This is a genomic window from Stenotrophomonas sp. CFBP 13724, assembly GCF_014841975.1.
Lineage (GTDB): Bacteria > Pseudomonadota > Gammaproteobacteria > Xanthomonadales > Xanthomonadaceae > Stenotrophomonas > Stenotrophomonas lacuserhaii.
Genome location: NZ_JACYUW010000001.1, coordinates 1,317,313 through 1,432,655 on the forward strand (window position 1 = coordinate 1,317,313; position 115,343 = coordinate 1,432,655).

Consider the following 115,343-nt stretch of genomic DNA (forward strand, 5'->3'; position numbering starts at 1 on the left):
GAACTCACTCTGCCAGTTCTGGAAGGACTCGAACCAGAAACTGCTGCTCGCCAGATGCTCCCAGCACGTAGGCGGCGGCAGGCCCCGCGCCAGCTGGTCGTCGACCTCGGCGCGCCAGCTGCCCGCCAGGTGCAGCAGGAAGCTCATCAGGAACAACAGCATGAACGCGATGGCCAGTGAGTGGCCATACAAAGTCTTCCACAGACCGCCCTTGCGCACCGCCCACGGCGTGGGACCAGGCTCGATACGCTCGTGTTCTTCTGCATGGGAAAGCGGCCTCGACTCGGCCGATCCCTTCTGCCGCAGGCTTACCGTCAACAGGACGTACATGCCCATCTGCAGGAATTCGCTTTCCCAGTTCTCGAAGGTAGCGCTGATGAAATGACCGCTGTGGAGATAGCCCCAGAGGTCCAGCGCAGGGCGGTGGAGCTCGGCGAGCTCCTGGTTATGGTTCAGGAAGCCAGCCCATACCTGCCCTCCCAGGAAGCACAGCAGGAGAGCGAACAATACGATGGACAGGCCGTTTCGTTTCCACATGCCAATGCACCCGGTCTGGTTGATCTCACCATTGGCCACGTGCCCACCTCGACACGTGGCCAGCTCGACAGGAGGGCGGCACCGCGGTGCCGCCCCAGGTCAGGGCTCTGGATCGGGGGTCTTGCCCCAGCTGCCGGCCTGGCCGAAGTTCGGCTGCGTGCTGCCATCGCGCTCGGCCTTGCCGTCGGGCTCTCCTTCGCCGAGCTTGCCGCCCTTGCCATGGCCGCGCTGGTTGTATCCGGCGTTCTCGGTGGCGCGCTTGTCGTCGGCAGAAGGCTCTGCCTGCCCAGCGGGTTCGTGTGCCGGATCATGATCGGGTTGCATGGTGGTCTCCTGGCAGGCGGTCGGGTCTCAGGCGGCTGCAGCCTCGGCATTGCCGCCGGACTTGGCCAGCATCGTCAACTTCTCATCCGTGGCCTTTTCTTCCTCCAGCGTCTCCAGCAGCAGCGGCAGGGCATCCTTGTAGCCGAGCTGCTTGGCCAGCGCGGCGATCGTGCCGTAGGAGGCAATCTCGTAGTGCTCGACCTTCTGCGCGCCACCGATCAGGGCAGCGTCACGCACCGGGCCTTTCTCGATGCTGTCGATCACTTCCTTGCCTTCTTCCACCAGGCCCTCCATCGCGGCGCACTTGATGCGCTTCAGGCGGATGCCCAGCACCTCCACCACCTGGTCCAAGCGCTCGATCTGGCCCTGCGTTTCTTCCAGGTGGGTCTCGAACGCGGCGGCAAGATCGGGGTTGGTGGCGGCGCGTGCCAGGCGCGGCAGCGCTTTGGTCAACTGCTTTTCGGCGCTGTAGATGTCCGACAGTTCGTGGATGAAAAGGTCTTCAGCGGTTTTGATAGCCATCGAAAGCTCCGTGTTGGATTGGGTGGACAGAGATTCCGAGCCTAGGCATGCAGGTGTATGCGGGTCGTCATGCGAGCGCGAAGAGGATCGTGAGGACAGTGTGCGTGCCGCGTTTTCTTCACTTCGGGCAACGGATTCTTGTTTCCGGGTTCACGCAGCGCTCGCGTCCAGGCGACTGCAGCGAAACGATGCTCGAAGGACTTCAGCTTCCGACGGAGATCGACATGAGTGACGACAAGCAGCAGACCGGCAGCCCCGACCGCGATCGGATCAACGTCAACGAGGACTACGAGGTCCAGTACTGGACCCGGACGCTGGGCGTCAGCCGCGAAGCGCTCGAGGCGGCCGTCAAGGCGGTGGGACCGACCGCCGAGGCCGTGCGCGCGCACCTGCGTCGCTAGGCCGTCCCGGCATGTCGCTGAGCGAGTACCAGCGCAAGCGGAGCTTTGGCCGGACCCGGGAGCCGGAGCCGGGCAAGAAAGTGCCGGCCGGCCAGCGGGCCATCTTCGTCGTACAACTGCACCATGCCAGCAGGCGCCACTATGACTTTCGCCTGCAGATCGGCGGCGTGTTGAAGAGCTGGGCGGTGCCGAAAGGACCCAGCTACGATCCGCGCGTGAAGCGGATGGCGGTGGAAGTGGAGGACCACCCGGTTGACTACGCCGGGTTCGAAGGAGAGATACCCAAGGGCGAGTACGGAGGCGGGCACGTGGCGCAGTTCGACCACGGCGTGTGGTCGACCCGCGGCGACCCGGAGGCGCAGCTGGCGAAGGGCCACCTGCGATTCGAACTGTTCGGCACCAAGCTCAAGGGCGGCTGGCATCTGGTGCGCTCCGGCAAGCCGGCGCGGCAGCCACAATGGCTGCTGTTCAAGGAGGTCGATGCCTATGCCGGTGATGTCGAGGCTGACGACCTGCTGGCCGACGTGATGGCGGCACCTGCGGCGGACCTCAAGCGCGCCGGCAGTGGCAAGTCCGTCAAGCGTCGGCTGACGTCGGTACCGGTGAGCGCGCGTTCGCGTCGGGGTGGGTGGTCTGGAAAGGCGCTGCGGCTGGCGGGGGCGCGCAAGGCCGAGGCGCCGGAAGGGCCGTTCCAGCCCCAGCTGGCCAGGCTTGGCGATCATCCGCCGGCGGGAGATCAATGGGTCCACGAGATCAAGTGGGATGGCTACCGGATACTGGCTACCGTAGCCGACGGCGAGGTGCGGCTGTGGTCGCGCAACGCGTTGGACTGGACCGGGAAGCTACCCGAGATCCGCGAAGCGGTGGCTGCGCTCGGCGTGTCATCGGCAGCGCTGGATGGAGAGCTGATCGCGGGCGGCGGCACCAAGGAGGACTTCAACCTGCTGCAGGCCACGCTGTCCGGCGAGCGCCAAGGTGCGCTGTCCTATGTGCTGTTCGACCTGCTGCACCTGGACGGCGTGGATGTCACCGATGCGCCACTTCTGCAACGCAAGGCGTTGCTGCAGGAAGTGCTGGCCGACCCACCGCCGCACCTGGCGCTGAGTTCGCACATCGCAGGCGACGGTGACGCGGCCTATCGCCTGGCCGGTGAGCAGCACTTCGAAGGCATCATCTCCAAGCGTGCCGACCGCGGCTACCAGGCAGGGCGTAGCGAGGACTGGCGCAAGACCAAGCAGTTGGCCAGCGACGAGTTTGCCGTGGTGGGCTACACGGCGCCGAAGGGGAGCCGGACCGGATTTGGTTCGCTGCTGCTGGCGAGGCCTGACGCACACCATGGCTGGTTGTACGCCGGTCGGGTGGGCTCGGGCTTCACCGACAGCCAGATCAGCGAGCTCAGCGCGATGATGGGACAGGGGGGCGGCAGGAAGCCAACCGCGTACGTACCGACCACCGAGACCGATCTGCGCAGGGCCACATGGTTTCCGCCGCGCTTCGTGGTGGAGGTGTTCTATCGCGGGATCGGTGGCCAGCAGCTGCTGCGCCAGGCATCGCTGAAGGCGGTGAGGCCGGACAAGAACGTTTCCGACCTCGCCAGCAGCGACCGTGGCCAAGGCACTGCCGTGGCCACGGCGCGGCCTTCGCGGCGGCCGGCCAGCGCGCTCCGCGCCGCTGAAGGCAAAGGTCCTACGGTGGTGGCAGCACGTGCGCCGCCGGCGCTGTCAAGCCCGACCAAGGTGATCTTCCCGGATATCCAGGCGACCAAGCAGGAGGTCTGGGACTACTACACCGCCGTGATGGACCACCTGCTGCCGGAAATCATCGGGCGGCCGTTGTCGATTATCCGCTGCCCCTCGGGGACCTCGAGGCCGTGTTTCTTCCAGAAGCACCACACGGCCGGCCTGGAGCGCGTGGGCTCGGTGCGGCTGAAGGAGGACACCGGCGTCAATGCGCACTACCTGGTGGTGGAAGATGCGGCCAGCGTGTTGGAGCTGGTGCAGTTCAACGCGCTGGAGTTCCATCCATGGGGCAGCCATGCTGCCTCGCCCGATCGGGCCGATCGCGTGGTGTTCGACCTCGACCCGGGCCCGGACGTGCCTTTTTCGGAGGTCAAGAAGGCGGCCACCGACATCCGCAGGCTGCTGCAGCAGCTGGAGCTGGAATCCTTCCTGCGGGTGTCCGGCGGCAAGGGGTTGCACGTGGTGGTGCCGTTGCAGCCGGGCTGCGATTGGGACCTTACCAAGCGCTTCGCGCACGGGTTTGCCGACGCGCTCGCCCGATCCGAGCCCGATCGTTTCCTGGCCACGTCGAGCAAACGCCTGCGCAACAGGCGGATCTTCGTGGACTATCTCCGCAACGGACGCGGCGCCACAGCGGTCGCGTCCTATTCGTTGCGCGGCCGGCCGGGCGCGCCGGTGGCACTCCCCATCTCCTGGACCGAACTGCCCAGGTTGAAGCGCGCCGACAGTTTCACCCTCCGCGATGTACCTGCCCGGCTGAAACGACGCCGCAAGGATCCATGGGCCGGCATCGACACGCTCCAGCAGAACCTTTCACGGTGGGCGCAGGACGACTGATCGCAGCTGCCCGCCCTTCCATCAAGCACAAGGGGTATTCCATGCGCATTGCCTTCCTCAACACCACTGCCGTGCTCGCGCTGGCCGCCTGCGGTGGGGGCACCACCTCCTCCAGCGTGCAGGCGCCCGGGGCCGAGGCGGCGCCCGCCACCAAGGCACTGGACGCGGGTGCGGCGCTGCTGCAGGACCGCCCGCCGATCGAAGCGATCAACGCCTACCTCGACGGTTTTCATTTCTACAATGGGCACCCGGCAGGGCAGATGGAAGCGCACCATTACTGCAGCATCCTCAACGAGGACGTCATCCAGTGCACCATCTACGATGGCAACGTCAGCGACGCCAAGCTGATGGGCGTGGAGTACATCATCAGCGGGGCGTTGTTCGGCAGCCTGCCCGAGCCGGAGAAGAAACTGTGGCACAGCCACGTGCACGAAGTGAAATCGGGCCAGCTGGTGGCGCCCGGCATCCCCGCGCCGGCCGAGCATGCGCTGATGGAGAAACTGGTAGGCACCTATGGCAAGACGTGGCACACCTGGCATACCGACCTGGACAAGGACCTGCCGCGGGGCATGCCCCAGCTGATGATGGGGTTCACCGCCGACGGCCAGATCGACCAGGCCATGCTGGCGGCGCGTGATCAGCGGATCGGCATCGACAGTGGGGAGCGCAGGGCGGCGCGCGCCGATATTCCCTCGCCGCCGATCGATCCGGGCGCCGATGCCTGGCAGCGCGGCCAGGTCATCCAGATCGAAGACCCTTCCGGCAACCGCCACGCGCAGCACGGCGCACCCTCCGGCCAACCGGTGCCGCAGCCAGCGGACGCGCACTAGTTTCAGGCCATCCGGGTCGAAGGTGAGGGTGAACGCCCCCCCGGCGCGCCATGTTGCTGCGCGGCGCGCACGGTGTGGGCTTGGTCGATCAGCGTCCGGTGGCGGGGGTGCCAGCCAGGCGCTCGGCCTGGGCCAAGTGATCGGCCACGTGGCCACGCGTCTGCTGCAGGAACGCGCGCACCTGGGCATCGGTTGCTGCAGGCAGGAGGCTGTCATCCAGCGTCTGCAGCGCCTTGCGATGGTCCTTCACCATGGCCTGCAGGTAAGCACTGTCGAACGCGGCTCCCTGGTGCCTGGCCAATGCGGCGGCTTCAGCCTTTGCCTCGGTGGTCCTGGCCTGCGCCGGTGCGCTGCTGCGGTCGGGCTTCCAGGCTGCCAGCATCTTTTCGTTCTCCGTGTGCGCGCGGATCATGGTCTGCGCATACTGGCGGGCAGGTTCGGTCTGGGCCCGCGACAGAGCAAGCTGCCCGGCGTTGATTTCCGCCTGGTTGATTGCCGAAAGCACCCCCAGGGCCTGCTGCTGGCGCAGTTCGCCAGACGGGGCGTTGGCGGTGGACGCAGCGCTGCTCGATGGGGCGGGGGCTGCGCTGGTCTGTGCATTGGAGGCGCCGCTGGCGATCAGGCCCAGGGCGACGACGGCGGCATGAAGGGGAGTGGCGAAGGACATGGCGCGGATCTCATGGATGAGGAAGCTCGATGCTGCCGCCTGCGCTGGCAACGCGGTGAGAAGCAACTGTGTGTGGATGGCGCGCAGGTGTAGACGCACAGGTCACGCGCGCTTGACGGCTTCCCGATGGCTCAGGATGGGTACGAAAATCGCCGCTGTGTTGCCGTCGCCGCGACGCCGGAAGCAGGAAAGCAAGCCGCCGCGCCGAGGGCGGGTGGTTCCGGAGTGCCGGGCCCGCCGGGTCGGCGCGCCGGGGAGGCGCCACCTTGACCTTCCCACGGTGGGAATCCCCAGACTGTCCCCCAACTTGAGCTTTCGAGGTATACGCCATGGCTTCGGCCGTTCTTCCAGACGCTTCCGGGGGACGCTACCCGTCCAATGGGGCGCTGAGCGTCCCGATCACGGGAATGACCTGCGCGTCCTGCGCCGCACGCATCGAGCGCGCGCTCAATGCGGTTCCCGGCGTGAGAACAGCAGTGGTCAACCTGGCTACCGAACGTGCGCAGGTCACGTTCAACGGTGTGCCCGACCCGCAGGCAGTGGCCGATGCGGTGGTCAAGGCAGGCTATGCGCTGCCGGAGGAAAGCAGCGCGCTGATGATCCAGGGCATGACCTGCGTCTCCTGCGTGGGACGGGTGGAGAAAGCCCTGCGACAGGTTCCCGGCGTGGTCCAGGCCGATGTGAACCTGGCCACCGAACGCGTCCAGGTGGGCCACTTTGCCGGGGTGGTCACCCTCGGCCAGCTCGCAGGTGCCATCGAAAAGGCCGGCTATCGTGCCCATCCGGTGATGGGTGCGCATGCCGGGGCGGAAGACCAGCAGGCCGCGCGCCGCGAGACCGAAGCGGCTGGCCTGCGTCGTTCACTGTTGCTTGCCGCGGTCCTCGGTCTGCCGGTCTTCGTGCTTGAGATGGGCTCGCACCTGGTGCCGTCCGTGCATCACTGGGTGATGCATACGCTCGGCCAGCAGACCAGCTGGTACCTGCAGTTCGCATTGGCCACGCTGGTCCTGCTCGGGCCGGGGCTGCGCTTCTTCCGCGCAGGCGTGCCGGCCCTGCTGCGCGGCGGGCCGGACATGAACTCGCTGGTGTCGCTCGGTACCTCTGCAGCCTATGCCTACTCGGTGGTTGCAACGTTCGCCCCGCAGGTGCTTCCACCCGGCACCGCGAACGTCTACTTCGAAGCTGCCGTGGTGATCGTTACGCTGATCCTGCTGGGCCGCACGCTGGAGGCCCGCGCCAAGGGACGCACTTCGCAGGCGATCAAGCGACTGGTAGGACTGCAGCCGCGGACCGCGCGGATAGAGCGCGGCGACGGCACCATGGAGATACCGCTGGACCAGGTGGCTGCCGGCGACGTGGTGTCGGTCCGCCCGGGTGAAAAGGTACCGGTGGACGGGGAGGTCGTCGAAGGCGCTTCCTGGGTGGACGAAAGCATGATCACCGGGGAGCCGGCGCCTGTATCCAAGGGCGTGGGTGCCGGGGTAGTGGGTGGCACCCTGAACCGGACCGGCGCTTTCCGCTTCCGCGTCACCCGCGTGGGCGCGGACACGGTGCTGGCGCAGATCATCCGCCTGGTTGAGCAGGCGCAGGGCTCCAAGCTGCCGATCCAGGCACTGGTGGACAAGGTGACGCTGTGGTTCGTGCCGGCGGTGATGGCTGCGGCGGCGCTTACTTTCGTGGCGTGGCTGGTGTTCGGGCCTTCGCCAGCGCTGACCTTCGCGCTGGTCAACGCGGTGGCCGTGCTGATCATCGCCTGCCCTTGTGCGATGGGGCTGGCCACGCCGACGTCGATCATGGTGGGTACCGGCCGCGCGGCCGAACTCGGCGTGCTGTTCCGCAAAGGCGAGGCACTGCAGGCCCTGCGCGATGTCAGCGTGGTGGCATTGGACAAGACCGGAACGCTGACCAAGGGCCACCCTGAACTGACCGATCTGGTGCCGGCCGCAGGCTATGATCATGACCGGGTGCTGGCGCTGGTCGCGGCCGTGGAGTCCCGCTCGGAGCATCCGATCGCCGAGGCCATCGTGGCCGCTGCCACCCGGCACGGCCTTGCCGTCGGGGCGGCCGAAGGCTTCGATGCGACGCCGGGCTTCGGGGTGACGGCAACTGTTGACGGTCAGCAGGTGGCCGTCGGAGCAGACCGTTTCATGGCCCGGCTGGGCCTGGATGCCAGCGTGTTCCTGCCGGTCGCGCAGCGATTGGGTACGGAGGGAAAGAGTCCTCTGTATGCCGCGATCGACGGTCGCCTGGCGGCGATCATCGCGGTAGCCGACCCGATCCGGGACACCACGCCGGAGGCGATCAAGGCACTGCATGCGCTCGGGCTGCGCGTTGCGATGATCACAGGTGACAACGCCGCTACCGCAGCGGCGATCGCTCGCCAGCTTGGCATCGACGACGTGGCGGCCGAGGTGCTGCCCGATGGCAAGGTCGCCGCGCTCAAGCGGTTCCGCGTGGACGGCGCACGGGTGGCCTTCGTTGGTGACGGCATCAACGATGCGCCGGCGCTGGCTGAAGCAGATGTGGGCCTGGCGATCGGCACGGGGACCGATGTGGCGATCGAGGCCGCCGACGTGGTGCTGATGGCCGGTGACCTGCGCGGGGTGGTCAACGCCATCGCACTGAGCCGGTCCACGCTGCGCAACATCAAGCAGAACCTGTTCTGGGCCTTCGCCTACAACGCCGTGCTGATCCCGGTCGCGGCCGGCGTCCTGTATCCCTTCAACGGCACCTTGATGTCACCGGTTTTCGCCGCTGCGGCGATGGCCCTTTCAAGCATCTTCGTGTTGGTGAACGCGCTGCGGCTGAAGCGCTTCCGCGCACCGCTCGCGCGTGCTCCATACTGACCGCACAGCGTGCAAGGGAAACCAGCGTGAACATCGGACAAGCAGCGAAGGCCTCCGGCGTGTCGGCCAAGATGATCCGTTACTACGAAGGCATCGGCCTGATCCCGCCCGCTGCCCGGTCGGAGGCCGGCTATCGCTGCTACACCCAGCAGGACGCCCACACCCTCCGCTTCATCCGCCGCTCGCGCGACCTTGGCTTCACGGTGGAACAGATCGCCGAGCTGTTGCTGCTGTGGCGTGACGGCGAACGTGCCAGCGCGGACGTGAAGCGGGTCGCTTTGGCGCACGTTGCCGAACTGGAGGACAGAATCAGCGGACTGCAGGCGATGGCGCGCACACTGCGTGATCTTGCCAGCAGCTGCCACGGCAACGATCGCCCCGACTGCCCGATCATCGAAGAGCTCGCAGAGCCCGTCGGTGCCGGGAAAGACAGCGCCCCGGCGGCCTCCCCGCGCAGGACGCCGCGCTTCGGCACGGATACGCCGGCTTCGCCGCGTGCGCGCAGGAGCCTGCCGCGCAACGGTTGAACCGGAGGGCCGTCGGCAGCATCCGCGAGGACATGAATGCACGCCAAGGACGATGCTATTTCCTCGAAGAAGCAGGTTGACCTTGCCACGTTGGCAACGCGGAAAGTAGTCGGCGTGCCAACCCACCAGGAGATGACCATGCTTCAGTTCCACATTCCCCAGATGACGTGCGGTTCCTGCGCCAAGCCGGTGAGGGCCGCCTTGCTGGGTGCCGACCCTTCGGCCGGAATCCAGATCGACATGGCAGCGCGGACGGTGAGCGTGGACACGGTGCTGGAGCCAGCCGTGTTCCTCGCCGCACTTGCCGAAGCGGGATACCCGCCCCTTTCCCGGCCCGCCGGCTGATCCTCGTCCAAGGAGACGTGCCCATGTGCACCCGACAACTGCTCACCCTCGGCGTTGCCGTCGTGTTTCCAACAGCGGCAGCCCTTTCCCCGGCCTCCGCTGCGGGAAGCAAAGGAACCGTGGCGCTTCCGGGCGCTGCGGAGAAGGCAACCGCCGAGCTCGACCGGCACGACTTCGCACGCAGCACATGCAACGTGCACCCGGAATAGACGAGCCAAGGCGCAGGGTGGTTGGCAGACGCCCTAGCCGGACCTGCCATGAGCGATTTCCCTGCATCCCGGACGGCCACGCCGCCGCTCCCCGCCACGCACGCTTCCCCCCTCTATCCGCTGCGCCTGACCATCAACGGCGAGGCGTATACGCTTGAGGTCGAATCCACGGTCAGCCTGCTGGACCTGCTGCGTGACCGCCTGCAGCTGACCGGCACCAAGAAGGGTTGTGACCACGGCCAATGCGGCGCGTGCACGGTGCTGCTCGACGGGCGCCGCATCAATAGTTGCCTGACCCTGGCGGTCATGCAGCAGGGCGCTGACATCACCACCGTTGAAGGGCTGGCGGACGGCGACTCCCTGCATCCCCTGCAACAGGCCTTCATCGCCAACGATGCCCTGCAATGTGGCTACTGCACGCCCGGCCAACTGTGTTCGGCGCAGGGTTTGATCAATGAGGGTCAAGCCTGCACCCGTGATCAGGTACGTGAACTGATGAGTGGCAACATCTGTCGTTGCGGAGCTTACCCGCAGATCACCGATGCGGTCATGACGGTTCTTGAAGAAATTCAAGGCCCGCCGGACGCCCCGGAGCCATCCCCCGCGCGCTGGACACCCGGCACGGTGCCCGCATGATTCCCCCCACCTACGAACGCGCCGCGTCGCTGCAGCAGGCCTTGCAGCAGCTTGCCAGCGCGCCCGCGCGCCCCATCCAGCCCATCGCCGGCGGCACCAACCTGCTCGACCTGATGAAGCTGCAGGTGATGCAGCCCAGCGGGTTGTTGGATGTCAACGCGCTGCCGCTGGACGCCATCACCGCCACCGAAGAGGGCGGTCTGCAGCTCGGCGCCACCGCCCGTAATGCCGATACGGCGTACCACCCGTTGGTGGAACGCGAGTATCCCCTGCTTTCGGCAGCGATTCTGGCGGCGGCCTCGCCGCAGATCCGCAACATGGCCAGCAACGGAGGCAACCTGCTGCAGCGCACGCGTTGCACCTATTTCTACGACCGTGCGACGCCCTGCAACAAGCGCGAACCGGGCAGCGGCTGTTCGGCCGTGGGCGGGCTGACCAAGTACCACGCGATCCTCGGCGCCAGCGAGCACTGCATCGCTACGCACCCCTCCGATATGTGCGTCGCGCTGGCAGCGCTCGATGCCACGGTGCATGTGGCCAGTCTGCGGGGCACCCGCGAAATCCCCTTCGGCGAGTTCCATCGCCTGCCGGGCGACCAGCCCGAACAGGACAGCACACTGGCGGCAGACGAGCTGATCACCCATCTGACGCTTCCGCCAGCCGGGCGGTTCGCTGCGCATAGTGCCTACCTGAAGATCCGCGAGCGCCTGTCCTACGCGTTCGCGCTGGTTTCGGTCGCCGCCGCGCTGGAAATCGGGCCCGACGGACGCATCGCCGATGCGCGGCTGGCCCTGGGCAGCGTGGCGCACAAGCCATGGCGCAGCCCGCACGCCGAACAGCTGCTGATCGGCACGATGCCGGGCGAGGTGTCCTTCGAGTCAGCGGCCGAACGGTTGCTGGCAGGGGCGCAGTCGCAGGGTCAGAACGCCTTCAAGATCCCGCTTGCACGCCGCGCCGTGGTGCGCGCCCTGCAGGCCGCAGCCGAGGGCACCATCGACAATCGTGGCCGACGCCGCGGCCAACCGGAGCATGCCGCATGAGCGCCTATCCCAAGCAACCGCAGGTGCCCGTTGCCGAGCCGGGAACCGGCCACGTACCGACAGGGACCGGGACGCCGCGCATCGATGGCCGGGCCAAAGTGACTGGCCAGGCGCGCTACGCGGCCGAATGGCCGGCGGAGGATCTGGTCCATGGCGTGGTGGTCAACAGCAGCATCGCAAAGGGGCGCATCCTCGGCTTTGACCTGGACGCCGCGCTGGCCGTGCCGGGCGTGCTGCAGGTGCTGACCCACCTCAATCGCCCGCACATGCGCGGTGCTGGCGTCTTCTACAAGGACATGACGGCCCCTGCGGGATCACCGTTCCGGCCGTTGTACGACGCACAGATCCGCTACAGCGGCCAGCCGGTCGCGCTGGTGCTGGCCGAGACCTTCGAGGCGGCGCGTCACGCGGCCGGGCTGGTGGGCGTGCGTTATGAGGTTGAGGCGCACGAAACCAACCTGGTCACCTCCGTCGAACGAGCGCGTGAGCCGCGCAAGATGAAGGCCGGATTCTCCGCGCCGCCGAAGGACAAAGGCGAGCCGGACCAGGCTTTCGCACAGGCCACGCACCGCATATCGGCCGATTTCTACAGCGGCGTGGAGCACCACAACCCGATGGAGCTGTTCGCCAGCACTGTGATCCGCGGTGACGACGGCCACCTGACCATCCATGACAAGACCCAGGGCTCGCAGAACAGCCGCTGGTATGTGTCGCATGTGTTCGGCCTGCCCAAGCGCAAGGTCACCGTACGCAACGCCTACGTGGGCGGCGCGTTCGGCTCCGGGCTTCGCCCGCAGTACCAGCTTCCGCTGGCGGTGATGGGCGCGTTGGCGCTGGAGCGCTCGGTGCGCGTTGTCCTCACGCGCCAGCAGATGTTCACTTTCGGGCACCGTCCAGAGACCGTGCAGCGGGTAAAGCTCGCCGCCGATGCCGATGGAACCTTGCGCTCGATCTGGCACGAGGCCGTGGCCGAGACATCGCGCATCGAGGACTACGTGGAGGTGGTGGTCAACTGGAGCGGCCAGCTGTACGCCTGCGACAACGTGCATGTGGGCTACAAACTGGTCGACCTGGACCAGTACACGCCGATCGACATGCGCGCCCCGGGCGCGGCGCATGGCATGCATGCGCTGGAAGTGGCGATGGACGAGCTGGCCAATGAAATCGGCATGGACCCGCTGGCGCTGCGGCTGAAGAACTACGCCGAAACCAATCCTGCCGATGGCAAACCGTTCTCCACCAAGGCGTTGCGCGAGTGCTACCGCCGCGGTGCCGAGCGCTTCGGCTGGGCCGATCGCGCGCCACGGCCGCGCGCGCGCCGCGAAGGCAACGAATGGGTCGGTTGGGGCATGGCGACCGGCCAGTGGGACGCGATGCAGATGTTCGCGCGCGCCCATGCCGAGCTGCATGCCGATGGCCGCCTGGTGGTCAGCAGCGCGGCCACCGATATCGGCACCGGCACCTATACCGTGATGAGCATGATCGCCGCCGAGGCGCTGGGCCTTCCGCTGGAACAGGTCACCTTCCAGTTGGGTGATTCCACGCTGCCGGTGGCCCCGATCGAGGGCGGCTCATCGCATGTCAGCACGGTGGGCTCGGCAGTGGACGGGGCCTGTGCCAAGCTGCGCCGGCAGCTGCTCGCGCTTGCTGCTGGAAGGAAGGACTCGGCGTTCAGCCGCGCCGGCGTCGATGACGTGGTATTCGCCAATGGCAGCATGGCACTGCGGGCTGACCCGGGCAGCGCCGTTGCACTCACCACGCTGCTGGCCGACGCCGACAAAGCCAGCATCGAAGCCAAGTACCTGCTGCTGCCCAATGTGTTGAAGCAGCGCCGCTATACCCGCGCCACGCACAGCGCCGTGTTCGTGGAGGTACGGGTGGACGAGGAGCTCGGCACGGTGCGGGTGATGCGCGTGGTCAGTGCGATCGCCGCAGGTCGCATTCTCAATCCCACTACCGCACGCAGCCAGATCATCGGCGGGGTGGTGTGGGGCATCGGCGCGGCGCTGCACGAGCACACCGAATCCGACCACCGGTTTGGCCGTTTCATGAACCACGATCTGGCCCAGTACCACGTCTCGGTCAATGCCGATATCCATGACGTGGACGTGCTGTTCGTGGAGGAAGACGACCGGGTGGTCAGCAGCCTCGGTGCGAAGGGGGTAGGGGAGATCGGCCTGGTGGGCGTGTCGGCGGCGATCTGCAACGCCATCCATCACGCCACGGGCAAGCGCATCCGCAGTACGCCGATCACCCCGGACAAGGTGATGGCCCAGCGCCCGTTTCAGCACGCAGAAGGGGAGTAGGGCGCCGGAAGCGCGCTACTCTTTGGCCCCCTGCGAGTAGCTCACCGTGCCATCCTTCTCGATGAAGCGGAGCTCAGGATGGCCCTGGTAGGTCGTCAGCATGGCGACCGACCCGTTCTGGTGGATGACGAACAAGGACGCACCGGCCTTTTCATTGGCCACTACCTTGAACACTTCACTGCCGTCGCCTGCACCATCCAGCGTCAGCACCGCCTCATCGCCGGTGTCGACCGTCAGGTAGCCGCCGCGCTCATTGCCGTCTGGGCCATTGAGCAGGATGCCCGCCGCGGGCGCGACGCGTTCTTCGCGTTTTCCAAGGATCATGGGCCCGTTCACCGGCGCGCCTATCTCCACGCGGGCAACTCCGGAGGCGTCCCTGACGATCAGGCCACGGGCTTCCAGGATGCGGGATGGGTCATTTGCCTGGCCTGCTTCATGCAGGGCGTAAAGCGAGATCGTCACCGCTGTCAACGAAATGGCGATGTTGAGCAGGAGTCCTTTCAAGATGTTCTCCGTGGGTGCAAAACGCTAGCGCTGAATGATCGGTGATAAGGGCTACTTCAGGCAACCGGCCGGTTCCGCAGGTACGGGCATTGACTGCGCTTGCGTCTGGTCCAATAGTCAACCCGGCCAGGACGCAATGGAGAGCGCATGACCGTACCGACAAGCATGATCCTGTTCCAACGCATGGGTGTAGCGGCCGCGCTGCTTGTGCTGGCATCAACCGCCGTTGCCAAGCCGCCTGCCGAAGCCGCGTTTGATGCCTGGCTGGTGGCGTTCAACAGCAACGACAAGGCCAGGCTGCAGGCGTTCAACGCGCACCACTTCGCCGACGCGGATCTCAACCTGGACTACCTGCTCGACAGCCGCGAAGAAACCGGCGGTCTGGACGTGGTAAAGGTTGAGCGGAACGAGCCGGGGATATTCGTGGCGATGACACGCGAGCGCAGTTTCCCGGCATACAGGCGGATCACGATCACGGCTGGAGCAGCTGGCGACACCAAACTCGCTGAGATCAAGCAGGAACCGCAGCCGTTGCCGGAGGATGAGGCACTGAAGGCGCTGGATTCATTCGCCACGCAGCTTTCGAGGGCCGACCGTTTCTCTGGCGCGCTCGTCATCGAACGCAATGGCAAGCGGCTGTACGGCAAGGCATTCGGACTGGCAGATCGTGAAAACCACGTGCCCGTGCGCCTGGATACCCCCTTCCTGTTCGCCTCCCAAGGCAAGATGTTCACCGCGGTTGCGGTATTGCAGATGATCGAAGCCGGCACGCTGCAGTTCGACGATCCCATCGGGAAGTATCTGCCGGACTATCCGAACAAGGAGATGGCGAAGGTCACCATCCGGCAACTGCTCTCCCATCAGGGTGGCACCGGCGATATTGGCGTACTCCTGCCGGAGGAGGGCGCAAATCGCGCCTGGGCCCGCACCATCGACGATCTCATGAAGCTCAACGGTGATCGCGGCCCGTCGTTTGCGCCCGGATCAGCCTTCGATTATTCGAACTACGGCTTCCTGCTGCTCGGCGCGCTGGTGCAAGAAGTCAGCGGGCAGGGCTACTACACCTATCTGGATGAGCACATCTTCCATCCTGCCGGCATGACCGCGACGTACTATCCAGACAGGGAACACATGTCGGGTATCGCGAGCGGCTATACCGAAGACGAGGACGGGAAGCTGGTACCCAGTGCCAGCCAGCTTCCGTGGCAAGGGTCGCCAGCCGGGGGAGGCGTTTCCACCGTGGAAGATCAGTTGCGCTTCGTCGACGCGCTCAAGGCAGGCAGCTTGATCCCATTGCCGCTGTTGCAGGAGGCGATCAAGCAGCAAACCAACTGGTATGGCTATGGCTTCATCTCGTCCGGCCCGGAAGAGTTCCCGCATTGGGGCCACGGCGGGGGCGCGGCCGGCACCAGCGCGGCGCTTTCGGTCTACCCGACCAACGACATGACGATGGTCTGCTTGAGCAACCGCGATCCGCCGATCTGCGATCGCCTGCTCATAAATCTGCATTGGCATCTGTCTCCACCAGCGCCGGCAGCGCGCTAGGTAAGCACTGTGCCCGTAACGGGACCCGCTCGCGACGATCTCCCGGCACGGGGCCCCTCCGTCATAGTGGAGTCAGAATGCGGCCTGGTGTACGTCGGGCATTGCGACGCGTCGCTCTGGGGCAACATCCGATGGCGGGACGCCGGCTTTTGTGCGTTGTATCCGGTAGCCTTATTATCGAGCTGTACAAAGAACAACGCGGTCCAAGGCGCTCATTCGAGGGCGCGTTCCCGGTCGCATCCCCGCCTGACCCAGAGTTGTACGCTGGGGCCTGCCTTTAGTCTCAAGCGGCATCGTGGCGCTGAGTTGAACGTCCCACGCACCCATCACCGGCTGGCGCTACAGCACCTCCACCACCACCTTGCCCTTGGCCCGCCCCCACATTGGCCCTGCTGGTGCTGATGGCAGCGAACGCGCCCAGATGTTTTGCCAGCTGGATCGCTATGATCCCTGCACCACCGAAGCCGGCCTGGACAACGCGGATCAGACCACCTTGCAACGACCGGACAGGCCGGCCAGCGCGATGGCGCTGAGGGTGGCTGTCGGTGCGGCGCAGCCTGCGCCCACGATGGTGACCTCCAGGCCGGCCGCCTCCGGCGACAGCGCCGTGTGCGTGATGCAGTGCTGGGTCATCATGCCGACCAGTCGGATGGCGGTGACATCCTGCGCAGCCAGCGTTTCGCCCAGGCGCGTGCCAAGGAAGCTGTCGGCCTGATGCTTCTCGATGAAAGGGCAGCCCTGCAACGCCTCGGCGATGGCGGGATGCAGGTCAGCGCCCGCGGTTCCCCGCGCCATGAACGGACCCTCGCTCGGCGCGATGTGCTGGATTCCCACGACCAACTCGCCGGCCTGCCTGGCCTTTGCGATGGCCTCCAGCGACGCCGCCAGCGCCGTCTCGCTGTTCTCCAGCGTGAAGCGGCCGCCCGCGAAATAGTCATTCTGGATATCGACAACAATCAGTGCGGTTTTCATCATCACTCCTTCAGAAAGTCAGGGTTTCGCCATCTTCAGGAATCAGCACGCTGTCCTGGATTGCTTTTTCATCCACGTAGCGGCGGAGGTCAGCACGGGAGACGGTCATGTGGTTCACCGCATCCATGTGGACCGCCACGATCTTTGCCTTCGGCGCGAGCGCGTGGACACGCGAGGTGTCGTCCACGCCCATGATGATGCCGGTATCGAAACCCTTCACCCGTGCATCGCCGGTGTTGAGCACGATGACGTCCGGGGTATGGCGCTTGATCGCGTCCTGCACGTCTCCGGTCCACACGGTGTCACCGGCGAGGTAGATGGTCGGTTGGCCGGATTTCTCGAACACGAAGCCGGTGACGCTGCCGAGCAGCGTAGCCAGCGGCTCGACCTTGAACATGTCCGCCGAGCCATGCTGGGCAGCGACGCGGGTGATGCGCACTCCGCCGAACGTGGTGTGTGCGGGAAGGATGCGCACGTCAGCGAACCCCTTCGCGCGGAGCAGGGCAGCGTCTGCTTCGTGCTGTACGAACATCGGCATCTGGCGCGGGATGAGCGTTTCCGCGGCGGGATCCCAATGATCCAGATGGGTGTGGGTCAGCAGCACGGCATCCACGTCCTTCAGCACCTGGCCGACGTCGAACGGGAGCTCGACCGTCGGATTGCGCAGCTCGCTGCGATAGGTGTCCGGGAAGCCCGGATAGGCGCCTTTGGCAGCGAGCATCGGGTCCACCAGCAGCACCGTATCGCCATAGGTGATCCTGGCCGTTGCGTTGCGGATCTGCTGGATGGACGTAGTCGTGGCAGGGGTGTCTGCAGCGTCGGCAGCGGTGGCGAGGCCGAGTGCCAACAGCGCCGCCAAGGCGAGCGAGGTCGATTTCATGTGCGTATGTCCGATTGGATGGATGACGCCCAGATTGACGCCCGCAGCAACCTGTGAATACTGGCCTGAGAGACCAACATCGATGGATTCGGGCCATGCCCACTGACCGTTCAGCCCAGCAGGAACCAGCACCCATCCCGGTGGTCGTGGTCGCGCCGGAGGGCGTGAGTGCCTTCCATCTTTCCGTACCCCTCATGATTTTCGACATCGAAATGGACAACCGGTCGCTGTTCCAGCTCCGTATCGCCTCCGAGCGGCAGGGGGTCACGTTGTCGGGCGGGCAGGTGGCAGTGACGCCTCACGGGGGCCTTGAGCTGCTCGACCAGGCCGACGTAGTGATCATCCCCGGCTGGAACGATCTGGATGAGGCGCCCAGCGGTGCGCTGCGCGCGAAGCTGATCGCTGCGCATCGACGCGGCGCGCATGTCGTGGGTCTGTGCTACGGCGCTTATGCACTGGCTTACGCGGGTTTGCTGGACGGACGTCCGGCCGCCACGCATTGGCTGGCAGAGGGCGACTTCCACGGACGGTTCCCGACGGTCAGGCTGGACATGAACGCGCTCTACGTCGATGAAGATCGCATCGTCACGTCGGCCGGAACCGGCGCTGCATTGGATTGCTGCATGTATCTGGTCAGGAAACTCTGCGGTGCCCGCGAGGCCAACCGCATCGCGCGCATCATGGTCCTGCCGCCGCATCGCGAAGGGGGCCAGTCCCAGTACATCGACCAACCCCTGCCGGATTCACCGCAGGACGCACTGCTCAGCCGGTTGCTGGACTACATCCGCGAAGACCTGCGCCGGGATCATTCGCTGGATGAGCTTGCCGGACGGGTCGCAATGAGCCGGCGATCATTTACCCGACGCTTCCAGAAGGCCACGGGCATGACGGTGGGTGCCTGGCTGGATGCCGAGCGGCTGCGTCGCGCCAAGGACCTGCTGGAATCGACGTCACTGTCCATCGATCAGGTAGCGGAGCAATCCGGGTACCGCACGGCCGTGTCGTTCCGCCAGAGCTTCAATCGAGCCTTCCAGGTGAGCCCGCGCGAGTGGCGGCGGGCGTTCGCGCTGAATGAATGAGTGAGGGAGGGGAGGGGGCGGCTGGATGCAGATCGCCCGATCCGGAGGCGGGGAAGGCGCTGGTCAAAAAAGTCGGCGGGGATTTGAGGGGCGGGGACTATCGCCCGCTGGCTCTCTTGAGCTTGTCGCAGCGCGGAGTCAAACAGTACCTTTGCCTGCCGGATTGCTGCCGCATGTGTAGCCGACTTTTCAGCCTCCACTTCGCACAGCTTGCCAACCCGCTGCCGGGCCAGGCCGGTACACTCGGCCAAGAAATCGTAGTGGCCCACCGTGGGCAATACCTGCAGGTGCGCCTTGCCACCCGCTGCGGCAATAACCTTGCTGTTGGTCGCGGGCGAGGCCACCTCATCGGCTTCCCCCGCAATTACAGAAAGCGGTGCGCCCAACTGCGCCAGCTCACCCGGATCGAACGCCTGCACCATCGCCGGTGCGGAATGGACGCCACGGTGGTGGGGGTGTGGCGTGCGCGGATACCCGCCACACGAAGCGCGCCCGGCCGGCGACGTATCGGCTCCACCTCGCAGGGCAGGGGTGGGGCGTCGAGCTTGATGGCTTCCACTAACTGCAGCCGGCGCAGACCTTCCCGGCGCACCTGCTCCGGATCCTCAGGTCTGCCGGGGGTGCTGGTTTCTCTGGCCATCGGAAGGACTCGCGGGTTCCCTCAGCATTTGTTCGGTGATCTCCAGCAGTGCGCGCAGCCGATCCATGTGGCGGAGGTCCTGGTGGTAACCAACCCAGATGTCCCTACTGGGGGGCTGCCCGAGCAGATCGATGCGACGAAGACCTTCCACGCCTTCCGCCAATGGTCTTGGCAACACTGCAACGCCGTTGCCCCGAAGGCACATCTGGGCCTGAACGCTACGGCTGGTGCTGGTCAGCGAGCGCTTGGAGTGAGGGAACCGGTCCAGTAACCAAGTGACGTCAGGGAAGTGGGCCTGGGCTGAATTCATGAGAATCAAGCGCACCGATTGCGGGTCATCGATCACCGCCTGCGCTGTTGCCGCCGATCCGTAGAGGCCGTACGGCATCGTCATCAGCCGACGCTGGACAATGTCCGGCTCACTGAATGGCACGATGCGAAAGGCAACGTCGGCCTCGCGACGGGAGAGATCAAGAAGGCGGTAGCTCGCAATAACCTCGGGCACGACGGCAGGGTGAAGGCGCCCGAGTTCAATGAATATGGGCGCCAGGACGTACGCGGCGAACCAGTCGGCTGCGGCGATCCGCAGAATGCCTTCCAGGCGCTCATGGTTGCCGGCCAAGCGCCGCTCCATGGACAGCGCCGATTCCTCCATGGATTCAGCAAGTGCGAGCACCGCGTCTCCCGTATCGGTAAGTACAAGGCCGTCCTTCGTTCTACGAAACAGAGGCTGCTCGGCCTCGTCCTCGAGCGCCTTTATCCGACGACCCACCGTCGGATGGCTCACGCCCAGGCTGCGAGCTGCCTCGCCCAGCGATCTTCCGCGGACGACCGCAAGAAATATGCGGATATCACTCCAGTCCACGCCATGGCCACCCGTTCAAGAATGTACGCGGAATATGCAGGAACGGCAGTCCTCAAACAACCCTGTCAGGGGCAACATGCGCCCTGCATCGACGTTGCTGCCATTGGAGTTGGACGACATGAGTAAGCTGAACGGTAAAGTGGCGCTGATAACAGGCGCATCCAAAGGAATCGGCGCGGGCATAGCCCGCCGCTTGGCAGCCGAAGGCGCCAAGGTGGTTGTGAACTTTGCGACGAGCGAAAGCGAGGCGAAGGACGTGGTCGCCGGCATTGAAGGGGAGGGTGGACGCGCGATTGCGGTGCGCGCCGACGTCCGCAACAAGCCGGAAGTGGATAGGCTGATCAAGTCGACCATCGATCATTTCGGTCAGCTGGACATCGTGGTCAACAACGCTGGCATCTACCAGTTCGCGAAGATCGAGGCCACCACCGAGGCACTGTACCGCCAGCAGTTTGATTTGAACGTGCTTGGCCCGCTTCTGGTCACTGGCGCGGCCGCCCCATTCCTCGCCGAAGGCAGCAGCATCATCAATATCAGTTCCTTCGTGACGCGGATATTGCCGGCCGAGAGCTCGATCTACAGCGGTACCAAGGGAGCCATCGACGCCATCACAGGCGTGCTGTCGCGCGAGCTGGGGCCACGTGGAATCCGCGTCAACTCAGTGAACCCAGGGCTCATCGAGACAGACGGTACGCACGCCAATGGCGTGATGGGGTCTGACTTCCAGGTGTGGAACGAGCAGCAGACTCCACTCGGCCGGATTGGCCAGGTAACAGACATCGCCTCGATCGTCTTGTTTCTCGCGTCTTCTGATGCGGCCTGGGTGACCGGCGAACGCATCATTGGCGCCGGCGGCATGCGCTGACCCGAAGACCGAGCGCGACTTACCAGGACCAGCTCCATGCCCATTGATTCCAATCCGGGTGCGACCGACGCGCGCCGCTGGCCTGCCTTGGCCGTTCTCCTGACCGGCACGCTTCTGCCGCCATTGGACTTTTTCATCGTCAACGTAACATTGCCCTCGATCAGGACGGATCTGCATGCGTCAGCGGATGTGGCGCAGCTCGTGGTGTCTGTCTACGCGATGGCCTACGCCGTCATCCTAATCCTGGGCGGTCGCCTGGGTGACCTGTATGGGCGTCGGCGCGCTTTTGTTGCAGGCATGCTCGGATTCGGGCTGGCATCGACCATCTGTGGGCTCGCAGGCTCGGCCGGTATGCTGGTCCTGGGCAGGCTTCTGCAAGGCATCTCTGCAGCCGTTATGGCACCGCAGGCGCTGGCGTCCATCCATGCGATGTTTCCGGCAAGCGAGAAGAGCCGTGCGCTCAGTCTGTACGGGGCAACATTCGGGCTGGCCGCTGTCGGCGGCCAGCTTCTTGGAGGTGTGCTGGTCTCGGCAGATCTTTGGGGCATGGGGTGGCGCAGCGTCTTCCTCATCAACGTTCCCGTCATTGTTCTTGCCGTGCCTGCCGCATTGACGTTGGTGCGCGAAACCAAGCAAGAACATGCAGGGGGAATGGACTTCGCAGGGGCTTTGTTGCTGGCACTTGGCGTTCTCGCGGTCGTGGTGCCCCTCATTGAAGGACGCGAGCATGGCTGGCCCTGGTGGAGCCTGGGATTGCTGGGGCTGAGTCCACCACTCTTCGTCATCTTCTGGCGCTACGAAAAGCGTCGGGAACGCTCGGGCGGTACGCCCCTGGTGCCTCCTTCGGTCTTGTCGCCAGCCAATGGGCTGTATCTCGGCCTGGCGGCGGCGGTCCTTTTCTACGCCTTGGCGGCGTTCTTCCTGACCTTCGCGGTATATCAGCAAGCGGGTCTACACCGCGATGCCCTGGCTGCGGGGCTCGCGATCCTGCCGGTCGGGATGGGACAGCTGCTGGGGCCACCGTTGGGCCTGCGGCTCTCGCGATGGCTGGGATCGAGCGCGGCTGCATTCGGTATGGGGCTGGAGGTGACGGGCCTGATATTGACAGCTGGCGCTGCCGCGATCGGCAAGCCGTCCCTTGTTCCTCTGCCCCTGGTGCTTATCGGTGTAGGCCAGGGAATTGCCGTACCCGCGTTGGTGCGGCTGAACATCGATCTGGTGGAGCCCCGCTGGGCGGGCCTGGCGGCCGGCATGGTCAGCGCGGCAATGCAGCTTGGTGCCGCACTGTCAGTCGCTTTGGTCGGCGGGGCCTTCTTCTCACTGGCGCCCGATGGAGCAGCTGCCGATCTCGTGGAATCGGGCTTTGCGGTCGCATGCCTCCTGATCAGCATCGCTATGACGGCGGCTGCAGTTCTCAGCAGGAGGCTGGCTGGCAGCAAGCTGGATCGGAAGAACGTCGAGGCCAGGAAGCCTGGGCGTGCAGCATGCGCACGCGCTCGAAGTTCGCATCGTTGACCGTATACGGCGCATGCGGGGCGGACGCGGTGCCTGGGAAGCTAGGTATGAGAGTGCACAGAAGCGACTGCGATGCCGGATTTTCCCTTAGGCGCTACGCGGCTTTAATAGAGTTGTGATGATTGGCACGCTCATCGTGACCGTGGCTACCCACGACCTTGCCAAGGGCGTGTTGACAGGCGTGATCCACCGCCGTTGATGAGCGATGCGGGCACCGAGAGGTGCCCGCACCCTTTCCGGCAGTCATCGAACTGCCATATGGCAAAGCAATATTCCGACCTTACTGCCTCGCCACCTTGGATACCTCGGCCAGAATCTGCGCGCCTGAGGTGCCGCTGCCGATGATCGCCACGCGCGTTCCAGCGAAGGGTTCGGAATGGCGGTAGTGGGCCGAGTGCACTCAGGCGACTCAGCGGCTCCGTGCATCGGCAGGAAAGTAGCGTTTGCCCAGCCGCAGGGCGACGTGGACCAGCAGAATCAGCACGGGCACTTCCACCAGCGGGCCGATCACTGCCGCGAAGGCTACCGGGGAAGCCAGCCCGAACGCCGCGATCGCCACGGCGATGGCCAGTTCGAAGTTGTTGCCTGCTGCGGTGAACGCGATCGCGGTGGTGCGGGGGTAGTCCTTGGCGATCAGCTTGCCCATGAAGAAACTGATCACGAACTGGATGATGAAGTACAACGTCAGTGGGATCGCGATGCGTACCGCGTCCATCGGAATCCGCAGCACGTCGCCGCCTTTCAGGCCGAACATCGCCACGATGGTAAACAGCAGTGCGGCGAGGGTGATCGGACTGATTGCAGGTAGGAATTTTTCTTCATACCAGCGCACACCCTTACGCGCCTTCAGCCACCGACTGGTGAGGAAGCCCGCCAGGAACGGGATGCCAAGATAGATCAGAACAGCTTCGGCGATGGTCCAGAAACTGACATCGATCACGCTGCCCTGCAGACCAAACACCGGCGGCAGCCAGGAAAGGAAGAACCAAGCGTAGACGCTGAACAGCGCGATCTGGAAGATGGAGTTGAATGCCACCAGGCCGGCGACGTACTGGCCGTCACCGCGGGCGAGCTGATTCCAGACCAGCACCATGGCGATGCAGCGTGCCAAGCCAATCAGGATCAGGCCTGTCATGTACTCAGGATAGTCGCGCAGGAACAGCACCGCCAGGCCGAACATCAGGAACGGGCCGACGATCCAGTTCTGCAGCAGCGAGAGCATCAGCACGCGCTTGTCGGCGAAGACCGTGGCCAGTTCCTCGTACTTCACCTTGGCCAGCGGCGGGTACATCATCAGGATCAAACCGATCGCGATCGGGATGTTGGTTGATCCAATCGACAGGCTGTTGAGCGCGCTGGGCAGGCCCTCGAACAATGCGCCCAGCCCGACGCCGAGCGCCATGGCGGCGAAGATCCACAGCGTGAGATACCGGTCCAGGAAGGACAGGCGGGAGGTGTCAGCGGTCATGGCTATTCCGGGAAATGGTGATAGATCGGTTGGTCAACAGCCTGCAGGGCGCTCACAAGCCTGTTCGTCGGCACAGCAGTTCTCGGTGAGGTAAGCCACCAGGCCGTTCATGGCCTGGAACTCGGCCCGGTAGCAGATGGTCCGGCCACGTTGCTCGGCGCTGATCAGGCCCGCTGCAAGCAGCTCCTTCAGGTGGAAGGAGAGGGTGGCCCCAGGCAAGGCGAGCGCCTGGGCAATGTCGCCGGCCAGCTTGCCGCCGCTGCCGGCCTGCACCAGCAGGCGGAAGATGGACAGGCGGGTGGCGTGGCCCAGGGCAGCGAGGGCCCGGGTTGCGTGGTTATGTTCCATGATTCTAGAATATTGGAAACGATACCGCAGGACAACCTCGTGAAGCAGATCCCCAATGTGGTCCCTGGTGCCTTGGATGTTCCTTCGGCCGCCAAGCTCAATGACCCTGGTTGGCAACCGCCACATCGCCCGCGCATCCTGATCCTGTACGGCTCGCTGCGGCCTCAGTCGTTCAGCCGCAAGCTGGCGCTTGAGGCGCAGCGGCTGCTGGAACAGCTCGGGGCGGAAACCTGCCTGTACGACCCGCATGAGCTGCCGATGCTGGACTCGGTGCCGGCGACCCACCCCAAGGTGCAGGAGCTGCGCCAGGCCTCACTGTGGTCGGAAGGGCATGTCTGGGTGAGTCCGGAGCGGCATGGCACGCTTACAGCGGTGTTCAAGAACCAGATCGACTGGCTGCCGCTGGAAGAGGGCAGCGTGCGCCCGACGCAGGGTCGCACGCTGGCCGTGATGCAGGTCTGCGGCGGCTCGCAGTCGTTCAACGTGGTCAACGCGCTGCGCGTGCTCGGCCGGTGGATGCGGATGGTGACGATCCCCAACCAGTCGTCGGTCGCTAAAGCCTGGCAGGAGTTCGATGACCAAGGTCGGATGAAGCCTTCTGCCTATTACGATCGCGTCGTGGACGTGATGGAGGAACTGGTCAAGTTCACCCTGTTGGTGCGCGGGCGCAGCGACTACCTGGTGGACCGTTACAGCGAGCGCAAGGGGGCAGTTGAAGCAGCGGCGCTGACGGCCGCTGCAGGCGTGGTCGAGACCATTTTGAACGAAGAGGAAAGTGCGTGAACGCTGTCATCTATCACAACCCCAAGTGCGGTACCTCGCGCAATACGCTGGCCCTGATTCGCTTCGCCGGGCTCGAACCGGAAGTGATTGACTACTTGACCCACCCGCCGAGCCGTGCGCGCCTGGTCGAACTCATCACGGCCGCGGGGTTGAGCGTGCGCGATGCCATCCGGCAGAAGGGTACGCCGTATGACGAGCTGGCACTGGGAGATGCGGCATTGAGCGATGACGCGCTGCTTGATGCGATGCTGGCGCATCCGATACTCATCAATCGTCCGTTTGTGGAGACCCCGATGGGCGTGCGCCTGTGCAGGCCGTCCGAAGTGGTGCTGGATATTCTGCCGCCGCTGCCCGGGCCATTCCAGAAGGAAGACGGTGAGGTGGTGACTGGTCACAAGGGAAATCCGACGCGATGACGCCGAGATTCCTGGCTGTGATGGCGTCGGCGCAATGCTCAGGCTCGCGTGTCGGTACCACCCTAATCCTGTCATCTTCATTCATGCGCTCGTATGTCCATGTTTTCAAAGAGTTTTCTCGACCTTACATTTAACGACCTCACAGCTCGTCGAAAGGTGGTGACATGATTAGAGGGGTCGTCGCAGGAAGGTGACGCGATTAGCGGGGTGGCCACGCATGATTTCTGTCACGTCCGTACCCATTTCCACGGTCAGTCGCGACGTGCCCGCCTTCGATACAGCTCTATGTGAGATGGGAGCGTGGCCCAGCCTGGCGAAAGCTCTTCCGGCAGGTCGGGGACTAGCGCCCATGCTGCAGACCACAGCCCAGCGCGCCTTATCGCCGGATCGGTTATATGACGATAGCGGTCCCAAGTCAGTGGCTTGGCGGCAGGTTCCTCTTGATGCTTAGGTCCTCGAATTAGCTCTTGAAGGTTCCCGCTGGCGCGAACGAATTTGGTCTGCGGGTAGTCTCGAACCGTGTTCACATTGAAACTCATTTCAAGCAGCAGCTGACGTGCCGAGTGTGCACCTATCCCCCAAGCGGCCGGCCAAGCTGCTCCGAAGTACAGGCTTTGCTCCAGGATTTCACCAAAGCGCTCTATCAGGTCCAGCACACCCTCTTCGCGATTAGTGAGTGAGGGAATAGATCTAACTACGAAGGTGGAGGAAATATTCCAATCATCAGGGGCCAAGCGGAGAGGCTCGCCATGCTCAGGACAGGTCGTGCGCAGCACCCAGTTCCAACTTCGTCGTATCGAGTAGGGAAATCCACGCTGCTGATCCTCACTCCAGCAAGAGGGGCAGTAGATATTGCGAGCGGAAGGTGCGAGAAGCCACTGGGCATCAGCCTGTCGATGAGCAAGCAGCGTGGATGGCCGAATACCGATGGCAGCCCCCATCCTGCGTAACGCAATGCATGAAGGCAAATCCATGTCACCAGATGGGCATGCCTCGTCCTTATTCAAACACTCCCAAATGGTAGACGCCGAGCACTCGTACAGTGCAGCGACACGAAGCACGAGTGAGCGCAACGACTCATCTGGCCTGGGTGGAGAGATCCACCATCGTTGGCCCGTGGGAGCTGTCCTCACGTTGGGAAGCGCGAACTTGCTTGCAATTGGGCTTGTACTGCAGCGGCCAAGGGAGGTTCGACCCTTGCCCTTTCAAGTAGCTTGATCGTGATCTGTTCTTCCCCTGTTTCGACGGCATGTGCCGCCGCATGGGTTACCAGCTGCATGATGGTCTGAAGCACGCCGCCCGAAAGACGAACTAGTTCCGTCGAGATCGTTGGTGATGAAAGATAGGATGGATGTCTCAGCGGAAGCGCGCGCTCGAGGACGTCTAGGAATTCCGTCAAACGGGCGTCTCGCTTCCAGAGCGGAAGCTCCCGGTATTTAAAGCGAGCGTTGAGGTGTTCGTCTACTTGCATTGCCGCAGGCGCGGCAGATGTGCCTAATATGAGAATAGGGAGTGATAGCTCGTTCATTAGAAACTTTACAGTATCGAGAGCAATCCGCTGCTGGCGCGGAGTTGTGGTCAAGATGTCCTGAATTTCGTCGACGATCAATAATCTGAGCTTTGCAGCGGCACAAAGCTTTAGCACCATGCGTTCGCGGTCACCTCCAGAATACCGCGTCGGATCGGGCACGCCGAATGCACCAAGAATTCGATTGTATAGAGTCCTCGCTTCCCTGGCGTTTGTCATGCTGATCGCTAGGACGGGCAGCGATGCTGTTTTTTCGTTTTCAGCACTTACTGGTGGGTGTCTGCGTATTATCGCTCTGGAGAGCATCGTCTTCCCTGACCCCGGCTTTCCAGATACCACCAATCCGTTGGCGCGAGTCTGACTAGGCATTCGGATTAGGAATTCTATGTGATCAATTATCGGTTGAAGTCGCTCGTGCGCAATGAAGCGCTCAACAAGCATTCGGCCCGCACGCTCGTCGTTGGACAGCTCCAGTTGAGATCGAATGCTCGGTTCCAAATGAGAAACGTCGGTCATCTCGAGTCCTCAAGTCCATTCTTCGATTTTTGCCGAAGGCGGTTTTTTATACGGGGCGTGATGGATCGTTGAGAGTGGTTCGGGATGGCCCTGGTCACCGGCTTCTTTAGTCTTCTTAGGCCGCGCTCGCCCGCGCGCTCGTAGTGTGCTGACCTGCGCGCCCTCTTCGATTGAATCAGTTAGCTCCAACCCTCTGTCAGTCTCAGCATCAAGTCTGGCTTGCGTAGCCGCGTCGAGACGATGCAAGACACACGACGTGCCTGTCGCCCGTCCGCCAATCAAAGGAACGGTGATGAGTAGCCCATCGTCACGGCGAACCCAAACTTCACTTGGGTCGCGTGGGTCGTACTTAACACGGACTGGTGTGTCGCTCCGAAGCATTGATGAGAGATCTTCATGCCAGTAGCGCGAAGAATTCAGCTCTATACCTGTTCGGCGCACACGTCGTATTTCAAATGGCAAGAAGTCGATTCGGAACTCCAACGGTTTCGCGATCAACGGTGGACTCACGTAGTTTCCAGCTGAGTCAGTAAAGGCGCGCTCCCACGCTATTATCGGAGGCATGCCCAAGGCTCTGTGCTTCCTCTGATGATAGAATCTGCAAACCTTCTGAGCCATCCAACTCTGGAATTCGGATAGCGTTAATCGAGCCTTCCCTTCGCTGTCATAGTTGCCACGCTCCTTGATGTTGCTAAAGGTCGTGCCAGGAAGCAGATGGGCGATCTTCATGAGAGTGCCAATTAGTCGTTCGATATGCCCTCCGTACTCGGGCGTCCTGACTGGGCGCCACCTCAGCTCGATCTGATGTTCCTCACACCCCCGCGTTAGCGCCATGCTGCGGAAATCTTTGCCGTTGTCTACAAGGATTGTCTTGGGCTTTCCGTACATGGGCCAGATGCCTTCTTCGTTCGACGTATCAGGCTTTGGTAGCGCGAGATGTTCGATGCAAAGCGACACTGAAACTGCCGACGGTGCGTGCATTGCGATATACATTCCTACGACGCACCGAGTTGCTACATCGATAGCAACGGTAACCCAAGGTCGTCCGCGTACGGTCAGACGATCATCGCTCAGAATCATCACGTCGGCTGGCGTATGGTCGATTTGTACTAAATCCAACGGCCGACTCGCAAAGAGGCCGCCGGGTCGCGCTTGCCACATGCGCCTTGCTGCAATGCCTCCCTCGCGGGCGAGGTCGGTAGCCCTGCCGATCTCTCTGTTCAACCGGATCAGCACTGCCTTTCGGGACGGAGTTGCCAGTCCTAGTCGCCGCGCCATTGCTTGGGCACGTAAGACAACATACTCTTTTGGAGGCTTTTCGCGACGCATGTAATGCTTAGCGATAGCGTGCCGAATCAATGCATCTACGCGTGGATCAAGTCGATTTAAGCCCACTGGTGGCCCAGCAGAAATCCGAGCCAGCGTCGTTGTTCTCGGATTGTTGATGTACTTCGCCCGGATACGCTGAAGCTGTCTTTTCCCGATGCCATATCTCCTAGCCACTTGTTCCAGATCGTGGCCGGTGCAGTGTTCCGTCTTGGCAAGCGAGTCCAGTTCTTTAGCTAGCGCAACGCTTCGCTTCCACTCCAGCTCAGGTATCGCGCCGAGGTCGAGAGCCACGGGCCTCGTCGGAGCTGCTTCGATATGTGTGACAGCGACACGAACCATTTCACCCGTTGCCATATCTCGTGCGCATACATGCGTAAGCGAGTCGGCACCATCAATCTCGATCAAGCGCCCCTTTGCGACGCATACCGTGCCTGGACTCAAGACGATGCTCATTTCGCACCTCCTTTTCTTCCTGAATTGCTCGCATCCTGCTGGCGACAGGTTCGCGCGCACAAAGGTTCGATGAAGCTCGGCGCGAGCGACAGTTGGGTACTAATAGAGTGTTTTGCAGTCATTGGGTCGTCCTACCAGCGGCCTTTACGGCTCGCTAGACGTAATCACAGATAGCCCGCCGTAAGTGAATAGGGCAGGAGCACTTGACATTCGTAGGGGGTGCCCGGAACATGGCTGCGACGGCGCTAAAACCGGTCACATTCACCTACTAGGCCCTGCATTGCCGTGCGGGGCTTAGTTCGTTCTGAGCAATAGCGAACTCATCCGCTCATGGTGAATTCCTCGTCTGTGGTTGTGTCAATCGTGGCACGAGAGGCATGTCTCGGAGGCTTGAGCAATTTTCAGACCAAGCCCGCGTCGATTTGGGCTGGCAAGCAGCCAGCGCCCTGCGTACTCCGCGCATACATGGAAGGTGGGCCTTCGCCGACAAGCTGGCATAGCTTAAGCGCGAGCGCAAGCGCCCATGCCGCATAAGCTGTTGATATGTATGATATTTATATATCGCAGTTGTTTCGGGGTAGATCGACAGGCAGTCCGTCTTACATGCCTGCCCCCCAAAGATGACCACTTCGGGCCATTTGCGGTGACGAAGACGCCGAAAGATGTCCTTTCCGCGCAGCGACTGTGGACGAAGCTAATGCTCTTCCGCCCGATTTCTCGCTGCGGCAGCTGCGCTCGAACGGTAATTGTCGCTTGAAGCGTCGGCAGGCGCTCACATCTGCTGACTATGGTGGATCTACGTTAACGTCGGCGGATCCTGTATCACGTGGTATTGGCTTACGACCCACGCAAAGTACTCCAATACGCTGGAAACGTGATCGGGGACTTGAGGGTAGGATTGAGTCAAGACAGTTATCAGTTCGTGACGGCACGCCACTGAATCATCAGCGTAGAAGACAGCGCGGTACCAGTCGTCTTGTGACCATTCAGTCGGCCGTTTCGAAATGAGCTTCCTGTACCCCGAAGGCTCCAAGCCCGGCAGTGAGACGATGCTGCCACTGTCATAGTCTGTGTCCATTGCACCCTCCGAGGGACCGCTGTCATCATCAAGTTGATGTTAGCCGGTTGAGCAGTGTATTCCGTACTACACGGCGCGGCTGATTGAACGTCGCTGCGCAGTACTGGGTCAGCGCGTACTTTGGGCCGGCGATTACGGCTCGTTATCGGGGTTAGGAGAGCAATTCAGTCTGGCCTAATGCTCGGTTAGACTTCGACCGGGACTCAGGGGGTTTACATGGCCTACGATTGGAACCGGCAGGAGCTGGCGCGTTCACCATGGCGCAGTGAGGTGGTGCCTCGCATTCCGTCCATCCTCATCCAACGGGCCAAGATCGGGCGGCCTATCACCTACGGGGAGCTCGCCGCCGAGCTAGAGCGCCTCCATGGTCTGGAGCCGAAGGCCCGCAAGACCTTGTATGGCCCGGCCGTAGGAGCCGTGGGCTTCGCCATCCAGGAGTTGGGTGAGCAGTGGGGCGAGAAGATCCCGCCGCTAAACCTTATCGTCGTCCAAGCCGACACCCAGCTGCCCGGTCATGGTGCGGATGAAGTCGCCCACTACTACTTCGACGACGGCGGGGCAGGGATGGCTGCCAACCGCGAGGCCTACATCCAAGCCGCCATGGCTGCGGTGTTCGACTATGGGCCGAATTGGGACCGGGTGGCCCAAGCCTTGGGGGTGGACGTGCTCGACACGGCACATGCCAACCCCGACGAGGGGAACCCCATTGAACTGCCTGCCATTCCGACCGCCTACCGGCCTGAAAGCGCCGCGCACAAAGCACTTAAGGCCTGGGTGGCAGCGCACACGGAACGGTTCGAGGACTACGGAGCATTCGAGGCCGGGGTGAACGAGCACAGGCTGAGTTCCGGCGACAGCCTAGATGCCTATTTCAGCAACGGGCGCGAGAGCCTGGCGGTGGAGGTCAAAGCCAGCAACGCCAGCGACGACGAGCTAATGCGGGGCATCTACCAAGTCATCAAGTATCGGGCTGTACTGCGCGCCGAGTGCATTGCGCTACGCAAGCCAGCCCTGTGCGATGCCGTGCTGGTGAGCACCCGGCCATTGGGCAAGGCAGGCAGGGTCTTGGCGAAGCGCTTGCATGTGGACTTCGTGCGGGTGCCGGCGGAAGCGGAGAAGTGAAGGGACCTACCCGGACGTCTTCGCCAAGCTCAAGAGCGGTCGGCTGCTCGTGGTGGAATACAAGGGAGGACATCGCGTCAGCAATGACGATAGCCTGGCCCAAGCCAAGATACGCCATTTGTGGAAGATAACGCAGAAGATTAGGGATGTTTATCGGGGGTAGGCGGAGTTTCGCTACTGGCAGAAGCAAGCGTTCCCCGAGCAATGGATCAGGGCTCCAGATCACGACTAAGGTTGACGAGACCACACCGTCGCCCGCGCGTCCCCGTTTGCTAGAGAAAGCCCTTAGTCCAACTATTCCTACTAGTTCCTTAAACATGCGGGAGCAGATACTGCTGATCACCAAGGCAGGAAGCTTCTGCACGGTCAGGACTGACGTTGGCAGACCACCTCCACGTTGACGCCATCTGGGTCCAGCACGTAGGCGGCGTAGTAGTGCGGGTGATACTGCAGCCGTATGCCAGGTGGCCCATTGTCGACACCACCAGCGGCCACCGCCTCACGGTGGAATGCGTCGACGGCTGCCCGGCTGTCGGTCGCGAACGCGATGTGCGTGCCCGTCCCCGGTGCCTCATGGTCGTGAATCCATAGGCATGGATAGCCCTCCTTGCCGAAACCATGGCGGGAGCCGCCGGTGCGAGTGCGCTCGGGGCCAATGGTGATGACGAGGAGGATTTCTAGAGGAGCCAGGGCGGCTTCGTAAAAGCGCCGGGATGTCTCAGCATCGCTGACCGCAAACTCAATGTGATCAAGGATCGTCATGACGTGGATTGCTCCGAGGTAGCTAAGAACGTTTCGAAGGCGAGGCCGGCAAGTTTGGCGACCGAAGTCACTCGGGGCCTGGACAATCCGGCGCGTGCCGAAGCAGACAAGCCCTGCAATGTCGTCACGACGTAATCGGCCAGTTCGCGCGCACGCTGCGGCTCTGACCGGCTGATGTAATGCTCGATGAAGGTGGCAGAGGCGTCCGCGTAGGCACCGGCCAATGCACGCGCCTGCGGATCATCAGCGCGCATCCCTTCGGCCGCCATGCAGCCACGCCGGGATTTCGATCTGGTATAGAGGGCTGCGGCATGCAGCAGGAGGTCGCTGATGGCCTCACCCAGCTGCCGATCAGGCGTCAGGATCCTGTCTGCTGGCAGGTTCGCCTCTTCCACATAAACCGCTAGACATCGCTCGAACAGGCCAGCCTTGTTTCCATAGGCGGCGTACAGACTCGGTGGATTGATGTCGAGCGCGCGGACGAGCTCGGAGATGCCCACCGCGTCATATCCCCGTTCGTGGAAAAGATCTTTTGCGATGAGAACGCCCGCCTCGCGGTCAAAGGGGCGCCGTGATGGCCGCGCCGACGAAGGCGAATCCTTGAAGCGGGTCGATCCTGGAAGTTTCTGGCTCATGGTTTCCTCCGACGTCGGCGTAGCTGCGTGGGTGGCGAAGTGTTGCGAGGACGCAGTGGCATGTTTGCGTCCGTTGCTTTAGTGGTCACTATATTCTAGATTAGTGATCACTACAACGCGGAGCGTGCAATGTACAACTTGAACAATAAAACAGCAGTTGTGACTGGCGGTGGCAGTGGAATCGGCCTGGCGATCGCCAAACGGCTGACGCAGGAGGGGGCCCGGGTGGTCATCACAGGCAGGCGCCAGCAGGTACTGGATGAAGCGCTTGCCACGCTGGGCGAAAACGCGGTCGGGCTGGTCGCCGACGTCAGCAGCGCGTCCAGCCTGGAGGCGCTGTATACCGAGGTGAAACGGCTTTTCGGCGGGATCGACGTGCTGGTGGCCAACGCAGGTGGTGGTGTACATGCACCACTTGGAAAGATCACCGAGGAGCAGATCGACCAGCAGTTCTCGACCAACGTAAAGGGCGTAGTGCTGACGCTGCAGGGTGCGCTGCCCCTGCTTGGCTCCGGATCGAGCGTGGTGATCATCGGGTCGACGTCCTCCATGGATCCGGGCCCTACCATGAGCATCTACGGCGGTACCAAGGCGGCAGTTCGCAACATGGTCCGGAGCTGGACGGCCGAACTCAAAGGGACGGGGATCCGGATCAATATCCTGAGCCCTGGGCCGACCAATACGCCATCGCTGCGCGAAGCTTTCGGAGACGATGCCGAGGCGGGCATGGCGTTTCTGACGGCAAAAAGTCCGCTGGGCCGCATCGGCGAGCCGGAGGAAATCGCGTCGGCCGTCGCGTTCCTGGCAAGTGATGCAGCCAGCTACGTCAATGGCGTAGAGCTGTTTGCTGACGGTGGCGCTTCCCAGAGCTGACCGGGGGCAGGGCTGCACCCGCCGGCTAGGCGAGTGCAGGTCCGCGGACGCTCGCCATGATGCGTGCAGCGTCCCGGGAAGGCGGCAGACCGAACGCGCGTACGTACTCTCGACTGAACTGCGTCGGGCTTTCGTAGCCCACATCAAGCGCGGTCGCGGTCACGCTCTTGCCATGCGCCGTCAACAGCTGGCGTGCCTGCAGCAGGCGCAGCTGCTTCTGGTACTGAAGCGGACTCAGTGCGGTGGCGGACTTGAAGTGACGGTGGAAGGCCGACTCGCTCATTGCCACCTGTTCGGCCAAGGCGGCGATTCGAAGCGGTTTGGCGTAGTCGCTACGGATGCGCTGGATCGCGCTGCTGATACGCGCCAGCGCCGAATCCGGCGTGGCCAACTGTCGCAGCATGCATCCGTGTGGTCCCTGCAGCACGCGGTACAGGATCTCGCGCTCGTAGGCCGGGGCCAGTGCAGGTATCTCGCCGGGGCGTTCCATCAGGCGCAGCATGCGCACCCACGCATCCATCAGCTCCGGGGTGACGGCAGCGACGTTGAAGGCCTCGGTCTGGGTGGAGGGCTCGCCGCGCCCGGTGGCGGCATCGGTGGTGTCGCACAGCAGCGCTGCGAGGATGCTCGGGTCCAGCGTGAGGCTCACCGCCAGGTACGGTTCGCCGCTGCTGGCCGGGTGCACGGCACCCACCGCCGGTAGGTCCACGGACATGATGAAATAAGTGGCGGGGTCGTAGTGGAGCGTCTTCTCACCCACCGTCATGGATTTGGTGCCCTGCAGGATCAGGTTGATCATCGGCTCGTATACGGCCGCCAAGGCATGCTCCGGGATCTCCCCCTGCACCATGGCCACACGGGGAATACCCGTATCAGTGCGGCGATTTTCGGCATGCGCCGCGAGCCGGCGCAGTTCATCCAGTGCGTTTTCCATGGCCACATTGGACACCCACCGGAGCGGGCTGGCAAGGCGAGGAGCAGGAATAGGCAGGAAATAGCGAGGATCAGGGCGGCGCTCCACGGCCAGCGAGCCTAGCCTGTGGATCACCCTTCACTGCACAGGAGTACCTGCATGAAAAATGTACTGATCACCGGCGGCAGCCGTGGCATAGGTGCCAGCGCCGCATTGCACTGTGCGCAGCGCGGCATGGGCGTCATCCTCACCTACAACGCCCAGCCCCATGCTGCCCAGCAGGTAGTGGAGCGCATCCAGGCAGAAGGCGGCACGGCAGTGGCCCTGCAGCTGGATGTGGCCAACACCGGCAGCTTTGCGGCATTCGCCGCGATGGTGAACGACACCTTGCAGGGCACCTGGGGCGCCTCCGCGCTGTGTGGCCTGGTGAACAACGCCGGGTTCGGGCTGTTCAATCCGATCGAGACCGTGACCGAGGAGCAGTTCGACGGTCTGTTCAACGTGCACCTGAAGGGGCCGTTCTTCCTCACGCGGGCACTGCTGCCGCTGCTGAGTACTGGCGCGAGCATCGTCAACGTCACCAGTGCCACCACGCGCGTGGCCACCGCCGGGGTGGCGCCATACGCCGCCTTCAAAGGTGGGCTGGAGGTGCTCACCCGCTACATGGCCAAGGAGTTCGGCGAGCGCCGCATCCGCGTGAACGCCGTCGCACCCGGGGCGATCCGTACCGAACTGGGTGGCGGCCTCAACGATGAGTTCGAAGCCCTGCTGGCCGCGCAGACGGCACTGGGCCGGGTAGGTGAGCCGGACGACGTGGGCCGCGTCATTGCCGGGCTGCTCGGTGATGAGCAGGCCTGGGTCAATGCGCAGACCATTGAAGTGGCAGGCGGCTACAACATCTAGTTCGCAACGGGAGTACGACATGCTCGACCACATTTTCCTCACAGTCACCGACACCACCCGCTCGGTTGCGTTCTACACGGCCGCGCTGGCCCCGCTGGGCATCGTCAACCGGCTCGACTACGACGGCCGGCAGGGCCCACCCGGCCACCCGGACCTGAAGGGTTTCGGCGCAGGCGGCCGGGTCTTCTTCTGGCTGCGGCAGGGCGTGGCGGCGGCGCAGGCGGCACATGTTGGTTTCGTGGCAGAGTCCAGGGCGATGGTCGATGCAGCGCACGCCGCCGCGATGGCCGCTGGCGCCAGCGAAATCCATCCGCCCGGCCCGCAGCTGCACTACGACCCGCGCTACTACGCCGCGCAGGTGCGCGATCCGGATGGCTACAGCCTGGAGTTCGTTTACAAGAGCTGGCAGCACGGCCATGAATGACGCAGCCGCGACGCACCCCGTGCAGGCCACGGTAGTGGCCTTCATCAGCGCAACGAACGCCTTCGATATCGAGCGGGCCCTCGCGTTGTTCAGCACGACGGCCGTGATCGATGACCCGTCCACCGGATGCACCTTCAACAAGCCCGCCGGTGTGCGGGACTATCTGGAAAAGTACTTCGTGGGTTACCACACGGTTACCCGGCTGCTGTCGCTGGAAGGTCTTGGCGATGCACGTGCACGGGCCCGGGTCGATTTCACTGGCGATTTCGGTCACGAGATCGGATTGCTTCTGGTGGCCGTGGATTCCGCAGGCCGCATCTCCCGCATTGACGCCGCCCTCGAATAGGGTGGCGAGGAACACACCATGAAAACATTGATGATCTACGGTGCATCCGGCTACACCGGGCGCATGGCTGCCGCGCACGCGAAGGAAGCTGGGCTGAGGCTGGTATTGGCGGGGCGCGACGAAGCGCCGCTGCAGGCACTGGCCACGCGCCTTGGCGTGGAGTACCGCGTGTTCGCGCTGGATAACGCTGGCGATGTGGACAACGGGTTGCAGGAGATCGCGGTGCTGCTCAACTGCGCTGGGCCGTTCGCGCATACCGCAGAGGCGCTGATGGAGGCTTGCCTGCGTACCGGTGTCCACTACCTGGATATTGCAGCCGAACTGGACAGCTACCAGCTGGCCGAGCGCCATGACCTGAGGGCCACTGAGGCGGGGGTAATGCTGATGCCGGGTAGCGGGGGTAGCGTGGCGATGCTTGGCAGCCTGGCCGCACGTGCCGTTGAGCGTGTGCCGTCACCGCTGTCCATCCGTATCGCGTTGCATGTGGCGGGGTCGATGTCGCGCGGATCGGCGCTCAGTGCCAGCCAGCACGTAACGGCCACGTGCCTGATGCGAAAGGATGATGTGCTCACGGCGCATGCGCCGGACGTGCTGCAGGACCTCGATTTCGGCAATGGGCTGGTGAGTTGTTTCCCGGTGACGCTGCCTGACCTGATCACCATCGCCAGGCAGACCGGGGTTGGCGATATCGAAACCTACGTGCATGTGTCTGGCAGCGCGTTCCCCGAAGGCGGCATCGATGCACTGCCGGATGGACCCACCGCGCAGGAGCGCGCCGACAACCGGTACCAGGCAGCGGTAGAGGTGGTAGGCGCCGACGGTGCCATCACCCGCGCGGTGCTGGATACCGTGAACGGCTACAGCTTCACGCCCCTGGCCGCGGTCGTGGCTGCGCGCCGTGTGCTGGCAGGGGAAGCGCGCCCAGGCTTCCAGACGCCTGTAGGTGTATTCGGCAGCGGCTTCGCAGAGACCATCGCCGACACCCGTATCACCTTCATTGACCCAACCACCCCCACGCCTCGCTAAGGAATCCACCCCATGTCATTGCCCCTCAACGCTTCCGATACTCTTCGCGACACACATGCCGTGGTCGACACGCTGTACCGCTTCGCCGCAGGTATCGATCTGCGCGACCGCAAGCTGCTCTCGTCGGCCTTTACAGAGGACGCCATCTCCGACTTCCGCCCCGCCGGCGCAAAGGCGGGCTTCGAGTACCCGGTGCTGCAGGGGCGGGAAACCATCGTCGAGGCGCTGTCCACTTCGCTCAACGGGCTCGATACCTCCCACTCGTTCAGCAACCCGAGGGTGGCGGTGGACGGTGATACGGCCCGGGTGGATGTGTTGGTCGAAGCGCAGCACGTATCGAGGGTCGACGGCACACGCCAGTATCTGATGAAGAACCGCTATGACGTTTTCTTGGCCCGCCGCGACGCGGGGTGGGAGATCAAGCATGTGATAGTGGACAACGTCTGGAGGACCGGTGATCCGGGCGTGCTCGCCGGAATCTGAGCGGAGTGGGTGGTCAGTGGTCCGCTTCTGGCCGAAAGCGGACCTTGGCCCACCGGATAGGGCAGGGGAGCCGCTATCCAGTTTTAGGATTAGAGGGATTTATCGGGGGTAGAGTCAGCCGAGCGCAGCACCATGGGATAGCGTGCTGCAGCGTCCAATACCTTGCGCTGCAGGTTCGGCACACCCGTGAGAATGGAGGCCTGCATGGCTGCTAGGACGAACATCCCATTGACGTTCATTAGTGCGTCCACAACTAGCTGCAGCGGATAGCCGTCCTGGTGCCGGCGCAAGGGATGGATACCCGCATGAGTGTACGAGTTCAGGGCCTTCCAGTTGTAAGCCATGAATTCCCTCAGCGGCGTCACCGCATTGGGCGGGGCTTTCTTGCCCAGTTCCTCAACCATCACGGAGACGTTGGGCAGGTTCTTGGCCGACCGTTCGGTGTCCAGCGTCAGTTCCGTGACCAGCTTAGCCAGTTGACCATCGGTGGCGCCATAGAGCGTCCAGATGGCCCGCACCACGGCCTCAAATTGAGCCCGGTGGATCACTAGGGCGGAGGGCAACAGGCCGGCATGCAGGAGTGCACGGGCACTGTCGCCATGCTCCATGGACAGGGAACACAGAAGGTCACTTACATGGATGCGCTGGCTGTCATCGAAGAGCGGCCTATCGATCACATTGACCATGTCGTGGGCCAAGGCATTGGACTGCTCAAACAGGTTGTCGAAGTCCATGGATCCCCCGGTTGGCCGCATTATGCAAGGCCGCCGCGCAAGTTGGCCATCGCAGAGCAATGACCGTCTGAGCAGCGACGCGTTGCTTTCGGGCGGACGATACAGTCCGCAGGCGTTCGTAGAATGGCCTTGACTCCGTTACGGGCGAAGGCCGTTGGCCCACTATTGCGGAATCTTGGCCCGCTTCAGGGTGCCCATCCAATCCTCAAACTGAGCATTACGTTCGAGCAGCGGAGCCTGCTCTTGAGCAACGCTCTTGGCGAGTTCTACCAACTCCTGCGCCAGGACAGGGATCGCCTTCAGTTTGTGTTCGGTATCAAAGACCTGGCGCAACCCATTGGGCGTTTGTAGGTTGCGCGCATGCGTCAGATTGCTGGCCAGGTACAAGAAGTAGCGTGTGGCCGCGGACAGGATGGAAAGCTCGTCGATGATCCCCGCACGTAGCGAGTCGGCATCTGCATTCCACAGCGCCGATGCAATGTCGTAGCTGTTGATATCGATGTGCGTGCCTTCGTTGGCGGCGTCGGCCTTCAGCGTCTTGCACAGGCGGATGGCCTTTTTGAGACCGCCCCACGTCTCGGCGTCTCGCTCTTTCAGTCGCAGCAGATGCAGGAATGGAGCGTTGCGAATGAGCGCGGGCACCTTCTTGTCGAGGATGTCGACACCCCGGAAGTCCTCATTGCGGGTGCTCTGGTACTCCGGCGTGTCAAACCAGCTTGCCGTGACCACATCGATATCCCGATCCAGCGATCCTCCGGACACCTGAATCGCCTTGCCACCGCTGCAGTCCACCGTCGCGGCGGGGTAGGCATTGATGATGATTTGCTCGATGGACGCTCGCAACGACTGGAGCGTAGCCAAGGGAGAGCCGAGGTATGGTTCGCGGTAATAGCCTTGGCGTGCACCCGTTCCCGACGCGTCATATTTGATGAAGCGCGGATCAAGAACCAGGAAGTCAACATCGCTGGCGCCGCGGATATGGATGTTGCCCGGGACCGAGCCCTGAAGTTTGAAGGTGCAGTGCAGCCCCTCCTTGGCCAAGCCATCATTGATGCGCGCCTGGACCCGCCCGGCTTCCTCGATGCCCTTGTCGGTGTACTGCTTGCCCACTTCCTGCATTGCGCCCAGCGCGTAGCGGGTGTTCTTGCCGGTGGCGCGCTCCTGATAGGTTTCCTTGAGCGACTCCAGACTTGCGACAGAGTCAAACGTCATGGTTGCTCGGTCGCGCCCATTACGACGCAGGCTCAGGTTTGCCAATCGCTTATCGATATCTGCACTCATGCTCAGCTCTCCACGCGCGTAAGGGTCATTGTTCCGAAGGTGTAGCGTCCATGGCCGTTGAAGTAGTCGCCTTGCGCTGACCGCAGGTCAGGGGCGAACACCAGCTCGGCGAAGCCGCGGTGCGCGGCAAGATGAGACTCGTTGATGCCCGGTTCGTTCTTGTAGTTGTACAGAACCCGGTAGCCGTCAGCTTTGTCATACATCAACGCAGCCGCGATGCTGTTGGACCCCGACTGCGCGGTCTTCAGGCGGATGCGGATCTTGTCCCAGCTTTGGACGATGGTCACCTCGGCACGCCATACCGTGGCGGGGACCCCTTCACCCTGGTTAAGGGAGTTTCCCTCGCACTTCCACTCCCCGGAGAGGTCAGGAACTCGCAGTACCGCGGACAGCTTGGGCATCTTCCATGCGTACGCCTCAAACAGGTAATACAGCCCCATGTAGATAGCGCCAGAGGTGACCGGCCACAGCACTACGGGGGGTATGCCCAACCCCGATTCGGCCAACACCGCCACGACCAGCCCCACCAAGGTGCTCGCCAAGCCGGCCACGATCACCGAGGCGGCCATTACGTACCTTCCAATCGAGGCGCGGTTAAGGCCTCCCAATACTGAATACTCGTGTTCCATCACTGCTCCGTTAAGGGCGGCCAGACAGCGAGGCCGAAGACAGGATTAATACTATACGCATGCTATCTATACGGTCAAGTAACTATTCTGGTATGGTGATATCACTAGATCATGTGAGCTCCTGATGTCTTCTAAAGATGTGCCCGTCCGCTGGGGTCAAGCTCGACGCTTGGCGTTCATTGACGCCAGGCTGCAGTTTGATGGCCGTATTAACCGGAAGGATCTGATCGAATTTTTTGGCATTTCGGTACCGCAAGCTTCCGCCGATATCGGTGAATATTTGTCCGCTGCGCCCGGAAACGCTGTCTACGATCCATCCGTCAGAAGCTATCTGGCCACCCCCACGTTTCAAGCCGTTTCGGGGCGTTCCAGTGCGCTGCACTATCTGTTCGAGCTGTACGGCTTGGCCCGGGGCGCAATCTCCGCAGACGAGTGCTTTGTCGGGTACGTGCCCCCTACCGGGATTGTGTCCAGCCCGTCCCGGTCGATTTGCGTGGACGAGGTTGCCCGCTGGGTGCGAGCTTGCCGCGATCGCAGCATCGTGGGCTGCACGTATCAGTCGATGGAGGAGGAGGGCCCGAAGGCCGTTCGCTTGTCGCCTCACGCACTGGGGTTTGATGGGCTGAGATGGCATGTCCGGGCGTATTGCCATGAGCGCATGATCTTTCGGGATTTCGCGATCGGCCGTCTGGGGATGCAGATCGTTGAGGAAGGCGAGAGCCACGTGGACCCGCGCGAGGACATTGGATGGACCACACTGGTGGAGGTTGTACTGGTACCCCACCCGAAACTGGGCCGCTTGCAACGGGAGGCGGTAGCGCGCGACTACGGCATGTCTTCAGATCGACACGTGCTGACCTGCCAAAAGGCGATGCTGTTCTACACACTGCGTCATCTGAACCTAGAAAGCCTTTCAGTCAGTGAGCGTGCCGCAGAACAGCACGTCATTGTTGAGAACGTCGAGCAAGTGAAACGCTGGATGGAGGAGGATCGCGCAGGAATACAAGGGCGGTGACGCGGATGAAACGTGCGCCTTTGCAAGCTACCGCGAAGCCGTCAAGCTGGGCCGGAGCGTCGGGACGGCAGCAGGCGCTTGTCTCTAACGGGTTCAGGTCACTGGCCTTTCGCGCCGGAAGATGCTGAAGCGATTCCTAACTTGCTGCTCGCCGCCAGTTCCCGCCCCAGTCGTTCAGCCAGTGCATCCCCGCGTGCGGTGACTTGCGCCAGAAACCCACAATAGGGCTTGGTCTGCGCGTCCCATGCCATGTGCTTGGTGATCCGTTGGCTGCTGCGTAGGCGCTCAACTAAGCGGACACCGGCGGAGTAGGGGATTGGCGATATTTATCGAGGGTAGGGCATTTCCGCTTTCGAGCCAGAGCGGTAACTAGAGATGTGAAACGGCTTTGTTGCCTGTAGATTTGGGCATCGTGACCAGCGGGTTCGGCTAATCGTCGTCTGCGCATCGGCCCTGCATGGCAATGCCTAGCACGCCATCTAGTGCATGCGCCAAGAGCCGCCTAAGTCTATTTTTCGAGATCGGAAGCATAGCGTCGCTCGCCGCTTGGATCTAGTTTCTGACCTCAATAGCCCGCGGTCTCTCGCCCGGTAGATCGCTGTCGATTCGACGATGCTCGTATCGAGCATTTAGCGCGATCATCGCGTTTCGCTGGCCGCGAGGATGCAAGCCTAGGAAAACTGCAACTTGGGGGGGCTAATGACCTAGAGCGGACCTTCTACCGAATTCTGCCTTCCTAATGTGGAACGTCATGGCTAGACTCATGCACTGAAGAGTTAGTTCCGACGTTTGGTAGAGTGGGCGCTAAGTGAGTTGCGCGCGCAGGTGCATTGACGGCAAGAAAGTTGGCCAAAGTTTCGGACAGACAATGACGGTGTACTTCTGGATTAGGTCAGGATAATCATGTCTTCGGGCGACGTAGAAATCGATACTGTCCGCGCTTCCCGCGCAGGCCACACTTTTCACGAGAGATGGGCTGCCAGACGGGCATTGCAGTTGGTCTTTCCGAACGACGATCTATTTGCGATCGCCGTGGAGGGGATTTCGTCGACGGAGACGACGAGTCCCGGAACGTGGGCCGAAGATGTTGCCGACCTCGTCCTGTACTTCGGCGACGGAGACAATTTCCAGACCTGCGAGCTGCTGGAGACCGTCCAGTTCAAATACAAGCATCGCGGGGAGGCGGTTACAGCCTCTTATCTGAAGAAGACAATCGAAAAGTTCTCCAGCACGATCATCGGCTATGAGAAGGGCTTCCCGGCTGCCGAAGTCGACAACAAGGCGTTTTTTATCTTCGTCACGAATGCGGAATTCAAGCGCAGTCTTTCGGAGGCCATAGAGGCTCTCATCGAAGGGACGACGCCTTCAGGTCGCGAAGCAGCCGACCAGGTTAGTTATCTCAAGGAATGTTGTGCTGCGGGGGGGCTGTCCGACGCGCGCCGTCTCTTCTCCAGGATGGTTTTCCGGGCCGGAGAGAAGGGTCTTTCGAGTCAAGACACCGCGCTCAGGCGAACACTCACCGACTGGTCTGTCGGCACCGATGCAGAAGCCAGGAGCCGTCTTTACGGGCTCCAGGACCTCGTCTTGAGGAAGGCTGGCCCAAGCGGCCAAGGCAAGAACCTGATCCGCCGCGAGGATGTCTTGGATGCGCTCGATTGCGCCCCGGAGGACCTCTTTCCGGCCGACACCCGCTTCATCGACGTAGGTGCCGTCGTCGAGCGATCTGAACTCTCAACGGTCCATGATCTCATCAAGACCTCAGCGCAACCCGTCTTCGTTGACGCGGAGGGCGGAGTGGGCAAGACCGTGTTCGTGCAGAGCCTTGCCGTAAGGATGGCGAACGAATTCGAAGTGGTCGTTTTCGACTGTTTCGGCGGTGGTTCGTACCGCTCGGACAATCACTCCAGGCACCTTCCCAGAATCGGGCTCGTGCAGATCGTCAACGAACTGGCCTCGCGGACACTGTGCGATCCGATATTGCCGGGCGGCGAAGACAGCCGCAAAGTCGTCAAGGCGGCGCGCAAACGGTTGGCCCAAGCGGCGACAGCGATCCGAACCCAGTCCGAGAAACTCGGCTTGCTCATCATCGTCGATGCCGCCGACAACGCCCAGCTGGAAGCCGACCATCGCCACGAAGAGGCATTCCCGAAGCTTCTTCTCGCGACCATCGACGAAGATCCGATCGACGGCGTGAAACTACTGCTTACGGCACGCACGCACCGCAGGGAAAAGGTCATTGGTCGCAGCACAGTGAGTCGGGTCGAGCTAGGCCCCTTCACTGATCCGGAGGCGCGGGAGTTTCTGCAGAAGCGCAAGCCGGACGCGTCCGGCGTCGAGTTTGCGACCGCCCTAGCGCGATCCGGCCGGAATGCACGTGTCCTCGACTACCTCGTCCAGACGTGGGATAACAATGTCCACGGCAGCACGTCGGCCGCTCTCATCGACGTCCCCGAGATCATCGCCCAGCGTTGCACGAAGATCGTTTCCGATCTTCATGTCGCAGGATGGCCGGATTCAGAGGTCGCCGAGTTCTTCGTCGCGCTATCGCTGCTTCCCCCGCCGATTCCACTCGACGAGCTGGCGAACGCGCTTGGATGGTCTGCGGCTCAAGTCGGTACCGCCGCATCGGATCTGGCCCCGATGCTTGAGGTGGCCTCGCACGGCGCGATCTTCAGGGACGAGCCCACGGAAACGTATATCCGAGAAACATACTCCGAAGGACCGGAAGCGCAAAAGGCCATTGCTGATCGCCTGTTGGCCTCGCAGGGGACTTCGGCCTATGCCGCCGAGGCGCTGCCGCATTTCTTGGTCGTCATCAAAGACAGTGACCGTGCGTTCGCGCTCGTCGACTCGACCAGCTTCCCGGTCACGGTGCAGTCGGAGTTCGGCCGCCGGAGGCTGACGCTCGCACGGCTCCGCGCGGCCTTCCGTTTGGCGGTTGAGGAAGACGATCTCGACCGGGTGCTGGGCCTCAGCATGCGGCTGGCGCAAGCCGCGACCGCCAACCTGAGGGGCGACGAGTTCATTCGGAGCTCAGCCGCGCTCGCGATCGTGCTCGGTGGCGCTGATTCCTATCGCCGTCTTTTTGCGGATCGCTCGGGATGGCGTGGCGCGAGAAGTGCACGACTGACAGTCGCCCATCACTTCGCAGGCGACGCCGAGGAATCGGAGATCCAATGCGGGAGCACGGTGCGGTGGATCAACTGGCATGCCGCACAGCCGAATGACGAGGCGCATCGCAAACGCGCCAAGCCCGAGACCAGGGACTTCGCGGCGATACTGTTCCAGCATTCCGCCGCAGGCAAGTTCGACGCGGTCGATCGTAATCTCGCTGCGTGGAACGATCGCTTCTCGCTGTCCGTGAGCGGCGAACTCCTGCAACTGCTGGAACTGTTCGACCAGGCGACCGGGACCATGCTTCTCGCGGATTTCGTTTCGTTCGCCGCAAGCGACGAATGCAAATCGCAGGCGCTTAAGCTGCGGCTCCTCTCACGACCCCGCTCTCTCAACAGGCGGCAAGTGAAGGTGCTGGCAAAGGCGATCGGAGCGCCGGTGTCCGTCGACGATGACGAGGAAGAGGGTTTCTCAGCCGATTCCAAGCGTGGCGGCAGTGGCCACGTCGTACGGGCGGCGTTGACAGCGCTCCTCTACAGCTCGCGCGCCGCAGCCGCGGCGATCATCCGCCATGCGCCACTGGCCCGACCATCGGCATACGACTACGGCGAGCGTTACGGTCCCTCGAGGGCCTGGGCCCCGATCCTCCGCGTCTGCATTCGCGCATGGTCGACTGGAAGGCCGGTCGCCTACCATGACCTGCTTCCGAGGGAAGTGGAGATCACCAAACATGCGAAGGCTGTCACGACCGAGGCGGCGCTGCTCGCGTTTCTGAAGAAGCAGCGCCAGCCCGTGCCCGGCGGCCCCGGCAAGAAACCTGGCGGGAGACCGCAAGATGCGAGATTCAGTGACCGCGATTGCGAGAACATCAGCAGGGGCATCGAGCTTACACGCCAGCTGACCCGGCCGATCGAGGAAGCCGCTCTCTCGCGCCGGGGCCTTTCGGATGCGAGCGTCAACGACTTCCTGGATGCGTGGCGAAAGCACTTGCGGGAGGGCGTTCACTGGAGGGCTGAGGTCGCAGCTGATTTGCTCATTCGTACCGTCGGGCTCGGCTGCATCCACATCCTGCTGGACCATGTATCCGAAATATCTGCAGACCAGGCGAAGGCCATCATCGATCTGGCTTCCTCCGAACGATTCTCCGTCCGGCAGAAGACCTCCGTATTGGGCCAGCTGGCCCAGAGATCGAACCTCCATGAGCTCGCGGGACAGTTCGCGCAGCACATCGGCGAACATATCGGCCGGGACGACGATATCGAGCAGCGCGGCGGTGCATACGCCAATCTCGCTGCTTCCCTCGTTTCCATGAGCATTGACGAGGCCCGCGAATACTACCGGCAAGGTCTGGCCCAGTTGGACCAGCTGGGCGGAGAGAGCTACGACCAGATCTATTCGCTGCTTCGTTTCGCGAGCGTGCAGCAGGGCGGCTTCCTGAAGCCGGCGCTGTCGCATCGGTTGATGAACCTGTGCCAGACCATCGTGCGGAATGAGCCAAGCAAGTTCCGCTGGACGTTGTTCGCGCGCGCCGCCGCCAGTTCCATCGGCTTCCAGGCGATCGCCAAGATCGTGCGTTGGCACGACCAGGACGTCGCGGACCTGTCCTACGGATTGCCGCAGCTCGTCTGCCTTCTTGCCAAGAACGGAGACCTCGATCCGCGGCGCGCTGCTTTCGTCCTCACGATCTGCGAAGACCATGGCTGGTGGGACTGGCGTTCCGGTGATGGGGTCACCGACCTGCTGAGACTGTCCGAGCCCGCCGATCAGAGGCGGATATTTTTGGCGATCATCGAGAAGCTCCGCGCCCGGTACCCGTTCGGTGGCTGGACCTCACTATGGGAAGGCTTCCTTGAAGCGGGGGATCAGTTCCCGAACGCACTTACCACCGATGTTCGGGAGGCGCTTGAGCAACTCAGGGTAGAAGCGCAACGCTCGCAGGATGAGTTCAACAGTCGCGACAGGTCGCAGGCGGACTTCCTCACCGATCAGGCTCCGAAGCCAAGCAAGGAAGAGATCGAAGGTCTTATTGCGGCGCTGATCTCGAACTGCGATCCGTCATCGGCGCATTCGATCGACATGGCGCTGACAACCATCCAAACGGACCGCCGGCTTTCCTATGACGCACGCCAGCGCTTCATCGCCGGATTGCGCGCCTCGTGCCCATATCCCAAGCGGTTGGCACTTCTATTCGCGATCTGCGACGCATCTGAGCTGAGCCTCACCCAGTCATTGGACATACTTGCCGAGTGTCTAGCCGCCTGGAGCAGTTCCTCCAAGCACCTCGTTTCCAGTGCGAAAGCATTGGTTGAACGGCTGTTCGAGTCCAAGATCGTCGAGCTGTTCGAAGGCCAGTTCTCCGACATCGTCCACGGCATCCATCGACTGTCGGAACTGTGCGATGACAAGCGCTTCGTGCTGCGGCTGCTCCTTCGCAAGGTGGCCGCGGACGAGTTGGAGCTCGACGGCGACGAGTGGCTGCAGTTGGCCACTGCCATGTGCGACGTCACCTCGGGCCAGGCCGGCCTCGATGCGCTGGAGTTGTTGCTTTCCGGTCCTGCGTCCCGCATTGCCGACGAGATCGGGGAGGGGCCGTTCCGCCCCGCTCAAGTCGTCGGGGGAAACGAAGCGGCGTTCTTCGCCGACATGATCTGGCACCTTCTCGGCGACGACGATGCCTATCTCCGCTGGACGGTCGCAAGGGGCTTGAACACGCTTGTCGAGTTGGGTCTCGACGAAGAGCTCGGCTTGTTGCTTGACCGCTTCGACCAGAAGGAGTTCGCTGCCCTGGCATCGTTGGATCGGGGGTTTCCGTTCCAGAACTCCAGGCAGTGGCTGCTGATGGGTCTGGCGCGGGTCGCCTTGCGCCACTCATGGGCCGTGGGCAGCCTCAGGGGCCAGCTGCTGGCGCTCGCCCAACGAAGCGACCTCCACATCATCGACAAGGTCCACATCGCCAGGTGTTTGAGGAACATCGGTAACGCCGGTGCCCGCGACCTAAAGCTGGAGGCGTTGCTCGATCAGATCGACCAGCCGCCATGCGGCATCGTCATCAGCGATGATCGCCCTGGTTCCGCGGAGTCGACGTCGAGCTTCCGCTTCGACTACGAGTTCGCAAAGAGTGAGATCAGCAAACTCGCCCGGCTCTTCGGTGTCGGCAAGGCAACGGTGGTGGATGCAATGGCAGCCGAAATCACGCAGCGATGGCCAGACGCCACCTCGCTGGACGGGTTCCCCGGCCGCCAACAGTACGACTGGGATCGGGGTGATCGATACGAGACCTACCGCGAGCATGTTCAAAGACACGCGCTGCTGAGCGCTGCCACCACTCTTTCGATGACGCGGCCGGTGGTCGTTCACAGTTATGAGGCCGGTGACCATTCGCCTTGGCTGGAATGGCGCAACCGCTACGACGTGACGTTCGACGACGGCTCGTGGCTGTCGGACCGGAAGGATCCCGTGCCTGGTCAGGCGAAGGAGAGTCTGCTGGGCAAAAGGAGAGGCCAGCAGGAGACACTGCAGGACCGACACACGGTGCTGCGGAAGCTGGGTCTCGTGGACACCGACGCCGACGCGCCAGTCCTGCTCTACGGCCACTGGTCTTCGCCCGATGGCGTGCGCGTCAGCATCACGTCGGCGTTGACGGAACGGAAGGGTGCGATTGGCCGCTGCTTGGGATTCGCCAAGCAACCCGGTCATGACCTTTGGCTGCCGGAGTTCTGGGACGAGGGCTTCTACGACCGTCGTCACCGGCAGAAGAGCATTTTCGCTCCATTGGTGTGGGCGCCAGAGAGCCACAGTCTCGGCATCGACGTGGGTGATGAAATGGCGGCGGAGGGAGCGGCCGGCAGACCGCGTCTCGGAATCAACCTCACCAAGCGCCTGAGGTTGGCAAAGGGGCCGGGCTGCGGTGATTGGCATGCCGCTGATGGCAGCATGGCGCTGAGGAGCCAGGTCTGGGGCAGTTGGCAACCGGACCCCGATGATCACCGTGGAACCCGTGCTCACAATGACGGTGAGGTTTTATGGGCTTCACCCGATTGGCTAGCTGCGACGTTGTCCAACGAGGGCAAACGACTTGTCTTCACGATATCGCTTTTGAAGTATCGATCGTCACGTGAGTACGCCCCTTTAAGTGGCGTCAAATCCGTCCTTGTTGGACTACGGCTCGACGACGGGACGATGAGGATTTGGCCTGCGAAGAGGGCATCTACGCAAGATTATTGAGCTATTTGAACTTACCTCATCAAATCGAGCAGCACAGAGAGGCTGTATGCCTTAAGAACTGTCGCTTTGTGCTGATAGAAGTTACGGTGGCCAGGATGGAGAAATCAGTCTTCCAAAAGACGCGCAGCGGGATTCGTGGTAGCGCCTCCTGTCTGGAAGTACCCCACCACACTCGCCACCGCCCGGTGCTCGGTCAGCTGCATGATCGCGGGTAGAGAAATGCCCTGCCGACTCGCTTCGGTCACAAACCCCGACCGCAGGCTGTGCCCGCCAAAATCCCCCTCCAGCCCGGCCAGGCGCGCCCGCCGCTGCACGATCTCGCCTACCGCAGCGGGGGATAGGGCAGGGCCGACGCGCTGTTTCCATAGCCGGCGGAAAATCGCCCCTTCGGTGACCCCGGACGCGTCGAGCCAGTCCTGCAACGCCAAAGCGGCCCGATCGAGCACCGGCTTGTCCGGGGTCGAGGTAGCGGTGACGCCGGCCTGCTGGGTCTTGCTGTGCTCCAGCCGGTAGATGTAGCTCGCCTCGCCGATCCGGCGCAGGTCGCGTAGATCAGCCGCTGCGATCTCGCTACGCCGGCGCCCGCCACTGGCAAACCCGAAGCAGAGCAGGGCCCGGTCACGAATCCCTTCCAAACTGTCGTCGCAGGTGGCCAGCAGGGCTTCCAGCTCGGGGAGGGTGATCGCGGTCTTCTTCCGCGGGCGCTCGCCGCGTTTAACCGCCGCCCGCGCCGCGCGGCTGAGCACGGTACGGATCGCCGGCTGCTCGCAGGGATTGGCCACTTGCTTCAGTCGGTGCGCGGTGGACAGCACGGCGACCCGATGCCGCACGGTGGCCAAGGTCCACGGGCCGAGCTTGGCCTTGAGGGTAGCGGCCACCAGCGCCTGGTCGACGGCCGGCGGCAGTTCCCAAGCCAATTCGCCCTCGGTCGAGCGCCGCTGCACATGGTCGACCACGAACTGCAACACGGTAGCTTCCGGCACTGGCAAGGCCAGCTCGATCCCATAGCGCGCCGCATGCCAGCCGGCCCAGTAGCGCAAGGCGCTGCTGTAGCTGCGGGTGGTGTTCTCGGCGGCGGCTTCAGCCAGCAACTCGCGCACCGCATCGGCGGCCTGCTGGGCAAGCTGTTCGGGCAGTACCAGGCTGGCAGCCGTCGCAGCGAGCACGGAAATCGTGGAATTATCTTTCATATTATGTAATGTAGACTACGAAGTTGACCCTATACCCACGATAATCATCACTTATCACTAGTACGGAATCAACGGGGCAGGGCGCCCGCACAGGAGACTATTCAATGGCTCGCGGCATCACGGAACTAGACGTGCACGGCGCCGCTGACGCGCTAGTCGCAAAGGGTGAGCGCCCGACAGTGGAGCGCGTTCGGGCCCATCTGGGTACGGGCTCCCCCAACACGGTTACCCGCTTGCTTGAGACTTGGTGGCTAAGCCTTGGAAGTCGGTTGCATCCTGAGAAGCCAAGCGTGAAAGACGCTCCGGCTGTGGTGGGGAAGCTTGCTGGGCAATGGTGGGCGTTGGCGCTAGAACATGCGCGTGATGTCGTCCTTGCTGAGTTCTCCGAGGTGCGCCAGGAGCTTACACTCAAACAAGAGGAACTCCTTGTCCGGGCCCAAGCACTCGCAGGTGAGATGAGCGCTGTCCATGCGAAGTCGGAGGCGGCCCTTGTCGCCGAACGCCTAGCCTGCGCCCGGGCTACGGAATTGCAGCGCTTGGTCGATCAGCTTCAGCTGCAGGCTGCGGAACTCGCTGGGCAGCGAACTTCCGCTATTCAGCGACTTGAGCAAGTGGAGGCCTCACGGCAGGTTCTCTACGACAGGCTGCAAGAGACCGAGGAATCGGCGAGATCCGAGCGCGAGACCCTGGCTGAGCACGTCAGATCTGTCGAAAATCGAGCGCTGGGTGATCTCGATCGCGCTAGACAAGAGGCCAAGACATTGCAGACGAAGCTTGCCAGCGCAGTAAAAAGGAATGCGTCGATTGAAACAGAGATGCGGCACAGCCTTGAAAAGGCGCGCTCAGCCACCGCGGCGGCAATACAGATGGCGGACAAGCAGCGTGGCAGATGTGAAGCTCTAGAAGATCAGCTGGCCAAGCTCCAGAACTTACCAGCGGATCTAGAGGCTGCGCTTAGGCGAAGCCAGGTGACTCCTGATCTACGGAAGACAAGCACCCAAAAGCGGGCTAAGAAGAGCTCATCCAAGGCCACGAAATAGGAGTGCCGGCTTGCTTGGCGCTCATCGAAGGACATCAAATAGGACCAACGACAAGCCGCCAAGTCTTGGAAGTAAGAAGAAGCCGTGATGGTGCGGGGCGATGACACGATATCGGATCACGACACGATTAAGGGAAATCGCCAATAAGCCCGACCTCGCCAGCAAGAGCCTTTGAGTCGGCTAGCTTATTGATTTTGCAGAGCACATTCCTTAGGGGATGACATCATCAAGGGGCATGTCATGGTTAAGGAGCAGATGACATCGGTAGGGTGCTGCGGACATCGCGGGGCAGCCACGAGCAGTGCGACGTACTGTGCCGTAACATAATATACATTATGCGAAGTCGCGGATCCGTCACACCGCCGCGTTTGTGGGCTCTGGATGGCACTGTCTCAAGCTTTGGGTCGGCTCTTGCTTCCCTTCTGGGTCTACTGACAAGGACGAGCTCGCCAGATCTAAGGATGGTCTAAGCAAATCTGCGCGAAATCCGACGGTAGTGCCGGCCGCTGGCCGGCAAGCTTTAAGTTCCATCAGATCACGTTGAAGAACTCTCCATGCAGCTGACATTCGGTGATGCCGAAGGCCTCGTCCGGCGCAGGCAATGCTCGGGAGCCGCCCTGCACAAGCGCGACGCACCACCCGAAGGAAAACGGGCATGGCCGCCAACAAAGAAGCAGCATTTCGTGCCGCGTTGCTACCTGAAAGGCATTCACCGCCGATGGTGACAACAACGCCATCAACAACTTCAACGTTTGCGGAGCCGGTGCCTGGAGCTTTGATGGAGCCCTCCATGCAACGCGATTGCCGTAGTTGAGTCATTCAGCGCCAAGGCTTCAACTTCATCAGCCGTCAGCCAGCGGTCAAACCCAATGGCGAAGCCATCCAGACGCTTGGCCGGCTCAGCGTACCAGCCTTCGCCGGCGCGGCCTGGCTCTCTGAGCGGCAGCACCCAGCGAGGGTACACGCCGTTACTGCGCCCCCCCCCCCCGGAAACGCTCCAAGTCACTATCTTGAGCTCATGACCGCGGCACTTGGGAGCGCTGCGCCTCATATGGACACAACCGAGTCGATGGCTTCCCCTCAAGAGTGCTGCGCACAAGCTCATCCACTTCTCGCCAAGGCCTGATGGATTCAGTCAAATAGCTGTATCCAACACCCAGCCGTCCTTTCCGAAAGTTGACGAGGCATCGCTCTGCTCCGCTACCTACGCCCGGCTCACTAAAGCACTTTCCTTGAAAAGGGAACTCGCCGATGCGATACAGCAATGACGGCGCAGCGATGAAACGGAAGCCGCCAGCCAGCCAGCCCGCTTGATCGCCTTCCAGCACCACTATCCCGTATTCAGGCCGTTCGGTACGTACTTCCCAGCTTCTTTTGGACCAATCCGACCAGCCGGGCGCATCGGGCGGATCGCAAATTAGCGCGACCCCGATCGGCGACTTCACAGCTTCATCGAGACAGCTGTTGCTGAGCGGGCTCGCGGCGAAGATGGTCAGTGACGCTGAATCTGCTTCGCTTGTACCCCTTTCTTTCATGCTGACCCTGAGAGCACCGGATCCTGATTGGCGGGCATCCGTTGCCTCTTGGGTCCTGGCACCAATCCTGATGGTCTCACCACAGTATGAAAGGACACCGTCGGTGACGGTCGCAACATCAGCTTGCTTCATACCGGACATCTTAGCCTCCTGCCCGCCCCTGTCCGCACCGAACTTGACCCAGATGAACCCAGCGACGGCCAGTGCACCGAGCGCCAGCCCAGCCTTGGCAGCGATTCTCATTTCCATAACGTTTCCTCGTCCGCTGATCCAGTCATGCGCCATCTCCGCATGGGGACGCACAAGGCGCCCCTATGCGGAGGCAAAACGTCACTGTGCTGCCAACAGGACCACCGCACCATGCTGGATCGGGGCAAAGAGGTTTGCGCTGGTGCCTGCGCGATCCCAGCGACCGTTTGCCATTTCGGTCACCAGGTGACCGATCTCCGTCCTGGAGCTTTGATGGAGCCCTCCATGCGACGCGATGGCCGCGCTTGAGTCATCCACCGCCAAGGCTTCAACCTCATCAGCCGTCAGCCAGCGGTCAAACCCAATGGCGATGCCATCCAGACGCTTGGCGGGCTCAGCGTACCAGCCTTCGATCGTGATGTGATCCTGCCCCTCGCCCACTACGTCCAAGCTGTCGCCGTCCCGGAGGAACTGGATGGGCTCCTTGTCGTAGACCCGGAGCTCCAGTTCATTCCAACCATCCGCATCTAGATTATCGATCACGTCGTGATTTTCACCCACGGAGAAATACAACGATCATTGCCTTCGCCACCGATAAGTCGATCATTGCCCGCAACACTATCCCTCCGCACCCGCGCCGAGCAGCGGCAGCAGGATTCCGCACCACCCTCACCAACCTTCACCCCGCAGCAGCGAGAATAAGCCATCGTGCGCGCTGTCACGCGTGCCGCTCACTGCCCGCAGGACCGCCGCCATGCCCCACCCGCCCATCGATCATCCATCCTCCGCTGCCGTGGCCAGCGGTTGCATCGAGGTCCGCGGAGCGCGCGAGCATAACCTCAAGAATGTCGATGTCTCCATTCCGCGCGATGCGCTGGTCGTGTTCTCGGGAGTATCAGGCTCGGGAAAGTCATCGCTGGCCTTTGGCACCGTCTTCGCTGAGGCGCAGCGGCGCTATTTCGAGTCTGTAGCTCCCTACGCACGGCGCCTGATCGACCAGGCCGGCGTGCCCGATGTGGATGCCATCGACGGGCTGCCGCCGGCGGTAGCACTGCAGCAGCAGCGCGGGGCCAGTAGTGCGCGTTCATCGGTGGGCAGTGTGACCACGCTGTCCAGCCTGGTGCGGATGATGTATTCGCGTGCCGGGGCCTACCCGCCCGGCCAGGCCATGCTCTACGCCGAGGACTTCTCACCCAACACGCCGCAGGGCGCCTGCAGCACCTGCCATGGCCTTGGGCACGTCTACGAGGTGACCGAAGCACTGATGGTTCCGGACCCGTCGCTTACCATCCGCGAACGCGCCATCGCCTCCTGGCCGCCGGCATGGCACGGGCAGAACCTGCGCGACATTCTGGTCACGCTGGGCTACGACATCGACGTGCCGTGGAAGAAGCTGCCGAAGAAGGACAGGGAGTGGATCCTGTTCACCGAGGAAGCGCCAAGCGTGCCGGTATATGCAGGTTTCACCCCCGCCGAAACCCGCGCCGCCCTGAAGCGGAAGCTTGAACCGAGCTACATGGGGACCTTCACCGGCGCCCGCCGCTACGTATTGCACACCTTTGCCACGACCCAGAGCGCGCTGATGCGAAAGCGGGTTTCCCGCTACATGGAGGGCAAGCTGTGTCCCGCCTGCCAAGGCAAGCGCCTGAAACCTGAAGCGCTGTCGGTCACCTTCGCCGGCGTGGACATCGGCGAGTTCATGCGGCTGCCACTGGATCAACTGGCGGATCTGCTGGAGCCTGTGGCACAGGGTGATTTCAGCGCACATAGCCGTGGCTCACGCAGCAGGAGTGCGACACGCCGCGACCGCGCCCAACGGGTGGCAAGCGGGCGCACCGCCCACGCGGCGGCCCCTGACGTACGGCTCACCTCGGCCCTGTCGGAGGAAAAGCGCATGGCGGCCCAGCGACTGGCGGGCGGCATCATGGCGCGTGTCTCGCAGCTGCGTTCGCTCGGTGTGGGGTATCTCTCTCTGGATCGCGCCACACCCACGCTCTCGGCCGGCGAACTGCAGCGCCTGCGACTGGGTACGCAGCTGAGTTCGTTGCTCTTCGGCGTGCTGTACGTACTGGATGAGCCATCGGCTGGCCTGCACCCTGCCGATAGCGAGGCGCTGTACGATGCGCTTGGTCAGCTGCGTGATGGGGGAAATTCGGTTTTTGTCGTCGAACACGATCTGGAGCTGATGCGCCGCGCGCAATGGCTGGTGGATGTTGGCCCGCAGGCGGGCGAGCACGGTGGGCGCGTTCTCTACAGCGGCGAACCCGGTGGCCTCCGCCAGGTACAGGATTCCCGCACCGCCCAGTATCTTTTCGACCAGGTGCCTGCGCCTGCAAGCCGCAAGCGCAAAGCCGGGAGCTGGCTGGAACTGAAGGGTATCCACCGCCACAACCTGCAGGGAGTGGATGCGCAGCTGCCGCTGGGATTGCTGACTGCAGTGACCGGGATTTCGGGGTCGGGCAAGTCCAGCCTGATGGCGCAGGCGCTGCCGGAGCTGGTGCTGCTGCACCTGGGCCACGAGCCGCCGGAGGATGGCGCGGATGTCGCGCCCACCGATGGGCCATCCGTCATCGAAGCCACGCGCGGCCGACTGGCAGGCGATGTGGACGCCATCCAGCGGGTCGTCCAGGTGGACCAGAAGCCCATCGGCCGCACGCCGCGGTCGAACCTGGCCACCTATACCGGGCTGTTCGACCATGTGCGGAAGCTGTTCGCCAGTACCCCGGACGCACGCCGGCGCCGTTTCGATTCGGGCCGTTTCTCTTTCAACGTGGCCAAAGGCCGGTGCCCGACCTGCGAGGGCGAAGGGTTCGTCAGTGTCGAGCTGCTGTTCATGCCCAGCGTCTACGCGCCCTGCCCTGCGTGCCATGGCGCGCGCTACAACGAGGCCACGCTGAAGGTGCTGTGGAATGGCCGCAACATCGCCGAGGTCCTGCAGTTGACGGTTGACCAGGCGCACGCCTTCTTCGGCAAGGAGGATGCGATTGCCCGCTCGCTGCAGGTGCTACGGGAAATCGGGTTGGGCTATCTACGGCTGGGCCAGCCGGCTACGGAACTTTCAGGTGGTGAGGCACAACGCATCAAGCTGGCAACCGAGCTGCAGCGCGGCCAGCGAGGTCGCACACTCTATGTACTCGACGAACCGACTACCGGCCTGCATGCCTCGGACGCGGACAGGTTGATGCTTCAGCTGCAGCGGTTGGTCGATGCAGGGAACACGGTGGTGATGATCGAGCATGACATGCGGGCGGTCGCGCAGGCCGATTGGGTGATTGACGTGGGGCCTGGCGCAGGTGCTGCGGGCGGCACCATCGTGGCGAAGGGAACGCCGCAGCAGGTGTCTCGCGCCAAGGCAAGCAGGACGGCACCTTTCCTCGCGCGCGAGCTCTCGCGCGGGGGCTGAGCCGGGAGCAGGTAAGAATGATCCAGTATGCGGGCCAGGTGTTGTAGCCGGCCGTACCTAGACCCCGCTCATTGCTCGCGGCAACGCTGCCAACCGCCCGAAGGAGACGAAACCTGCTCCCACCCGTTGGGCAGCTTTCGCATGGCTTGGCCTCCCACACAGGACAGACCCGAGCGGCGAGCGGCTTCCGATCCAAGAGATGGCAGCTGGACCACGTCGTCGGATGGCCCCGGCCTTCCTGCGCGCCGTGCTTCATCTGTCAGCGTCTGCGATTCCAAGCGTTCGCAGTACGCCTTCATGCGCGGATGGGGATGGTTGGGCCAGCGATACTGCTCGCAGTTGAATGGCGTTGTGCCGTTCGCCATGGAGTTATGTGCTGGCTTGGGAGACGCTGGGAGTGGTCTAGCAGCCGGACCAGTCGCCGAGCGGATTTGTTGCGCAACGCATGGCGTCGCAGCCACCAGCAGAAGAATCAGTACCCCAGTCCGAATATCCATATCCGCCCCTGTTATGTTGGGGGGAATGATAAAGGATCACGGCAAGACGTGACGCGTCACAAAGGTCAACCGTCAGCGAGCAGACTCAGCAATGATCGGTGGGCAGCGACGCCCGCCAACGCTCCCTCTCCCACGGCCAGCGCAATGTTCCCGGCGAACCGGGCGGCGTCTCCGCAGGCGAACGCCCCCGGCACGGTGGTCTGCTTGGCCGAATCGGTGGTGATGCATCCTGCGTCCTCGATGGCGCAACCCAGGTGTGTGGAAAGGTCCGATGCCAGCGTGGTGTGGGGATGTACGAACAGCGCCGCCACGTCCCGCCCTCGCCCGTCGGCGAAGTTCAAGGTCCCTTTCCCGGTCATGCCGATCAAGGCGCTTTCTTCCAGGGTCACGCCGATAGTGCGCAGTTCGGCGGACAGTTCTTCCAGCTCGGCCCCGCTCAGCTCCCCAGCGTGTACCGCGGTGATGTTTCCCCACTGCGAAAGCGCCTTGACCTGGCCCACTGCCTCCTTTCTGGACGCGACGAGCACCCCAATGTCTGTTCCGCGGATTTCATAGCCGTGGCAGTAAGGACAATGCAGGACCGTCTCGCCCCACCGCTCCGCAAGCCCTGGCAGGTCCGGCAGCTGATCCACCACGCCATGGGCGAGGATCAACCTTTTTGCGTGGTATGGCTTGCCGGATGCGCAGTGGAGCAGAAAACCGGTCTCTAGGGAGCCTGAAGCCTCGAGTACTTCGTCCGTCGACCATTGCACCCGCTCATAGGCGAGTAATTGCTTGCGGCTCGCCTCGAGAATCCGTGCAGGGGCAACGCCATCCCAGCCCAGCCAACCGTGCGCCTTCGTGGCGCGCTGGTTGCGCGGCTGACCGTGATCAATGACCAGCACCGTTCGGCATGCCCTTGCAAGCTGCGAAGCAGCCGACATGCCAGCATGGCTTCCGCCTACAACGACCGCGTCGAAGATGGGCGGTTCCCGCGAAAGTGGCTTGTTCGGGTCGATCATCGTCATTCGTCAGCTTCGTTGCTCGGGCGGTGATCCGCTGCCGAAGATCATTGAATACCGACGCGCATCAAGGCTGCGTAATCACGGCATGGAAAGTGCTCAAAGTGGCCTCTGCAAGGATCATCCGTGTACCTCGCTCTCCCACATCATTCCAAACCCCAACTCCAACCGCTCCCCCGCCTCCAACCGCCTTGGCAGCAACGTAAACCCATCAGGCGGCCCCGTCTGCGGTTCCACACAGGTAGCGTGCGCAGTCCCGTCGTACACCACCCAATGGTCCGTATCGGCCTGCACCTGCAGCCGCTGTCCTTCCGAGACCAGCGTCACCTCCGCCCGGTTGATGAAGCAGTCGTCCCATGGGCCAGGCGCAGGGGGGATGCAAGGCAGCGTGGCAATGCCCTCCCCGTCCCGTGGATACATCGCGCTGGGTGAGAACAGCAGCTGGTCCGGCTTGCGGAACCAGGGATGCCAGCCGATCACGGCGGGCATCGCCTTGTCGCCGGCCTGCACGGCAAGCCGCAGTTCCACGCCATCCGGCACGACACGGATACACTGCGTTGCAACGCCACCGAACGGCCAGTAGCGGTCTTCCGGAAGGGCCAACGACAACATCGCAGCGTCCACTTCGAGGCGCTCGATCTGCCAGGGCCGTGTGAATCCCACCCCGTGGATCGCGTGCGCCCCAAGGTTCGCAGGCAGCACGAAATCCTTGCCATCAAAGCTGAAGCGACCACGCCGGATGCGCCCAGCCCAGGGCACCATGGGGTAGCACCCCCAGCCGATCGCAGCCGCCCTGCCCTCGCGCTCGCCTACCAGCCAGTCCACGCCGTCGTAGCGCATCTGCGCGATCCGCCCGCCTGCTTCGGGAGCGAGCGCGACCTCCACCCTGCCCGCCCGCAGCCAATGCAGCTGGCCACCTGCCAGCGGCGCCTGCGCATCATCCAGCGGCGACCCCGGCTCAAGCGCCATAAGGGTCGATGGTACGGATGCTGCCATCGGCTTCCATGTGCAGCGGCGTGCACTTGACCGAGCGCAGGTGGGTGACCCCGCCGGACGCCAAGGCATCGTGGTAGAACAGATACCACTGCCCCTCGAATGCGCAGATGGAATGGTGCGTGGTCCAGCCCACCACCGGCTTGAGGATCACTCCGCCATAGGTGAACGGTCCATACGGACTATCGCCGGTTGCGTAGCACAGCAGGTGCGTATCACCGGTGGAGTACGAAAGGTAATACCGCCCTTGGTACTTGTGCAGCCAGGGGCCTTCGAAGAAGCGGCGCGCATGGTCATCGGCGCGCAGCGGCAGTCCGTGCTCGTCCAGGATCACGATCTCTCGGGTGGGCTCGGCAAGCCGGGTCATGCCTGTTTCCAGGCGACCAACGCGTGGCCCCAATGCAGGGGCATCGCCGGTGGGCTCCTCGTGCGCCGCGTCGAAGCGGTTGTCACGGTACTTCTGCAGCTGGCCCCCCCAGATGCCACCGAAGTACAGGTAATGCGTGCCGTCGTCGTCCTCGAACACCGCCGGGTCGATCGAGTACGTGCCCTCCATCGCCTCTGCTTCGGCAGTGAACGGGCCCTCCGGGCGATCCCCTGCCGCCACGCCGATGCGGAACAGGCCCTGCGCATCCTTGGCGGGGAAATACAGGTAGTAGCGCCCATCACGGCTTGCCGCGTCCGGCGCCCACATCTGCCGGCTGGCCCAGGGCACGTCGCGCACATGCAGCGCGATGCCGCAGTCGATGGCCTCGCCAGCGGGCGTATCCATCCGCAGCACGTGGTAGTCCTCCATTCCGAAGTGACCGCCCTCGTCATCGAACGGAGCACCGCTGTCGATGTCGTGCGAGGGATAGATGTACAGCCGCCCTTCGAACACGTGGGCCGACGGATCTGCCGTGTAAAGATGGGTCACCAAGGGCTGGGAGATCGCGCGCGCCGCCAGCTGGTCAAGGTTGCCGGTCTGCCGGCGCTGCAGCAGCTCCTGCTCGATCCGGTTCTCCATGCGCTTGTCGATCTCATACAGGAACAGCAGCGCCACCGCGAGCAGGAACGGGATCGAGCAGTAGACGCTGACCGTAAGACGGATGCCGTCCACCACCGCCTGCGGTTGCTGTTCCGCGCCAGCCTGGTAGCCATGGTGCGCGAGGATCCCCGCGACCAGCGCACCGCCAATGCTCAGGCCGATTTTCAGGCCACACAGCATCGCGGAGAATACGATCGCGGTGGCGCGGCGATGGTTCTTCCATTCCGAGTAGTCGGCGACGTCGGCGATCATCGCCCACAGCAGCGGGATGGTGATGCCATAGCAGAACCCGTGCAGCATGAAGGCGACGAAAGCCACGCCGACCGCGGTGGGCGGGAAGAAGTAGAACGCCAGCAGGAACAGCGTGCAAACCAGCAGCGCGCCACCGAAGACATCCCGCTTGCCAAAGCGGTCGGCAAGCCGGCGTGAGACGCCAATGCCCAGGATCATGCAGAGGATGCCGCACGCATTGAACAGGCTGAAGGCCGAGGTCGCCGGGTCTTCCGGCCAGGTGAATCCGGCCAGGCCCCACCTGCTCAGCGTTGCGTTCAATCCACCGATGAAAGCGTTGAAACCGGAGCTGTCGAGGAAGCCCGCCAGCGCGGCATCACGCATGTAATACTGGAAATAGTAGATGTAGGTGCCGCCCTTCAGGGCCAGGTTGACGAACACCAGGATGGTCAGCAGCAGCATCACCTTCCACGGCCGGTTGCGCAGCAGGTCGGACAGGTCCTGCAGTACGCCGGCGGTCTGTTCCCGGGCCGGAACGATGCGTTCGCGCGTGGTGGCGAAGGTGGTCAGGAAGAACACCGTGCCCACCACCGCGAACACCGTCATGACCCGCTCGAAGCCCAGCATGCGATCGCCATCACCGAGGATCAGCACCAGCGGCAACAGCAGCACCTGGATGATGAACTGCGCGATCATCACCGCCACGAAGCGGTAGGCCGACAGGCTGTTGCGCTGGGCCATGCTGCCGGTAAGCACCCCGCTGAGCGCGGAGTACGGCAGGTTGTTGGCCGCGTATACCAGCATCAGCAGGCCGTAGGTGGCCACGGCGTAGACGATCTTCGCGCGGGGCCCCAGGTCCGGCGTGCTGAAGGCGAGCAAGGACAACACCCCGAACGGGATCGCCGTCCACAGGATCCACGGCCGGAACTTGCCCCAGCGGCTGACCGTGCGATCGGCGGCAATGCCGATCAGCGGCGTGAACACGAACGCGCCGAGCACACCGATCACGAAGATGATCGTTGCGGCGGTGGCGGGCGGAAGCCGGTATACGTCGGTGTAGAAGAACGCCAGGTAGGTGATCAGCGTCTGGAAGATCAGGTTTGCTGCGAGATCGCCCAGGCTGTAGCCGAGCTTTTCCCGGATCGACAGCGTGTGTTCGGTGTTTGCCGCGCTGCCTGCATCAGTCACGGCCGGCCTCCACGGTGAACCTGCCGGTCGCACGGATGTCGGTGCTGGAGCTCCCTACCCTCGCCTCGTAGGACCCGGCCGGCACGGCATACGCCGCACGGACCTCGTCGTACTGGCGCAGGGCGTCCTTCGCCTGCAGATCAAAGGTGACCGTTCGGCGTTCGCCCGGGGCCAGGTGGACACGCTGGAAGCCGCGCAGCTCCTGCTGGGCATCGCCGGGTTGTGCCTGCATGCGCCGCACATACAACTGCACGACTTCATCACCCGGGCGCTTGCCGGCGTTGATTATCTCGACCTGCACCTTGAGCGTCCCGTCGTCGCCGATGCGGGCGGAATCGAGCTGCAGCGTGCCGTAGTCGAACCGGGTGTAGGACAGCCCGTGTCCAAACGGATACAGCGGGGCGCCACGGAAATAGCGGTAGGTGCGTCCTTCCATCGTGTAATCATCGAACGCCGGCATCGCCTGGTCCGCCTTGTAGAAGGTGACCGGAAGGCGTCCGCCGGGGTTGACGTCGCCGAACAGGGCCTGGCCTACGGCCGTGCCACCTCGTTGCCCGGGGTACCAGCTCATCAGGATTGCCGGCACGTTCGTATCGGCCCAGTCCACGGCCAGCGCGGAGCCGCCGGTCAGCACCATCACCACCGGCTTGCCAGTGGCATGCAGCGCTTCCAGCAGTGCACGCTGCGGCGCGGGCAGGCGCAGATCGGTACGGTCACCGCCGGCGAAACCGGGGTAGTTGACCTTCATTTCTTCGCCTTCCACATCGCCGGTCAGCCCGCCGACAAACACCACCACGTCCGCTTCGCGGGCTGCGTCCACCGCTTCCTCGAACGGCGGCTTCGCACCGGGCATGCGCCAGCCCAGCCGCACGCCGGCATCGCGCTCGGCATCGAAGTATTCAAGCTTCAGCGCGTAGGCGCGTCCGGCCTGCAGGTCCAGTTCCACGCCATCGCCCTGCAGGCGATCGCTGTCACCCCACCGGTCCAGTACCCGCTTGCCATCGATGTACAGGCGGTAGCCGTCGTCGGCGGCTGCTTCTATGCGGTAGCGGCCAGACACCGGCGGCACCAGTTCGCCACTCCAGCGGATGCTGAAACCATCGCTGGGAATGCCCTGCCCCGGTGCGGCTTCACCGCGGGCCAGCAGGTTGTCGGTCGGTGAACCGCGATCCCAGCGGAAGCCGATCTGGGCGTCGGTGCGCACCAGGGCCGGCGTGCCGGACAGATCGGCTGTGCGGAAGTACTCCCCGCGCAGGCCCCGTTCCGGCGAGTCGGCCGACGGCCGCAGGTAGGCCGCTTCGATCAGCGGGGTGGCATTGGGATCGTCGCGCCCTTCGACCAGGTCCACGCCGCGTGCGTAGCGCACCTCGATGCCCTTCGCTGCATCGCGTATTCCCTGCAGGACAGTCACCGGCGCGGCCGGGGTGCCGAAGTAGTTGCCGAGCAGCGCTATCGTGTCATCGGCGGTGGGGCCGACCACGGCGATGCTCTTGAGGTCGCGTGACAGCGGCAGCACGCCTTCGTTCTTCAGCAGTACCAGCGATTCCTGCGCGGCCTTCAAGGCCAGCGCATCGTGCGCCGGGGCCTGGTTCACCGATGCGGGGATCCGCGCCCAGCGCACCCGTTCGGCCGGGTCGAACATGCCCAGCCGCATCCGCGCGGTGAACAGCCGGGTCACCGCATCGTCGATTTCTGCTTCAGTGATCAGGCCTTGCCGTACCGCGGCAGGCAGCGTGGCGTACTCCTGGCCACACTCCAGTTCGGTACCGTTCTTGACCGCCAATGCCGCGGCGGCTTCACGGCTGGGAACGATTTTGTGATGCTTCCAGATATCCACGATGGCCCAGCAGTCGGACACCACGTAACCCTTGAATCCCCAGTCACGGCGCAGCACATCGCGCAGCAGGAAGCGGCTGGCGCTGGCGGACTCGCCGTACACACGGTTGTAAGCGCCCATCACCGCATCCACCTGCCCCTCCTTCACCAGCGCCTCGAAGGCCGGCAGGTAGGTGTCATACAGATCGCGCTTGCTGGGGCGGGCATCGAAGTGGTGGCGGTCGGCCTCCGGCCCGCTGTGCACGGCCAGGTGCTTGGCCGTGGCATCCAGCTTGCGGTACACCGGGTCGTCGCCCTGCAGTCCGTGCACGAAGGCCACGCCCATGCGCGCGGTGAGGTACGGGTCTTCGCCGTAGGTTTCCTGGCCGCGGCCCCAGCGTGGGTCGCGGAAGATGTTGATGTTCGGCGACCAGTAGGTCAGCCCCTGGTAGCGGCCATGTGACCCTTCGCGGACGAACTGGTGATGCTTGGCCCGCGCTTCGTCACTGATGGTGGTGGCCACTTCGCGCACCAGCGGCACGTCGAAGGTGGCGGCCAGTCCGATGGCCTGCGGGAACACCGTCGCCTGCCCGGCGCGTGCCACCCCGTGCAGGCCTTCGTTCCACCAGTCGTAGGCAGGAACGCCGAGGCGCTCGATGGCGGGCGCGGCGTTCTGCATCTGCGCCGCTTTTTCCTCCAGGGTCATCCGGGCCACCAGTGCGGCGGCGCGGCTTTCAAAGCTCGCCGAGGTGTCGCGCCAGGGCTGGGTTTCGGCCGCCTGGCCGGCGCTGCTCAAGGCGATGGCGGCGCACAGCGCCAGCGTTCGGAACATCGGGGGATGGAGCCGGGGCGTGCGCGTCATCATTTACTCCTCAAGGCACGCTCATCGCGTGCGAATGGTCCCAGCAGAGCGCCCACGAAGCCGCCTGCGCGATCAGTACTCAATACGGTTCCATCCACCTCGGCTGCGAGGGTCTGCCAGCCATGCCCGTCGCCGCTGTCGAAGGCAAAGGCATAGCGGGCTTCATCACCGGTGATCTTCAGCCGCAGCGAAGCGCTCGCGTCCACGTCGCGGGTGGCCAGCAGCCGGGTCGTCCCGCCGCCGTCGCGTCCTTCCAGGAAGACCGTCACGCGATCAGCGCCGAGGCGGCGGACGCCGAGGAAATACCAGTACGCCTCACTCTGGAACGCAGCCAGTCCAGCCGCCACGCCTGCTGCCGGGCGGCTCATGGCGGTGCTGGCCTCGAAGCGCAGGTGCTGCTGGCGTCGGCCCAGGAAGGCGGGATTGCGCAGCGTGTCCAGGTCCTCCGCCAGCGGATGCACGGTCAGCGCGCCGGGGCGCTCGCGCAGGTCCGCCCATGGTTGCTTGGGCACACGCACGCGCAGCCAGCCGCTGCCCAGCGTCGGCCCCTCGAACTCATCGCGATCGACGAAATTGCCGGTGAACGGTGCCTGCGACGCATCGCCCTGCATCCATGACGGTGCCTTGAGCGCATACGGAATGGCCTGGTTGGCTGGCAGGATCACCGGCCAGCCATCGCGCCATCGTACCGGCAGCAGGTAGGTCTCCCGGCCTGTGTTGTAGTGGCGCTTGGCATAGTTGCGGCTGGCAAGGAACACCGCCCACCACGACCCATCCGGTCCCTCCACCAGGTCGGCATGTCCGGCATTGGTGATCGGCAGCGGCCGGTCCTCCGGCAGGTCGCGCTGGGTCAGGATGGGGTTGCCCGCATACGGGACATAGGGTCCCCAGACATCACGGCTGCGCAGCACCACCTGTGAATGCTGCGGCCCGGTGCCGCCCTCCGCATCGGACAGGTAATACCAGCCCTCGCGTTTGTACAGGTGGGGCCCTTCGATCCAGATCGGGTTCTTCGCCGGCTCCACGCCGCCGTCGATCAGCACCTTGCGCGGGCCCATCGGCGCGTAGTTGTCCATGTCGATCTGCTGCATCCAGATCGCACGGTGGCCCTCGTAGCGCGGCCGAGAGGGCGGCACGTCATTGTTCAGCAGGTAGACGCGGCCATCGTCGTCGAAGAACAGCGATGGATCGATGCCCTCCACGCCCGGCAGCCAGTGCGGGTCTGACCACGGCCCGGCAGGATCGTTTGCGGTAGCAATGAAGTTGCCGCCACTGTCCACTGCGGTGGTGATCACATGGAACAGGCCGTCGTGGTACGAGATCGCCGGAGCGAAGATGCCACGCGACACGCCCAGGCCATCGAAATCCAGCTGCGTCGGGCGGTCGATGACGTTGCCGATCTGCTTCCAGTGCACCAGGTCCACACTCTCGAAAACGGGGATACCGGGGAAGTAGGTGAAGCTGGAATTGACCAGGTAGAAGCGGCCGTTCGCACCGGTGATGCTGGGGTCGGCGTGGAAGCCGGCGAGGATCGGGTTGCGGTAGTGCCCGGGTGGCAGGGGCGCTTCGAAGGCAACGTCACGACCGGTGTACTCGAACCAGTCGAAATGAACCGGTGGCGCAGCCCGCAGCGGCGGCGTCGCAGCGGCTGACAACAGGATCATCGTGGCGAGCAGCAGGCGCGTCAGCATCATGGAATCTCCGCAGCGTCGAGGGACAGTTCGAAGGGTCCGGCCGGTGCCCCGCTGCGATCGCGCAGCGTGCAGATCGGGCCATCGGCCCAGCAGTAGCGCACGCGCGCGCCGGGTACTGGCTGCGGGCTGCGCAGCACCACGTCATGGCCGTCCAGCAGCGCTTCCGCATAAGTGCATTGCCGCGCCTGCGCATCGCACAGTTCGAAGCCGATGGGTCCGTTGGCACCGGTGGTGGCCAGGGCGCCGGTGACATCATCGAAGGCGATCCGTATCCCCGCAGGAGTACGCGATGCCGTGCGTGCGGTCGGGCCGGACGGGGCGATCGCGCGCTCGCCGTAGACGACGTGGCGTGCCACGCGCGCCAGGCGCCGGCCCAGTTCCTGTTTGTTGGGCGGATGGATGTCGTAGGCGTCGCCGATGTCGATCGCCAGCGCGAGGCCGGTGTGCGGGTCTTCTGCCACGACCCGCCGCTGCGCCTCGCGGACCTGTGCCCAGCCGCTTTCCACCGGTGCTTCCGGCGGCTGGCCATAGCCGGCCAGCTGCACCACCAGCAACGGCATCTGTGCACCGAACCGCCCGCGCCAGTCATTGCGCAGGCCGCGCAGGCGTGCCGCATAGGCCGCGCCGTCGCCGGTATTGGATTCGCCCTGGTACCAGAGTATTCCGCGCAGCCCAGGCTGGCCCAGCGGGGCGATCATGCCATTGTGGAGCGTGGACACGCCCGTGGCGGCATGCCACGGCGCCAGCGGTGGGGCCTGCGCCGTGGGCGCTGGCTGGTACTGCCACGGTGCGTCCAGCACCAGGCGCGTGCCATCGTCCAGCAGCACCGCGTGGGCGCTTGCAGGGCCTGCCAGGCCGCCATCGCCATAGGTATCCAGCACATTGATCACCACCGTGTTGGCGCCAGCCTTCAGCAAGCCGGCTGGCAGCGCATAGGACCGCGCCGAACCGGGCGCGTTCTCGCTGCCCACGGCCACGCCGTTCACCCAGGTCATGTCCGTCTCATCAACCGCACCCAGTTCAAGGCGTGCGCCCTGCCCTGCCTGCGCCACGGTCAGGGTTACCTGGCTGCGGTACCAAACCATGCCGTTGTAGTGGGAAAGCGCCGGCACGCCCCAGTGCTCCCATGCCCCGAGCATGGACGGCGCTTGCTGCCAGCCAGTGCGATCTGCCGCGGGCTGCCATGGGCTTTCGTCGGCGCCCGCGCCCGTGTGCGTGGACCACCATTGCTGCCAGTGTCGGCCCCATCGGGCGTTGGCGGCCACCGGATCGGTTGCGTACAGCGCCAGTACTTCCAGCGCCGGGTCCATGCCGCCCGGTCGGCGCAGGCCAGAGGCGCTGGTCCATGCCTCGATGCGGGAACCGCCCCACGCCGCCTGGATCAGCCCCATCGGTACCGCGACGGTCTTCTGCAGCTCGCGTGCGAAGTAGAAGCAGGCAGCGGAAAAGTCGCGCACGGTATCCGGCGACGCGGGGTGCCAGGCAACGGGTCCTGCAAACTCCCGTCGTGGCGAAACGGCCGCTGCCTTTGGCACGGTGAACAGGCGGATCATCGGCTGCGTGGCGGCAGCGATTTCGCTGGCTGCGTCGAGCGCGCGCCAGACCGGAAGCTCCATGTTCGACTGCCCGGAACACAGCCAGACATCGCCCATCAGCACATCGCGCACGACCTGGACGGAATCCCCGGCCCGGATCGCCAGCTCGTACGGGCCGCCTGCCGCCAGCGGCGGCAGCACGGCCTGCCAGTGGCCGCTGTCATCGGCGCGGGTGGTGGCTGTCCGGCCCGCCAACTGCACCCGGACGGTGACGCCCGAAGCGGCAGTCCCCCAGACCGGAACCGGCTGGTCCCGCTGCAGGACGGCGTGATCCTGGAACAGCGGATGCAGCAACGGCGCCACCGTGTGCTGCGCCGGTGCCGGCCCTGCGCAGCAGCCCAGCGCTATCACCAGCAGCCAGCCCTTCCACGCTGCCCGGCTCATCGGCCATCTCCCGGCGCGGACGGAGACTGCTGGGACTGGTACCACGCCAGCGGATGCGGTGGCGCGGCCTCTCCCTCCGGCAAGGATCGGCCGCTGACCGACTGGAAGTACGCCACGCTGGCGTCGCGCCACCACTGTGCTTGGCGGCGCTGGATGCGCAGGAACGCTTCAACCTGCGCGTAGCGTTGTGCATCCACCCTGCCCCGCAGGCCTGCCCAGGTGCTCTGCATGTCCTCGACGCCGCGCACGCCCTGCGCATAGCGCCGGACCAGTTCGTCCCACAGTGTCTGGCCGGACGCCATGCGGTGGTCCCATGGCAGGTGGTGGAACCACAACAGCAGCGATTCGGGAACCTGCTGCGGGTCACCGTAGCGGCGTGCCACGTGCGGCGCGTACTGGGCCACCGCATTGCTGCCGCGCGCCGTGCGGTCAAAGCCGATGCCATCGCGGTCGGCGCGGTGGTAGTACACCGACGTCCAGTCCGCGCGGGGGCCGCCATCCACCCAGGGACCGGGGCCATGATGGTGTCCACGCGCCATCAGGTGATGCAGGCCCAGCGGGGTCATGTAGTTCACCGCCGCCTCGCGCGAGCCCATCATCATGCCGACGATAGGCTCTACCACCTCGCGATCCGGGGAGAAGGTCATCGCCGCCCACTCCGCCGCGATGTCGGCGGCGCTCTGCCCGGGGTTCCACGCAAGACGGCCGAAGGCGTACCAGTTGGCCTGGTCGAAGTGCGATCCACTCCAAGTGCGATCGTTGCCGATATTCGCGACGCCGGCCATGCCCGTCAGGCGTTGCGCCACGCTGGAACGTCTGTCGCGTGCGTGGGTGTCGGCGTGCAGTACTTCCTCGTACAGTGGCCCCAGGTACACCAGGTGCGTGGCGAAGCCGAGATACTCCTTGGTGATCTGGACCTCCATCATCAGCGGGGTACGCGGCATGGCACCGAACAGCGGATGGAACGGCTCCCGTGGCTGGAAATCGATCGGCCCGTTCTTGACCTGCAGGATCACGTTCGGGCGGAAGCCACCGTCCAAGTCGACAAACTCGGTATAGGCCTGCGTGGCCCGGTCTGCAGGAACGTCGTGCGCATAGACGAAGGCGCGCCACATCACCACGCCGCCGTACGGGGCCAGCGCATCGGCCAGCAGATTGGCGCCGTCGGCATGAGAACGACCGTAGTCCTGCGGGCCGGGCTGGCCTTCCGAATTGGCCTTTACCAGCAGGCCGCCAAAATCCGGAATGCGGCTGTAGATCTCTGCGGCCTTGTCCCGCCACCAACGTCGTACCGCCGGGTCGAGGGGGTCGGCGGTTTCCAGCCCGCCCAGCTCGATCGGCGCGCTGAAGCGCGCGCTCAGGTAGACGCGGATGCCGTAGGGCCGGAACAGGTCGGCCAGCGCCGCTGCCTTGTCCAGATACTCCGGTGTCAGGCTCTGCGCGCTGGCATTCACGTTGTTCAGCACCGTGCCGTTGATGCCCACCGACGCGTTGGCCCGTGCGTAGTCGGTATAGCGCGGGTCCCGCCATTCCGGCAGGGTCTGCCACTCCCACAGCGAGCGGCCTGCATAGCCGCGTTCCACATGGCCGTCCAGGTCGTCCCAGTGGTTGAGTACGCGCCGACCGAGCTGCGGCGATTCGCGCACCGCAAGGGTGTCCAGTGCCGCGCCGGCCTGCAGCAGGCGCAGCAGATGGTGCATGCCGTACAGCACGCCGATATCCGTGCGAGCGGCCACCAGCACCACATCGTGCCCACCCAGACGCGTACGTTCGAGCAGGTAGCCCTCCCCGCCCAGCGATGCAATCTGCTCGCCGAACGGCGCGATCAACGGCGATGACTGCGGCGTGCCCAGCACCACGGCAGGGCCGCTGGCCGCTGCAACCCGCATGCGCGGGGCGCTGCCAAGCAGTCCGGCCAGGCCACGCTCCAGCTCTTCGCGCGCGGCACGCTGGGTCGGCGTGTGATCAGGCGCCACCACTTCAGCCAGCTGCGTGCGGTAGGCGGCGGCAAGCGGAGCATCGAGCGGTACATAGCGCATCCACAGCGCGTAGCCATCCTCTGCCTGCGCGCTGCCGATGCAGGCCATCAGGGCCACCATGGCAGCGAGCATCCAATGACACCGCTTGCCATCCGGGCGACCCCGCAGCGCGGGCGGTAAACCTTGTAAGCTCGGGACGTGCGCGGCTGCCGATGGCGCCACGAAGAACAACGGGAGCGCGTATTGGAGAAGCCGAAGAAATCGGTCCGCCGCAAAACCAGCGGCGTGACGATCGACGAAGTGGCGGCCTTGGCCGGGGTCTCGCCGATGACCGTATCGCGCGCGATCAACCAGGGCAAAGTCCGCGATGTCACCCGTGAGCGCGTGATGCGCGCGGTGCGTGAACTCGGCTATACGCCCAACCTCGCCGCCAGTTCCCTGGCCGCCGCACAGCACACGCGCATCGCCCTGATCTACACCGATCCCAGCGGTGCCTACCTGCGCGAATTGCTGGTCGGGCTGCTGCGCGTGGCATCCAGCGCCGCGATCCAACTGGTCGTCGACTACTGGGACGATCTGGGCCCTGCCGCCGAGCGCAGGTCGGCGCGTGCGCTTGCCGGTCGGGTCGACGGTGTCATCCTGCCGCCGCCGTTGTGCGAGTCGCAGCCTGCAGTGAACGAACTGCTGAAGGCAGGCATCCCGGTGGTCGCGATCGCATCGGGCCACCTCGGCAACGACATTTCCTGCGTGCGCATCGACGATTTCCACGCCGGCAGGGAACTGGCCGAACATCTGATCCAGCACGGCCACAGCCGCATCGGCTTCATCTGCGGGCGCAGCGACCTCAGCGCAAGCGCGCGGCGCTACGACGGCTTCGTCAGCGCGTTGCATGAGGCTGGGCTGGAAGTCGACCCCGCCCTGGTCCAGCAGGGCGACTACACCTACCGCTCCGGGCTTGCCGCCGCCGAAAAGCTGCTGCGCCACCGTCGGCCGCCCACCGCGATCTTCGCCAGCAACGACGACATGGGGGCCGCGGCGATCTCCGTCGCCCACCGGCGCGGCCTTGAGGTGCCACGCGACCTGTCGGTGGTCGGTTTCGATGACACCTCGGCCGCAACCACCGTCTGGCCCGAACTCACCACTGTCCATCAGCCGATCGCCTCGATGGCCGATGCCGCGATCGAAATCCTGCTGCGCACCATCCGCCGCCGGCAGGAAGGCGTACGTGTACTGACTGACCACGTCGTGCCCCACCGTCTGGTGGTGCGCGATTCGGTCGCGCGTCCTCCCGGGCCTCGCTAGCGCAGCACGCACCGTCACGCGCCCGTGCACTCGATGGTGGTCTGCGCCTCGTTCAGCGCCCCGAGCGCGACGCGCGACACCGCCAGCGTCATCTTCCCTGCCGTGCCGATCGACCAGGGGCGATCCAGCTTGCCGACATCCGCACCGGCGGCAGCAAGGCATTTCAGCGGCACCCCTACGCGCGTCCATTGGCCTGCCGGCAAACGCCCCAGCGTGGGCCCGATCGCGATGCGCGCCGAGCAGCCCGTGCCGCAGCCCACCGACAGCCAGGCATCGCCCTGCGGTGCGGACTCCACCCGCAGGGTGGTCAACAGCATCAGGTCACCGTTGCTTTCGCGCTGCAGGTCCAGCGCCGTGTGCGATTGCAGTGCGGCAGTCGCCTCGCCCTTGCCCGACCAGCTGAGCCGACGCCCGTCTTCCTGCGCCAGATGATCCACGCCGGCAACCGTGAGCAGGTCCGACTCGAGGGCATCCGGCACCTTCGTGACCGTCACCCCCTGCCCCGTGTCGCCTTCCAGTCGCAGTGCCATGCCGGGGCCAGCGTCACCGCGTGCAAAGAACACCCCGACCGCCCCTTCCTTGCCGGTCACGCCTGAAATTTCCGGCAGCGGGGCCAGCGCGCCGTTGTCAGCGTAGGTCAGCCCGAAGCCGAACGGGAACAGCGGGTCGTAGTCCTTCTGGCCCACGTTGTTGGCGTATTGGGTCGCCGTGCGCGGCCAACTGAAGCTCAAGGTGCCTTTGAAGTCGTGCTGGACATTGCCATCCGGAGCGCGCAGCAGTACGTCGGCGATGCCCGCGCCCTCCGAGCCCGGCAGCCATGCCGCGACGAAGGCATCGGCGGCATTGAGCTCACGGTTGACCCACAGCGGGCGTCCGCTGAGGAACACCGCGACAACGGGAATGCCATCGGCTTTCAGGCGCTTGAGCAGCGCCAGGTCCGCATCGTCGCCCGGCTTGTACGCCAGTGTCGGCAGATCGCCCTGGAACTCGGCGTACGGGTCCTCCCCGAACACCACCACGGCCGCATCCGGCCGGCCCGCATAACGTCCGTCAACTGCAAGTTCGGCGTGGCCACCTGCTGCCTTCACCTGCTGCGCGATGCCCTCGAAGATGCTGTCTGCATTCGGGAAATCCTTGCGGGTCGTGCCGGTGCCCTGCCAGTTGAGCGTCCAGCCGCCCGCCTGCTTGCCGACATCGTGGGCGCCGTCACCGGCCACCAGGATGCGTTGCTTCGGCGACAGCGGCAGCACGCCGCCCTGGTTCTTCAGCAGCACCAGCGACTCGCGCACCGCCTGCCGGGCCACCGCGCGATGGGCCGGTGCACCGATCAGCGCGAACTGGCCGCCGACCGCACGCGTCGAAGGTTTCCCCGCCTCGAACAAGCCCAGGCGCAGCTTGACCCGCAGAATGCGACGCACCGCGTCATCCAGGCGTTGCTGGCTGATGGTGCCGGCCTTGGCCGCCGCCAGCGTGGTTTCGTAGAAGCCCTTCCAGCTGTCCGATGCCATGGCCATGTCCAGGCCGGCGTTGATGGTGGCGGGGCAGTCCGTGGCGGTGCAGCCCTTCACCTGCCCGTGGCCATTCCAGTCGCCCACCACGAAGCCACCAAAGTTCATGCGTCCCTTCAGCGCATCGGTCAGGTACGGCTTGTGGCCGTGCATTTTCTCGCCGTTGACACTGTTGAACGACGCCATGACAGTCTGTGCGCCTGCGGCAATGGCGGGCGGATAGCCGGCCGCGTGGATGCGCACCAGTTCGGTTTCATCGATCCGGGCATCGCCCTGGTCTTTGCCATCGACGGTCCCGCCATCACCGAGGAAATGCTTCACCGAAGCGATCACGTGGCGCCCGTCCAGGAAGGTGGGCGAGCCCACCTTGCCCTGCAGGCCTTCGACCATTGCAGCGGCGTAGCTGGCCACCACCTCCGGCGCTTCGGAATAGCCTTCGTAGGTGCGTCCCCAGCGGTCGTCCTGCGGTACCGCCACGGTCGGTGCGAAGGCCCACTCCATCCCGGTCACGCGGGTCTCCAGTGCGGTGATCTCGCCGATCCGGCGCAGCAGTTCCGGATTGCGGGTCGCGCCCAAGCCGATGTTGTGCGCGAACAGGGTCGCGCCGATGATGTTGCTCTGCCCGTGCACGGCGTCGATGCCGAACAGCACCGGGATCGCTTTGCCGCCCTGCGAGGTGTCCATCGAGGCGGCGTGGAAGTCGTCGGCCAGTGCCAGCCATTGCGCAGGCGAGGCATCGTAACGGCCGCCGGGGTCCGAGTTGCCGCCTGCCAGGATGGAACCCAGCCGGTAGCGACGCACGTCGTCCGGGGTGACGCTGGCGATGTCCCCCTGCACCAGCTGACCGACTTTGTCCTCCACCGTCAGGGTAGCCATGAGCTCGGTGATGCGTTTCTCCAAGGCCGCATCCTCGGCCAGCGGCCAGGCGACCTGCGGCCACGGATCCGGGTCGGCCGGCGCAGCGGCAACGGGTTTCCCATCGTTCCCGCAGGCCGCCACGGCCAGCACCAGCGCGGTCAGCAGTACGCCACCACGGGCCTGCATGAAGCGTCGATTCGTCATGGTGTTCATCCTTCCATCTGCTCCAGTTCCTTGCCCTTGGTTTCGTGCACGAAGCGCAGCACGAAGAACACGGAGATGACCGCCGCCACCAGGTAGAGGCTGTAGGTTGCGGCCAGCCCGATGGCGGCCAGCAGGATCGGGAAGGTCACCGTCACGGCGAAGTTGGCGGTCCATTGCGCCGCACCCGCCACCGCCAGCGCCGAGCCGCGGATCTGGTTGGGGAACATCTCTCCCAGCATCACCCACATCACCGGCCCCCAGGAGACGTTGAAGAACACTACGTAGGCATTGGCAGCCACCAGCGCCAGCGTGCCCATGCCACCGGGCAGCTGCAGGCGCCCATCGACCAGCGAGCCGCTGGCAAAGGAAAACACCAGCAGCGTCAAGGCCACCGCCATGCCGGCCGAGCCGACCCAGAGCAGCGGCTTGCGCCCGATGCGGTCGATCAGCAGCACGGTCACGATGCAGGCGCCGATGCTGAGCGCACCGGACAGGATATTGATCAGCAGGGCGTCGTTCTCAGAGAAGCCGACCGCCTGCCAGAGCACGGCGCCGTAGTAGAACACCACGTTGATGCCAACCAGTTGCTGGAAGGTCGCCAGGCCGATGCCCACCCAGACAATCGGGCGGATCCTGCCGCTGGCCTTGTCACGCAGGTCCGAAAGCCGCGGGCGATGGTGGTCGGTCGACAGCGAGGCATCGATCTCGGCCAGCTTGGCCTGCGCTTCGGCCGCGCCGAACAGCCGCCCGAGCACCTGCAATGCCTCGTCCTTGCGGCGCTTCACCATCAGGTAGCGCGGGCTTTCTGGAATGGCCAACAACAGCACCAGGAACAACAGCGAGGGTACCGCCTGCATCCAGAACATCCAGCGCCAGGCTGCGTGGCCTGCCCACAGCGGCTCGGTCGAGGCACCGGCGGTGGCTGCCAGCAGATAGTTGGACAGGAACGCGGCCGTCAGCCCGCCGATGATCGCTATCTGTTGGACCGTGGCCAGGCGGCCACGGTAACGCGCCGGCGCCACTTCGGCGATGTACGCCGGGGAGATCACGCTGGCCGCGCCTACCGCGAAACCGCCCAGTACCCGCGCGATGATGAACATCGCCGACGACGGGGCTGCACCGGCGCCGATCGCCGACAGCAGGAACAGCACCGCCGATACGATCAGCACGTTGCGGCGGCCAAGGCGGTCGGCCAGGCGGCCGGCGCTGAAGGCGCCGAACGCGCAGCCCAACAGCATCGAGGCGATCTCGAATCCCTGCATCCATTCGCCGGACTTGAACGTCTGGTGCAGTCCGTCCTGGGTGCCATTGATCACGCCGCTGTCGAACCCGAACAGGAATCCGCCAATGGTCGCCACCACGCTGATCAGGACGATCAGTCGGGTGTTCTCGCCGCTGCTCACTGCCTGTTGCATTGCCCTGCCCCTCCCCGGTTGGGTTTCATCGACGCGCGCTTGTGCGGTCAGCGCAGCAGGTACTGGTTGATCAGGTTCTCGTAGCGCTCCTGCTTGCCGCTGACCTGCCTGGGCTCGCCGCCCTTCGCACCCAGCTCGGCCAGTTCGGCGAGGCTGAGCGCGCCACTTGCGAATGCCTTGCCGGTACCACTGTCGAAGCTGGCGTAACGCTCCTTCCTCCACTGTTCCAGCGGCGAATCGTTGATCAGCGCATGGGCGACTTCCAGCCCATGGGCGAACGCATCCATGCCCCCGACGTGTGCGATGAACAGGTCTTCCAGGTCGGTCGATTCACGGCGCACCTTGGCATCGAAGTTCAGGCCGCCCTCCAGCCCGCCCTGGCGCAGCACCACCAGCATCGCGCCGACGGTGTCGTACAGGTCGGTGGGAAACTGGTCGGTATCCCAGCCGTTCTGGGCATTGCCGCGGTTGGCATCGATGCTGCCCAGCAGCCCGTGGTCCGATGCGACCTGCAGATCGTGCTCGAAGGTATGACCGGACAACGTGGCGTGGTTCGCCTCGATGTTGAGCTTGAAATCCTTGTCCAGGCCATGTTCCTTCAGGAATCCGACCACCGTGGCACTGTCGAAGTCGTACTGGTGCTTCATCGGTTCCATCGGCTTGGGCTCGATCAGGAAATTGCCCTTCAGGCCGATGCTGCGGCCATGGTCGCGCGCCATGGTCAGGAAGCGTGCAAGGTGGTCGACTTCGCGCTTCATCTGCGTATTGGCGAGGGCGGCATACCCTTCGCGGCCACCCCAGAACACGTAATGTTCGCCGCCCAGTTCAACGGTTGCTTCCAGCGCCGCCTTCACCTGGACGGCGGCCCGCGCCACCACCGCGAAGTCTGGATTGGTGGACGCACCGTTCATGTAGCGCGGGTGCGAGAACAGATTGGCCGTGCCCCACAGCAGCTTCATGCCGGTGTCGTCCTGGCGGGCCTTGGCCAGCGCCACCATGTGCTTGAGGTTCTTCTCGTAGACACCGGCGTCGTCGGCGTCCGGTGCCAGGTCGATGTCATGGAAGCACCAGTGCGGCACGCCCAGCTTGGTGAAGAACTCGAACGCCGCGTCCAGCTTCGCCTCGGCGCTGGCCATCGGCGATCCGGCTTCCCAGGGGAAATGCCGGGTGCCCGGACCGAACGGATCATGCCCGGCATTGCAGAAGGTGTGCCAGTAGCAGACTGCGAAGCGCAGGTGCTCCTGCATGGTCTTGCCCCCGACGAGCTTCTCCGCGTCATAGACCTTGAAGGCGAGCGGGTTGTCCGACCCCCGTCCTTCGAAGGGGATGCGGCCGATGCCGGGGAAGTATTCCTTGCTGCCGATGAAGGGCTGGGTGGTCATGAGGGGTCTTCCTGTCGTTGTGCGGGGTGTGGCGTTGAGGGGGATCGGCCGCGATACAGCGGCGTGATGGCATCTAGGTGGCGCAGGAACCGTGCATAGGCGGTGGCGTAGGCCTGCACGCGCGCCGGGTCCGGGCGTGCGGACCGGAGCGGATCCAGCGCTACGTGCGGGTCGGCGATGTCGGCGATCGAGGTGGCTTCGCCCCGCGCGTGGCCCAGCGCCCACACCGCCTGCAGCGCCGCACCGAACGCGGCGCCTTCAGGTTGGGTGGGTACGTCCACCGGCAGGCCGAACACATCGGCCACCAGTTGCCGCCACTGTGCGCTGTTGCTGCCGCCGCCGGTGAGCACGATGGAATCGAACGACATGCCCGCGCGAACGAACGCATCGAAGCCGTACTTCAGGCTGTAGGTGGCCCCTTCCATCGCCGCGCGATAGACATGCGCCGGCGTCATGTTGGTGGTGTCCAGCCCCGCCAGCACGCCTTTGCCGAACGGCAGGTCCGGCGTGCGTTCACCGTTGAGGTACGGCAGCATCACCAGCCCGTCGGCACCGGGCGGAGTCGCTCGCAGGTGCGCGTCGCCGTCGCGCGTGCTGAAGCCGAAAGCCGCCGCGACCTGCTCGGTCGCCACGGTGCAGTTCATCGTGCAGATCAGCGGCAGCCAGCCGCCGGTGGACGAACAGAAGGCCGCCCATGCCCCGTCCGGGTCGACCACGGGTGTATCGGAGTAGGCGAACAGCGTGCCCGAGGTGCCCAGGCTCATCGCCAGGCGACCCGGCACCACGCAGCCGGTGCCAATGGCCGCCATCATGTTGTCGCCGCCTCCGACAGCCACTTTCACCGTCGCCGGCAGCCCCAACGCCGTCGCCGTGGCGGGGTCGATGTCGAACACTTCTTCGGGCCCGGCGATGCGTGGCAGGCAGGCCGCAAGATCCCGCTCGGGATCGGTCGCATGCAATAGTTCGCTCGACCAGGTGCGGGTGCGTACGTCCAGCCAGCCTGTGCCGGACGCATCCCCGTACTCGCAGAAACGCTGTCCGGTCAACACGAAATTAAGGTAATCGTGGGGCAGCAGGATGCTCGCAAGCCGGGCATAGGCCTCGGGCCGATGGGCCTTGGTCCATGGCAGCTTGGATGCGGTGTACCCGGTAAGGAGAGGGTTCCCGGCCAATGCGATGGTGCGCGCCCTGCCGCCTGCCGCCTGCATGATCTGCCCGCACTCGGCCGAGGTGCTGGTGTCGCACCACAGCTTGGCCGGTGCCAGTACCTCACCGGCCGCATCCACCGCGACGAACCCGTGCTGTTGGCCCGAAACAGCCAGCGCGGCAATGCGCGAGCGCAGCGCGGGATCGACTTCGGCGAAGCAGGCGTGCAGTGCCGCGACCCAGTCGGCCGGCTGTTGTTCCCGGCTGCCGTCGGCACCGCTGGCCAGCGCCAACAGTGCGCTGGCGCTGGCCACCACGTTGCGCCCGGCAGGGTCGTAGACCACCACCTTGAGGCTTTGCGTACCCGCGTCGATTCCGGCAACCAGATCCATCGTCAGTATCCGTTTTTGGCTTGAAGGTAGCGCTACCAATCAGCGGCAACAGCATGTCGGGCAGCTATGTCACCGCCATGCCCCTTTGCCATGCCTGCGCCGACGCGTTGCAGTAGCGCTCGATGAACGCTGCCTGCGACGGCATCTTCGCCACCTCCTGCTGCACCGGCCGACGGATGCGATCCAGCAGCGTGCGCAGGTCCGCATCACCGATGGCGCGCGATAGCGGATGCGGCGGTCCCGGCTGGATGCCCTGCCCGGTCAGCACGCTGGTCCAGGAGTCGACCCGGAACAGTTCGCCGGGGTCCTGCCAGGCGTGGGCGCGCTCGCGCCACGCGCGCAGGCGAACCTGCAGCGACTCCGGCAGTGCCATCTCCCGACACGCTTTCCACATCGGCTCGTCGCGCTGGTTGGCGTGGTAATGCAGGATGATGAAGTCGCGCACGTGTTCCATTTCCTGGCGGCTGACATCGTTGTAGAGCGCCATCAGCGATGGGCTGATGCCCTCCAGCGGGAACAACTGGATCAGGCGCACTACCGCGCTGATGGTCAGGTGAATGCTGGTGGATTCCAGCGGCTCGATGAACCCACTGGCAAGCCCCAGCGCCACCACGTTCTTGTTCCATGCCTTCAACCGGCGCCCGCTGCGGAACGGCACCAGCCAGGGGTCGCGCAGGGGCCGGCCCTCGATGTCACGCAGCAGCTTGGCCTGCGCCTCGTCATCGGACATGTGGCGGCTGGAAAACACCAGCCCACAGCCCACCCGGTGCTGCAGCGCGATATGCCAGCGCCAGCCGGCCTCGTGTGCGATGGCGCGCGTGTACGGCACCGGCGGATTGACCGACTCGGTCTGTACGGCAACGGCGCGATCGCTGGGCAACCATTCGTGCCAGTCTTCATAGCCGGTATGCAGGGTCTGCTCGGTCAACAGGCCGCGGAAGCCGGTGCAGTCGATGAACAGGTCGCCCTCGATGACCTGTCCGTCTTCCAGCACCAACGATGCCACCGCGCCGTCATGGGCGTGCTGGCGGACTTCGCGGATCTTGCCTTCCACCCGGCGCAGGCCGTTCGCCTCGGCCTTGCCGCGCAGGAACCTGGCATAGAGGCTGGCGTCGAAGTGATAGGCATAGCTGGCCTGCGGCTGGGTCTGCAGCGAGAACCGGTCTTCCAGCGAGGCCGCACTTTCCAGGCAGAACTCGCCCAGGTCCGAGGGCATGCCCCGGCGCAGGCTCTCCAACCAGAAATGGTGGAACGGCGTGGCCCAGGTGCCCTGCCCGATGGTGCCGAACGGATGGATGAAACGGTCCCCGGGGCGACGCCAGTTCTCGAACGAGATCGAGAGCTTGAACGTACCAGCCACTGCGCGCAGGAACTCCTGCTCGTCGATCTGCAGGAAGCGGTGGAACATGCGGATCGGCGGCACGGTCGATTCGCCCACGCCGACGGTACCGATCTGCTCGGACTCCACCAGCACGATGTCGAGCTGATCGCGGAACTGATGGGCCAGCGCGCAGCCGGCAAGCCAACCGGCAGTGCCACCGCCGGCGATGACGACCTTGCGGATCCGCCCTTGTGTTGTGTCCACAGCGTTCAATGCGATGTCCCCATCAACGGTTGAGTAGCGCCAGCAGCCGGGCGCGCATGCGCCGCGCCTGGGTCGTATCGAACGGTGCCAGCTCGCCCCGTGCGGCTTCGGGCAGATGCTGTCCGGCGCGCTCGGCGGGGCCGAATACGTAGTAGTCGAAGATCGCCGCCCACGCCTGTTTCTCACGCGGTGGCAGGTCACGCAGGGCCCACATTGCATGCTGCAGCGCCGGCAGGGGCGAGGCCAGCATGCTCGGCGAACGGCGCCACCAGTAGTTCACCAGCACGTTGAACGGCTCCAGGCTGCGCACGTGGTGCCACCACAGGCTCGGGATGAAGATGGCATCACCGGGCTCAAGTTCGGCGCTCTGCGCACTTGCCAGGGCATCACGGAAACGGGGGTGAAGATCGAAATCCGGGCGGTCGAAATCCACCACGCTGACCGCCTGCCCGCCGGGGGTGGGATCCATCGGGCCCGGGTAGAGGTTGTCGATCTGCTCGGGCGGAAACAGGGTGAACCGGCGTCGGCCGACCGTGCAGCACGCCAGGTTCTGCGGGGTGTCGTAGTGGCAGGAGGCCGTGACCCGGTTGCCGATCCAGATGCTGGCCAGCGCCTCGATGCCCTGCCCGGCCAGCCCGGCGTCGTTGTGCTCGGTGAACCCGGGCAGCGCACGCGCGACCGGCAGCGAGGCGACGTAGTAGGTCGGCGGGCTGGGCGAAGCGAGATGGTCGGAGATCGCCTCCAGGACCTCTGACAGCACGCCGCGCCGGACCTCGATGTTCAACGCGGTGAAGTCCGCCGTGTAGAACGGTCGCCCTTCAATACCGGGATCGCCGAAAGAGTACGGGACCGGCGACCCTGCATCGAAGCGGCGCAGGTAGGCCATGGCCTCGTGGGGGCCGTGCAATCCGGCCTGCACCAGTCCCCAGTCGCGCACGATGCCACGCAGCACCACCGGCTCGCCAGCGTCCACCAGCGCCTGCAACGGCAGCGCGCCGGGGTCCAGGCCTTCCAGTGTGCGCATGGCAACGGCCTCCCGCATCGGTCAGTTCCTGCCCGCCGTAGGCGCAGCATCCTGCATGCGCAGGCGTCGTTGTTTCTCGGCGATCAGGCGGCGCATGTTGTGCAGCGACGCCAGCATCAGATAGGCCCCTTCCAGGTAGCCGGCGCGGTTGAGCCCGGCCAACGCGGCGCCATCCAGCAGCGCCAGGCGATCACGGTCGATCGCGTGCAGCCCGTTGACCGTGAAGCGATGTTCCGGGTCGACCTGCACATCCAGCGTGACCGGTTGGATCAGCCCGTGCGCGTCCAGCGCGGCAAACATGTCCGCACCGAACGCGTGGCCATCATGGATGCCGCGCAGTACGCTGGCGATGTGGTCCAGGTACGGGGAGTTTCCCCCCTGCGGCAGGAACACCGGCTCACCCTGCATCGCGGTCACGCGCGGATGATCAAGATCCACGTGAAGCACCGCTTCGCGGCTGAGCGTGCCATCGATGTGGCGGTCCTGGAAGCCGATCAGGAACGGCCCTTTTGCCGCGGCCCCGGGCAGGTAGGAGGCATTCCAGTGGCCGTCCTGCAGGAACAGATTCTCATGCTGCTCGAAGCCGAGCAGCGCTACCGACTGCCAGGCGCCGCTGTCGGCATCGCGGCGCAGGAAGATGGGGTATTCCCGTTGCAGTTCGGCGAACTCGCTCGGATAGGCTGGCAGCATGCCCACCGCGTCACCGAATTCGGGCCCGAAGCCGGTCGCCACGCGCAGGTCGTGGTGGGCGATGTTGTTGAGCATTTCGTATCGCGACACGGTGTCGTCCCCTCCCAGCAGGAGCCTTGAACGGGTGCCGCCGGCAAGGCAGCGGCACCCCCACGGTTCAGAACCTGTAACGCACGCCGAGCATGTAACGCGGACTCTGGTCAGCCAGCTTCACGATCATCTGCGAGGTGCGCGAACGCCAGCGGACGTCCTCTCCGGTCAGGTTGATCGCCTCCAGGCCGAAGGACCAGTTCTCATTCAGTGTGTAGTTCACGCTGAGATCCCACTGATCGTATTCTTCCACATAGTAGGGATTGCGGCTGGTGCCCTGGTTGGCCAGGATCAGATACTCGTCACGCCAGTTCCAGGCCAGGCGTATCGACCATCCATACTTTTCGTACATCAGCATGGCATTGGCGGTGTCGCTGAGGCCGGTGAGCGAGAACTGGTCTAGGTTCGGATCCCCCGCATCGTTGTAGCCCACGTCGCCGTTGACGATGGTGTAGTTGGCCAGCACGCCGAACCCGGTATCGCCGAAGAAGTACTGCCCGCCGAGCTCCCAACCACTCAGCTTGGACTCGTTCTGGTTGATCGGGCGGTTGACGTTGAACTGGTACAGGGGGTCGGCTGCGGTGCCATACAGATCGTAGGCGGCTTCGGTGGACAGCACCTGCGCGTCCGTCCCGTTGTAGGCACCCAGGCCGGCAGGATTGTTGCGCAGCAGTGCCAGCGCGGTGAACAACGCGGTGTCGTTGGCATTGCAGGCCGCCGCATTCGCCGCACCCACCTGGGTAGCGCAGGCGCCGCTGGTGAGGAAGGCCAGCGCCGCCTGCGCATCCGGACCGGCAGTGGGATCGCGCAGTCCGTACAGGTTCTCCTGGACCACGGTATTGCCGATGAAGTTGGCGACCCGCTTGTTCCAATACGTGACCGACACGTAGCTGGCGTCAGCGAAGTACCACTCCAGCGCCATGTCGAGGTTGTCCGACTCCAGTGGCTTCAGTTGCGGGTTCTGCGCGGTGCCGCTGGCACGCGAAGACGGATCGATCAGCACCGAGCCGAACGGTTGCTGTGCGGTCGGACCTGCGTAAAGGTTTCCGATCGGCGCACGCGCGATGCTCTTGCCGAACGAGACGCGCCCCTTCAGGTCGTCCATGAGGTCGATGCTGAAATCGAGGTTGGGCAGGACGTAGCTGTAGCTGTTCTTCTCGGTGAACGGCTGTTGCTCATCGGACAACACCACGCGGAAGTCATTGTTGGACTGCCATTCGATGGCCTCCGGGATGGCGATGACCGACGTGGACACCACATCGGTGGTTTCGTAGCGCACGCCCAGGCGGGTATTGGTGCGCAGCCCGCCCAGCTCGCCGTCCAGCTCGACCTGGAAATAGGCGGATTTCGTCTTCTCCTCCACCAGGTTGTCGGCGGCGCGCTGCGGGCTCACGCCGAGACTGGCGCCATAGTTGTCCGCCGCCCACTGCGCCAGGCGGCCAGCATCGCCGCGCCAGGCGGTGAAGCTGTTGGCATTGAAGTCGTTGAACAACCCGACGATGTTGACCGGCTGCAGCAGGTCCATCAGCCCATTGGCCACATCCCCGTCGACGTTGGCCACGCCCCAGTCGCCCAGGGTGTTGTAGTTCTCCGCTGCCTGGATGCGGTGGGTGGTCTGCTTGCTCGAATCCACGCCGAACTGGAAGCGACCCTTGTCGAAACTCCACTCACCGTCAACGCGGCCCTGCTTGATCTCGCTTACCTGGGTCTGCGAATTGATGCGCAGCACCTGCGAACCGATCTCGCCCGGCACGAACCCCGGATTGACCACGCCGTTGACCTTGGCGAGTGCATCGGCCGTGCTCGGGTACCAGACCTGGGTGCCCACCGGCAGGCCGTTGTTGAAGTTCATTTCCTGCACCCACGACCCACCGCAATGCGGGCCAGTGGTGCAGTTGTTGGTACCGGCGATGCTGCTGAAGATGGAGCCGCCCCCGGTGAGCGGATCGTTCGGCCGGCTTTCGTTCTTGGAGTCGTGCGCGTCGAAGCTCAGCTTGAACCGATCGGTAAGTTGCCACAGTGCGTTGAAGCCAAGCGATCCCAGCTTGTACTTCTGCATGCTGCGCTGTTGTTCAAGCCCGAAATCCTTGGTGCCCGCGACCTCTCGGATGTAGATCGGCGTGGCTACCGCGCCGCTGGTGTCGAACTCGACGTCGGTGTAGTTGCTGTTCTGCAGCCACATGCCCTGTTCGCCACGATTTTCGGTGATCTCGTTGGTCGAATAGGTGTAATCCAGGGTCAACGTCACCGCGTCGGTCGGCGCGAACTGCAGCACGGCCTGGCCGTTGATGCGCTCGCGCTCGAACTCGGAAAACGCATAGCGAAGGTCGTTCGGGCGACCGTACAGCGCGCCCACCGCCGGTGCATTGACCACGGTCGGGTTGCCCGGCAGCGTGCCGGTCCACGGCTGGATGTTCCAGTAATTGTTGGTGGCCTGCACCGAGCCACCCTTGCGCTTCTGGTAGCTGGCGCTCACACCAACGCCGAAGGTCTTTTCCGGGTTGCTGTAGCTGAAGAGGCCGGACAGTTCCGGCGTCAGGTCGTCACCAAAGGGCTGGCTCTCGTCGGAAACGATCTTCGCGCCGGCACTGGCGACGGTGCCTTGATGGTCGAAGGGACGCGCCGTCAGGATGTTGATCGTGGCGCCGATGCCACCGCTGGGCACATTGGCCTGGCTGGTCTTGTAGACCTCGATGCCGTTGATGGCCTCGGCGGCAAGCTGGGCGAAGTTGAAGGCACGGGTACCGCCGTCGACGCCGCCGATGGCGACCTGTCCGGATGCACCGAAGGCATCGGCGCCCGGCATCTGGCGCCCGTTGAGCGTGACCATGTTGAACTGCGGGCCGAAGCCGCGCGCGGTGACCTGTGCGCCCTCACCATCACGGCGTTCGATGGAAATACCGGTGATGCGCTGCAGTGACTCGGCGAGGTTGGTGTCGGGGAACTTGCCGATGTCCTCCGCACTGATGGCATCCACCACGCCGGCCGAGTCGCGCTTGATGTCCATCGCCTGGCTGAGGCTGTTGCGGATGCCGGTGACCTGCACGGCGTCCAGCTGGGTCGGGCTCGCCTGGCCCTGCTGCTGCGCCACGGGCGCCGGCGTGGCCGGGTCCTGCGCGAAGGCGGGATTGATGACCAGGACGCCGCCGACGAAGGTGAACATGGCCCTGGAGGTGAACTTCGCCAGCGTCCGGCTCATGGCAGAGCCCTCCAGCCGGGTATACGACGGACAGTAACAGCGCTCATGACTCTCCCCTCTGACATACGATCGAATGGATACACCGCCCCTTCTGGGGCACGTACGGGCGACGCCCGTCTTCCAAACCGAACATCGCAGTGCGCGTTGCCTTCACTGCGACTCAAACTCGCTTGCGGATTTGCCAGAACAGCCGCGCGGTAAGGGGGGGGGTACCTGCTGGCCTTACCCTGGCTCAGTGGTAGCGCTACCATCACGTCTCGGGCGCAGACTACTCACCCCGGAACGCGCTTGTCATCATGCAGCGCAGCAAAGGAGTTGATTGTTTGAAAAGCAGCCAAAAAGCGGTACGTCGCAAGGCAAGCGCCGTCACCATCGATGACGTGGCCGCGCATGCTGGCGTTTCGCCGATGACGGTTTCGCGTGTCATCAATGGCCATGCCGGCGTGCGCGAAGGCAACCGCGATCGGGTCATGCGCAGCGTGCAGGAACTGGACTACCGGCCCAACCCTGCCGCCAGTGCGTTGGCCGCCGCGCAGCACACCTGCATCGCGTTGATCTACACCAATCCCAGCTCCAGCTATCTGCGCGAGCTGCTGGTCGGCGCGCTGCGCGGGTCTACCCGGTCAGCGGCGCAGCTGGTGATTGCCAGTTGGGATGAGCTGGACGGCCAGGCGCGTCGGGAGGCGGCACGGCAGCTCTCCATCACGGTCTCGGGCGTGATTCTTCCGCCGCCCCTGTGCGAAACAAAGGACATCGTCGATGTATTCGTCGACGCCGGCATTCCCGTGGTTTCCATCGCGTCCAGCCATTTCAGCGATCATATTTCCTGCGTACGCATCGATGACCGCCAGGCAAGCCGGGACGTAATGTCGCATCTGCTGGCCCACGGGCACACGCGCATCGGCTACATCAAGGGCGATCCAAACCAGACCGCCAGCGCGCATCGATGGCAAGGTTACCGGGATGCACTGGCTGACGCCGGTATCGACTATGACGCCTCCCTTGTGCAGCCCGGTTACTTTACCTATCGCTCCGGACTGGACGCAGCCGAACGGTTATTGGCCTTGGAAGAGCGGCCCAGCGCGATCTTCGCCAGCAACGATGACATGGCATCGGCCGCGGTTTCAGTGGCGCACCGGCGCGGCCTGGAGGTACCAGGCGATCTATCAGTCGTTGGTTTCGATGACACGTCCGCCGCGACGATGGTGTGGCCGGAACTGACCACCCTGCATCAGCCCGTGGCAGACATGGCGGACAGCGCGGTGGACATCCTGTTGCGGGAGATCCGCCGCTCCGCCGCCGCTGGGCGCGTGGCCGTCAATCAGGTGCTTGCGCACCGGTTGGTCACGCGCGCGTCCGTATCCGCGCCGTTGCCGCCGAAGGAAGCCGCGCCCCGTCCAACGCGCTCGGAGTGACGTTTGCCGGCGATGTCGTGGCCCCGTGATGGAACGGCGCATCCGCAGTGACATCGCACTGGCGCCGGCAGCACCGCGCGCTACATCGCGCTGCGCAGACTGCCTGCATCGCCCATCCTGCGAGGTACCGACGGCGCGCCTCCACCATCTCAATTGTGTTTCCACCTGCCCGCCCGGCGGCCGCCTCATGGACGGGCGCACGCACGGGGTGCTGCGGCGGGCACGCCTTTGCTGCCATTGCCTGCTGATCGAGACCAACCAAGGCCTGGTGCTTGTGGATACCGGCTTTGGAACCCGCGACGTCACCCATCCACGAGAGCGCCTCTCGCCGTTCTTCCGTGCGCTGCTGGCGCCCGACCTTCGCCAGTCGATGACCGCGCTGTCACAGGTGCAGGCGCTGGGATGGTCGGCGCACGACGTGCGGCATATCGTGCTGACCCACCTGGATTTCGATCACGCCGGCGGACTGGACGATTTCCCCGATGCAGCGGTCCACGTGCTGGCCGCTGAAGCAGATACGGCGGGAAATCGCGGCCGGTGGCTGCAGCGGCAGCGCTTCGGCCCGCAGCAGTGGCCGCGCGTCGAACGCTGGCATCTGCACCGGGAAACCGCTGGCGAAGCATGGTTCGGGCTGTCCTTCGTGCGACCCCTGCAGGGGCTGACACCGGACATCCTGATGGTGCCGTTGCCGGGCCACACCCGTGGCCATGCCGGCATAGCGGTTCACAGCGAAGGCGTTGGCAGCTGCTCGCAGGTGATGCGTACTTCCACCAGGACGAACTGGAACCGGGCACGTATCGGTGCCCGCCCGGCTTGCGCGGCTATCAGTGGATGATGGAGCAGGATCGCCGCCAACGCCTGGCATCGCGGGACCAGGTGCGAAGCCTGCGGCGCCTGCATTCCCGTGGCGAACTGGAGATTTTCTGCTCGCACGACGTCGCCGAATTCGAGCGCCTTTCGGGTCGTCCTTTCAACCAGGCGTGAGCGGGTGCTGCCGGCAGACCGCAGGCGATGCGCTATCCTTGCCCGCCGCATGGCGACGCTCCCCTGGATATGAAAGAACGAGACGGCATTCCCGCTGCAAGGCTGCCCGCTGCAAGGCTGCCCGGCACACGGCTGCGTAGCCGGCGCGTGCGTTGGACCGGCGCGGCGCTGCTGGCGTTGGCCAGCCTGCCGGCGCTGGCTGCCACACCCCTGGAACTGGCCCACGATGTAAACACGGAAATCGTGACCAGGCAGGTCATCGAAGAGGGCGAGGCCTTCCTGCGTGCCTTTGGCAGCGGCGAAGGTATCGCGGCTCCCGACGATCCCCCCGCGTGCCGCGAAGCGATCAAGAACGCGATGGCGGCACATCTGTCAGCCGGCGTGAGGCAGGTAGCCGAAGGAATCCAGGACCCTGTCCAACAGGCCAGGTTCGATCAGTTGCTGGCGAGCGTCTACACCCCTGCCGAGCTGAAAGCGTTCCTTGGCCAGCGCAACCAGGTCGAGCTGCCCGAGCTGCTTGCCACCGTGTTGGCTGCCCCCAAAGTGCGCGCCGCGCATGATGCGCGGATGGAGGCGTTCACCCTGGGCGAACCTGATCCCGCGTCGCCGGAGGGCATGGGCCTGCAGCGTGCCAAGGAAACCTGCGAACGCCTGAGGGCGCAAACGCGTTGACGGTCTGCGCCGCGCGTATCAACGCGCGGCTTTCTCGCCGTTGTCTTTCATCGCGGCACGTGTCTGTGCGAACTCGGGAAACGTCTCGGCCACCGACGCTTTGTCCGGAAGCACATAGAACACGCCACCGCGCTCGAACGTGGTGCGGACGATCTGTTCGTAGAACGTCGGCGAGATGTTGATGCACCCGTGGGTGACGCGGTTGTCATCGGGCGAGGCCGAAGCAAGTCGCTCGGCACGCTTCTCCGATGGGACGCCGGTGGTGATGGGATGCAGCGCGACACCCGAATCGTAGTCGACCCAGAGCACGCGCCCTGCATCGATCGAGGGTCCGTAGCCGCCGATGAAGCGACCCGCCGGGGTCGTGCGGTCACGTCCCGGAATGGCCCGCAGGGCCAGGCCAGCGACGCCGGGCGCGGTGTGGTCACCGGTGGCTGACCCGAACAGCGCTGGCGCGGCACCGCGCAGTCGGCCTTCCCCGTCGAAGACCAGGACCTGCGCAGCCGCCTTGTCCATGATCGCGAATGGGTAGCCTTGGCTGTCTTTGGAAGCAACGACCCAGCCGGCCAGCTCAATCACGGTGTCCGACACCGTTTGGCCTTCCGGGAGTTCGTCGACCGCAGCGGCGGATTGCGCGGCGGCGTTCTTAGCGCTCACCGGTGCGGTGCACGCCAACGCCAGCGCGAGTGCCAGCACACCGCAAACGGGCCGCATTCTGGAGGATGGATGAGTACGGATGGGACACTTCCTTTGAATCAGTTTCTACTGCTCCCGAGGAAACCAGTGGCCTGTGCAGGCCACCGGTGCCTGGTTCAATCGTGTCGGGCGATCAACCGCGCGGCTTGCGGCGCGGCGCCTGCTCAAGCTGCTGGACGCGGCCTTCGATCTGGTCGAGGCGCTGGTTGGCCTGGGTGGCGGACTGGTTGGCCGATTCGGCGCTCTGTGCGGCGCCCTGCACCTTCACGTCGAGCTGGTCGAGGCGCGAATCGATGCGTGCGAAGTCGTCCTTATAGGTGGCGCAGGCGCTCAGGCTGACGCCAGCGATAAGGGCGATACCAAGGTTGCGTGCGGTCGTCAGATTGGGTTTGCTGAGGAACATTTCACTATCTCCTTCTTCGGGGGTGTTCGGACTATAGCGGCGTTTTCGGCTGTGCCAAGACCGACGTTCAGTTGATGCCGGGACAAGTAGAGGCAGCGTGAAGGCAGCGCATTCCTGCTCAGCTTCTATGCATCAGGATCATTTTCTCGTGCGACATGTCCCGCATGGTGTAAGGAATGCCGCCGGTGCCGTAGCCCGATTCTCGGCGGCCGGCGAACGGCATCCAGTCGGTGCGGAACGCGGTGGCGTCGTTGATCATCACCGCCGAGGCATCCAACCGGTTGGCCGCGCGCATGGCGATGTCGATATCCTGCGCGAAGATGCTGGCCTGGAAGGCGGTCGGCAGCGAGTTCGCCCGGGCAATGGCTTCGTCCAGATCCGAATATCGATACACCGCCACCACCGGCCCGAACACTTCCTGCGTGGTCACCCGCGCATCAGCGGCCGGGTCGAGCAGCACGGTCGGCTGCAGGGTGGTCTCGGAAAGCCGCTTGCCGCCGCTGGCGAGCTTCGCACCGCCCTTCACGGCTTCGTCGATCCACTCGGCCACCCGGTCAGCCTCGCGGGGCTGGATCAGCGGCCCCACGTCGGTGTCTTTCAGCGCTGGATCGCCGGTACGCAGCCGCTCCACACGGGCAATCAGCGCCTCGGTGAAGTCATCGGCGATATCGTTGTGGACGAAGATGCGCTGGGTGGAAACGCACACCTGGCCGGCATGGTAATAGCCGCCCTTGACGATCGGCTCGATGATCCTGGACAGGTCAGCACTGCGGTCGACAATGGCCGGCGCAACCCCGCCGTGCTCCAGTGCCGAACGCGCGCCGTGTGCCAGCTTGCTGTGCAACGACCACCCTACCCTGGCCGATCCAATGAAACTCAGGAAGGCAATGCGCTTGTCGGTGGCCAGTGCCTCGGCCAGGTCGTTGCCTTCCGGCAGGAAGCTCTGGCACCACGGCTCGGGCAGCCCGGCTCCATGCACCATCGCCACGAAATCCAAGCAGGAAAGTGGCGTTGCCGATGCGGGTTTGATGATCACCGGGCAACCCACGGCGATCGCCGGGGCGACCTGGTGCACTATCAGGTTGAGCGGGTGGTTGAAGGCCGAGATCGCCGCCACGATGCCGATCGGCTCGCGGGTGGTGAATGCCCAGCGCCCCACCGCCGCGGCTGAAAGACCCATCGGGATCTCCCGGCCACCAAAGTTGCGCAGCTCGTCGGCGGCATTGTGGACGCCATCGATGGCGCGCGTGGTTTCAACGATGGCGTCCGGCAGCGGCTTGCCACCCTCGCGTGCGATCTGCAGCGCGAGGTGGTCGCGCTTGGCGTCCATCAACGCGGCCAGCCTGCGCAGGATCGCGATGCGCTCGTGCGGGGGCAGCCAACCGTCGCGGTCCTTGAAGACGCGCTCGGCGGCGCTGAGCTTGTGTTCCAATGCCGCGGCGGTGTCGAATCCGATTTCGGTGATGGGCGCGCGGTCGAAGGCCTGTACGACGGTCAGCATGTTGGGCTCCTTTACAGGGTCACGGGCGGTCATGCACAGCCCACGTCGGGCGTGCGGTTGCGCAGTTCATCCACCAGCACGCGGGTGTTTTCGGAATAGTCGATCGGCACATCCAGCACGTGCACGCCACCGCCGGCGAAGGCCGCTTCGATCATCGGCACCAGCTCCTCCACGGCGCTCACCCGGCTGCCCTTCGCGCCGTACGCCTCGGCATATTTCACGAAATCCGGATTGCCGAAGCGCATGCCGAAATCCTCGAAGCCATCCACGGCCTGCTTCCAGCGGATCATGCCGTAGGCGCTGTCGTTGAGGATCACCACGACCAGGTTCAGCCCCAGCCGCACGGCGGTTTCCATCTCCTGCGAGTTCATCATGAAGCCGCCGTCGCCACACACCGCCATGACCCGGCGCTGCGGGTACAGCATCGCCGCCATCATCGCCGACGGCAGGCCGGCGCCCATCGTGGCGAGCGCATTGTCGAGCAGCAGCGTATTGGCCACATGCGTGCGGTAATTGCGGGCAAACCAGATCTTGTACATGCCATTGTCCAGGCAGACGATGCCATCGTCCGGCACGGCCTGGCGTACGTCGTGCACTATCCGTTGCGGGGTGATCGGGAACCGGTCTTCTTCGGCACGATCATTGAGCCGGGCGAGGATGTCCTGGCGCAGTCCGGTCATGCCTTCGTCGGTAGACAGGCGCCCTTCCAGCCGCTCGGCCAAGGCATCGACGGAGGCGCCGATGTCGCCCAGCACTTCGATATCCGGGTGGTAGACCTGCTCCACCGTGGCCGACTGGAAACTGATATGGATGACCTTCGGCCCGCCGCTGCTCTTCATCAGGAAGGGCGGCTTTTCGATCGTGTCATGGCCGATGGCGATGATCAGGTCGGCGCGGGCCACCGCCTCGTGGACATAATCCCCTTCGGACAGTGCGGCCGTGCCCATATAAAGGTTGGAGCCACCGGTGACGGCGCCCTTGCCCATCTGGGTATTGAAGAATGGCAGGCGTGTGCGCGCCACGAACGCGGACAGTGCCTCGGTCAGCCACGGCCGGCTTCCGGCCGCGCCGATCATCACCAGCGGTCGCTTTGCCGCGAGGATGGCCGCTTCAGCCCGATCAAGCGCGGCAGGCGCCGCGATGGGCCGCTCCAGCGCATGGACGGGGATGACCGGGACATCCTCCACTTCCTCGCCGGCGATGTCCTCCGGCAGTTCCAGATGGACCGGGCCGGGCCGCTCTTCCATTGCCACACGGAACGCATCGCGCACCATGGCGGGGATCGAGGCCGGGCTGACAATCTGCCGCGTCATTTTCGTGAGCGGCTTCATCGACGCCACGATATCTACGATCTGGAAGCGCGCCTGCCTGGCACTCATAACCGCCTTCTGGCCGGTGATGAGGATCATCGGCCACGCGCCCAGGTGGGCATACGCCGCACCGGTGGAGAAGTTCAGCGCGCCCGGGCCGAGCGTAGCCAGGCACACGCCGGGCCTGCCAGTGAGCCGGCCGTGGGTAGCGGCCATGAAGGCGGCTGCCTGCTCATGGCGGGTGAGAATGAGTTCAATCCTGGAGTTCCGAAGCGATTCCAGGAAGTCCAGATTCTCTTCGCCCGGCACGCCAAAAATGCGGTCTACGCCTTCGTTCTCCAGCGCCTTGACCAGTAGATCCGAGCCCTTCTGCATAGCGTCGATCCTTGCGGTGAGGATGCAGCCACTATACGCCCGGGGTATTACGCTGAGCCTGTAACGGAATGGCGACGCGTGGAACGCTCTGTAATCATTACAAGCCGGTGACGGCTTGGGCCGACTGCTCAGCCAATGAAGCTTCAAGCAGATTCACATAGGTCTCCAGCCTGCTGCGGATGCCGACCAGAACCCAGCCGAGGGCATACAGCAGGACCATGCCGAAGATCAGCACAGCGGCTATCGGATTGACATCGAAGGCACCGGCCCAGTCACCCCACTTCCAAGTGCGAAGCTGCAGGTAGAGCGCTCCCAACACGGGGAAGAAGCCCAGCTTCTGCAGCCCGCCGAAAGCCAGGCCCATCCGCTCCGTCATGCCTTGCCGAAGCGTGCTCGCAAAGCGAAGCCGCTGCTCGCGCTCTTCTCTTGGGAATGCCCTGAGCTGATCAACCAGATACGCCCAGTACGCGAAGTCACCATCCATCTCTGCCGCATGGGTCAGGCGAGGTTTGATGTACTGCCGCCCTTCCCGCTTGAGCATCAGCAAGAACGACAGCAGGAACCCGGTGATCTCGGTCAGCAGACACCCCATCAGGATCATGATCTGCGAGCCTGCGGGAAACAAGCTGTCTGGCAAGGCGGCAGTGAGCAGCCCCAGCCCGGTGGCCCCCACACCCACCCAGGTGCCACCCTTTTCCAGGCGCGACGGCTTCGGATGGATGCTATGCGCTGCGTAGCCTTGCACCTGCTCGAACAGCCAGGAGAAGGTCAGCTCACCTGTAGCCGGCTTCGTACCGGCGTCGGCGCCATTGCACTCACTTGCCTGCATATCCATTGCGGGGTCCTTCGGTCTGACTGTCGATGTCGCCAGCTGGCCGCGCGCCAGCTCGCTGTCCGCCGATAGTAGCGTGACCCCGGACTGGGAAGGGGGTGATCCGCTGTAGCCACCGCTCCCGTCGCAACCACCAACTTCGCAACTATCCTCATGGACGCCTCCCCCACCCCATCGCAAGCTGGCCGTGCTGAAGCCGAAGAGCAACAGCCGGGATTGGCATCCCGTTTGGTAACAAAGCAATTGGCTCTGTTTTGCCCCCTTGGGCACGGCGGAGAATGCACAGCATTGCCCGTAGGTTTTATGGCGGGCGATGTGTGGGGATCCCGATCCGCCGGATTTTTTGCTTTGTAACCACCGGTATGCCAACCCGCATCGCCTGCCACCTTGCGCGCTCGCGCAGGTGGCCCCACGCCTTGCGAAGGATGACCGATGGAAACCAACTATCCTCTCAGCGCCGAGCGCCTGTATTCCCTGATCGGGGACAAGATCAGCGAGTTCCCGCCGCATTTCATCGAGCGCCTGGAACGGAAGCTCGAAGAGTTCGCGCAATTGCGCCCGCGCGGCGACCGCGTGGTACAGCTTCAACGGGTACCCAGTGTCGGCAGCAATGCGCCCTCGAGCGGCCCGGACAGCCCTGCCGACCGGAACGTCGCCGTACCCTTCCGCACCCTGCTGGCACTGGGTACCGTTCTTGAAATACTGCACGCGGTGCACGTGGCCAGGCCAGAAGAAACCCCCGAAACGATGATCAGCGATCAGATGGTGGAGGGCCTGATCGTATGCGGGAGGGAGATGGTCGAATCCGCGAAGGCTGAAATGTGGGGCAAGCAATGAGCAGCACGGACGTCGGGGGCCCGGCCATCAACAGCCCACGGCGCGCGCCGCCCAGCGGGCGGAGTTCCTCGACGCCCGACTGAACGTGGACAGCTGTGACGAGGCCAGCGTCGCGCGCGCATTACTGCTGGTTGCCGAAGTCGACGGCCTCGATGCGGTTGCGAACGAATGCCGCCTGAGCGCGGCGACATTGCGCAGGCAGTTGAGTGGCTCATTTCCGCTCTACCTGGGAACGTTACTGCTGGTAACGCGCGCGCTCGAGCTCCAGCTTCGGGTCGAAGCGGCGGCCGGCTGACAACCGGTTCAGGCGACGCCCCTCCCCTTCTGCGTCCCATCGAGGCGCCGGCCGGCGCCATGTCCAATGCGATCCCCCGTGAGCTGGCTTCAGATCGCCATGCCTCAGGGCCGGTGGCCGGGGGCGCTGTCAGGCAGATGCCTCAGCACGAAACGGCACAGCGCGTCCAACCCGGAGGGCGCTGCGTTCCCTTCAGCGAAGCCCTGCGTGGCGGAGGCGTCCCAGGTCCCGGCGATAAGCGTATCGACCTCTTCCGCCGTGGCGGGAAGCAGCTGCATCGACCCGTACGGAAAATGGCGCGCGCCGGTCCGCGCTCGTCCCAGCTCCACGATATTGATGTGCGATGTGGCATTGAGGATGCGGCCATAAACCGCCGCCAGCCCATCTTCCGGCCCTTCGATGTATTGGAAGAACCGAGCGCCGTCATGCAGCAGGATGCCGGTCACACCGGCCTGCATGTTGAAATCAGCGGCGTTGCGGATCATGGCGACCGCCGCGTCCGGGGTCATCCCCGGCGCCGCATCACTGACATAGACAACGGCTCGAATCGGCATGGCTCTGCATCTGGGTGAAAGGTGCGTACGCTTGCGCTGAACGCCTGGTGATCTTAGGGCGCTGCAAGTACGCGGTCAATTTCACACATGCCGGCATACGCTCAAACCTACGAATTATCGGGATCAATCATGACCAACACCGGCCCCTTTCAGATCCTGTCCTTCGAGATGGTCCGGATACCGGACATCGATGACGAAGTCGTGGATTCGATTACGGCGCGCTGCCACAAATGCGGGCATGTGACCACGGTGAACGACGGCGCCATTCATCACCTCTCTGGTGGGCTCGTGATCAATTGCGCGCAGTGTGGCAATCACCAGGCGCTTTCAAATGCTGGATTGGCGCCCGCCGCTGCTGACCTGCGCGGGGTCTGACTCCCTTATCCTCGCTTGTGGCAGCTACGACGAAGAGCTCGGCACTGTCCTTGTCTCACCATGCCCGGCTACCGCGCTTGCCCGGCGGGGACGAGGACCTGGGGCCAACCTTTGTTAACGAAGCCTCAAGGTCGGAGGCCCTGCCTTCACGCGTCTTGGGCGAGGCTGGCGGCAAGGTAGTGGCTCGCCCCGGCAGAGGACTGACATGCCGCGCACGGCCCTGCTCATCGTTGATCTCTTTTCACGCTTTGATTTCCCGGACGGTCCCCAACTCGCACCGCTGGCATTCAAGGCCGCCAAGAAAGCTCGTCAGATCCGAGACGCCTTTGATGAAAAACAATGGCCGGTGATCTACGCCAACGATAATTTCGGCGACTGGAAGTGCGGCTTTCATCAGTTGGCCGAGGTCTGCCGCCACACAGATGGCCCTTCAGGTGGTATCGCCAGCCTACTGTTCCCCGGTCCGGATCACTACACGGTACTCAAACCAAAGCACTCGGCTTTCCTCGCCACCCCGTTGGCAGTGCTCCTGGCAAAGCTGGACGTTGGCACCTTGGTGCTCGCAGGGATGGCCTTGGACTCTTGCATCATCGCCACTGCAATCGATGCCAACTCCCGAGAGTTCTCCACGGTGGTGGCGTCTGACGCGACGGCCTGCCTGCCACTACGCAGGCCTTCGGCTCTAACGCTGCTGCGCTCCACTGGCGGAGTCCAAGTGCGCACGACCCGGGTGCTTCTACGCTCACTCGAGAGCGGACATGACCGGCAAGCAGGTCAACCAACGTCATAGAGAGAGGGACGCCAGTGGTCGAGCAAGCCCGTCTGTCCGCTTTGCATGCACTGAGCATTCTGGACTCGGACCCGGAACCGTTTTTTGACGCCCTTGCACGCGCCGCACAGTTGGCCACAGAAATGCCCATCGCGTTGATCTCGCTGGTGGATGGCGGCCGGCAATGGTTCAAGTCTCAAATAGGGCTCGAAGACGTGCGTGAGACCCCGCGCCACGTCTCCTTCTGCACGTGGACGGTCCTTTCAGGAGAGATCTTTGAGGTGGAGGACGCCTCCATTGATCCCAGGTTCTCCGACAACCCATCGGTGCAGGGCGCCCCCTATGTCCGCCATTACGTGGGAGCACCGATTCAGGTGGCCGGCAGACACCGGGTTGGCACGTTGTGTCTCTTGAGCCAGACGCCAGGCAAGCTGGCGCCCTGCCAGAGGGCAGTCCTTCAGTGCCTGGCAGAAGCCGCTGCGGCGGGGATGGAACAACGGGCCCTGCTGCTTGATCGGGTGTCCGAGGCTACTCGACTGCACGGTGACCTGCAGAAGAGCCAGGCGCTGCTTGAACAGACCAACGCCTTGGCCAAAGTGGGTGGCTGGGAACTCAACGTTGATACAAACGAGCTGGAGTGGACCCAGGAGACCCGCCGTATCCATGGGGTGGCCGATGCGTCTCCCTCGTTGGGGGCGGCTCTGTCCTTCTACCCTGACGCGGCACAGGGGCCCATTCAAACCGCTCTTGCAGAGTGCGCCGAGCAGGGCACTCCGATTGATCTGACGCTGCCCTCAACGAAGGCTGACGGAGAGCGGATCTGGGTGCATGTCGTCGGACAGCGCCTCCAGGACGACCGTGGCACGCGGCTGATCGGAGCGGTACAGGACGTGTCGCTTCAGCGCTCCGCCAGCGAAGCATTGACGCTGAGCGAATCGAAGTACCGTCGGCTGTTTCAACACAGCATGGGTTTGATCTGCACGCATACCCTTGACGGCACTATCACGTCCATCAACCCGGCCGCCTCCCTTTCATTGGGTCGGGAAGAGCAGGAGCTCATCGGCCGCCCGCTGTCAGCGATCCTTCCGCCGGACAGGCGGATGCATCTCCATGCCTATCTGGCCAGGATCAAGGAGGATCTGAGCGACTCAGGTGTGATGGAACTTGTCGCCTCCGATGGGTCGCGGCGCTTCTGGGCTTATCACAACGTTCTGGATACGGAGGCGGACCCACCCTATGTGCTGGGGCACGCCCAGGACATCACCACGCAGCACCTGCAGGAACAACAACTCCAGGAGTTGGCCATCCGGGATCCATTGACCCGATGCTTCAACCGGCGCCATCTCACCGAGCTCGCTCATCGCCAGCTGGACGCTTGGGGCTGCCTTGTGTTCGACCTGGATCACTTCAAGGAGATCAACGACACCCAGGGCCACGCAGAGGGGGACGCTGTGTTGGTCAAGTTCGCTGCGTTTCTGGAGTCCAAGCTTCTGGACGACGAGGTCGTCATCCGTCTTGGAGGGGACGAATTCCTGGTCTTCGTTCCCGGCGCGACGGGCGAACGCATGAACCAGTTGGAAGCCTGCTACCGAGATCGCGCGGATGAGGCGCCGATCCGATTTTCGGGGGGTTGCGCAATCAGCCGACCTCATGAGTCGGTGGGCGACACCATCAATCGGGCTGACATGAAGCTCTACGATCGACGGAAGCAAGAGCGTTCGTGAGCCTTTTGGGGGTGTCTGTGCGATAAAGAAGCCCGCCTCGCGGCGGGCTGGGATGGATACCGGTCACGGCTCTCGGGGATTGACGTCGACGGCCCCGGCACCGGGGCCTGCCCCCAGCTCGGCGCCGGTCGCCGGCCGCGCTTCCGGATCAGAGAGGGTCCGGGCAGCCATGGCATCCAAAGCGACTTGCTCCCTTCCGGTGAGGTCCACCTCGCAACTCCCATCCCCGCCGTCCAAGGCCGCTTGAGCGTCCCGATCAGTGACACGCTCCCAAAGTTCGCCGCTGTTCCAGCTGCCCTCGACGTCCCCCTCGCCCTGCGACATGTCCATGTAGAGGTCGGTGAACGCAGGATCCCCGGGCAGCTTGCCCGGCGGGAAGTTGGGCTGGATGCTGTAAAGCGCCTTTTCAAACGATTTCTGATGCGCGATTTCACGGGTCATGAGGAAACGGAGGGCATCCTTGATGCCAGGGTCATCGGTTACGTTGATGAGCCGCTCGTAGACAATCTTCGCGCGTGCTTCTGCTGCAATATTGGATCGCAGATCAGCCGTGGGCTCGCCAATGCTGTCGATGTATGCAGCCGTCCAAGGCACACCGCTTGAGTTGACCAACGCCGGGCCACCGCCATACAGAATCTGCTCGGTGTGGCTCGTGCTGTTTTGGCCCATCAAACGCATGTCCTCGGCTTCCATCATGCCTTCAGACTGAATGGCCTTGGGGCCACGGTTGAGCATCGCGATGATCGTGCCAATGATTTCAAGGTGGCTGATTTCTTCAGTCGCGATGTCCATCAGCAGATCCTTGCGGCCCGGATCGGCCTCCGCGAGACCCTGCGTGAAATACCGCATGGCTGCGGCCAGTTCGCCTTGCGGACCTCCGAATTGCTCAAGCATCAACGCCGCCAAGGCGGGGTTGGATTCTTTGACCCGAACCGTATACATCAACTTCTTGTGGTGAAGAAACATCTGCGCATCTCCTTGGGCTGGCTTTGGCTTGCCTTGGTGGAACCGGAAAGAGTGGTCGTCTCTTTTCGTCGGCAAATCCATCGTGCCTGCCTGGCCATCGTTTTCGCGTCGAGAACCGTGACGAAAAGCCTGCCCTGGCGCACACGCTCTCCTGATGCGCGCCTAACGTTGTGCGCCACGTCTGGCCTCCGGGTCCCCCGTGTCTCCGGCGCCGTGGTCAAAATTTCGTGATGTTGCCTTCGAAGCCGGCATGGTCCACGGGATGATCTTCCGGCAGCTGTGGCGTCAGGTCACTGCATTGCCGGTGTTGGGGACACGCTGAACGCAGTTGGCCGAACGGTGGCCGACGCATAGGCCATCTTGCCTGCAGCCGCAATCACATCCAGCAGGTGAGCCGCAACGGGGCCACGCGCTTTCCGCACGCCGATGAAGTGGACCCATGAACCCTCCACCTCCACCCGTGTTCCGGCAAGCTCTGGGGACCGGCTGACAAGCCCCTGCAGGTTCTGGATCCAGATATCGCAGGGGATCGCGTCCAGCTGGACCACGGTGGTGGCATGGCCCGCGTAGAGGTCGGCCATCTCCATGCGGGTTACTCGCGGTGTTGCAGCCAGAAACTGTGGATAGGCGCTCATAAGTTTCTCCTGACAAGGTTGGCGACGAATATCCGCTCCAGAAAGAGCACGGCGTGTCGCCAAGGCGTCAAGAGAACGTCAAACGATTGCAGCTCTTCAGTCTGGGTGCGATTCATGGACAGATGCTCGGCCGGTGCAGCCAAATACACACCGTCCTGAGCGGCCGTCCCTTAGAATTCCTGGTGGAGTCACGCATGGACCCACTTCGCGGGAGTCACCATGAAACGTAATTGCAACCGAGTCCGGGATATGAAATGTCCAACCCAGCCATGGACGTGACGGTCTGGCATGGCCTCTATCTGCTCTGGCTTACCGCAGGGGCCATGGACTTTCGCCTGCACAGAGCCAGCAACATTGAATCCACGACGGGGCTTGAAGAATCCAGGCTCCACTTGGTTCAAATCGCCCTGCTTGGGTTGGCAACCCTACTGTGGCTCTGTTTTCGAGCGTCGCACGCGCTTTTCCTGATCCTTCTGGCGCTGGTATGTCTGCATGCCATCACAGGCTATTGGGATACACGCGTCGCCTATCCCAAGCGAGCCATTCGCCCCCTTGAGCAGCACGTCCATAGCATTCTGGACTTGGCCCCTTGGATCGCCATCGGGGCCGTTTATTGGTCCATGCCTGATACACACGTTGAAACTGGCCCGGCGCTTGAACCGGCCCCCATCACCTTGTGGCTATTTGCCATCGTGCCGGCGCTGCTTCTCGCGGTGGTTCCCGCCCTCGTTGAGTTCCGACGCTGTCTTGTCTGCCGCCCACACTAGGGCGTATGGAAAGAGGCCCCGCAGGAGCGTTGCAGCACATCCGACGGGGCACTGATGACAACTCGACCCTTACTTCTTGGCTTCAACGCCCGGGGTCGCATCGCGCACCAGAAACTCTTCGGTGACCTCCGGCAGGTGCGCAGCGAGCCAATCGGCCATTGCTTCTTCCTGCACCAGGATAGCCTCGCACACGCGTGCCGTTTCCGGATCGCCGGCGGTTTTAGCTGCCGCAATGAGCGCGGTATAAGACGCGATTTCGAAGTGCTCAAAGACATACCCAGCCATAGCGCCCTTCACGATCTCATCGGACGCGGTCATCCCGCCCAGCGCTTGGCCAAACGCGGCCATCTTGCCCATCACGTCTTTGATGGTGGAAGGAGAGCCGCCCAGGCGCTTGATGCACGCTTCCAGCTGCTCTCGCTGGCCAATCGTTTCCTGGATGTGTTCTTCGATTCGTGCTTTCAACACGGGGTAGTGCTCGATGCGGGACGCTTGGCCCTTCAACATACTTTCAGCCTGCTGCTCCATCGCATGGGCATCGCGAAGCCAATCAAGCAGGTTTTCTTTGGGTTCGGCCATGGGAATCTCCTTGTTCGATCGGGGGAAACCGAACCCTATCCAGACAGGCATGGAGGAAAAGCGATGTCGAAGTGACGGCCGAGCGAATGCGACCCGCAACGCGGCGCGCCTGCCCAGGATCAACCACGCGCGCGGCGCAGCACCCACCCACCCGCCGGCCACACCAGCCGGTGCGCAGCGGCCGAAATGCCCGCAGCGAACAGACGCCGGCAAGCACATGACAGTGTTCAGTCTGATGTCCGCTTTGGCGGAGTTCCGCATACGCCGGGAGTTCCGCCGAGCATGGCTCGGCGTTATCGGGGCGGTGTGGGCGCTGTTGGCACGGCTTCGAAGCGCGGGGCGTTGTCGTAGTCCGTTTGCTGGAATGGCGTATCGGTGAACAGGTAACCGTAAAAATAGCGCCGCAGCTGGGCGTGGTAACCACGCACGCGATCCTGGTACGCCAGGTGCGCGTGCATGTCCGTATGGGCCATGCGGGTCAGGGCAACCTGCAGCCCTACCGGCGGCAACAGCCAACCCAGGGTTGATGCGGCGGCCGTACGTTGCTCTATCCCCTGCCGGTAGCCAGCGACCAACGGTGCTACCTCGTCATCGCCGTTCTGGTGGAAGGCCAGATACCACTTGTAATGGAACCCGGTACCCAACGGCGGCGAATCCCGCCATTCGGGATACGCGGCGTAGAAGCGCTGCATGGTATCCCCGCGTGGAATATCCCACGCGCCGTTGACCGCTTCGCGCTGGGCGCGCGCGATGGCGGCGCCCTGCTCCGCCGGCACGGCCCGCTCGATGCCCACATGCGCCATCGCCGGTGCCACCAGGGCGATCATCACCCAGAGCGATGCCAGGGTCGCCGCATTGACTCCGGAATTCCAGCCGCGCCACGCAACGATCAGGCAAAGCCCGGCCCAGAACAGGAGGTAGGTGGCCGCCAGACCCAGTACCGCGAGCATCTGCGTGGCCGGTACGCCCTGCTGCACCGCCGCGATCACGAAAGGCAGCCCGGTGCAGAGCCACAGTGCCGTGATACGTACTACGGCGCGGCGTGCATAAAGCCACTGCACTCCCAACGGCAGGCTGCGCAGCATGCGCTCGCGGCCACTTTCGGTCTCGGACGATCGGATGTCGTGCAGCAATGCGATGACGAACAGCGGCAGCAGGAAGGTCAGCAGGAAGGCGAAGTCAAAGCGGCCTGCCAGCGCCAGTTCGGGGTTGAAGGTATCGCCATCATGGATCTGCGCCTCCAGGCCGAGGGCGCGTACGCGCAGGATGTAGGGCGCCACATCGCGCATGCCAACGGCCGCGAATGCCAGTGACGATGGCGGATTCCATGTGGGATGGAAGCTGTAGTACGCCGCGCGCCCTGCATCGGTGGAATCCCCGTGGGCGGCCTTCACGGCGGCCAGGTCCTCGGCGTGCAGGGAGCCGACCCGGGCAATGGCCTGGCGCTGGCTGTCCATGCGCTGCACGCCCGATACCAGGCTGGCAAGCGCAAGCAGGCTGAGCAATACCAACGCCGCAACCGCCATGCGAGGACGCAGCATCATCCGGATTTCATACATCCAGAGCGTCATCGCGCACCTCCAAGCCGACGCACAGACAGACTGATCAGCGCCGCCCCCACCGCCACCCACCCAAGCAGGCCCAGCAGCGGCCATGACAGGGACTGCAGGACATGCCAGGGAGGCAGGGGCACGTAACCAAACGCCGGGATCGCCTGCCACTGGGAGCGGTCAACGCGCTTGCGCTGGTCCGCGCCCGGGTCGCTGGCGGTGTCGTCGGCATAGGACACCGCGTCGGCCTGCATCTGGTTGAGCTGCTGGACCAGACGATAGCGGTGCTGCTCGGCCTGGTCCATGAAGCGCAGATGCGCGCGCAGGTCGGTGGCTGCAGCGGCCATCGACATCTGGCGGATGGCAATGACCGGGCTGATCAGGGCGAACCTGCTGACCAAGGCATTCTGCTCGTGTTGGATATGCGCGCTGTGCTCGGCATACCGGTTGAACAGAACCGAGGTCAGTCGCTCGCCTTCCACTGCCAGCAGGCCCTTGTAGTTGACCGGCAGATCGTCGATGCGGCTCACGCCGTACTGGTCCAGCACCCGCTGCCGGAAGCTGGCGAAGTAAGGATCAGCCGGGTCATGGCTGTCGCCCATGGCGCGCAGGTCACGCGCGATGCCGACCTCGGTCTGCAGCCGGTCCGGTAGATCCAATGCGGTGTAGGCCACGTCCGGTGCGATACGCGGCACCATCAGCGCCACCACGGCCCAGCCCCCGATCAGGCCCAGCAACGCGTCGCGCCGCCGCGGCAGCAGGGCCGAAATGGCCGTGATCAACAAGCACCACACCGTGAGATAAAGTGCGTAACCTCCCGCCACGGTCAGAGCCACCAGCGCCGAATCCGGCGTACCTGCGGCCAACCACGCCAGGCCGATCGCAGCGGGCAGCAGGAAAATCGTGGCAACCAGCAACAAGGCGCATAACTTGCCGCCGACGATGGCACGCCGGCTCGCGCCCTGCAGCATCAGCTGGCGCAGCGTTCCGCGTTCGTGCTCCTGCGCCAGCAGGCCGTGGCCGAGGAAGATGAGCACCAGCGGTGACAGTATCTGCAGCACGAAGGCCGGGGTGAGCTGGCCGAAACGGGTAAGCAGCGAGCTCTGCATGACATCGCCGAAGTTGGCCGTGTTCTGCCGGTGGCCTTCCAGGAACATGCTGCTGCCGGTGAAGGGATCAACGCCCGGATCAAAGGCGGCCAGCGCCGAGGGCAGCCGATAGACGAAATGACCGTAATGCACCACGCGATGGGGATGTCGGTCCGGCTGCGCGTCGAAGGCGGCCTGCGCCTGCGCCTGCTGCGCGGCGCGGTGTTCGGCCGCGGCCTGCATGTGGTGCAGCGAAACTACCGTGGCAGTGACGGTCAACACCGCCATCAGCACGATGCCGGCCAGTGCCGTGCGCTGCCTGGACATGGCGCGCAGTTCGTTGCGCATCACTGCGCCAAGCGCACTCATGCGTCGTGTCCCCTGCCGGCGAAGTGGGCATGCAGCGTGCGCAGGTCGAAGTCCGGGCGTTCGGCCTCATGGACGATGCGGCCATGGTCCAGCACGCTGATGCGGTCAGCGATTTCCACTGCGCCCAGCAGATCGTGGGTCACCATCAGGATCGCAGTGCCGCGGGCCCGTACGGGTTGCAACAGGGCATGGAAATCCGCACTGGCACCTGGATCCAGCCCGGACGTCGGCTCGTCCAACAGCAGCAGCGGCACCTCCCGCATCAGTGCCAAGGCGATGGCCACTTTCTGCCGCATGCCCTTGGAGAATCCGGCCAGGCGTTGCTGCCAGGCAGCCTCCTGCAGGCCGGCGGCTCGCAGGGCATCGGTGATGGCAGCCGCAGGCTTCCGCCCGCCGCTGAGCGAAAGCAGGTAGTCGATGTTTTCCAGCGCCGTGAGGTGGTCATACAGCGCCACGTTTTCAGGCAGGTAGGCAAGGTGGGCACGTGCACGCTCCGGATCGGACCACGGTGTCACGCCGGCCACCCTGACCTCACCCCGGGTGGGCTGCACGAAACCCAGCAGCGCGGACAGCGTGGTGGATTTTCCCGCGCCGTTGCCGCCGAGCAGTGCATGGATATGCCCGCGCTCCACGATCAGGTTGAAGTCGGAGAGCACCGGCTTGCCGGAGAACGAAATGCAGAGGTTGCGGATCTCAACAACGGGCGTACTAGCAGGCACGGAAACTACCTTTCAAAGCAGGCCGTCGAGGCTAACACGCAATGTTATGACATAACAATACGGCGTGCAGTCGTTCTTCACGGCGCTTTGCGCGGGCCTAACGCGGGAGCTCCTAGCGTCCGGATTCACACTGTGACGAGAGGTGATGGCTGCCATGACGACTGCGGGTATCGCTGCGCGATGGGAGTGCTGATGGAGCGTAACAGCGCAATGGAAGGTAAAACGGCCCGCTGGCCGAACCGCATCTGGGTGGTCCGCCATGGGCAAAGCGCCGGCAACGTGGCGCGTGACCACGCCGAAGCCCACGGAATCAGCCTGATCGAGCTGGAGCACCGCGACGCGGACGTGCCGCTGTCGACACTGGGCGAGCGCCAATCGCGGGCCCTTGCAGAATGGACGCGTGCACAGCCAGAGGCCGACCGTCCCCAGGTCGTGCTGGTGTCCCCTTACGTGCGGGCACGGCAGACCGCGGAGGCGGTGATGTCCAGGCTCGGGCATGCCAGCAGCGCGCTGATCGTGGACGAGCGTCTGCGCGAGAAAGAATTCGGCGTGCTGGACCGTTACACCAGCTCGGGAATCCTGGCCACCTTCCCCGAGCTGGCCGAGCAGCGGAAGCTGGTCGGCAAGTTCTATTTCAGACCGCCCGGTGGTGAGAGCTGGTGTGACGTCATCCTGCGCCTGCGCGGCGTGGTGGCGGACCTGCAGAACAGCCATGCAGGGGCCAACGTCATGGTGGTTGGCCATCAGGTCATCGTCAATTGCATGCGGTATCTGCTTGAGGGGCTGGACGAGCGCACCGTCCTGGACATCGACCGCCAAGCCGATGTTCCCAATTGTGGTGTCACCGAATATCAGAGCTCGATCGAGGCGGGAAACCTGGAGTTGGTGCGGACGAACTTCGTCCCGCCTGAGCTGCCCGCCGACGCCCGCACCGGATCGCCGGACAAGCCGGCGGGGGCCCGCTGACATGAACACCGGTGACCTCCGCTGCCTGGACGCTGACGCGCTTCGCACGATGCCGTTGCCAGCCCCCGGGGGCGACAAGGATGCGCGTGGGCGGGTGTGCGTGGTGGGCGGGTCGGTGCAGGTGCCTGGGGCCGCGCTGCTCTCTGCCGAGGCCGCCCTCCGCGCTGGTGCGGGCAAGCTGCAGGTCCTCACGGTCCGCAGCGCCGCCATGGCGCTCGGACTTGCCGTGCCGGAGGCTCTGGTTGTTGGCGTGCGTGAGGATTCAAAGGGCGAGCTCGCAGGCGGCGGCCCTGTGCTGCAGAGCGCCCTTGAGGCGTGTGATGCGCTGCTGATCGGGCCGGGAATGCGGTCCACACCCTGTCTTGAGCGGCTGAAAGCCAAGGCATCGCAGACGGCAGCGACGGTCATCCTGGATGCCGGCGCGCTGCATGGGGCGCTGCGTGCCCCGGAGGGCCGCCCCTTCATCCTCACCCCGCATGCCGGTGAAATGGCAAGCATGTGCGGCAGATCGAAGGAAGACGTACAGCAGGCACACCTTGAACATGCGCGTGAGATGGCCCGAGCCACCAACAGTGTGATGGTTGCGAAGGCCCCGCGAACGTACATCGTCGGGCCTGACGGGGCGGCGTGGCAGCACGAGGGGGGGGGTCCGGGCCTGGGCACATCCGGCTCCGGCGATGCCCTCGCCGGCCTGATTGCAGGATTCGCTGCGCGCGGAGCCACTGCGCTGGAAGCCGCGCTGTGGGGTGTATGGGTCCACGGTGAGGCGGGCCGACTACTGGCTCAATCCGTTGGGCCGTTGGGTTATCTCGCCCGGCAGATAAGTGCGCAAGTGCCGTCCATCCTGCAGCGCTTCCCCTGGCGCTGAACTGCGCGCTGGGCGCGAGAGCGCCCGTCATCAGGACTGCGGCTGCCTCGGTATCCTACTGCGGACGCCCGGCGGACTCGGTGCGCGGCGCGGAGGCCCCGCCCGCCAGCTGTTCGGCCAGCCCACGGTAGATCGGCACATGGCAGACCAGCGCCGACACGCCGCGCGCCAGCAGCACCGTCGCCAGGATCGGCAGCAGCATGCCATTGGTGTCGGTGAGCTCCAGGGAGATGACCGCCGAGGTAAGCGGCGCCTGGGTAACCCCGGTCAGATAAGCGCACATGCCCAGCACCACGAAGGCGCTGGGATCGACCGATGGCATCAGCACCGACAGGTTGTGCCCGAGTCCTGCACCCACTGCCAGCGCCGGGGAAAACAGCCCGCCCGGAATGCCGGCCACATAAGACGCCAGATTGGCGAGCAGCTTCATCAGGCCGAACTCGTGGCCGACGCCCGCGTGGCCCTGCACCAGCCCGCGCGCCTGCTCGTAACCGGTGCCGAAGGCACCGTTGCCGAAGCCTGCGGCAAGCCCGACCACCACCAGCCCACAGGCCGCGGCGAGCAGTACCGGGTGCTCGCGGCGCAGCCGGCCCAGCCAGCGTGGCCTGCCGGAGACGCTCAGCAGCACCATCTTCGCGAAGAGCCCGCCAAGCAGCCCGGCGACGGCACCGCACAGCAGGATGGCCACCCACGCCTGCCCCAACGGCAGGGCTGTCGACACGTGCCCGAAGTAAACATAGTTGCCGAGCAGGCCAAGTGAGATTACCCCGCCCACGATCACCGCCGTCAGCAAGGTGCCCGAAAAGCGATGTTCGAAACGCCCGCTCAACTCCTCTATGGCGAACACGATGCCGGCCAATGGGGTATTGAAAGCGGCTGCGATGCCAGCCGCGCCGCCGGCGAGCAGGAAGTGGGAGAGTTCGCGCGGATCGCGGAACCCGAACCAGCGCCCAAAGCTGTACATCAGGCTCGCGCCCACATGCACGGTCGGTCCCTCGCGCCCCACCGAGGCGCCGCCCAACAAGGACAAACTGGTCAGCAGCAGTTTCCCGGCCGATACCCGCAACGACAGGTTTTCGCTGCGGAACGTGGCGTCATCCGGTTTTTCCAGCGCAGCGATGACCTGCGGAATGCCACTGCCGCGGGTGGGACGCAGCACGCCACCGGTCAGCCAGGCCAGCAGCGCGAAGATACCGGGAGTAAGCAGCAGCGCCCACCACAGAGAGTGCGCAATGATGCGCTGGAACAGCGCGAAGGCGGCATCGCTGGCCTTGGCGAACACGATGGCGACCAGGGCCACCGCGACTGCACCGCCCCACAGGGCAATGCGCCGTTTCCAGCCTTGGCTGGACAGGGCGGACCGCAGTGGGCCGCGCAGGGGATCGGGAGAGGACATGGGGGGTATTGTCCTCCTGGCTCGGGCCAGGCGGAAGGCCGGTGGGCATCGATACACGCAACGCAGGGACGCAGGCCTGATCGGGCAAAGCCGAAGCAAGCGCTTTGCACAGCACGGCACGACGGCCAGCGGCCGCCACTCCCGATAACCCGCCAGCTGGCCTATTTGATCTTCAGTTCCGGCAACAACGGATCGACATCCACCAGTTCGAGGGAGGTCACCATGTGCAGGGTTCCCTCCTTGTATTTGATGAAATGGGGGCTCTTGATGTGTTGCTCATAGGCTTTGCGGCTCGCGTAGATCTCCAGGATCGTCAAACGGGTCGGATCCTCTTTCTCGAACACCGCGTACAACGCGCGTACGCCGGGTTCGCGCTCCATCGAGTCACGCACCTCTTCAGCCAGTGCGGCGCGATACGCAGGCAGGTGCGCGGGATCCACGCTGATCTTCGACAGCCGGGTCATCTGCACGTTCTCTGCCTGCGCGCTGAAGCACAGCGCACTCAGGCCAACCAGCAGGGCGATCATCTTCGTGGTCATACGTGCCGCCTTTGCGCGTCCATCCTGCCACCTCATTTCGTTCGCCGGGCTTCAAGGGTACGCTGAAGCGCTGCATCTGCGCGCTGCGCGGCCTCCGGGTCAACCTGCTGCTCAAGCACGGTAACCAGCATGCCCAACGCATCGGCATCCAGCCCGATGTTCATGCTGATGCCCATGTGCGACTGCAGCTGCGACTCGACGCCGGTCAATGCCGACAGCATGCTTACCGTCGCCACTTCACGGGTTTTCCAGTCCAGGTTGTCGCGCTCGAAAATGTCACCAAACAGATGCGTGCGCAGGTATGCATTGGCCTGCGGGGCGAAATCGAACAGGGGTCCGGCAACCGGGCCACCGGCGAGCGTGGTCTGGTTGGCGGTGCCCGCCGCCAGCAGTGCCTCGCCCGAGGGAACCGGTTTGCTGGGCTCACGGCCCGGATCATCGGTAATGCCTCGCTGCCGGCGCGCCTCTACCCGCTTCATCAACTCGCCCAGAGCATTGAGGCTGCGCGGAAAGCCGGCATACGCGTAGACCTGCACCAGGATTTCGCGCGCTTCGGCCACGCTGAGCCCGGCATCCAGGCCCGCCTCCAGCGCCGGGCCAAGCCGCTCGATGTCGCCAGCGGCGGCAAACGCGCTGATCGGGATGATCGCCTGCTGCTGGGGGCTCAGATCAACAACGTCTGATCGGGTGGATCCAGGGGTCATGCTGTTCTCCTCGTTTGCATACAGGTACCCGATTGGCAGGCAGGCAAACATCACTACGGCCATGGCCCATCGTTTCATCCCGCCTCCCCTGCCGCCATGGCCGGCGTGTGAGTCGGTCGCGGCTCGGCAGAGGTCATCCAGGCCAGCAACGCACCGGACAGCAACAGCGCCGCACTGGCCGCGAACATGCTGGTGAAGCCGAAGCTGTCCAGCAGTAGGCCGCCCACGGTGGAGCCCACGGCGATGGCACACTGCACGACGGCCACCATCAGGCCACCGCCGGCTTCAGCTTCGTCGGTGAAGGTCTGCGCGATCCAACTCCACCAGCCCACTGGCGCGGCGGTGGCGAACAGGCCCCACAGCGACAACAGCGCCGCGGTCGGCCAGAGCTGGGGACCCAGGGGAACCAACGCCACGGCGATCGCCGCCATCAACACGGGAATCGTCACCAGGGTCGAATACAGGCCGCGCCTTAGCACCGCGCCGATAACGATGGTCCCGATGAGGCCGCTCACGCCGATCGCCAGCAGCACCAGCGGCACTGCCGAAGACCCCGCACCGGTGACGCGTTCAAGGAAGGGGCGCACGTAGGTGAACAACGCAAACTGGCCCATGAAGAATGCACCACACGCCGCCATGCCCAGCAGCACCACGCGCCGCCTGAGCAGCGACAGCACGTTGCCCTGTGCGCTGGCGCGCAGCGCCGGCATGCTGGGCAGGCTGATCCACTGCCACGCCAGTGCGATCGCCGCTACCGGCAGCAGGCAAAGGAAGGCGCCACGCCAGCCGATCACCCCGCCCAGGTAGCTGCCCAGCGGGGCGGCAATCACCGTGGCTAGCGCATTGCCGCCGTTGAAGATCGCCAACGCACGGGGCACCTGCGCCGCCGGTACCAGGCGCATGGCGGTGGCCGCCGACATCGACCAGAATCCGCCGATCACCACCCCGATCATGGCCCGGCCGACCATATAAAGCGTGTAGCTCGGCGCCAGCGCCACCACCAGCCCGGAGATTCCCATCAGGACGGTGAGGGTCAGCAGCACGGTCTTGCGGTTGATGGCGGCGGCCAATCGTGAAATCGACAGACTGGTCAACACCGCGAACGCGCCGGAGATGGCGATGCCATACCCGGCCAATCCCTCGCTGACGCGCAGGTCGGCGGCCATCGGCGTAAGCAGGCTGACCGGCATGAACTCCGAAGCGATCAGCGCGAACACGCACAGGGTCATGGCGAATACGCCGCCCCAATGGGCCTGTGTGGTGCCTGCGTGCGCGTCGGTATCTGTAATCTTGGGGGCACTCATTCCAGCGCTGCCAGATGCTGCTGGAAGAACCTGCCCAGCTTGTCGAAAGGAATCAGATCGGTGCGGTCATACAGGTCCACGTGGCCCGCGCCGGGGACCACGAACAGCTCCTTCGGCTGGCCGGCCAGGCGATACGCCGCTTCGCTGAACTCGCGCGAATGCGCCTCGCTGCCGGTGATGAACAGCAGGGGCCTGGGCGAGATCGTTTCGATATCGTTGAACGGGTAGAAGTTCATGAAGCGGACCTCGCTGGTCAGCATCCGGTTCTGGGTCTGTTGCAGCGTGTAGCCTGCCGGAACCGCGGCCCCGCGCGGGGTACGGTAGAACGCCCAGAACTCGCGGGTGACCGGGTCTGCATCGGCGGGCAGCGTGACCGGCAGGTAGTCGAGGAAGATGCCCTTGCCATGTTCAAACTCGGCGTAGCGCTGTTGGGCGGCCTGTTCCAGCATCGCCCGGCGCTGCTCGCGGCTAAGGGATTTGTTGAGACCCTGGCGGGTCACCGCGCCCATGTCGTACATGCTGACGGTGGCTACGGCTTTCAGGCGCGGGTCCAGTTTGGCCGCTGCAATGGAGAAGCTGCCGCTGCCGCAGATACCGAGCACGCCGATGCGGTCGCGCTCGATGAAGTCGCGCGTGCCCAGGTAATCCACCGAGGCGCTGAAGGCTGCGACATAGAGTTCCGGGGCGACCAAGTTGCGCGGCTCGCCATCGCTTTCACCCCAGAACGGCAGGTCGATGGCCAAGGTGACAAAGCCCTGCTCGGCCAGCTTCTGCGCGTACAACTGCGCGCTTTGTTCCTTCACCGCGCCCATCGGGTGGCCGACGATGATGGCCGGCGCGCGGCTGCCACGGTCCAGGCCCTGCGGGCGGTACAGCGTGCCCACGACGTTCATCTGGTATTGGTTGCGGAAGCTGACGCGCTCGCCGGAAACGGTGGGACTTCCATAGAAATTGTCGGCGCCTGCGGGTGCAGCCGCTGCGGGCGCATCGGCCGCCAGCGCGGTGTGCGGAACCAGGTAACTGGCGACCAGTGCCAGCAGCAGCGTGGTGGTTTTCATGCGGGGAAGGCCTTGGCAGGAAGATGCAGGACGCCACGATAGGCCCGGTGTCCACTTGTGATAATCCAGCCAAAGGTTGATGCATTGCTGAGCTGGGCTCACAATTGCCCCATGAGCACCGTAAAGACCAACGACCTCCAGGCGTTCCTGGTCGTCGCGCAGGAACAGAGCTTCACCAAGGCCGCCGTGCGCCTTGGGGTAACCCCGTCCGCGCTGAGCCATTCCATGCGGCTGCTGGAAGAGCGGCTGGGCATTCGGCTGCTGGCACGGACCACCCGGAATGTTTCACCGACCCAGGCCGGCGAGCGGCTGATGCACTCCATCGCCCCGCACTTCGAGGCCATCGGTGCCAGCATCGACGCGTTGGGTGACCTGCGCGACCGGCCTGCCGGTACGTTGCGGATCTCGTGCACCGATGACTCCATGGAAACCATCATCCGCCCGCGGCTGGCCGGCTTCGTGGAGCAGTATCCGGACATCACGCTGGAGCTGTACGTGGACTACGGCTTCACCAACGTAGTGGAACAGCGTTTCGACGCCGGCATCCGTTTGGGCGAGGCGCTGAGCAAGGACATGATCGCGGTGCGGGTCGGGCCTGACTGGCGACTGGTGGTGGTGGCCTCGCCTGCTTATTTCCAGGCCCACCCAAAGCCGAAGAAGCCCGCCGACATCACCCGGCACCGCTGCGTGAACATCCGTCACCGCCCGAACGGCATGATCTACGCGTGGGAGTTCGAGGAGAAAGGCAAGGAGTTCAGCGTGCGCGGTGATGGGCCCTTGGTGTTCAACAGCATGACCCACGTGATCAATGCGGCCCTCGATGGCCTGGGCCTGGCCTATGTGCCGGAGCCCCTGGTGGTCGACCACATCGCTGAAGGACGACTCATCGCGGTGCTGGACAAATGGTGCGTGCCGTTCCCCGGCTATCACCTCTATTACCCCAATCGACGGCAGCCCTCGCCGGCATTCTCGGCACTGGTCGCCTGGCTGAGGCAGGATGTCCCCCCGACCCCGCGCATCTGACGTACGGAACGGCGATCACGGCCGACATCGGAACCCCCGAACGGAAAGCCGGTAGCGCCGAGCCATGCTCGGCGAGCGCGAAGCGCGGCCTGCATCCGGTATCGTACCCCCGCAACGGAAAGCCGCCGAGCATGGCTCGGCGCTAGCAGATCGTGGAGCGCGGCCTGCATCCGGTATCGTACCCCCGAACGGAAAGCCGGTAGCGCCGAGCCATGCTCGGCGAGCGCGAAGCGCGGCCTGCATCAGGCATCGCACCCCCGAACGGAAAGCCGCCGAGCATGGCTCGGCGCTACCAGAGCGCAGAGCGCGGCCGGTGTCAGCCCACCGGTGCCAGCGTGTCCTGTGCCGGCGAACGCGAGGCCACCAGGTACCGGCAGTACTTGCCGATGAAGATGCCGGTGAACCCACCGGACAGCAGCAGGTGGGCCGTGCGGAAACCGCCGTCGGCGGCCAACGCCGGCGACATGGCCAGAGCCGATTCAAACCCGTACTTCACCACGAAGGTAAGCAGCAGCAGCGGCAGCAGGCTGTAGTCGGCACCGCGCCACAGCTTCCCGGTGGACGACTCCACCCGCAGTTTCAAGCGGCGCAGCAGGATCCAGCCGACGCCCGCGCCGGCGGCATTACCCACCACCCACAACGCCCACGCTTCCCACGATGCGGGATACCGCGCGTTGATCGACCACACCCCCCACACCGTGAACAGCGCCGGCACGATCGCCAGTTTCGACAGCGAGGTTTCCCCCGGCTTCATCGCGTTGATGCCGCGGGTGACCAGGAAAGCCAGAAGCACCCAGACCCAGATCGGGGTATGCGAAACGAGGAGCTGCAGCATCTGCACGGGACGTCCTTGAAGTGATGGAATGCCGGCGCAGACTGCACCACGCGACGGTGTGGCAATCATGGCTGGAAACCTGCCCATATCAAGTGACACCTGTCACCCGCCGGCAGAGGTGCGCATCGGTAGCGCCGAACCATGTTCGGCGAGCGCGGCGCGCAGCCTGCATCCGGCGATGAAGGTTGCTGGATGGATCAGATCCAGCCCTGGTCCAGCAGTTCGCGTTTGATATACGCATAGAACACCGGCGCTGCAACGAGCCCGGCCAGCCCGAACGCGGCTTCCATCAGCAGCATCGCCAACAGCAGTTCCCACGCGCGGGCGCGGATTTCACCGCCCACGATGCGCGCGTTGAGGAAGTACTCCAGTTTGTGGATGACGATCAGGTACAGCAGTGCCCCCATCGCAACGTAGAACGACACGGACAGCGCCACGATGGTGATGATCGTGTTGGAGATGACATTGCCCACCACCGGCAGCAGACCGGCCACGAAGGTGATCAGCACCAGGGTCTTGGCCAACGGAAGCTGGACCCCGAACAAGGGCAGCACCACCAGCAGGTAGATGCCGGTGAACAGGGTGTTCAATAGGGAGATCTTGACCTGAGCGAACACCACCTGGCGGAACGAGGTGGCCAGCCGGCTGGTCCGGCCGACCAGTTCCTGGGCAAGCGGGCCCATGCGCGGCAGCGGCATTTCGTCGTAAAGCGCGACCATCGCGCCCAGCACCATGCCGATCAATACCCGAACGCCGACCTGCACCACGGAGGTGCCCGCCACGCCCAGTTGGCGCTGGTGTTCGGCCGCCCATTCGTTGAGCGCGGAGCGCAGCGCGTCCATGTCTTCCGGGATGTAGGCACGCAGCAGCGCCGGCACCTGGTGGCGCGAACTGTTGAGGATGTCCATCAGGTGCGCAAGCAGCGCGTCCGGTCCCCCTGTCTGGTTGCGGAAGACGGCGGCCAGGCCGACGCCGGCCAGGCTCAATGCGCCGATGATCAGCACCGCAAGCACGATCACCGAGAACGCCCTGGCGCGACCGGGAGGCAGCTTGCCTTCCACCAGTCCGGCCAGCAGATGGGTCAGGTGAAAGACCAGCAGACCCGACAACAGTGTCACCACCAGCCCCAGCCGCAGGGCCAGCCACATGCCAAGCAGCATCAGCAACCACGCGGCCACGCGGAATGCCGGGGGGCGCGACGCGGGCGCCGTGCGTTCGTGCATGACAACAGACATTGCGTGTCGATCCTGGAGCGAAACCTGGGGCCATCATACGGGCCAGCCGGCTGCGCCATAAGGTGGCGGCTTTGCCCCTTGAGCATTCGTGGTGCATTTCTAGACTTGATCGAACAAGACGGTGTCCGGCATCCGTCACGTATGGGTCAAGCCGATTCCAAGGAGGATGTATGGGCAATGCAGTGCGGATTTCCGAACCGTTCCCTGGCGCACCATCGCACCGGCCTGGCGATGTCAGCATCCTGGCCGGCAATTCCCGGGTTTCGCTCAACGGTGAGGGCGTGATCGAGGTCCAGGCCCAGTTGCGCGCCTTCGAGGCCGCGCTTGGCCTGGCGCGCCGCCATCGCGAGAGTGGACTGCCGATGCCGCGTCTGTCGGTGGCGTTCGATCATCGCGGCATCTTTCGTACGCAGTTCCTTGATGACGGACTCAGCAATTCGCAGAAGCGGCGCCCCCGTTTGAGCCACCTGCACCCGGCCATCCGCGAGGTCTTCCAGCCTGCTGCCGCGCTTCATCAGATAGCGCTCGGCGACATCCACGCCATCCATGAGGATTCCGCCCGCCAGCATCTCTCGCATACCCTGGCCCTGGGCGGCGTACCCGAACGACTGGTCCGCAGCATGGTGGCCGGCGTCGCATCTCCGCCGAGCGGCGAAGAACCGCAGGTGCCCACGCAGCGGTTGACCTGCGCCGCCATCACCACGGAGTACTTTTCCCGGGCGGCCGGCGATGCAGCATCCGGCACGACGTTGCTGGAGGTCTTCTTCGAAGAGAGCGCATGGTCGGAACGGCTCGCTTACGGGCGCGGGCTGCAGCTCAGCCACCTGCTGGGCAGCACCTCCACGATCAGGCTGAACCTGGTCAGTGACTGCGGCGCGGTAAGCCAGGGCGCGTGCATCGCGCCGAAGTTCGCAGTCGCTGCCGCACAAGCGTCTGCCACCCCGGTGCCGGGGATGCCCGATGCATGACGTGCAGCGTCCGATCTACCTGGACAACAACGCCACCACGGCACTGGATCCCGACGTGCTGCAGGCCATGATGCCGTACCTGACCCGCTGCCATGGCAACGCCGCCAGCCGAAGCCATGCCTTCGGCTGGGACGCGAGCCGTGCCGTGGACACCGCCAGGGCGGCAATCGCCACGGCGATCAATGCGGCCCGGCCTGCGGATATCATTTTCACGTCCGGAGCGACCGAATCGGTCAACCTGGCCCTGGCCGGTCTGCGTGCGCTGCAGGGCGCGTCCGGGGGCCATGTCATCACCTCGATGATCGAACACAAGGCGGTGCTGGACAGCTGTGCCCGTCTCGGCGACAACGGCGTGTCGGTGACCTGCCTGCCGCCCGGCACCGATGGCATCGTTTCGCCGCAGCACATTGAACGTGCGATCCGTGACGACACGCGGCTGGTGTCGATCATGGCCGCCAACAACGAGACCGGCACGCTGCAGTCGTTGGAAGAAATCGGCGCCCTTTGCCGGGAACGCGCGATTCCCTTCCACACCGATGCCACCCAGGCGTTCGGCAAGGTCGCACTCGATGTCAGGCGC

The 115,343-nt window shown here is 64.3% G+C and carries 97 protein-coding genes and 2 pseudogenes (2 of these 99 only partly in view); 41 read left to right on the top strand and 58 right to left on the bottom strand.

All coding sequences use genetic code 11. From position 1 onward, the window contains the following. The 3 genes from IFT63_RS05690 to IFT63_RS05700 form a co-directional block, all read right to left on the bottom strand. Window positions 1-537, bottom strand: the 5' portion of a protein-coding gene (locus tag IFT63_RS05690) for a DUF6766 family protein (protein ID WP_192084152.1). 102 nt of this gene lie to the left of the window's left edge; only the first 537 of its 639 coding nucleotides appear in the window; the start codon lies at window positions 535-537; the stop codon falls past the left edge of the window. Window positions 538-636: 99 nt separating this feature from the next. Continuing rightward, the gene (locus IFT63_RS05695) at window positions 637-861 is read right to left on the bottom strand and encodes a hypothetical protein (protein WP_192084210.1); all 225 of its coding nucleotides are present in this window, start codon (window positions 859-861) and stop codon (window positions 637-639) included. A gap of 27 nt (window positions 862-888) precedes the next feature. Beyond that, a complete protein-coding gene (locus IFT63_RS05700) occupies window positions 889-1,383 on the bottom strand; it encodes a ferritin-like domain-containing protein (RefSeq protein ID WP_042612839.1) in 495 nt (164 codons plus the stop codon). Window positions 1,384-1,607: 224 nt separating this feature from the next. On the opposite strand from IFT63_RS05700, the gene IFT63_RS05705 reads away from it, so the two are divergent. Genes IFT63_RS05705 through IFT63_RS05715 form a run of 3 tightly spaced genes read left to right on the top strand, consistent with a single transcriptional unit; the run spans window position 1,608 to window position 5,190 of the window. After that, the gene (locus IFT63_RS05705) at window positions 1,608-1,784 is read left to right on the top strand and encodes a DUF3606 domain-containing protein (RefSeq protein ID WP_080335071.1); all 177 of its coding nucleotides are present in this window, start codon (window positions 1,608-1,610) and stop codon (window positions 1,782-1,784) included. An 11-nt stretch (window positions 1,785-1,795) separates the two neighbouring features. Then, the gene (gene ligD / locus IFT63_RS05710; RefSeq protein ID WP_192083479.1) at window positions 1,796-4,360 is read left to right on the top strand and encodes a DNA ligase D; all 2,565 of its coding nucleotides are present in this window, start codon (window positions 1,796-1,798) and stop codon (window positions 4,358-4,360) included. Between the two features lie 41 nt (window positions 4,361-4,401). After that, window positions 4,402-5,190 (top strand): OBAP family protein, encoded by a 789-nt coding sequence (locus tag IFT63_RS05715; protein ID WP_192083480.1) that lies wholly within the window; start codon window positions 4,402-4,404, stop codon window positions 5,188-5,190. Between the two features lie 88 nt (window positions 5,191-5,278). Here IFT63_RS05715 and IFT63_RS05720 read toward each other — a convergent pair whose 3' ends face one another. Further along, the gene (locus IFT63_RS05720; RefSeq protein WP_192083481.1) at window positions 5,279-5,857 is read right to left on the bottom strand and encodes a DUF4142 domain-containing protein; all 579 of its coding nucleotides are present in this window, start codon (window positions 5,855-5,857) and stop codon (window positions 5,279-5,281) included. 329 nt (window positions 5,858-6,186) lie between these two features. Between IFT63_RS05720 and IFT63_RS05725 the strand changes: the two genes are divergently transcribed. The 6 genes from IFT63_RS05725 to IFT63_RS05750 all read left to right on the top strand — a co-directional run bounded on the left by IFT63_RS05725 (window position 6,187) and on the right by IFT63_RS05750 (window position 13,766). Further along, entirely contained in the window at window positions 6,187-8,703 is a 2,517-nt protein-coding gene (locus tag IFT63_RS05725) for a heavy metal translocating P-type ATPase (protein WP_192083482.1), read from the top strand. Window positions 8,704-8,729: 26 nt separating this feature from the next. Then, a complete protein-coding gene (gene cueR, locus IFT63_RS05730) occupies window positions 8,730-9,230 on the top strand; it encodes a Cu(I)-responsive transcriptional regulator (protein ID WP_192083483.1) in 501 nt (166 codons plus the stop codon). Between the two features lie 36 nt (window positions 9,231-9,266). Continuing rightward, window positions 9,267-9,575, top strand: a complete 309-nt coding sequence (locus tag IFT63_RS05735; protein WP_249404337.1) for a heavy-metal-associated domain-containing protein — start codon at window positions 9,267-9,269, stop codon at window positions 9,573-9,575. 257 nt (window positions 9,576-9,832) lie between these two features. Further along, entirely contained in the window at window positions 9,833-10,420 is a 588-nt protein-coding gene (locus IFT63_RS05740) for a (2Fe-2S)-binding protein (protein WP_192083484.1), read from the top strand. Continuing rightward, on the top strand, window positions 10,393-11,460 hold the full coding sequence (locus tag IFT63_RS05745) for a xanthine dehydrogenase family protein subunit M (protein WP_192084154.1): 1,068 nt from the start codon (window positions 10,393-10,395) through the stop codon (window positions 11,458-11,460). Before IFT63_RS05740 ends, IFT63_RS05745 begins: the two co-directional genes overlap by 28 nt. Further along, on the top strand, window positions 11,457-13,766 hold the full coding sequence (locus tag IFT63_RS05750) for a xanthine dehydrogenase family protein molybdopterin-binding subunit (RefSeq protein WP_192083485.1): 2,310 nt from the start codon (window positions 11,457-11,459) through the stop codon (window positions 13,764-13,766). Before IFT63_RS05745 ends, IFT63_RS05750 begins: the two co-directional genes overlap by 4 nt. 15 nt (window positions 13,767-13,781) lie before the next feature. Here IFT63_RS05750 and IFT63_RS05755 read toward each other — a convergent pair whose 3' ends face one another. Then, the gene (locus tag IFT63_RS05755; RefSeq protein ID WP_249404338.1) at window positions 13,782-14,270 is read right to left on the bottom strand and encodes a hypothetical protein; all 489 of its coding nucleotides are present in this window, start codon (window positions 14,268-14,270) and stop codon (window positions 13,782-13,784) included. Between the two features lie 147 nt (window positions 14,271-14,417). On the opposite strand from IFT63_RS05755, the gene IFT63_RS05760 reads away from it, so the two are divergent. Next, on the top strand, window positions 14,418-15,815 hold the full coding sequence (locus IFT63_RS05760) for a serine hydrolase domain-containing protein (protein WP_192083486.1): 1,398 nt from the start codon (window positions 14,418-14,420) through the stop codon (window positions 15,813-15,815). A 483-nt stretch (window positions 15,816-16,298) separates the two neighbouring features. Here the strand turns inward: IFT63_RS05760 and IFT63_RS05765 are convergent, their stop codons facing one another. Next, complete coding sequence (locus IFT63_RS05765; RefSeq protein ID WP_192083487.1) at window positions 16,299-16,787, bottom strand: cysteine hydrolase family protein; 489 nt, start codon at window positions 16,785-16,787, stop codon at window positions 16,299-16,301. Window positions 16,788-16,797: 10 nt separating this feature from the next. Continuing rightward, a complete protein-coding gene (locus tag IFT63_RS05770; RefSeq protein ID WP_192083488.1) occupies window positions 16,798-17,667 on the bottom strand; it encodes an MBL fold metallo-hydrolase in 870 nt (289 codons plus the stop codon). Between the two features lie 95 nt (window positions 17,668-17,762). Between IFT63_RS05770 and IFT63_RS05775 the strand changes: the two genes are divergently transcribed. Beyond that, window positions 17,763-18,746, top strand: a complete 984-nt coding sequence (locus IFT63_RS05775; RefSeq protein ID WP_192083489.1) for a helix-turn-helix domain-containing protein — start codon at window positions 17,763-17,765, stop codon at window positions 18,744-18,746. 605 nt (window positions 18,747-19,351) lie between these two features. On the opposite strand, the gene IFT63_RS05780 is transcribed toward IFT63_RS05775, so the two are convergent. Beyond that, a complete protein-coding gene (locus IFT63_RS05780; RefSeq protein ID WP_042612857.1) occupies window positions 19,352-20,251 on the bottom strand; it encodes a LysR family transcriptional regulator in 900 nt (299 codons plus the stop codon). 118 nt (window positions 20,252-20,369) lie between these two features. Between IFT63_RS05780 and IFT63_RS05785 the strand changes: the two genes are divergently transcribed. Further along, window positions 20,370-21,116 carry an SDR family oxidoreductase gene (locus tag IFT63_RS05785; RefSeq protein ID WP_042612946.1) on the top strand — a complete coding sequence of 249 codons (747 nt, stop codon included), beginning with the start codon at window positions 20,370-20,372 and terminating at the stop codon, window positions 21,114-21,116. Between the two features lie 36 nt (window positions 21,117-21,152). After that, a pseudogene (locus tag IFT63_RS05790) lies at window positions 21,153-22,394 on the top strand (MFS transporter); the annotation flags it as partial. A gap of 517 nt (window positions 22,395-22,911) precedes the next feature. On the opposite strand, the gene IFT63_RS17655 reads toward IFT63_RS05790, so the two are convergent. From IFT63_RS17655 to IFT63_RS05805, 3 genes are read right to left on the bottom strand one after another with little or no spacing between them, the layout of a single operon-like run. Further along, window positions 22,912-23,031, bottom strand: a complete 120-nt coding sequence (locus IFT63_RS17655; RefSeq protein ID WP_265182987.1) for a hypothetical protein — start codon at window positions 23,029-23,031, stop codon at window positions 22,912-22,914. Window positions 23,032-23,040: 9 nt separating this feature from the next. Then, the gene (gene arsB / locus IFT63_RS05800) at window positions 23,041-24,099 is read right to left on the bottom strand and encodes an ACR3 family arsenite efflux transporter (protein WP_192083491.1); all 1,059 of its coding nucleotides are present in this window, start codon (window positions 24,097-24,099) and stop codon (window positions 23,041-23,043) included. A gap of 33 nt (window positions 24,100-24,132) precedes the next feature. Further along, a complete protein-coding gene (locus IFT63_RS05805; protein WP_042612860.1) occupies window positions 24,133-24,447 on the bottom strand; it encodes a metalloregulator ArsR/SmtB family transcription factor in 315 nt (104 codons plus the stop codon). On the opposite strand from IFT63_RS05805, the gene arsH reads away from it, so the two are divergent. Continuing rightward, a complete protein-coding gene (gene arsH / locus IFT63_RS05810) occupies window positions 24,439-25,230 on the top strand; it encodes an arsenical resistance protein ArsH (protein ID WP_192084156.1) in 792 nt (263 codons plus the stop codon). The genes IFT63_RS05805 and arsH overlap by 9 nt on opposite strands. Beyond that, on the top strand, window positions 25,227-25,646 hold the full coding sequence (gene arsC, locus IFT63_RS05815) for an arsenate reductase (glutaredoxin) (RefSeq protein ID WP_192083492.1): 420 nt from the start codon (window positions 25,227-25,229) through the stop codon (window positions 25,644-25,646). The genes arsH and arsC overlap by 4 nt, the downstream gene beginning before the upstream one ends. A 1,129-nt stretch (window positions 25,647-26,775) precedes the next feature. Here the strand turns inward: arsC and IFT63_RS05825 are convergent. Both IFT63_RS05825 and IFT63_RS05830 read right to left on the bottom strand, forming a co-directional pair. Continuing rightward, on the bottom strand, window positions 26,776-27,690 hold the full coding sequence (locus tag IFT63_RS05825; protein WP_192083494.1) for a TniB family NTP-binding protein: 915 nt from the start codon (window positions 27,688-27,690) through the stop codon (window positions 26,776-26,778). Between the two features lie 9 nt (window positions 27,691-27,699). After that, a complete protein-coding gene (locus tag IFT63_RS05830; protein ID WP_192083495.1) occupies window positions 27,700-29,472 on the bottom strand; it encodes a Mu transposase C-terminal domain-containing protein in 1,773 nt (590 codons plus the stop codon). A gap of 1,294 nt (window positions 29,473-30,766) precedes the next feature. On the opposite strand from IFT63_RS05830, the gene IFT63_RS05835 reads away from it, so the two are divergent. Then, on the top strand, window positions 30,767-31,672 hold the full coding sequence (locus IFT63_RS05835) for a hypothetical protein (RefSeq protein ID WP_192083496.1): 906 nt from the start codon (window positions 30,767-30,769) through the stop codon (window positions 31,670-31,672). Between the two features lie 366 nt (window positions 31,673-32,038). On the opposite strand, the gene IFT63_RS05840 is transcribed toward IFT63_RS05835, so the two are convergent. Next, window positions 32,039-32,434 (bottom strand): VOC family protein, encoded by a 396-nt coding sequence (locus tag IFT63_RS05840; protein ID WP_192083497.1) that lies wholly within the window; start codon window positions 32,432-32,434, stop codon window positions 32,039-32,041. Then, the gene (locus IFT63_RS05845; RefSeq protein WP_192083498.1) at window positions 32,431-33,069 is read right to left on the bottom strand and encodes a TetR/AcrR family transcriptional regulator; all 639 of its coding nucleotides are present in this window, start codon (window positions 33,067-33,069) and stop codon (window positions 32,431-32,433) included. Before IFT63_RS05845 ends, IFT63_RS05840 begins: the two co-directional genes overlap by 4 nt. Before the next feature lie 129 nt (window positions 33,070-33,198). Here IFT63_RS05845 and IFT63_RS05850 point away from each other — a divergent pair, with 129 nt between their 5' ends. Next, window positions 33,199-33,942 (top strand): SDR family oxidoreductase, encoded by a 744-nt coding sequence (locus tag IFT63_RS05850; RefSeq protein WP_192083499.1) that lies wholly within the window; start codon window positions 33,199-33,201, stop codon window positions 33,940-33,942. A gap of 25 nt (window positions 33,943-33,967) precedes the next feature. Here IFT63_RS05850 and IFT63_RS05855 read toward each other — a convergent pair whose 3' ends face one another. Next, window positions 33,968-34,876 (bottom strand): AraC family transcriptional regulator, encoded by a 909-nt coding sequence (locus IFT63_RS05855; protein WP_192083500.1) that lies wholly within the window; start codon window positions 34,874-34,876, stop codon window positions 33,968-33,970. Window positions 34,877-35,014: 138 nt separating this feature from the next. Between IFT63_RS05855 and IFT63_RS05860 the strand changes: the two genes are divergently transcribed. The 5 genes from IFT63_RS05860 to IFT63_RS05880 are packed head-to-tail and all read left to right on the top strand — an operon-like array spanning window position 35,015 to window position 38,037. Beyond that, the gene (locus IFT63_RS05860) at window positions 35,015-35,758 is read left to right on the top strand and encodes an SDR family oxidoreductase (RefSeq protein ID WP_192083501.1); all 744 of its coding nucleotides are present in this window, start codon (window positions 35,015-35,017) and stop codon (window positions 35,756-35,758) included. A gap of 19 nt (window positions 35,759-35,777) precedes the next feature. Next, window positions 35,778-36,182: a VOC family protein gene (locus IFT63_RS05865; protein ID WP_192083502.1), complete on the top strand. Its 405-nt coding sequence runs from the start codon at window positions 35,778-35,780 to the stop codon at window positions 36,180-36,182. Beyond that, entirely contained in the window at window positions 36,175-36,528 is a 354-nt protein-coding gene (locus IFT63_RS05870; protein ID WP_192083503.1) for a nuclear transport factor 2 family protein, read from the top strand. The genes IFT63_RS05865 and IFT63_RS05870 overlap by 8 nt, the downstream gene beginning before the upstream one ends. 18 nt (window positions 36,529-36,546) lie before the next feature. Next, complete coding sequence (locus IFT63_RS05875) at window positions 36,547-37,554, top strand: saccharopine dehydrogenase NADP-binding domain-containing protein (protein WP_192083504.1); 1,008 nt, start codon at window positions 36,547-36,549, stop codon at window positions 37,552-37,554. 12 nt (window positions 37,555-37,566) lie between these two features. Then, a complete protein-coding gene (locus IFT63_RS05880; protein ID WP_192083505.1) occupies window positions 37,567-38,037 on the top strand; it encodes a nuclear transport factor 2 family protein in 471 nt (156 codons plus the stop codon). Window positions 38,038-38,126: 89 nt separating this feature from the next. On the opposite strand, the gene IFT63_RS05885 is transcribed toward IFT63_RS05880, so the two are convergent. From IFT63_RS05885 to IFT63_RS05895, 3 genes are all read right to left on the bottom strand, one after another. Then, complete coding sequence (locus tag IFT63_RS05885) at window positions 38,127-38,771, bottom strand: hypothetical protein (RefSeq protein ID WP_192083506.1); 645 nt, start codon at window positions 38,769-38,771, stop codon at window positions 38,127-38,129. A gap of 162 nt (window positions 38,772-38,933) precedes the next feature. Beyond that, a complete protein-coding gene (locus IFT63_RS05890; protein WP_192083507.1) occupies window positions 38,934-40,052 on the bottom strand; it encodes a hypothetical protein in 1,119 nt (372 codons plus the stop codon). A gap of 2 nt (window positions 40,053-40,054) precedes the next feature. Beyond that, entirely contained in the window at window positions 40,055-40,621 is a 567-nt protein-coding gene (locus IFT63_RS05895) for a hypothetical protein (protein ID WP_249404339.1), read from the bottom strand. A gap of 184 nt (window positions 40,622-40,805) precedes the next feature. On the opposite strand from IFT63_RS05895, the gene IFT63_RS05900 reads away from it, so the two are divergent. Then, the gene (locus tag IFT63_RS05900; protein WP_249404340.1) at window positions 40,806-41,696 is read left to right on the top strand and encodes a WYL domain-containing protein; all 891 of its coding nucleotides are present in this window, start codon (window positions 40,806-40,808) and stop codon (window positions 41,694-41,696) included. 903 nt (window positions 41,697-42,599) lie between these two features. Next, entirely contained in the window at window positions 42,600-49,034 is a 6,435-nt protein-coding gene (locus IFT63_RS05905) for an NACHT domain-containing protein (protein ID WP_192083509.1), read from the top strand. A 104-nt stretch (window positions 49,035-49,138) separates the two neighbouring features. Here the strand turns inward: IFT63_RS05905 and IFT63_RS05910 are convergent, their stop codons facing one another. After that, complete coding sequence (locus tag IFT63_RS05910) at window positions 49,139-50,224, bottom strand: site-specific integrase (RefSeq protein WP_192083510.1); 1,086 nt, start codon at window positions 50,222-50,224, stop codon at window positions 49,139-49,141. 104 nt (window positions 50,225-50,328) lie between these two features. Here IFT63_RS05910 and IFT63_RS05915 point away from each other — a divergent pair, with 104 nt between their 5' ends. Next, window positions 50,329-51,264 (top strand): DNA-binding protein, encoded by a 936-nt coding sequence (locus IFT63_RS05915; protein ID WP_192083511.1) that lies wholly within the window; start codon window positions 50,329-50,331, stop codon window positions 51,262-51,264. A 530-nt stretch (window positions 51,265-51,794) separates the two neighbouring features. Here IFT63_RS05915 and IFT63_RS05920 read toward each other — a convergent pair. From IFT63_RS05920 to IFT63_RS05930, 3 genes are all read right to left on the bottom strand, one after another. Continuing rightward, window positions 51,795-52,001 (bottom strand): hypothetical protein, encoded by a 207-nt coding sequence (locus IFT63_RS05920; protein WP_192083512.1) that lies wholly within the window; start codon window positions 51,999-52,001, stop codon window positions 51,795-51,797. Between the two features lie 279 nt (window positions 52,002-52,280). Further along, window positions 52,281-53,048: a hypothetical protein gene (locus tag IFT63_RS05925; protein ID WP_192083513.1), complete on the bottom strand. Its 768-nt coding sequence runs from the start codon at window positions 53,046-53,048 to the stop codon at window positions 52,281-52,283. Window positions 53,049-53,129: 81 nt separating this feature from the next. Beyond that, the gene (locus IFT63_RS05930; RefSeq protein ID WP_192083514.1) at window positions 53,130-53,561 is read right to left on the bottom strand and encodes a hypothetical protein; all 432 of its coding nucleotides are present in this window, start codon (window positions 53,559-53,561) and stop codon (window positions 53,130-53,132) included. A gap of 181 nt (window positions 53,562-53,742) precedes the next feature. Here IFT63_RS05930 and IFT63_RS05935 point away from each other — a divergent pair, with 181 nt between their 5' ends. Next, the gene (locus IFT63_RS05935) at window positions 53,743-56,391 is read left to right on the top strand and encodes an excinuclease ABC subunit UvrA (RefSeq protein WP_192083515.1); all 2,649 of its coding nucleotides are present in this window, start codon (window positions 53,743-53,745) and stop codon (window positions 56,389-56,391) included. A 562-nt stretch (window positions 56,392-56,953) separates the two neighbouring features. Here IFT63_RS05935 and IFT63_RS05940 read toward each other — a convergent pair. From IFT63_RS05940 to IFT63_RS05970, 8 genes and pseudogenes are all read right to left on the bottom strand, one after another. Then, window positions 56,954-57,895: an NAD(P)/FAD-dependent oxidoreductase gene (locus IFT63_RS05940; protein ID WP_192083516.1), complete on the bottom strand. Its 942-nt coding sequence runs from the start codon at window positions 57,893-57,895 to the stop codon at window positions 56,954-56,956. 114 nt (window positions 57,896-58,009) lie between these two features. Continuing rightward, a complete protein-coding gene (locus IFT63_RS05945) occupies window positions 58,010-58,885 on the bottom strand; it encodes an aldose epimerase (RefSeq protein ID WP_249404341.1) in 876 nt (291 codons plus the stop codon). Next, window positions 58,848-59,864 (bottom strand): glycoside hydrolase family 43 protein, encoded by a 1,017-nt coding sequence (locus tag IFT63_RS17515; RefSeq protein WP_342450486.1) that lies wholly within the window; start codon window positions 59,862-59,864, stop codon window positions 58,848-58,850. Before IFT63_RS17515 ends, IFT63_RS05945 begins: the two co-directional genes overlap by 38 nt. Next, a pseudogene (locus IFT63_RS17520) lies at window positions 59,838-61,328 on the bottom strand (MFS transporter); the annotation flags it as partial. The gene IFT63_RS17515 and the pseudogene IFT63_RS17520, both read right to left, overlap by 27 nt. After that, a complete protein-coding gene (locus tag IFT63_RS05955) occupies window positions 61,321-63,975 on the bottom strand; it encodes a glycoside hydrolase family 3 protein (RefSeq protein WP_192083518.1) in 2,655 nt (884 codons plus the stop codon). The pseudogene IFT63_RS17520 and the gene IFT63_RS05955, both read right to left, overlap by 8 nt. A gap of 29 nt (window positions 63,976-64,004) precedes the next feature. Further along, the gene (locus IFT63_RS05960; RefSeq protein WP_249404342.1) at window positions 64,005-65,699 is read right to left on the bottom strand and encodes a glycoside hydrolase family 43 protein; all 1,695 of its coding nucleotides are present in this window, start codon (window positions 65,697-65,699) and stop codon (window positions 64,005-64,007) included. Continuing rightward, window positions 65,696-67,678 (bottom strand): sialate O-acetylesterase, encoded by a 1,983-nt coding sequence (locus IFT63_RS05965; RefSeq protein WP_192083519.1) that lies wholly within the window; start codon window positions 67,676-67,678, stop codon window positions 65,696-65,698. The genes IFT63_RS05960 and IFT63_RS05965 overlap by 4 nt, the downstream gene beginning before the upstream one ends. Continuing rightward, on the bottom strand, window positions 67,675-69,789 hold the full coding sequence (locus IFT63_RS05970) for an alpha-glucuronidase family glycosyl hydrolase (protein ID WP_192083520.1): 2,115 nt from the start codon (window positions 69,787-69,789) through the stop codon (window positions 67,675-67,677). Before IFT63_RS05970 ends, IFT63_RS05965 begins: the two co-directional genes overlap by 4 nt. Window positions 69,790-69,900: 111 nt before the next feature. On the opposite strand from IFT63_RS05970, the gene IFT63_RS05975 reads away from it, so the two are divergent. Continuing rightward, window positions 69,901-70,959: a LacI family DNA-binding transcriptional regulator gene (locus IFT63_RS05975; protein WP_192083521.1), complete on the top strand. Its 1,059-nt coding sequence runs from the start codon at window positions 69,901-69,903 to the stop codon at window positions 70,957-70,959. A gap of 14 nt (window positions 70,960-70,973) precedes the next feature. On the opposite strand, the gene IFT63_RS05980 is transcribed toward IFT63_RS05975, so the two are convergent. The 8 genes from IFT63_RS05980 to IFT63_RS06015 all read right to left on the bottom strand — a co-directional run bounded on the left by IFT63_RS05980 (window position 70,974) and on the right by IFT63_RS06015 (window position 84,452). After that, window positions 70,974-73,538: an exo 1,3/1,4-beta-D-glucan glucohydrolase gene (locus tag IFT63_RS05980; protein ID WP_192083522.1), complete on the bottom strand. Its 2,565-nt coding sequence runs from the start codon at window positions 73,536-73,538 to the stop codon at window positions 70,974-70,976. After that, window positions 73,535-74,944 (bottom strand): sugar porter family MFS transporter, encoded by a 1,410-nt coding sequence (locus tag IFT63_RS05985; RefSeq protein ID WP_192083523.1) that lies wholly within the window; start codon window positions 74,942-74,944, stop codon window positions 73,535-73,537. The genes IFT63_RS05980 and IFT63_RS05985 overlap by 4 nt, the downstream gene beginning before the upstream one ends. A gap of 47 nt (window positions 74,945-74,991) precedes the next feature. Next, a complete protein-coding gene (gene xylA, locus IFT63_RS05990) occupies window positions 74,992-76,326 on the bottom strand; it encodes a xylose isomerase (protein WP_192083524.1) in 1,335 nt (444 codons plus the stop codon). After that, the gene (xylB, locus tag IFT63_RS05995) at window positions 76,323-77,864 is read right to left on the bottom strand and encodes a xylulokinase (RefSeq protein WP_192083525.1); all 1,542 of its coding nucleotides are present in this window, start codon (window positions 77,862-77,864) and stop codon (window positions 76,323-76,325) included. Before xylB ends, xylA begins: the two co-directional genes overlap by 4 nt. A 64-nt stretch (window positions 77,865-77,928) precedes the next feature. Beyond that, window positions 77,929-79,458, bottom strand: a complete 1,530-nt coding sequence (locus IFT63_RS06000; RefSeq protein ID WP_192083526.1) for a tryptophan halogenase family protein — start codon at window positions 79,456-79,458, stop codon at window positions 77,929-77,931. 13 nt (window positions 79,459-79,471) lie between these two features. Further along, the gene (locus tag IFT63_RS06005; RefSeq protein ID WP_192083527.1) at window positions 79,472-80,491 is read right to left on the bottom strand and encodes a cupin-like domain-containing protein; all 1,020 of its coding nucleotides are present in this window, start codon (window positions 80,489-80,491) and stop codon (window positions 79,472-79,474) included. 3 nt (window positions 80,492-80,494) lie between these two features. Then, window positions 80,495-81,253, bottom strand: coding sequence for a SapC family protein (locus IFT63_RS06010; RefSeq protein ID WP_192083528.1), 759 nt, complete (start codon window positions 81,251-81,253; stop codon window positions 80,495-80,497). Window positions 81,254-81,320: 67 nt separating this feature from the next. Then, window positions 81,321-84,452 carry a TonB-dependent receptor gene (locus IFT63_RS06015; RefSeq protein ID WP_192083529.1) on the bottom strand — a complete coding sequence of 1,044 codons (3,132 nt, stop codon included), beginning with the start codon at window positions 84,450-84,452 and terminating at the stop codon, window positions 81,321-81,323. A gap of 296 nt (window positions 84,453-84,748) precedes the next feature. Between IFT63_RS06015 and IFT63_RS06020 the strand changes: the two genes are divergently transcribed. The 3 genes from IFT63_RS06020 to IFT63_RS06030 all read left to right on the top strand — a co-directional run bounded on the left by IFT63_RS06020 (window position 84,749) and on the right by IFT63_RS06030 (window position 87,523). Next, window positions 84,749-85,867 (top strand): LacI family DNA-binding transcriptional regulator, encoded by a 1,119-nt coding sequence (locus tag IFT63_RS06020; protein WP_192083530.1) that lies wholly within the window; start codon window positions 84,749-84,751, stop codon window positions 85,865-85,867. Between the two features lie 187 nt (window positions 85,868-86,054). After that, window positions 86,055-86,702 (top strand): MBL fold metallo-hydrolase, encoded by a 648-nt coding sequence (locus IFT63_RS06025; RefSeq protein ID WP_249404343.1) that lies wholly within the window; start codon window positions 86,055-86,057, stop codon window positions 86,700-86,702. Window positions 86,703-87,028: 326 nt separating this feature from the next. Then, window positions 87,029-87,523 carry a hypothetical protein gene (locus IFT63_RS06030; protein ID WP_192083531.1) on the top strand — a complete coding sequence of 165 codons (495 nt, stop codon included), beginning with the start codon at window positions 87,029-87,031 and terminating at the stop codon, window positions 87,521-87,523. An 18-nt stretch (window positions 87,524-87,541) separates the two neighbouring features. On the opposite strand, the gene IFT63_RS06035 is transcribed toward IFT63_RS06030, so the two are convergent. The 5 genes from IFT63_RS06035 to IFT63_RS06055 form a co-directional block, all read right to left on the bottom strand. Next, window positions 87,542-88,237 (bottom strand): L,D-transpeptidase, encoded by a 696-nt coding sequence (locus IFT63_RS06035; RefSeq protein ID WP_042612884.1) that lies wholly within the window; start codon window positions 88,235-88,237, stop codon window positions 87,542-87,544. Window positions 88,238-88,352: 115 nt separating this feature from the next. Continuing rightward, window positions 88,353-88,622 carry a hypothetical protein gene (locus IFT63_RS06040; RefSeq protein WP_042612885.1) on the bottom strand — a complete coding sequence of 90 codons (270 nt, stop codon included), beginning with the start codon at window positions 88,620-88,622 and terminating at the stop codon, window positions 88,353-88,355. Window positions 88,623-88,740: 118 nt separating this feature from the next. After that, window positions 88,741-90,123, bottom strand: a complete 1,383-nt coding sequence (locus IFT63_RS06045) for an aldehyde dehydrogenase family protein (RefSeq protein WP_192083532.1) — start codon at window positions 90,121-90,123, stop codon at window positions 88,741-88,743. 29 nt (window positions 90,124-90,152) lie between these two features. Continuing rightward, complete coding sequence (locus IFT63_RS06050; protein WP_192083533.1) at window positions 90,153-91,808, bottom strand: acetolactate synthase large subunit; 1,656 nt, start codon at window positions 91,806-91,808, stop codon at window positions 90,153-90,155. A gap of 97 nt (window positions 91,809-91,905) precedes the next feature. Further along, window positions 91,906-92,643 (bottom strand): hypothetical protein, encoded by a 738-nt coding sequence (locus tag IFT63_RS06055; RefSeq protein WP_192083534.1) that lies wholly within the window; start codon window positions 92,641-92,643, stop codon window positions 91,906-91,908. Window positions 92,644-93,072: 429 nt separating this feature from the next. Here IFT63_RS06055 and IFT63_RS06060 point away from each other — a divergent pair, with 429 nt between their 5' ends. Continuing rightward, complete coding sequence (locus IFT63_RS06060) at window positions 93,073-93,477, top strand: hypothetical protein (RefSeq protein WP_192083535.1); 405 nt, start codon at window positions 93,073-93,075, stop codon at window positions 93,475-93,477. Window positions 93,478-93,562: 85 nt separating this feature from the next. After that, window positions 93,563-93,772: a hypothetical protein gene (locus IFT63_RS06065; RefSeq protein ID WP_192083536.1), complete on the top strand. Its 210-nt coding sequence runs from the start codon at window positions 93,563-93,565 to the stop codon at window positions 93,770-93,772. Between the two features lie 104 nt (window positions 93,773-93,876). Here the strand turns inward: IFT63_RS06065 and IFT63_RS06070 are convergent, their stop codons facing one another. Beyond that, window positions 93,877-94,326 carry a BLUF domain-containing protein gene (locus tag IFT63_RS06070; RefSeq protein WP_042612892.1) on the bottom strand — a complete coding sequence of 150 codons (450 nt, stop codon included), beginning with the start codon at window positions 94,324-94,326 and terminating at the stop codon, window positions 93,877-93,879. Between the two features lie 129 nt (window positions 94,327-94,455). Between IFT63_RS06070 and IFT63_RS06075 the strand changes: the two genes are divergently transcribed. The 3 genes from IFT63_RS06075 (at window position 94,456) to IFT63_RS06085 (ending at window position 97,194) form a co-directional block, all read left to right on the top strand. Continuing rightward, a complete protein-coding gene (locus IFT63_RS06075; protein ID WP_192083537.1) occupies window positions 94,456-94,701 on the top strand; it encodes a hypothetical protein in 246 nt (81 codons plus the stop codon). Window positions 94,702-94,906: 205 nt separating this feature from the next. Beyond that, the gene (locus IFT63_RS06080; protein ID WP_192083538.1) at window positions 94,907-95,491 is read left to right on the top strand and encodes an isochorismatase family cysteine hydrolase; all 585 of its coding nucleotides are present in this window, start codon (window positions 94,907-94,909) and stop codon (window positions 95,489-95,491) included. A gap of 14 nt (window positions 95,492-95,505) precedes the next feature. Next, on the top strand, window positions 95,506-97,194 hold the full coding sequence (locus IFT63_RS06085) for a diguanylate cyclase (protein ID WP_192083539.1): 1,689 nt from the start codon (window positions 95,506-95,508) through the stop codon (window positions 97,192-97,194). Window positions 97,195-97,257: 63 nt separating this feature from the next. Here the strand turns inward: IFT63_RS06085 and IFT63_RS06090 are convergent, their stop codons facing one another. Together IFT63_RS06090 and IFT63_RS06095 are read right to left on the bottom strand one after the other, a co-directional pair. Then, on the bottom strand, window positions 97,258-98,160 hold the full coding sequence (locus IFT63_RS06090) for a manganese catalase family protein (RefSeq protein WP_192083540.1): 903 nt from the start codon (window positions 98,158-98,160) through the stop codon (window positions 97,258-97,260). Between the two features lie 290 nt (window positions 98,161-98,450). After that, a complete protein-coding gene (locus IFT63_RS06095; protein WP_192083541.1) occupies window positions 98,451-98,795 on the bottom strand; it encodes a hypothetical protein in 345 nt (114 codons plus the stop codon). A 254-nt stretch (window positions 98,796-99,049) separates the two neighbouring features. Between IFT63_RS06095 and IFT63_RS06100 the strand changes: the two genes are divergently transcribed. Next, a complete protein-coding gene (locus IFT63_RS06100) occupies window positions 99,050-99,562 on the top strand; it encodes a hypothetical protein (RefSeq protein ID WP_249404344.1) in 513 nt (170 codons plus the stop codon). Window positions 99,563-99,631: 69 nt separating this feature from the next. On the opposite strand, the gene IFT63_RS06105 is transcribed toward IFT63_RS06100, so the two are convergent. The 4 genes from IFT63_RS06105 to IFT63_RS06120 all read right to left on the bottom strand — a co-directional run bounded on the left by IFT63_RS06105 (window position 99,632) and on the right by IFT63_RS06120 (window position 103,867). Further along, complete coding sequence (locus tag IFT63_RS06105; protein WP_042612897.1) at window positions 99,632-100,141, bottom strand: ferritin-like domain-containing protein; 510 nt, start codon at window positions 100,139-100,141, stop codon at window positions 99,632-99,634. A 293-nt stretch (window positions 100,142-100,434) separates the two neighbouring features. Next, window positions 100,435-101,712 (bottom strand): DUF3526 domain-containing protein, encoded by a 1,278-nt coding sequence (locus IFT63_RS06110; protein ID WP_192083542.1) that lies wholly within the window; start codon window positions 101,710-101,712, stop codon window positions 100,435-100,437. Next, window positions 101,709-103,148 carry a DUF3526 domain-containing protein gene (locus IFT63_RS06115; protein ID WP_192083543.1) on the bottom strand — a complete coding sequence of 480 codons (1,440 nt, stop codon included), beginning with the start codon at window positions 103,146-103,148 and terminating at the stop codon, window positions 101,709-101,711. Before IFT63_RS06115 ends, IFT63_RS06110 begins: the two co-directional genes overlap by 4 nt. Then, complete coding sequence (locus IFT63_RS06120; RefSeq protein WP_235306008.1) at window positions 103,145-103,867, bottom strand: ABC transporter ATP-binding protein; 723 nt, start codon at window positions 103,865-103,867, stop codon at window positions 103,145-103,147. The genes IFT63_RS06115 and IFT63_RS06120 overlap by 4 nt, the downstream gene beginning before the upstream one ends. A gap of 192 nt (window positions 103,868-104,059) precedes the next feature. Between IFT63_RS06120 and IFT63_RS06125 the strand changes: the two genes are divergently transcribed. After that, on the top strand, window positions 104,060-104,833 hold the full coding sequence (locus tag IFT63_RS06125) for a histidine phosphatase family protein (RefSeq protein ID WP_192083544.1): 774 nt from the start codon (window positions 104,060-104,062) through the stop codon (window positions 104,831-104,833). A gap of 1 nt (window position 104,834) precedes the next feature. Continuing rightward, window positions 104,835-105,701: an NAD(P)H-hydrate dehydratase gene (locus IFT63_RS06130; protein ID WP_249404345.1), complete on the top strand. Its 867-nt coding sequence runs from the start codon at window positions 104,835-104,837 to the stop codon at window positions 105,699-105,701. Window positions 105,702-105,756: 55 nt separating this feature from the next. Here IFT63_RS06130 and IFT63_RS06135 read toward each other — a convergent pair whose 3' ends face one another. The 5 genes from IFT63_RS06135 to IFT63_RS06155 all read right to left on the bottom strand — a co-directional run bounded on the left by IFT63_RS06135 (window position 105,757) and on the right by IFT63_RS06155 (window position 110,702). After that, the gene (locus tag IFT63_RS06135) at window positions 105,757-107,097 is read right to left on the bottom strand and encodes a chloride channel protein (RefSeq protein ID WP_192083545.1); all 1,341 of its coding nucleotides are present in this window, start codon (window positions 107,095-107,097) and stop codon (window positions 105,757-105,759) included. A gap of 161 nt (window positions 107,098-107,258) precedes the next feature. Further along, complete coding sequence (locus IFT63_RS06140; RefSeq protein ID WP_192083546.1) at window positions 107,259-107,636, bottom strand: antibiotic biosynthesis monooxygenase family protein; 378 nt, start codon at window positions 107,634-107,636, stop codon at window positions 107,259-107,261. A gap of 32 nt (window positions 107,637-107,668) precedes the next feature. Continuing rightward, entirely contained in the window at window positions 107,669-108,340 is a 672-nt protein-coding gene (locus tag IFT63_RS06145) for a carboxymuconolactone decarboxylase family protein (RefSeq protein ID WP_192083547.1), read from the bottom strand. A 74-nt stretch (window positions 108,341-108,414) separates the two neighbouring features. Beyond that, a complete protein-coding gene (locus tag IFT63_RS06150; RefSeq protein WP_192083548.1) occupies window positions 108,415-109,644 on the bottom strand; it encodes an MFS transporter in 1,230 nt (409 codons plus the stop codon). After that, window positions 109,641-110,702 (bottom strand): alpha/beta hydrolase, encoded by a 1,062-nt coding sequence (locus IFT63_RS06155; protein ID WP_192083549.1) that lies wholly within the window; start codon window positions 110,700-110,702, stop codon window positions 109,641-109,643. Before IFT63_RS06155 ends, IFT63_RS06150 begins: the two co-directional genes overlap by 4 nt. Before the next feature lie 111 nt (window positions 110,703-110,813). Between IFT63_RS06155 and IFT63_RS06160 the strand changes: the two genes are divergently transcribed. Next, entirely contained in the window at window positions 110,814-111,725 is a 912-nt protein-coding gene (locus tag IFT63_RS06160) for a LysR family transcriptional regulator (RefSeq protein ID WP_192083550.1), read from the top strand. A gap of 316 nt (window positions 111,726-112,041) precedes the next feature. On the opposite strand, the gene IFT63_RS06165 is transcribed toward IFT63_RS06160, so the two are convergent. Beyond that, entirely contained in the window at window positions 112,042-112,566 is a 525-nt protein-coding gene (locus IFT63_RS06165; protein ID WP_192083551.1) for a DUF6622 family protein, read from the bottom strand. 191 nt (window positions 112,567-112,757) lie between these two features. Then, the gene (locus tag IFT63_RS06170) at window positions 112,758-113,783 is read right to left on the bottom strand and encodes an AI-2E family transporter (RefSeq protein WP_249404408.1); all 1,026 of its coding nucleotides are present in this window, start codon (window positions 113,781-113,783) and stop codon (window positions 112,758-112,760) included. Window positions 113,784-114,097: 314 nt separating this feature from the next. On the opposite strand from IFT63_RS06170, the gene IFT63_RS06175 reads away from it, so the two are divergent. Both IFT63_RS06175 and IFT63_RS06180 read left to right on the top strand, forming a co-directional pair. Continuing rightward, window positions 114,098-114,763, top strand: coding sequence for a hypothetical protein (locus IFT63_RS06175; RefSeq protein WP_197974221.1), 666 nt, complete (start codon window positions 114,098-114,100; stop codon window positions 114,761-114,763). Then, a protein-coding gene (locus IFT63_RS06180) for a cysteine desulfurase family protein (protein ID WP_192083553.1) crosses the window boundary here: on the top strand, window positions 114,756-115,343 show its start. 603 nt of this gene lie beyond the right edge of the window; the window shows 588 of its 1,191 coding nt (coding positions 1-588); the start codon lies at window positions 114,756-114,758; the stop codon falls past the right edge of the window. The genes IFT63_RS06175 and IFT63_RS06180 overlap by 8 nt, the downstream gene beginning before the upstream one ends.

Bases quoted from the DNA above. Each gene is read 5' to 3' on its own strand.
- IFT63_RS05985 (WP_192083523.1), bottom strand. From the start codon at position 74,944: ATGCAACAGGCAGTGAGCAGCGGCGAGAACACCCGACTGATCGTCCTG.
- ligD (WP_192083479.1), top strand. From the start codon at position 1,796: ATGTCGCTGAGCGAGTACCAGCGCAAGCGGAGCTTTGGCCGGACCCGG.
- IFT63_RS05740 (WP_192083484.1), top strand. From the start codon at position 9,833: ATGAGCGATTTCCCTGCATCCCGGACGGCCACGCCGCCGCTCCCCGCC.
- IFT63_RS05935 (WP_192083515.1), top strand. From the start codon at position 53,743: ATGCCCCACCCGCCCATCGATCATCCATCCTCCGCTGCCGTGGCCAGC.
- IFT63_RS06015 (WP_192083529.1), bottom strand. From the start codon at position 84,452: ATGAGCCGGACGCTGGCGAAGTTCACCTCCAGGGCCATGTTCACCTTC.
- IFT63_RS05945 (WP_249404341.1), bottom strand. From the start codon at position 58,885: ATGGCAGCATCCGTACCATCGACCCTTATGGCGCTTGAGCCGGGGTCG.
- IFT63_RS05940 (WP_192083516.1), bottom strand. From the start codon at position 57,895: ATGACGATGATCGACCCGAACAAGCCACTTTCGCGGGAACCGCCCATC.
- IFT63_RS05770 (WP_192083488.1), bottom strand. From the start codon at position 17,667: ATGAAATCGACCTCGCTCGCCTTGGCGGCGCTGTTGGCACTCGGCCTC.
- IFT63_RS06160 (WP_192083550.1), top strand. From the start codon at position 110,814: ATGAGCACCGTAAAGACCAACGACCTCCAGGCGTTCCTGGTCGTCGCG.
- IFT63_RS06170 (WP_249404408.1), bottom strand. From the start codon at position 113,783: ATGCACGAACGCACGGCGCCCGCGTCGCGCCCCCCGGCATTCCGCGTG.
- IFT63_RS06055 (WP_192083534.1), bottom strand. From the start codon at position 92,643: ATGGATATGCAGGCAAGTGAGTGCAATGGCGCCGACGCCGGTACGAAG.
- IFT63_RS05805 (WP_042612860.1), bottom strand. From the start codon at position 24,447: ATGGAACATAACCACGCAACCCGGGCCCTCGCTGCCCTGGGCCACGCC.
- IFT63_RS06155 (WP_192083549.1), bottom strand. From the start codon at position 110,702: ATGAAAACCACCACGCTGCTGCTGGCACTGGTCGCCAGTTACCTGGTT.
- IFT63_RS05910 (WP_192083510.1), bottom strand. From the start codon at position 50,224: ATGAAAGATAATTCCACGATTTCCGTGCTCGCTGCGACGGCTGCCAGC.
- IFT63_RS05875 (WP_192083504.1), top strand. From the start codon at position 36,547: ATGAAAACATTGATGATCTACGGTGCATCCGGCTACACCGGGCGCATG.
- IFT63_RS06035 (WP_042612884.1), bottom strand. From the start codon at position 88,237: ATGCGGCCCGTTTGCGGTGTGCTGGCACTCGCGCTGGCGTTGGCGTGC.
- IFT63_RS05700 (WP_042612839.1), bottom strand. From the start codon at position 1,383: ATGGCTATCAAAACCGCTGAAGACCTTTTCATCCACGAACTGTCGGAC.
- IFT63_RS06005 (WP_192083527.1), bottom strand. From the start codon at position 80,491: ATGCGGGAGGCCGTTGCCATGCGCACACTGGAAGGCCTGGACCCCGGC.
- IFT63_RS05695 (WP_192084210.1), bottom strand. From the start codon at position 861: ATGCAACCCGATCATGATCCGGCACACGAACCCGCTGGGCAGGCAGAG.
- IFT63_RS05865 (WP_192083502.1), top strand. From the start codon at position 35,778: ATGCTCGACCACATTTTCCTCACAGTCACCGACACCACCCGCTCGGTT.
- IFT63_RS05765 (WP_192083487.1), bottom strand. From the start codon at position 16,787: ATGAAAACCGCACTGATTGTTGTCGATATCCAGAATGACTATTTCGCG.
- IFT63_RS05970 (WP_192083520.1), bottom strand. From the start codon at position 69,789: ATGCTCGCTGCCATGGTGGCCCTGATGGCCTGCATCGGCAGCGCGCAG.
- IFT63_RS05920 (WP_192083512.1), bottom strand. From the start codon at position 52,001: ATGGCGTTGTTGTCACCATCGGCGGTGAATGCCTTTCAGGTAGCAACG.
- IFT63_RS06135 (WP_192083545.1), bottom strand. From the start codon at position 107,097: ATGTCCTCTCCCGATCCCCTGCGCGGCCCACTGCGGTCCGCCCTGTCC.
- IFT63_RS05735 (WP_249404337.1), top strand. From the start codon at position 9,267: ATGCACGCCAAGGACGATGCTATTTCCTCGAAGAAGCAGGTTGACCTT.
- IFT63_RS06040 (WP_042612885.1), bottom strand. From the start codon at position 88,622: ATGTTCCTCAGCAAACCCAATCTGACGACCGCACGCAACCTTGGTATC.
- IFT63_RS06140 (WP_192083546.1), bottom strand. From the start codon at position 107,636: ATGACCACGAAGATGATCGCCCTGCTGGTTGGCCTGAGTGCGCTGTGC.
- IFT63_RS05915 (WP_192083511.1), top strand. From the start codon at position 50,329: ATGGCTCGCGGCATCACGGAACTAGACGTGCACGGCGCCGCTGACGCG.
- IFT63_RS05905 (WP_192083509.1), top strand. From the start codon at position 42,600: ATGTCTTCGGGCGACGTAGAAATCGATACTGTCCGCGCTTCCCGCGCA.
- IFT63_RS05960 (WP_249404342.1), bottom strand. From the start codon at position 65,699: ATGATGCTGACGCGCCTGCTGCTCGCCACGATGATCCTGTTGTCAGCC.
- IFT63_RS06125 (WP_192083544.1), top strand. From the start codon at position 104,060: ATGGAGCGTAACAGCGCAATGGAAGGTAAAACGGCCCGCTGGCCGAAC.
- IFT63_RS05895 (WP_249404339.1), bottom strand. From the start codon at position 40,621: ATGGCCGCCTCGGTGATCGTGGCCGGCTTGGCGAGCACCTTGGTGGGG.
- xylA (WP_192083524.1), bottom strand. From the start codon at position 76,326: ATGACCACCCAGCCCTTCATCGGCAGCAAGGAATACTTCCCCGGCATC.
- IFT63_RS05860 (WP_192083501.1), top strand. From the start codon at position 35,015: ATGAAAAATGTACTGATCACCGGCGGCAGCCGTGGCATAGGTGCCAGC.
- IFT63_RS06105 (WP_042612897.1), bottom strand. From the start codon at position 100,141: ATGGCCGAACCCAAAGAAAACCTGCTTGATTGGCTTCGCGATGCCCAT.
- IFT63_RS05955 (WP_192083518.1), bottom strand. From the start codon at position 63,975: ATGTTCCGAACGCTGGCGCTGTGCGCCGCCATCGCCTTGAGCAGCGCC.
- IFT63_RS06130 (WP_249404345.1), top strand. From the start codon at position 104,835: ATGAACACCGGTGACCTCCGCTGCCTGGACGCTGACGCGCTTCGCACG.
- IFT63_RS06090 (WP_192083540.1), bottom strand. From the start codon at position 98,160: ATGTTTCTTCACCACAAGAAGTTGATGTATACGGTTCGGGTCAAAGAA.
- IFT63_RS05830 (WP_192083495.1), bottom strand. From the start codon at position 29,472: ATGAGCATCGTCTTGAGTCCAGGCACGGTATGCGTCGCAAAGGGGCGC.
- IFT63_RS05775 (WP_192083489.1), top strand. From the start codon at position 17,763: ATGCCCACTGACCGTTCAGCCCAGCAGGAACCAGCACCCATCCCGGTG.
- IFT63_RS05825 (WP_192083494.1), bottom strand. From the start codon at position 27,690: ATGACCGACGTTTCTCATTTGGAACCGAGCATTCGATCTCAACTGGAG.
- IFT63_RS05925 (WP_192083513.1), bottom strand. From the start codon at position 53,048: ATGGAAATGAGAATCGCTGCCAAGGCTGGGCTGGCGCTCGGTGCACTG.
- IFT63_RS06095 (WP_192083541.1), bottom strand. From the start codon at position 98,795: ATGAGCGCCTATCCACAGTTTCTGGCTGCAACACCGCGAGTAACCCGC.
- IFT63_RS05900 (WP_249404340.1), top strand. From the start codon at position 40,806: ATGTCTTCTAAAGATGTGCCCGTCCGCTGGGGTCAAGCTCGACGCTTG.
- IFT63_RS05850 (WP_192083499.1), top strand. From the start codon at position 33,199: ATGTACAACTTGAACAATAAAACAGCAGTTGTGACTGGCGGTGGCAGT.
- IFT63_RS06150 (WP_192083548.1), bottom strand. From the start codon at position 109,644: ATGAGTGCCCCCAAGATTACAGATACCGACGCGCACGCAGGCACCACA.
- IFT63_RS05855 (WP_192083500.1), bottom strand. From the start codon at position 34,876: ATGGAAAACGCACTGGATGAACTGCGCCGGCTCGCGGCGCATGCCGAA.
- IFT63_RS06080 (WP_192083538.1), top strand. From the start codon at position 94,907: ATGCCGCGCACGGCCCTGCTCATCGTTGATCTCTTTTCACGCTTTGAT.
- IFT63_RS05980 (WP_192083522.1), bottom strand. From the start codon at position 73,538: ATGAACACCATGACGAATCGACGCTTCATGCAGGCCCGTGGTGGCGTA.
- IFT63_RS05870 (WP_192083503.1), top strand. From the start codon at position 36,175: ATGAATGACGCAGCCGCGACGCACCCCGTGCAGGCCACGGTAGTGGCC.
- IFT63_RS06045 (WP_192083532.1), bottom strand. From the start codon at position 90,123: ATGCTGACCGTCGTACAGGCCTTCGACCGCGCGCCCATCACCGAAATC.
- IFT63_RS06115 (WP_192083543.1), bottom strand. From the start codon at position 103,148: ATGAGTGCGCTTGGCGCAGTGATGCGCAACGAACTGCGCGCCATGTCC.
- IFT63_RS05845 (WP_192083498.1), bottom strand. From the start codon at position 33,069: ATGAGCCAGAAACTTCCAGGATCGACCCGCTTCAAGGATTCGCCTTCG.
- IFT63_RS06060 (WP_192083535.1), top strand. From the start codon at position 93,073: ATGGAAACCAACTATCCTCTCAGCGCCGAGCGCCTGTATTCCCTGATC.
- arsB (WP_192083491.1), bottom strand. From the start codon at position 24,099: ATGACCGCTGACACCTCCCGCCTGTCCTTCCTGGACCGGTATCTCACG.
- IFT63_RS05965 (WP_192083519.1), bottom strand. From the start codon at position 67,678: ATGAGCCGGGCAGCGTGGAAGGGCTGGCTGCTGGTGATAGCGCTGGGC.
- arsH (WP_192084156.1), top strand. From the start codon at position 24,439: ATGTTCCATGATTCTAGAATATTGGAAACGATACCGCAGGACAACCTC.
- IFT63_RS05840 (WP_192083497.1), bottom strand. From the start codon at position 32,434: ATGACGATCCTTGATCACATTGAGTTTGCGGTCAGCGATGCTGAGACA.
- IFT63_RS06075 (WP_192083537.1), top strand. From the start codon at position 94,456: ATGACCAACACCGGCCCCTTTCAGATCCTGTCCTTCGAGATGGTCCGG.
- IFT63_RS06020 (WP_192083530.1), top strand. From the start codon at position 84,749: ATGCAGCGCAGCAAAGGAGTTGATTGTTTGAAAAGCAGCCAAAAAGCG.
- IFT63_RS05785 (WP_042612946.1), top strand. From the start codon at position 20,370: ATGAGTAAGCTGAACGGTAAAGTGGCGCTGATAACAGGCGCATCCAAA.
- IFT63_RS05880 (WP_192083505.1), top strand. From the start codon at position 37,567: ATGTCATTGCCCCTCAACGCTTCCGATACTCTTCGCGACACACATGCC.
- IFT63_RS06025 (WP_249404343.1), top strand. From the start codon at position 86,055: ATGGACGGGCGCACGCACGGGGTGCTGCGGCGGGCACGCCTTTGCTGC.
- IFT63_RS05720 (WP_192083481.1), bottom strand. From the start codon at position 5,857: ATGTCCTTCGCCACTCCCCTTCATGCCGCCGTCGTCGCCCTGGGCCTG.
- IFT63_RS06050 (WP_192083533.1), bottom strand. From the start codon at position 91,808: ATGCAGAAGGGCTCGGATCTACTGGTCAAGGCGCTGGAGAACGAAGGC.
- IFT63_RS05835 (WP_192083496.1), top strand. From the start codon at position 30,767: ATGGCCTACGATTGGAACCGGCAGGAGCTGGCGCGTTCACCATGGCGC.
- IFT63_RS06110 (WP_192083542.1), bottom strand. From the start codon at position 101,712: ATGACGCTCTGGATGTATGAAATCCGGATGATGCTGCGTCCTCGCATG.
- IFT63_RS05705 (WP_080335071.1), top strand. From the start codon at position 1,608: ATGAGTGACGACAAGCAGCAGACCGGCAGCCCCGACCGCGATCGGATC.
- IFT63_RS05725 (WP_192083482.1), top strand. From the start codon at position 6,187: ATGGCTTCGGCCGTTCTTCCAGACGCTTCCGGGGGACGCTACCCGTCC.
- IFT63_RS05890 (WP_192083507.1), bottom strand. From the start codon at position 40,052: ATGAGTGCAGATATCGATAAGCGATTGGCAAACCTGAGCCTGCGTCGT.
- IFT63_RS05885 (WP_192083506.1), bottom strand. From the start codon at position 38,771: ATGGACTTCGACAACCTGTTTGAGCAGTCCAATGCCTTGGCCCACGAC.
- IFT63_RS06145 (WP_192083547.1), bottom strand. From the start codon at position 108,340: ATGACCCCTGGATCCACCCGATCAGACGTTGTTGATCTGAGCCCCCAG.
- IFT63_RS05750 (WP_192083485.1), top strand. From the start codon at position 11,457: ATGAGCGCCTATCCCAAGCAACCGCAGGTGCCCGTTGCCGAGCCGGGA.
- IFT63_RS05760 (WP_192083486.1), top strand. From the start codon at position 14,418: ATGACCGTACCGACAAGCATGATCCTGTTCCAACGCATGGGTGTAGCG.
- xylB (WP_192083525.1), bottom strand. From the start codon at position 77,864: ATGGATCTGGTTGCCGGAATCGACGCGGGTACGCAAAGCCTCAAGGTG.
- IFT63_RS05715 (WP_192083480.1), top strand. From the start codon at position 4,402: ATGCGCATTGCCTTCCTCAACACCACTGCCGTGCTCGCGCTGGCCGCC.
- IFT63_RS06100 (WP_249404344.1), top strand. From the start codon at position 99,050: ATGTCCAACCCAGCCATGGACGTGACGGTCTGGCATGGCCTCTATCTG.
- IFT63_RS06070 (WP_042612892.1), bottom strand. From the start codon at position 94,326: ATGCCGATTCGAGCCGTTGTCTATGTCAGTGATGCGGCGCCGGGGATG.